107 protein-coding genes and 1 tRNA gene (2 of these 108 cut by a window edge) are annotated in these 112,744 nt (G+C 73.7%); 53 read left to right on the plus strand and 55 right to left on the minus strand.

The window, feature by feature from the left end:
- The 9 genes from nadC to QSK52_RS11140 all read left to right on the plus strand — a co-directional run.
- On the plus strand, positions 1–305 hold the 3' portion of the coding sequence (gene nadC / locus QSK52_RS11100; protein WP_285735801.1) for a carboxylating nicotinate-nucleotide diphosphorylase. Its footprint begins 667 nt before the window's first position; only the last 305 of its 972 coding nucleotides appear in the window; the start codon falls outside the window, past its left edge; it ends in the stop codon at positions 303–305.
- A 23-nt stretch (positions 306–328) separates the two neighbouring features.
- Positions 329–1,126, plus strand: a complete 798-nt coding sequence (locus QSK52_RS11105) for a type III pantothenate kinase (RefSeq protein ID WP_111555941.1) — start codon at positions 329–331, stop codon at positions 1,124–1,126.
- Between the two features lie 162 nt (positions 1,127–1,288).
- Positions 1,289–1,987, plus strand: coding sequence for a hypothetical protein (locus QSK52_RS11110; RefSeq protein ID WP_285735802.1), 699 nt, complete (start codon positions 1,289–1,291; stop codon positions 1,985–1,987).
- Positions 1,988–2,177: 190 nt separating this feature from the next.
- On the plus strand, positions 2,178–3,845 hold the full coding sequence (locus QSK52_RS11115) for an LPXTG cell wall anchor domain-containing protein (protein WP_285735803.1): 1,668 nt from the start codon (positions 2,178–2,180) through the stop codon (positions 3,843–3,845).
- Positions 3,846–3,959: 114 nt separating this feature from the next.
- Complete coding sequence (gene lysX / locus QSK52_RS11120) at positions 3,960–5,564, plus strand: bifunctional lysylphosphatidylglycerol synthetase/lysine--tRNA ligase LysX (RefSeq protein ID WP_285735804.1); 1,605 nt, start codon at positions 3,960–3,962, stop codon at positions 5,562–5,564.
- A gap of 2 nt (positions 5,565–5,566) precedes the next feature.
- Positions 5,567–5,719: a hypothetical protein gene (locus QSK52_RS11125; RefSeq protein ID WP_199528246.1), complete on the plus strand. Its 153-nt coding sequence runs from the start codon at positions 5,567–5,569 to the stop codon at positions 5,717–5,719.
- 103 nt (positions 5,720–5,822) lie between these two features.
- On the plus strand, positions 5,823–6,215 hold the full coding sequence (locus tag QSK52_RS11130; protein WP_285735805.1) for a BlaI/MecI/CopY family transcriptional regulator: 393 nt from the start codon (positions 5,823–5,825) through the stop codon (positions 6,213–6,215).
- Between the two features lie 11 nt (positions 6,216–6,226).
- Positions 6,227–6,754: an amino-acid N-acetyltransferase gene (locus tag QSK52_RS11135; protein ID WP_033213782.1), complete on the plus strand. Its 528-nt coding sequence runs from the start codon at positions 6,227–6,229 to the stop codon at positions 6,752–6,754.
- 104 nt (positions 6,755–6,858) lie between these two features.
- On the plus strand, positions 6,859–7,218 hold the full coding sequence (locus QSK52_RS11140; RefSeq protein WP_285735806.1) for a histone-like nucleoid-structuring protein Lsr2: 360 nt from the start codon (positions 6,859–6,861) through the stop codon (positions 7,216–7,218).
- Between the two features lie 13 nt (positions 7,219–7,231).
- Here QSK52_RS11140 and QSK52_RS11145 read toward each other — a convergent pair whose 3' ends face one another.
- Entirely contained in the window at positions 7,232–7,663 is a 432-nt protein-coding gene (locus tag QSK52_RS11145; RefSeq protein ID WP_285735807.1) for a hypothetical protein, read from the minus strand.
- A gap of 466 nt (positions 7,664–8,129) precedes the next feature.
- Between QSK52_RS11145 and QSK52_RS11150 the strand changes: the two genes are divergently transcribed.
- Entirely contained in the window at positions 8,130–10,649 is a 2,520-nt protein-coding gene (locus tag QSK52_RS11150; protein WP_285735808.1) for an ATP-dependent Clp protease ATP-binding subunit, read from the plus strand.
- A gap of 370 nt (positions 10,650–11,019) precedes the next feature.
- Positions 11,020–13,368, plus strand: a complete 2,349-nt coding sequence (locus QSK52_RS11155) for an immune inhibitor A domain-containing protein (protein ID WP_435053219.1) — start codon at positions 11,020–11,022, stop codon at positions 13,366–13,368.
- 97 nt (positions 13,369–13,465) lie between these two features.
- Here QSK52_RS11155 and QSK52_RS11160 read toward each other — a convergent pair whose 3' ends face one another.
- Positions 13,466–14,572 (minus strand): threonine aldolase family protein, encoded by a 1,107-nt coding sequence (locus QSK52_RS11160; RefSeq protein ID WP_285735809.1) that lies wholly within the window; start codon positions 14,570–14,572, stop codon positions 13,466–13,468.
- Between the two features lie 339 nt (positions 14,573–14,911).
- On the opposite strand from QSK52_RS11160, the gene QSK52_RS11165 reads away from it, so the two are divergent.
- Complete coding sequence (locus QSK52_RS11165; protein ID WP_285735810.1) at positions 14,912–15,976, plus strand: M23 family metallopeptidase; 1,065 nt, start codon at positions 14,912–14,914, stop codon at positions 15,974–15,976.
- Positions 15,977–16,051: 75 nt separating this feature from the next.
- On the opposite strand, the gene QSK52_RS11170 is transcribed toward QSK52_RS11165, so the two are convergent.
- On the minus strand, positions 16,052–16,648 hold the full coding sequence (locus QSK52_RS11170; RefSeq protein ID WP_285735811.1) for a TetR/AcrR family transcriptional regulator: 597 nt from the start codon (positions 16,646–16,648) through the stop codon (positions 16,052–16,054).
- Between the two features lie 209 nt (positions 16,649–16,857).
- Between QSK52_RS11170 and QSK52_RS11175 the strand changes: the two genes are divergently transcribed.
- On the plus strand, positions 16,858–18,450 hold the full coding sequence (locus tag QSK52_RS11175; protein ID WP_285735812.1) for an MDR family MFS transporter: 1,593 nt from the start codon (positions 16,858–16,860) through the stop codon (positions 18,448–18,450).
- 85 nt (positions 18,451–18,535) lie between these two features.
- On the opposite strand, the gene QSK52_RS11180 is transcribed toward QSK52_RS11175, so the two are convergent.
- Together QSK52_RS11180 and QSK52_RS11185 are read right to left on the minus strand one after the other, a co-directional pair.
- Positions 18,536–19,441, minus strand: coding sequence for an A/G-specific adenine glycosylase (locus tag QSK52_RS11180; protein ID WP_285735813.1), 906 nt, complete (start codon positions 19,439–19,441; stop codon positions 18,536–18,538).
- Between the two features lie 35 nt (positions 19,442–19,476).
- Entirely contained in the window at positions 19,477–20,226 is a 750-nt protein-coding gene (locus tag QSK52_RS11185) for a rhomboid family intramembrane serine protease (protein WP_285735814.1), read from the minus strand.
- Between the two features lie 133 nt (positions 20,227–20,359).
- Here QSK52_RS11185 and QSK52_RS11190 point away from each other — a divergent pair, with 133 nt between their 5' ends.
- Positions 20,360–21,208 (plus strand): hypothetical protein, encoded by an 849-nt coding sequence (locus tag QSK52_RS11190; RefSeq protein WP_285735815.1) that lies wholly within the window; start codon positions 20,360–20,362, stop codon positions 21,206–21,208.
- 15 nt (positions 21,209–21,223) lie between these two features.
- Here the strand turns inward: QSK52_RS11190 and QSK52_RS11195 are convergent, their stop codons facing one another.
- On the minus strand, positions 21,224–22,471 hold the full coding sequence (locus tag QSK52_RS11195; RefSeq protein ID WP_285735816.1) for an MFS transporter: 1,248 nt from the start codon (positions 22,469–22,471) through the stop codon (positions 21,224–21,226).
- A 121-nt stretch (positions 22,472–22,592) separates the two neighbouring features.
- Between QSK52_RS11195 and QSK52_RS11200 the strand changes: the two genes are divergently transcribed.
- Positions 22,593–23,192, plus strand: a complete 600-nt coding sequence (locus tag QSK52_RS11200) for a winged helix-turn-helix domain-containing protein (RefSeq protein ID WP_285735817.1) — start codon at positions 22,593–22,595, stop codon at positions 23,190–23,192.
- On the opposite strand, the gene disA is transcribed toward QSK52_RS11200, so the two are convergent.
- Together disA and radA are read right to left on the minus strand one after the other, a co-directional pair.
- Positions 23,189–24,295: a DNA integrity scanning diadenylate cyclase DisA gene (disA, locus tag QSK52_RS11205; protein ID WP_342449633.1), complete on the minus strand. Its 1,107-nt coding sequence runs from the start codon at positions 24,293–24,295 to the stop codon at positions 23,189–23,191. The two genes, QSK52_RS11200 and disA, sit on opposite strands and share 4 nt — an antisense overlap.
- A gap of 121 nt (positions 24,296–24,416) precedes the next feature.
- A complete protein-coding gene (gene radA / locus QSK52_RS11210; protein WP_285735818.1) occupies positions 24,417–25,949 on the minus strand; it encodes a DNA repair protein RadA in 1,533 nt (510 codons plus the stop codon).
- A gap of 152 nt (positions 25,950–26,101) precedes the next feature.
- Here radA and QSK52_RS11215 point away from each other — a divergent pair, with 152 nt between their 5' ends.
- Positions 26,102–27,838: a BACON domain-containing protein gene (locus QSK52_RS11215; protein ID WP_285735819.1), complete on the plus strand. Its 1,737-nt coding sequence runs from the start codon at positions 26,102–26,104 to the stop codon at positions 27,836–27,838.
- Positions 27,839–27,845: 7 nt separating this feature from the next.
- Here QSK52_RS11215 and QSK52_RS11220 read toward each other — a convergent pair whose 3' ends face one another.
- The 4 genes from QSK52_RS11220 to QSK52_RS11235 are packed head-to-tail and all read right to left on the minus strand — an operon-like array spanning position 27,846 to position 32,866.
- The gene (locus QSK52_RS11220) at positions 27,846–29,525 is read right to left on the minus strand and encodes a SulP family inorganic anion transporter (protein ID WP_285735820.1); all 1,680 of its coding nucleotides are present in this window, start codon (positions 29,523–29,525) and stop codon (positions 27,846–27,848) included.
- The gene (locus QSK52_RS11225) at positions 29,525–30,193 is read right to left on the minus strand and encodes a GAP family protein (RefSeq protein WP_285735821.1); all 669 of its coding nucleotides are present in this window, start codon (positions 30,191–30,193) and stop codon (positions 29,525–29,527) included. Before QSK52_RS11225 ends, QSK52_RS11220 begins: the two co-directional genes overlap by 1 nt.
- Before the next feature lie 18 nt (positions 30,194–30,211).
- Positions 30,212–31,543 (minus strand): DUF1254 domain-containing protein, encoded by a 1,332-nt coding sequence (locus QSK52_RS11230; protein WP_285735822.1) that lies wholly within the window; start codon positions 31,541–31,543, stop codon positions 30,212–30,214.
- A gap of 27 nt (positions 31,544–31,570) precedes the next feature.
- Entirely contained in the window at positions 31,571–32,866 is a 1,296-nt protein-coding gene (locus QSK52_RS11235) for a DUF1254 domain-containing protein (protein WP_285736029.1), read from the minus strand.
- A 234-nt stretch (positions 32,867–33,100) separates the two neighbouring features.
- Here QSK52_RS11235 and QSK52_RS11240 point away from each other — a divergent pair, with 234 nt between their 5' ends.
- Positions 33,101–34,102, plus strand: coding sequence for an NAD-dependent epimerase/dehydratase family protein (locus QSK52_RS11240; RefSeq protein ID WP_285735823.1), 1,002 nt, complete (start codon positions 33,101–33,103; stop codon positions 34,100–34,102).
- 13 nt (positions 34,103–34,115) lie between these two features.
- Here the strand turns inward: QSK52_RS11240 and QSK52_RS11245 are convergent, their stop codons facing one another.
- Positions 34,116–35,117, minus strand: a complete 1,002-nt coding sequence (locus QSK52_RS11245) for a family 2 encapsulin nanocompartment cargo protein polyprenyl transferase (protein ID WP_285736030.1) — start codon at positions 35,115–35,117, stop codon at positions 34,116–34,118.
- A 199-nt stretch (positions 35,118–35,316) separates the two neighbouring features.
- Positions 35,317–36,723 (minus strand): family 2B encapsulin nanocompartment shell protein, encoded by a 1,407-nt coding sequence (locus QSK52_RS11250; protein ID WP_285735824.1) that lies wholly within the window; start codon positions 36,721–36,723, stop codon positions 35,317–35,319.
- 381 nt (positions 36,724–37,104) lie between these two features.
- Between QSK52_RS11250 and QSK52_RS11255 the strand changes: the two genes are divergently transcribed.
- Entirely contained in the window at positions 37,105–38,202 is a 1,098-nt protein-coding gene (locus QSK52_RS11255) for an ATP-grasp domain-containing protein (protein WP_285735825.1), read from the plus strand.
- 8 nt (positions 38,203–38,210) lie between these two features.
- On the opposite strand, the gene QSK52_RS11260 is transcribed toward QSK52_RS11255, so the two are convergent.
- Complete coding sequence (locus tag QSK52_RS11260) at positions 38,211–38,744, minus strand: methylated-DNA--[protein]-cysteine S-methyltransferase (RefSeq protein ID WP_285735826.1); 534 nt, start codon at positions 38,742–38,744, stop codon at positions 38,211–38,213.
- 81 nt (positions 38,745–38,825) lie between these two features.
- Positions 38,826–39,050, minus strand: a complete 225-nt coding sequence (locus QSK52_RS11265) for a hypothetical protein (protein WP_285735827.1) — start codon at positions 39,048–39,050, stop codon at positions 38,826–38,828.
- Between the two features lie 186 nt (positions 39,051–39,236).
- Here QSK52_RS11265 and QSK52_RS11270 point away from each other — a divergent pair, with 186 nt between their 5' ends.
- Complete coding sequence (locus tag QSK52_RS11270) at positions 39,237–40,580, plus strand: chloride channel protein (protein WP_285735828.1); 1,344 nt, start codon at positions 39,237–39,239, stop codon at positions 40,578–40,580.
- A 75-nt stretch (positions 40,581–40,655) separates the two neighbouring features.
- On the opposite strand, the gene QSK52_RS11275 is transcribed toward QSK52_RS11270, so the two are convergent.
- On the minus strand, positions 40,656–41,633 hold the full coding sequence (locus QSK52_RS11275) for a hypothetical protein (protein WP_285735829.1): 978 nt from the start codon (positions 41,631–41,633) through the stop codon (positions 40,656–40,658).
- Positions 41,634–42,322: 689 nt separating this feature from the next.
- On the opposite strand from QSK52_RS11275, the gene QSK52_RS11280 reads away from it, so the two are divergent.
- Both QSK52_RS11280 and QSK52_RS11285 read left to right on the plus strand, forming a co-directional pair.
- The gene (locus QSK52_RS11280; protein WP_285735830.1) at positions 42,323–45,205 is read left to right on the plus strand and encodes an AfsR/SARP family transcriptional regulator; all 2,883 of its coding nucleotides are present in this window, start codon (positions 42,323–42,325) and stop codon (positions 45,203–45,205) included.
- A 123-nt stretch (positions 45,206–45,328) separates the two neighbouring features.
- Complete coding sequence (locus QSK52_RS11285; RefSeq protein WP_285735831.1) at positions 45,329–45,550, plus strand: hypothetical protein; 222 nt, start codon at positions 45,329–45,331, stop codon at positions 45,548–45,550.
- A 302-nt stretch (positions 45,551–45,852) separates the two neighbouring features.
- Here QSK52_RS11285 and QSK52_RS11290 read toward each other — a convergent pair whose 3' ends face one another.
- The 3 genes from QSK52_RS11290 to QSK52_RS11300 form a co-directional block, all read right to left on the minus strand.
- Positions 45,853–46,482, minus strand: a complete 630-nt coding sequence (locus QSK52_RS11290; protein ID WP_285735832.1) for an NYN domain-containing protein — start codon at positions 46,480–46,482, stop codon at positions 45,853–45,855.
- A gap of 766 nt (positions 46,483–47,248) precedes the next feature.
- A complete protein-coding gene (locus QSK52_RS11295; RefSeq protein ID WP_285735833.1) occupies positions 47,249–48,490 on the minus strand; it encodes a helix-turn-helix domain-containing protein in 1,242 nt (413 codons plus the stop codon).
- Positions 48,487–48,807: a putative quinol monooxygenase gene (locus QSK52_RS11300; protein ID WP_285735834.1), complete on the minus strand. Its 321-nt coding sequence runs from the start codon at positions 48,805–48,807 to the stop codon at positions 48,487–48,489. The genes QSK52_RS11295 and QSK52_RS11300 overlap by 4 nt, the downstream gene beginning before the upstream one ends.
- A gap of 189 nt (positions 48,808–48,996) precedes the next feature.
- On the opposite strand from QSK52_RS11300, the gene QSK52_RS11305 reads away from it, so the two are divergent.
- The 13 genes from QSK52_RS11305 (at position 48,997) to QSK52_RS11365 (ending at position 57,599) form a co-directional block, all read left to right on the plus strand.
- A complete protein-coding gene (locus tag QSK52_RS11305) occupies positions 48,997–49,344 on the plus strand; it encodes a hypothetical protein (protein ID WP_285735835.1) in 348 nt (115 codons plus the stop codon).
- 5 nt (positions 49,345–49,349) lie between these two features.
- Positions 49,350–50,729 carry an FtsK/SpoIIIE domain-containing protein gene (locus QSK52_RS11310; protein ID WP_285735836.1) on the plus strand — a complete coding sequence of 460 codons (1,380 nt, stop codon included), beginning with the start codon at positions 49,350–49,352 and terminating at the stop codon, positions 50,727–50,729.
- Between the two features lie 83 nt (positions 50,730–50,812).
- On the plus strand, positions 50,813–51,496 hold the full coding sequence (locus tag QSK52_RS11315; protein ID WP_285735837.1) for a DUF2637 domain-containing protein: 684 nt from the start codon (positions 50,813–50,815) through the stop codon (positions 51,494–51,496).
- Between the two features lie 18 nt (positions 51,497–51,514).
- The gene (locus QSK52_RS11320; protein ID WP_285735838.1) at positions 51,515–51,706 is read left to right on the plus strand and encodes a mobile element transfer protein; all 192 of its coding nucleotides are present in this window, start codon (positions 51,515–51,517) and stop codon (positions 51,704–51,706) included.
- A gap of 13 nt (positions 51,707–51,719) precedes the next feature.
- Positions 51,720–51,908, plus strand: coding sequence for a hypothetical protein (locus QSK52_RS11325; RefSeq protein ID WP_285735839.1), 189 nt, complete (start codon positions 51,720–51,722; stop codon positions 51,906–51,908).
- Positions 51,909–51,921: 13 nt separating this feature from the next.
- On the plus strand, positions 51,922–52,458 hold the full coding sequence (locus tag QSK52_RS11330; RefSeq protein ID WP_285735840.1) for a DUF6197 family protein: 537 nt from the start codon (positions 51,922–51,924) through the stop codon (positions 52,456–52,458).
- 77 nt (positions 52,459–52,535) lie between these two features.
- On the plus strand, positions 52,536–53,075 hold the full coding sequence (locus QSK52_RS11335) for a GGDEF domain-containing protein (protein ID WP_285735841.1): 540 nt from the start codon (positions 52,536–52,538) through the stop codon (positions 53,073–53,075).
- Between the two features lie 101 nt (positions 53,076–53,176).
- Entirely contained in the window at positions 53,177–53,368 is a 192-nt protein-coding gene (locus QSK52_RS11340; protein ID WP_285735842.1) for a hypothetical protein, read from the plus strand.
- Positions 53,369–53,373: 5 nt separating this feature from the next.
- The gene (locus QSK52_RS11345; RefSeq protein ID WP_285735843.1) at positions 53,374–53,544 is read left to right on the plus strand and encodes a hypothetical protein; all 171 of its coding nucleotides are present in this window, start codon (positions 53,374–53,376) and stop codon (positions 53,542–53,544) included.
- 120 nt (positions 53,545–53,664) lie between these two features.
- Complete coding sequence (locus QSK52_RS11350; RefSeq protein WP_285736031.1) at positions 53,665–54,957, plus strand: replication initiator; 1,293 nt, start codon at positions 53,665–53,667, stop codon at positions 54,955–54,957.
- A complete protein-coding gene (locus QSK52_RS11355) occupies positions 54,950–55,174 on the plus strand; it encodes an excisionase family DNA-binding protein (RefSeq protein WP_285735844.1) in 225 nt (74 codons plus the stop codon). Before QSK52_RS11350 ends, QSK52_RS11355 begins: the two co-directional genes overlap by 8 nt.
- Entirely contained in the window at positions 55,174–56,328 is a 1,155-nt protein-coding gene (locus tag QSK52_RS11360; RefSeq protein WP_285735845.1) for a tyrosine-type recombinase/integrase, read from the plus strand. The genes QSK52_RS11355 and QSK52_RS11360 overlap by 1 nt, the downstream gene beginning before the upstream one ends.
- A gap of 152 nt (positions 56,329–56,480) precedes the next feature.
- Positions 56,481–57,599 (plus strand): hypothetical protein, encoded by a 1,119-nt coding sequence (locus QSK52_RS11365; RefSeq protein ID WP_285735846.1) that lies wholly within the window; start codon positions 56,481–56,483, stop codon positions 57,597–57,599.
- A gap of 64 nt (positions 57,600–57,663) precedes the next feature.
- Here the strand turns inward: QSK52_RS11365 and QSK52_RS11370 are convergent, their stop codons facing one another.
- The 3 genes from QSK52_RS11370 to QSK52_RS11380 form a co-directional block, all read right to left on the minus strand.
- Positions 57,664–58,470, minus strand: coding sequence for a DUF6602 domain-containing protein (locus QSK52_RS11370; protein WP_285735847.1), 807 nt, complete (start codon positions 58,468–58,470; stop codon positions 57,664–57,666).
- A 167-nt stretch (positions 58,471–58,637) separates the two neighbouring features.
- Positions 58,638–58,711, minus strand: a tRNA-Thr gene (locus QSK52_RS11375).
- A 223-nt stretch (positions 58,712–58,934) separates the two neighbouring features.
- Positions 58,935–59,117, minus strand: coding sequence for a hypothetical protein (locus QSK52_RS11380; RefSeq protein WP_285735848.1), 183 nt, complete (start codon positions 59,115–59,117; stop codon positions 58,935–58,937).
- A 7-nt stretch (positions 59,118–59,124) separates the two neighbouring features.
- On the opposite strand from QSK52_RS11380, the gene QSK52_RS11385 reads away from it, so the two are divergent.
- From QSK52_RS11385 to QSK52_RS11405, 5 genes are all read left to right on the plus strand, one after another.
- Positions 59,125–60,549 carry a hypothetical protein gene (locus QSK52_RS11385; RefSeq protein ID WP_285735849.1) on the plus strand — a complete coding sequence of 475 codons (1,425 nt, stop codon included), beginning with the start codon at positions 59,125–59,127 and terminating at the stop codon, positions 60,547–60,549.
- A gap of 414 nt (positions 60,550–60,963) precedes the next feature.
- Positions 60,964–61,257, plus strand: coding sequence for a hypothetical protein (locus QSK52_RS11390; RefSeq protein ID WP_285735850.1), 294 nt, complete (start codon positions 60,964–60,966; stop codon positions 61,255–61,257).
- Positions 61,258–61,519: 262 nt separating this feature from the next.
- Entirely contained in the window at positions 61,520–62,617 is a 1,098-nt protein-coding gene (locus QSK52_RS11395) for an ABC transporter ATP-binding protein (protein ID WP_285735851.1), read from the plus strand.
- A 208-nt stretch (positions 62,618–62,825) separates the two neighbouring features.
- Complete coding sequence (locus QSK52_RS11400; RefSeq protein WP_285735852.1) at positions 62,826–63,263, plus strand: hypothetical protein; 438 nt, start codon at positions 62,826–62,828, stop codon at positions 63,261–63,263.
- Between the two features lie 213 nt (positions 63,264–63,476).
- Complete coding sequence (locus tag QSK52_RS11405) at positions 63,477–64,229, plus strand: nucleotidyltransferase family protein (RefSeq protein WP_285735853.1); 753 nt, start codon at positions 63,477–63,479, stop codon at positions 64,227–64,229.
- Between the two features lie 185 nt (positions 64,230–64,414).
- Here QSK52_RS11405 and QSK52_RS11410 read toward each other — a convergent pair whose 3' ends face one another.
- From QSK52_RS11410 to QSK52_RS11440, 7 genes are all read right to left on the minus strand, one after another.
- Positions 64,415–65,977 (minus strand): DoxX family membrane protein, encoded by a 1,563-nt coding sequence (locus QSK52_RS11410; RefSeq protein ID WP_285735854.1) that lies wholly within the window; start codon positions 65,975–65,977, stop codon positions 64,415–64,417.
- Positions 65,978–66,193: 216 nt separating this feature from the next.
- Positions 66,194–67,186, minus strand: a complete 993-nt coding sequence (gene rlmB, locus QSK52_RS11415) for a 23S rRNA (guanosine(2251)-2'-O)-methyltransferase RlmB (protein ID WP_285735855.1) — start codon at positions 67,184–67,186, stop codon at positions 66,194–66,196.
- Between the two features lie 93 nt (positions 67,187–67,279).
- Positions 67,280–68,674 (minus strand): cysteine--tRNA ligase, encoded by a 1,395-nt coding sequence (gene cysS, locus QSK52_RS11420; protein ID WP_285735856.1) that lies wholly within the window; start codon positions 68,672–68,674, stop codon positions 67,280–67,282.
- Positions 68,675–68,765: 91 nt separating this feature from the next.
- On the minus strand, positions 68,766–69,161 hold the full coding sequence (locus QSK52_RS11425; protein ID WP_285735857.1) for a PPOX class F420-dependent oxidoreductase: 396 nt from the start codon (positions 69,159–69,161) through the stop codon (positions 68,766–68,768).
- Between the two features lie 44 nt (positions 69,162–69,205).
- Complete coding sequence (ispF, locus tag QSK52_RS11430; protein ID WP_285735858.1) at positions 69,206–69,703, minus strand: 2-C-methyl-D-erythritol 2,4-cyclodiphosphate synthase; 498 nt, start codon at positions 69,701–69,703, stop codon at positions 69,206–69,208.
- Positions 69,693–70,448, minus strand: a complete 756-nt coding sequence (ispD, locus tag QSK52_RS11435; protein ID WP_285736032.1) for a 2-C-methyl-D-erythritol 4-phosphate cytidylyltransferase — start codon at positions 70,446–70,448, stop codon at positions 69,693–69,695. The genes ispF and ispD overlap by 11 nt, the downstream gene beginning before the upstream one ends.
- A gap of 236 nt (positions 70,449–70,684) precedes the next feature.
- Complete coding sequence (locus QSK52_RS11440) at positions 70,685–71,167, minus strand: CarD family transcriptional regulator (RefSeq protein ID WP_014136563.1); 483 nt, start codon at positions 71,165–71,167, stop codon at positions 70,685–70,687.
- A 374-nt stretch (positions 71,168–71,541) separates the two neighbouring features.
- Here QSK52_RS11440 and QSK52_RS11445 point away from each other — a divergent pair, with 374 nt between their 5' ends.
- Positions 71,542–72,234, plus strand: a complete 693-nt coding sequence (locus QSK52_RS11445; RefSeq protein WP_285735859.1) for a DUF461 domain-containing protein — start codon at positions 71,542–71,544, stop codon at positions 72,232–72,234.
- A 68-nt stretch (positions 72,235–72,302) separates the two neighbouring features.
- Here QSK52_RS11445 and QSK52_RS11450 read toward each other — a convergent pair whose 3' ends face one another.
- Both QSK52_RS11450 and QSK52_RS11455 read right to left on the minus strand, forming a co-directional pair.
- Positions 72,303–72,995 (minus strand): response regulator transcription factor, encoded by a 693-nt coding sequence (locus QSK52_RS11450; protein WP_033250991.1) that lies wholly within the window; start codon positions 72,993–72,995, stop codon positions 72,303–72,305.
- A complete protein-coding gene (locus QSK52_RS11455) occupies positions 72,992–74,242 on the minus strand; it encodes a sensor histidine kinase (RefSeq protein ID WP_285735860.1) in 1,251 nt (416 codons plus the stop codon). Before QSK52_RS11455 ends, QSK52_RS11450 begins: the two co-directional genes overlap by 4 nt.
- A 285-nt stretch (positions 74,243–74,527) precedes the next feature.
- Here QSK52_RS11455 and phoU point away from each other — a divergent pair, with 285 nt between their 5' ends.
- Complete coding sequence (phoU, locus tag QSK52_RS11460) at positions 74,528–75,202, plus strand: phosphate signaling complex protein PhoU (RefSeq protein WP_285735861.1); 675 nt, start codon at positions 74,528–74,530, stop codon at positions 75,200–75,202.
- A 162-nt stretch (positions 75,203–75,364) separates the two neighbouring features.
- The gene (locus QSK52_RS11465) at positions 75,365–75,544 is read left to right on the plus strand and encodes a hypothetical protein (protein WP_033250994.1); all 180 of its coding nucleotides are present in this window, start codon (positions 75,365–75,367) and stop codon (positions 75,542–75,544) included.
- Between the two features lie 89 nt (positions 75,545–75,633).
- Here QSK52_RS11465 and QSK52_RS11470 read toward each other — a convergent pair whose 3' ends face one another.
- Both QSK52_RS11470 and QSK52_RS11475 read right to left on the minus strand, forming a co-directional pair.
- Complete coding sequence (locus tag QSK52_RS11470; RefSeq protein WP_285735862.1) at positions 75,634–76,224, minus strand: lytic polysaccharide monooxygenase auxiliary activity family 9 protein; 591 nt, start codon at positions 76,222–76,224, stop codon at positions 75,634–75,636.
- Positions 76,225–76,497: 273 nt separating this feature from the next.
- On the minus strand, positions 76,498–77,256 hold the full coding sequence (locus QSK52_RS11475; RefSeq protein WP_030908130.1) for a phosphoglyceromutase: 759 nt from the start codon (positions 77,254–77,256) through the stop codon (positions 76,498–76,500).
- A 158-nt stretch (positions 77,257–77,414) separates the two neighbouring features.
- Here QSK52_RS11475 and QSK52_RS11480 point away from each other — a divergent pair, with 158 nt between their 5' ends.
- Positions 77,415–78,677, plus strand: coding sequence for an MDR family MFS transporter (locus tag QSK52_RS11480; RefSeq protein ID WP_285735863.1), 1,263 nt, complete (start codon positions 77,415–77,417; stop codon positions 78,675–78,677).
- A gap of 89 nt (positions 78,678–78,766) precedes the next feature.
- Here QSK52_RS11480 and QSK52_RS11485 read toward each other — a convergent pair whose 3' ends face one another.
- From QSK52_RS11485 to mshA, 3 genes are all read right to left on the minus strand, one after another.
- Entirely contained in the window at positions 78,767–79,264 is a 498-nt protein-coding gene (locus QSK52_RS11485) for an SLATT domain-containing protein (RefSeq protein ID WP_285735864.1), read from the minus strand.
- Positions 79,265–79,295: 31 nt separating this feature from the next.
- Positions 79,296–79,811 (minus strand): YbjN domain-containing protein, encoded by a 516-nt coding sequence (locus QSK52_RS11490; RefSeq protein ID WP_285735865.1) that lies wholly within the window; start codon positions 79,809–79,811, stop codon positions 79,296–79,298.
- 155 nt (positions 79,812–79,966) lie between these two features.
- Positions 79,967–81,256 carry a D-inositol-3-phosphate glycosyltransferase gene (gene mshA / locus QSK52_RS11495; protein ID WP_285736033.1) on the minus strand — a complete coding sequence of 430 codons (1,290 nt, stop codon included), beginning with the start codon at positions 81,254–81,256 and terminating at the stop codon, positions 79,967–79,969.
- A gap of 231 nt (positions 81,257–81,487) precedes the next feature.
- Here mshA and QSK52_RS11500 point away from each other — a divergent pair, with 231 nt between their 5' ends.
- Positions 81,488–82,312 carry a class I SAM-dependent methyltransferase gene (locus QSK52_RS11500; RefSeq protein WP_285735866.1) on the plus strand — a complete coding sequence of 275 codons (825 nt, stop codon included), beginning with the start codon at positions 81,488–81,490 and terminating at the stop codon, positions 82,310–82,312.
- A gap of 214 nt (positions 82,313–82,526) precedes the next feature.
- Here QSK52_RS11500 and QSK52_RS11505 read toward each other — a convergent pair whose 3' ends face one another.
- Positions 82,527–83,069 (minus strand): O-acetyl-ADP-ribose deacetylase, encoded by a 543-nt coding sequence (locus QSK52_RS11505; protein WP_285735867.1) that lies wholly within the window; start codon positions 83,067–83,069, stop codon positions 82,527–82,529.
- Between the two features lie 227 nt (positions 83,070–83,296).
- On the opposite strand from QSK52_RS11505, the gene QSK52_RS11510 reads away from it, so the two are divergent.
- Positions 83,297–84,733, plus strand: coding sequence for a PP2C family protein-serine/threonine phosphatase (locus tag QSK52_RS11510; RefSeq protein ID WP_285735868.1), 1,437 nt, complete (start codon positions 83,297–83,299; stop codon positions 84,731–84,733).
- 74 nt (positions 84,734–84,807) lie between these two features.
- On the opposite strand, the gene QSK52_RS11515 is transcribed toward QSK52_RS11510, so the two are convergent.
- The 4 genes from QSK52_RS11515 to QSK52_RS11530 form a co-directional block, all read right to left on the minus strand.
- Entirely contained in the window at positions 84,808–85,143 is a 336-nt protein-coding gene (locus QSK52_RS11515) for a DUF2516 family protein (RefSeq protein ID WP_285735869.1), read from the minus strand.
- A gap of 103 nt (positions 85,144–85,246) precedes the next feature.
- Positions 85,247–85,786, minus strand: coding sequence for a hypothetical protein (locus tag QSK52_RS11520; RefSeq protein WP_285735870.1), 540 nt, complete (start codon positions 85,784–85,786; stop codon positions 85,247–85,249).
- 100 nt (positions 85,787–85,886) lie between these two features.
- On the minus strand, positions 85,887–86,270 hold the full coding sequence (locus tag QSK52_RS11525) for a helix-turn-helix domain-containing protein (protein WP_285735871.1): 384 nt from the start codon (positions 86,268–86,270) through the stop codon (positions 85,887–85,889).
- Positions 86,271–86,313: 43 nt separating this feature from the next.
- Positions 86,314–87,543 (minus strand): hypothetical protein, encoded by a 1,230-nt coding sequence (locus tag QSK52_RS11530; RefSeq protein ID WP_285735872.1) that lies wholly within the window; start codon positions 87,541–87,543, stop codon positions 86,314–86,316.
- A gap of 319 nt (positions 87,544–87,862) precedes the next feature.
- On the opposite strand from QSK52_RS11530, the gene QSK52_RS11535 reads away from it, so the two are divergent.
- Together QSK52_RS11535 and QSK52_RS11540 are read left to right on the plus strand one after the other, a co-directional pair.
- Entirely contained in the window at positions 87,863–88,480 is a 618-nt protein-coding gene (locus QSK52_RS11535) for an HAD family hydrolase (protein ID WP_285735873.1), read from the plus strand.
- A 54-nt stretch (positions 88,481–88,534) separates the two neighbouring features.
- Positions 88,535–89,359 (plus strand): alpha/beta fold hydrolase, encoded by an 825-nt coding sequence (locus QSK52_RS11540; RefSeq protein WP_285735874.1) that lies wholly within the window; start codon positions 88,535–88,537, stop codon positions 89,357–89,359.
- 182 nt (positions 89,360–89,541) lie between these two features.
- Here the strand turns inward: QSK52_RS11540 and QSK52_RS11545 are convergent, their stop codons facing one another.
- From QSK52_RS11545 to QSK52_RS11560, 4 genes are all read right to left on the minus strand, one after another.
- Positions 89,542–89,697, minus strand: a complete 156-nt coding sequence (locus QSK52_RS11545; RefSeq protein ID WP_285735875.1) for a hypothetical protein — start codon at positions 89,695–89,697, stop codon at positions 89,542–89,544.
- A 4-nt stretch (positions 89,698–89,701) separates the two neighbouring features.
- Positions 89,702–92,758: a DEAD/DEAH box helicase gene (locus QSK52_RS11550; protein ID WP_285735876.1), complete on the minus strand. Its 3,057-nt coding sequence runs from the start codon at positions 92,756–92,758 to the stop codon at positions 89,702–89,704.
- 84 nt (positions 92,759–92,842) lie between these two features.
- On the minus strand, positions 92,843–94,663 hold the full coding sequence (locus tag QSK52_RS11555; RefSeq protein WP_435053221.1) for a vWA domain-containing protein: 1,821 nt from the start codon (positions 94,661–94,663) through the stop codon (positions 92,843–92,845).
- Positions 94,660–95,724 carry an ATP-binding protein gene (locus QSK52_RS11560; RefSeq protein WP_285735877.1) on the minus strand — a complete coding sequence of 355 codons (1,065 nt, stop codon included), beginning with the start codon at positions 95,722–95,724 and terminating at the stop codon, positions 94,660–94,662. The genes QSK52_RS11555 and QSK52_RS11560 overlap by 4 nt, the downstream gene beginning before the upstream one ends.
- Before the next feature lie 261 nt (positions 95,725–95,985).
- Between QSK52_RS11560 and QSK52_RS11565 the strand changes: the two genes are divergently transcribed.
- A complete protein-coding gene (locus QSK52_RS11565) occupies positions 95,986–96,618 on the plus strand; it encodes a YceI family protein (protein ID WP_285735878.1) in 633 nt (210 codons plus the stop codon).
- An 84-nt stretch (positions 96,619–96,702) separates the two neighbouring features.
- Here QSK52_RS11565 and QSK52_RS11570 read toward each other — a convergent pair whose 3' ends face one another.
- Positions 96,703–97,689, minus strand: a complete 987-nt coding sequence (locus QSK52_RS11570) for a LysR family transcriptional regulator (protein WP_285735879.1) — start codon at positions 97,687–97,689, stop codon at positions 96,703–96,705.
- Between the two features lie 112 nt (positions 97,690–97,801).
- On the opposite strand from QSK52_RS11570, the gene QSK52_RS11575 reads away from it, so the two are divergent.
- Positions 97,802–98,998, plus strand: coding sequence for an MFS transporter (locus tag QSK52_RS11575; RefSeq protein WP_285735880.1), 1,197 nt, complete (start codon positions 97,802–97,804; stop codon positions 98,996–98,998).
- Positions 98,999–99,046: 48 nt separating this feature from the next.
- Here the strand turns inward: QSK52_RS11575 and QSK52_RS11580 are convergent, their stop codons facing one another.
- Entirely contained in the window at positions 99,047–99,571 is a 525-nt protein-coding gene (locus QSK52_RS11580) for a GNAT family N-acetyltransferase (protein ID WP_285735881.1), read from the minus strand.
- 336 nt (positions 99,572–99,907) lie between these two features.
- On the opposite strand from QSK52_RS11580, the gene QSK52_RS11585 reads away from it, so the two are divergent.
- Both QSK52_RS11585 and QSK52_RS11590 read left to right on the plus strand, forming a co-directional pair.
- Positions 99,908–100,693 carry a TetR/AcrR family transcriptional regulator gene (locus QSK52_RS11585; RefSeq protein WP_285735882.1) on the plus strand — a complete coding sequence of 262 codons (786 nt, stop codon included), beginning with the start codon at positions 99,908–99,910 and terminating at the stop codon, positions 100,691–100,693.
- 88 nt (positions 100,694–100,781) lie between these two features.
- Entirely contained in the window at positions 100,782–101,282 is a 501-nt protein-coding gene (locus tag QSK52_RS11590) for an RNA polymerase sigma factor (protein ID WP_285735883.1), read from the plus strand.
- A 13-nt stretch (positions 101,283–101,295) separates the two neighbouring features.
- On the opposite strand, the gene QSK52_RS11595 is transcribed toward QSK52_RS11590, so the two are convergent.
- The 6 genes from QSK52_RS11595 to QSK52_RS11620 all read right to left on the minus strand — a co-directional run bounded on the left by QSK52_RS11595 (position 101,296) and on the right by QSK52_RS11620 (position 109,595).
- The gene (locus QSK52_RS11595) at positions 101,296–101,796 is read right to left on the minus strand and encodes an SRPBCC family protein (RefSeq protein ID WP_285735884.1); all 501 of its coding nucleotides are present in this window, start codon (positions 101,794–101,796) and stop codon (positions 101,296–101,298) included.
- Positions 101,797–101,918: 122 nt separating this feature from the next.
- The gene (locus QSK52_RS11600) at positions 101,919–102,818 is read right to left on the minus strand and encodes an alpha/beta fold hydrolase (RefSeq protein WP_285735885.1); all 900 of its coding nucleotides are present in this window, start codon (positions 102,816–102,818) and stop codon (positions 101,919–101,921) included.
- 984 nt (positions 102,819–103,802) lie between these two features.
- The gene (locus tag QSK52_RS11605) at positions 103,803–105,098 is read right to left on the minus strand and encodes a GNAT family N-acetyltransferase (protein WP_285735886.1); all 1,296 of its coding nucleotides are present in this window, start codon (positions 105,096–105,098) and stop codon (positions 103,803–103,805) included.
- Positions 105,099–105,208: 110 nt separating this feature from the next.
- Entirely contained in the window at positions 105,209–106,510 is a 1,302-nt protein-coding gene (locus QSK52_RS11610; protein ID WP_285735887.1) for a C40 family peptidase, read from the minus strand.
- A gap of 283 nt (positions 106,511–106,793) precedes the next feature.
- Entirely contained in the window at positions 106,794–107,840 is a 1,047-nt protein-coding gene (locus tag QSK52_RS11615) for a hypothetical protein (protein ID WP_285735888.1), read from the minus strand.
- A gap of 33 nt (positions 107,841–107,873) precedes the next feature.
- Complete coding sequence (locus QSK52_RS11620) at positions 107,874–109,595, minus strand: threonine/serine ThrE exporter family protein (RefSeq protein WP_285735889.1); 1,722 nt, start codon at positions 109,593–109,595, stop codon at positions 107,874–107,876.
- A gap of 170 nt (positions 109,596–109,765) precedes the next feature.
- Here QSK52_RS11620 and QSK52_RS11625 point away from each other — a divergent pair, with 170 nt between their 5' ends.
- Together QSK52_RS11625 and QSK52_RS11630 are read left to right on the plus strand one after the other, a co-directional pair.
- Positions 109,766–110,728, plus strand: a complete 963-nt coding sequence (locus QSK52_RS11625; RefSeq protein WP_285735890.1) for a cation diffusion facilitator family transporter — start codon at positions 109,766–109,768, stop codon at positions 110,726–110,728.
- A gap of 88 nt (positions 110,729–110,816) precedes the next feature.
- A complete protein-coding gene (locus tag QSK52_RS11630; protein WP_285735891.1) occupies positions 110,817–111,956 on the plus strand; it encodes a hypothetical protein in 1,140 nt (379 codons plus the stop codon).
- A 34-nt stretch (positions 111,957–111,990) separates the two neighbouring features.
- On the opposite strand, the gene QSK52_RS11635 is transcribed toward QSK52_RS11630, so the two are convergent.
- Positions 111,991–112,744, minus strand: partial view of a tetratricopeptide repeat protein gene (locus QSK52_RS11635; RefSeq protein ID WP_285735892.1) — the 3' portion only. The gene runs 1,598 nt beyond the window's last position; 754 of the gene's 2,352 nt are visible here — the last part of the coding sequence; its start codon lies off the right edge, out of view — the gene reads right to left on this strand; its stop codon occupies positions 111,991–111,993.

Genomic DNA, 112,744 nt, shown 5'->3' on the forward strand with positions numbered 1-112,744 from the left:
CGTTCACCGCCGTCCGGGAGGCGTTCCCGGAGCTGCCGATCGAGGTCGAGGTGGACACGGTCGAGCAGATCGCCCCCGTCCTGGAGGCGGGCGCGGACCTGATCCTGCTGGACAACTTCTCCACCGAGCAGCTGCGCGAGGCGGTCGCCCTGGTCGCGGGCCGGGCGAAGCTGGAGGCTTCCGGCGGCCTGACCCTGGCCACCGCGCGCGAGGTCGCGGAGACTGGTGTCGACTACCTGGCCGTCGGGGCCCTGACGCACTCCGCGCCGATCCTGGACATCGGCCTGGACCTCCGCAGCTCCTGACCCTTCGAAGCAGAAAGCGCCCCATGCTCCTCACCATCGACGTCGGCAACACCCAGACCACGCTCGGCCTGTTCGACGGCGAGGAGATCGTCGAGCACTGGCGGATCTCCACCGACCCGCGCCGCACCGCGGACGAACTGGCCGTGCTGATGCAGGGGTTGATGGGCGCCCACCCGATCGTCTCGGCGGACGACCGGGTGGCCGGGCTGGCGATCTGCTCCTCCGTCCCGGCGGTGCTGCACGAGCTGCGCGAGGTGACCCGCCGCTACTACGGGGACGTCCCCGCGGTGATCGTCGAGCCGGGCGTGAAGACCGGCGTGCACGTGCTGATGGACAACCCGAAGGAGGTCGGCGCGGACCGGATCGTCAACGCGCTGGCCGCCAACCACCTGTACGGCGGCCCGTGCATCGTGGTCGACTTCGGCACCGCCACCACCTTCGACGCGATCAACGCCCGCGGCGACTACGTGGGCGGCGCGATCGCCCCGGGCATCGAGATCTCGGTGGACGCCCTGGGCGGCCGCACCGCGATGCTCCGCAAGATCGAGCTGGCCCGCCCGCGCAACGTGATCGGCAAGAACACCGTGGAGGGCATGCAGTCCGGCATCCTGTACGGCTTCGCCGGGCAGGTCGACGGCCTGGTCAACCGGATGGCCAAGGAGCTCGCCAAGGACCCGAACGACGTCCAGGTGATCGCCACCGGCGGGCTGGCCCCGCTGGTGCTGGGCGAGGCCGACTCGATCGACGTGCACGAGCCCTGGCTGACCCTGATCGGCCTGCGCCTGATCTTCGAGCGCAACCGCCCGGCCACCGCCGCCTGACGCCCCGTCGGCCCCCGGGCCCCGGCCCCCTCGGACGGGGGTCCGGGGCCCGTCGCGTCCCTCCACCGCAGCTCGGGAGCGAATGCACCATCTCATAGGCCAATCGGGACAAACACGTCCTCAATCGCCATAAGTCGGACGTACGCCACGTACTGTCGACCCATGCCAACGCCACACGGATCGCGCGGCGGCATGGCCTTCAGCGCCGACGAAGTCCGGGTGCTGCGCCGTGTCCTCGCCCAAGCCCTCTACCCGGCCGCCCCCGACCGGCTCCCGGCGCCCGCCGCGGCCGTCGAACTGTGGGCGGAGGACGTCCAGGACGCGCTTCGGCTCACCGAGGCGATCGACGAGGCGGTCCAGGAGGGCGGGCGGCTGCGCGCCTTCATGCTCACCGACCTGACCCGCTACCGCGCCGCCCTGCCCGGCAGCGCCCGGGGCTACCTGGACCGCCTGGAGGAGGCCGTCACCGACGGCTACCTGCCCACCGCCGAGGACCTGTCGGCGCTGCGCTCACTGTCCCGCCAGCCGTGCGGACCGCACGAACGGGCCCGCCGCTCCCGGCTCGCCGGACGCTGCCACGCGCTCGCCGAGGCCGAGGTTCGCGAGCGGCTCTCCCTCGGCTCCGGACAGCGGCACCTCGCCGCGGTGCCCAGCCCCGCGCCCGAACCCCAGCCCGCCACCCCAGTTGGAGGACGGTTCCCGATGAGCGACCAGCAATCCCAGCCCCCCGCCGACCGCCCCCGTCCCCGCCGGATGCCCACCCCCGCCGAACTCTTCGGCCGCCGCTCCCGCCCGGCCCCCCACCAGGACCCCCCGGACGACGAGAACCGCCCGGAACTCGCCACCGGCACCGACGGCTGACGCCCCGTCACCCCGCGGGCCCCCTCCGCTCCGGAGGGGGCCCGACCCCTTTGGTAAAAATTCGGCAAAACTTCGATCTGATACGAACCTCCCTGCCCCGAAGTGTCCGGTTCGAGCACCCTCGGTGGCCGGAACCCGACCCTAGGGTCTTCCCGCACACACCGTGCACACGGAACCCTTTGGGGGGATCATGCGCACCTCGCGCTCCCGTTCGCTCGGGCTGGCCACCACCCTGGCCGCGCTCGCCCTGGGCGGCGCCGTCGCCCCGGCCGCCCACGCGGCCGACAGCACGCTGAAGATCGAGGCCCCCGACGCCGTCGCGGTCGACCCGCACTCCACGGCCCCGGACCACAGCAGCGACTCGACCCGGGTCCACCTGGACCTGACGCTCTCCAACGCCCCGATGAGCGCCATGGGCAAGGTCACCGTCGACCTGGCCCCGCTGCAGGGCATCGCCTCGGTCTCGGTCCTGTCCCACGGCTGCACCACCTCCGGGCAGGTGCTGACCTGCGACGCGATGTCGATGTACGGCGGCAAGCAGGGCCTGGACCTCTACCTGTACGGCCCCGACGCCGCCAAGCCCGCGGGCAGCTCCGCCGTCCTGCACACCACCGCGGTGTTCAACGGCGCGACCGCCTCCGCCGACACCAAGGTGACCCTCGGCGGCAGCAACCTGGTGGGCGAGGAGCTCCCGACCAACCGGGACCTCAAGCCCGGCGACACCTGGACTCCGGAACTCAAGATCACCAACAAGGGCCAGCTCCCCGCCTCCCAGCTCTACCTGACCTTCACCGGCGGGATGGAGCTCACCTTCCTGCCGCAGTTCTCCAACTGCCAGTACTCCACCAAGGGCGACATCCAGATCTGCACCGTCCACACGGCGGTGGAGCCCGGCGAGACGGTCACGCTGTCCCCGATCGGCTTCAAGGTCGGCTCCGACGCGTACTACTCGTACGAGGACGTCCAGGTCACCACGACCGCACCGGACCTGAGCGGCTGGCTGGGCCAGTTCCACTTCGTCCCGGGGCAGTCCTCCGCCAAGCTGACCGTCGTCGGCAAGCCGGACAACAGCACCCCCAACGGGGTGATCGACTTCGAGCGCGGCAACTACCTCAGCCTGCAGGCGACCGTCCCGAACACCGCGGACTTCGCCGCCACCGGTAGCTGGGCGCCCGAAGCGGGCAAGCAGCAGGGCAAGTTGACCGTCGGCCTGGTCAACAACGGCCCGGCGTCGATCGACTGGCGCAGCGGCACCCACCCGGCCGACGTCCGGGTGGACCTGCCCGCGCAGGCCAAGGTCCTGCAGAAGCCGGACAACTGCCGCCCGGCCAGCACGGACCCCGCGGTCAACGCCTTCACCTGCTCGACCACGCCCTACGTCAAGAACGGCTACCGGGCCTCCTTCGACTTCACCGTCCAGGCCGACCCGGCGGCGAAGCTCTCCGCCGTGGTGACCCTGCCCTCGCTGGGCGAGGACAACCAGGAGAGCGGCAAGCCCTGGGACCACAACAAGGCCAACGACGTGGTGACCGTCGCCCTCGGCGGCGAGGCCTCCACCGGCACGCCGTCCCCGCAGCCGAGCCCCTCGACCGGCACCGGGACCGGCGGCACCGACCCGTCCGCCTCCCCCGCGCCCGCCCCGAGCAGCTCGTCGGCCGCGCCCTCGCCGAGCGCGAGCACGAGCCGGAACGGCACCGGTGGCACCACCGGCGGAACCACCGGCGGCACCGGCAGCCTGGCCTCCACCGGTGGCGGCCAGGGCAGCGGCACCGTGCTCGCCCTGGGCATCGGCGCCATCGCGCTGGGCGGCGGCGTGGTCCTCGTCACCCGCCGTCGCAAGGCCGGCGCACAGCAGTGACCTCCCCGGTGCCCCGGGCCGCCCGCACGGGCGCCCCGGGGCACCGGCGCGTCCGGGGCCGCCACCCGGATATCCCGTGGCGGAGCAGGCCGTGAGGCTGGCTACCCTGGTGGGGTGAGCGATCAGAGCACCCTTCCCGCGACCGACGACCTCCCCGAGCAGATGCGCGTCCGGCGCGAGAAGCTGGACCGGCTCCGGGCGGCCGGCATCGACCCGTACCCGGTCGGTTTCCCCCGCACCACCACCATCGCCGAGCTGCGCGAGAAGCACCCCGACCTGGCCCCGGACACCGCCACCGGCGAGCGGGTCGGCGTCACCGGCCGGGTGGTCCTGGCCCGCACCGGCGGCAAGCTCTGCTTCGCCACGCTGCGCGACGGCTCCGGCGACCTCCAGGTGATGCTCTCCCTGGACAAGCTGGGTGCGGAGCGGCTGGCCGCCTGGAAGGGCGACATCGACCTCGGCGACCAGGTCGGCGTCGAGGGCGAGGTGATCACCTCCAAGCGCGGCGAGCTCAGCGTGATGGTCGACCGCTGGGAGCTCACCGCGAAGTGCCTGCGCCCGCTGCCCGACAAGCACAAGGGCCTGAGCGACCCGGAGGCCCGGGTCCGCCAGCGCTACGTGGACCTGATCGTGAACCCCGAGGCGCGCGAGATGCTGCAGCTGCGCACCAAGGTGATCCGCTCGATCCGCCGCACCTACGAGGACCGCGGCTACCTCGAGGTCGAGACCCCGATGCTGCAGCCGATCCACGGCGGCGCCAACGCCCGCCCGTTCAAGACCCACATCAACGCGTACGACATCGAGCTGTACCTGCGCATCGCCACCGAGCTGTACCTCAAGCGCCTGGTGGTCGGCGGCGCCGAGAAGGTCTTCGAGATCAACCGGAACTTCCGCAACGAGGGCGCGGACGCCACCCACAACCCGGAGTTCACCGCCCTGGAGTCGTACGAGGCGTACGGCGACTACGACACCCAGGCCGAGCTGATCCGGGCGATCATCGTCAACGCCGCCCGGGACGCGCTGGGCACCACCGTGGTCAAGGGCGTCGGCCCGGACGGCACCGAGCACGAGATCGACCTGGCCGAGCCCTGGGAGGAGGTCTCGGTCTACCCGGGCATCTCCGCGCACCTGGGCACCGAGGTCACCCCCGCCACCTCCGTCGAGGAGCTGCGTGCGCTGGCCGCCGAGCACGACCTGGACCAGTACCTGGACCCGAACTGGGACCACGGCCAGATCGTCCTGGAGCTGATCGAGCGCCTGCTGGAGCACCACGCGATCAAGCCGACCTTCATCAAGGACTACCCGACCTCGGTCTCCCCGCTGACCCGGCAGCACCGCTCGATCGAGGGCGTCGCGGAGAAGTGGGACCTGGTGATCTTCGGCACCGAGATCGGCACCGCCTACTCCGAGCTGATCGACCCGGTCGAGCAGCGCGCCCGGCTGACCGCGCAGTCCCTGCTGGCGGCCGGCGGCGACGTCGAGGCGATGCAGCTGGACGAGGACTTCCTGCGCGCCCTGGAGTACGCGATGCCGCCCACCGGCGGCCTCGGCCTGGGCGTGGACCGCCTGATCATGCTGCTCACCGGCAAGAACATCCGCGAGACGGTGCTCTTCCCGCTGGTGAAGCCGGAGAAGGCCGAGAAGGCCGAGAAGAGCGAGAAGGCCGCGAAGAGCGGGCAGCCCGTCGGGGCGGCCGAGTCCGACACCACCGAGGAGTAACCGTGGAGTACGTCAGCGCGATCGTCCCGCCGCTGGTCATGGCGGTCGGTTTCGCCTTCCTGGTGCGGGCCATCATCCGCAGCCAGGGCGGCGCCCAGAAGGCGAAGGAGGACGCCGCGGCCGAGGCCATGGCCGCGCGTTCCGCCGCCGAATAGCGGCCACCGCGGCGGCGCGCCGTTCCCCCTCCGGGGAGCGGCGCGCCGCCGCGTTTGACGTTTGCCGCCATTTGTCCGCATCGGTCCTATCCTTGGCGGCACTATGGTGCGGCAACTCGGAGAACTCGAGAACGACATCATGACCCGGGTGTGGCAGTGGAACCGCCCGGTCACGGTTCGGGAGGTTCTGCAGGATCTGCGGTCGGAACGCGAAATCGCCTACACCACCGTGATGACGGTGCTGGACAAGCTCCACCGAAAGGGCTGGGTGCGCCGCGAGCGCGCGGGGCGCGCGTACCGATATGAACCGGTCTCCTCCCGGGAGGCGTACACCGCCGCGCTGATGAACGACGCGTGGGCGACGAGCGACAATCCGGCCGCGGCCCTGGTGCACTTCTTCGGGATGATGTCGCCGGAACAGCGCGAGTGGCTGCGCGACGCACTGCGGGTGGCGGGCGCCGATACCGAGGAGACCGGGCCGCCCGCGGCACGATAACGTTCCCCGGCATGGAGGTCACCATCCGCCGTGCGCGGACCACCGACGTGCGCGCCATCCGCCGGCTCATCGACACCTACTCCCGGAACGGGATTCTGCTCGACAAGCCGACCGTCACGCTGTTCGAATCCGTCCAGGAGTTCTGGGTGGCCGAACGCGACGAGGACGGCCGGGTGGTGGCCTGCGGGGCGCTCCACGTGATGTGGGAGGACCTCGCCGAGGTGCGCACCCTCGCGGTGGACCCGGTCTGCAAGGGGCTCGGCATCGGGCACCAGCTGCTGGACAAGCTGCTGGAGACCGCGCGCTGGCTCGGCGTCCGTCGGATTTTCTGCCTGACGTTCGAGGTGCCGTTCTTCTCGAAACACGGCTTCGTGGAGATCGGCGAAAACGACGATCGTACGGCAGACCCCGCCGCCGTGGCCACGGAAGTCTATGAAGAACTCCTGCGCTCGTACGACGAAGGCGTCGCCGAGTTCCTCGACCTGGAGCGGGTGAAGCCGAACACGCTGGGCAACTCGCGGATGCTGCTGCACCTGTGAGTCATGCCCGGCGGCGCGACCTGCGACACAGGGGTTTGTGTTTTCCGGTGAAAGGCGCTTTCCTTTCTCTAGGCAATGGATCGTTATCGCGGAAAGGGAAGCCCGTGGCACAGAGGGTTCAGGTCATTCTGGAAGACGATCTCGACGGCGGATCCGCGGACGAGACGGTGACGTTCGCCCTGGACGGCGTGGCCTACGAGATCGACCTGAAGAGCGACAACGCGGAGAAGCTGCGCGTCCTGCTCGCCCCGTACGTCGAGAAGGGCCGCAAGCAGAGCGGCCGGCTGACCGCCCCGCGGCGCGGCGGCAGCGGCGGACGGAGCTCCGGGCGGGCCGCCTCGGCCGGTCAGGCCGACACCGCCAAGATCCGCACCTGGGCGAAGGAGAACGGCCACGCGGTCAACGACCGCGGCCGCGTCCCGAGCAACGTGCGCGAGGCGTACGAGCGGGCCCACGCCTCCTGAGCCCGCGCGGCTCTCAGCGGGCGGGCGGCAGGCCCAGCCGTTCCCGCGCGCAGGCGTCCGCCAGCGCGTCCAGCAGGCGGAGCAGGTCGGGCGAGCGCAGGTCCAGGGCGGGGCGTACGGTCCCGGCCCGCAGCCAGTCGGCGCTCCGCGGTTCGGGCACCCGGGGGTTCCCCGGGTGCGCCGCGCCCGTTCCGATCGGCAGCCGCAGCTCCGGCCCCCAGCCGAGCCAGCGGAGCAGTTCGGGCACCGGCTCGGCGGCCCCGGGGGCGAGCAGGAAGGCCGCCCGGTCGGCCCGCCGCAGCACCGGCCCGGTGCGGTGCCCGAGGCGCTCCAGGCGGCCCAGCGCGGCCCGGGCGGGCCCCAGCGGGGCGGTCACCCGGTCCGACCCGCGCCAGAGCGCGGCCGCGGGCGGTGCGGCCGGGGCGAGCGGCGGCGGACGGGTCACGACCTGTGCAACGCTGGAGGGGCCGGGCGGTCACGCGACCGCCACCGGTACGGCGGTACGCCGCCCGCGACCGACCTGATGTTCCGTCACCCCGCGGACCGGGTCGGCGGACTTCTCGCCAGGCGAACAAGCACCCCGCGGAAACCGCGCGAAACCCGCCGGATTACCGGGTATGAATGCTGGTGGACGGGGTCTTCGGAGCCCGGACGCAGCACGTCGCGGGGTCGGTCAGCCGGTTCCACCGAACCGTGTTCGCCGTTGGCGTAGCGGGATCCGGTGCATCGGGCCCGCCGCTGGGAACACCGTCTCCCAGCATCAGGTTGGGAAAGGTGTCGGCTGGTCGCGCAGCATGTTGCTCCCGCTCCGCGGGAGTTCCGTAGCCGCGCTGCTGAGCGGGACTAGCATGCGGAAGGACAGGGCGGGGACGGCCCCCGAACTGACCGACCGCTCTGAGGAGCGATTAACGATGTTCGAGAGGTTCACCGACCGCGCGCGGCGGGTTGTCGTCCTGGCACAGGAAGAAGCCCGGATGCTCAACCACAACTACATCGGCACCGAGCACATCCTCCTGGGCCTGATCCATGAGGGCGAGGGTGTCGCCGCAAAGGCGCTGGAGAGCCTCGGCATCTCGCTCGAGGCGGTCCGCCAGCAGGTCGAGGAGATCATCGGCCAGGGCCAGCAGGCCCCGTCCGGCCACATCCCCTTCACCCCCCGGGCGAAGAAGGTCCTGGAGCTGTCGCTCCGCGAGGCCCTCCAGCTCGGCCACAACTACATCGGCACCGAGCACATCCTGCTCGGCCTGATCCGCGAGGGCGAGGGCGTCGCCGCCCAGGTCCTGGTGAAGCTCGGCGCCGACCTGAACCGGGTGCGCCAGCAGGTGATCCAGCTGCTGTCCGGCTACCAGGCCGGCAGCGGCAAGGAGTCCGCCACGGCCGGCGGCCCGGCCGAGGGCACCCCGTCCACCTCCCTGGTGCTCGACCAGTTCGGCCGCAACCTGACGCAGGCCGCCCGCGAGGCCAAGCTCGACCCGGTGATCGGGCGCGAGAAGGAGATCGAGCGGGTCATGCAGGTGCTGTCCCGCCGCACCAAGAACAACCCGGTGCTGATCGGCGAGCCCGGCGTCGGCAAGACCGCCGTGGTCGAGGGCCTGGCCCAGGCGATCGTCAAGGGCGAGGTCCCGGAGACGCTGAAGGACAAGCAGCTCTACACGCTGGACCTCGGCGCCCTGGTCGCCGGTTCGCGCTACCGCGGTGACTTCGAGGAGCGCCTGAAGAAGGTCCTCAAGGAGATCCGCACCCGCGGCGACATCATCCTGTTCATCGACGAGCTGCACACCCTGGTCGGCGCGGGCGCCGCCGAGGGCGCGATCGACGCCGCCTCCATCCTGAAGCCGATGCTGGCCCGCGGTGAGCTGCAGACCATCGGCGCCACCACGCTGGACGAGTACCGCAAGCACCTGGAGAAGGACGCCGCGCTGGAGCGCCGCTTCCAGCCGATCCAGGTCGCCGAGCCCTCGCTCCCGCACACCATCGAGATCCTCAAGGGCCTGCGCGACCGCTACGAGGCGCACCACCGGGTCTCGATCACCGACGCCGCCCTGGTCGCCGCCGCGACCCTGGCCGACCGGTACATCTCGGACCGCTTCCTGCCGGACAAGGCGATCGACCTGATCGACGAGGCCGGTTCCCGGATGCGCATCCGCCGGATGACCGCGCCGCCGGACCTGCGCGAGTTCGACGAGAAGATCGCCGAGGTCCGCCGGGAGAAGGAGTCCGCGATCGACGCGCAGGACTTCGAGAAGGCCGCGTCGCTGCGCGACAACGAGAAGCAGCTGCTCCAGGCGAAGGCCAAGCGGGAGAAGGAGTGGAAGGCCGGCGACATGGACGTCGTGGCCGAGGTGGACGAGGAGCTCATCGCCGAGGTCCTGGCCACCGCCACCGGCATCCCGGTCTTCAAGCTGACCGAGGAGGAGTCCTCGCGCCTGCTGCGCATGGAGGACGAGCTGCACAAGCGGGTCATCGGCCAGGAGGACGCCATCAAGGCGCTCTCCCAGGCGATCCGCCGCACCCGGGCCGGTCTGAAGGACCCGAAGCGCCCCGGCGGCTCGTTCATCTTCGCCGGCCCGTCCGGCGTCGGTAAGACCGAGCTGTCCAAGACCCTGGCGGAGTTCCTGTTCGGGGACGAGGACGCGCTGATCGCGCTCGACATGTCCGAGTTCTCGGAGAAGCACACCGTCTCGCGGCTGTTCGGCTCCCCGCCCGGGTACGTGGGCTACGAGGAGGGCGGCCAGCTCACCGAGAAGGTGCGCCGCAAGCCGTTCTCGGTCGTCCTCTTCGACGAGGTCGAGAAGGCCCACCCGGACATCTTCAACTCGCTGCTGCAGATCCTGGAGGACGGTCGCCTGACCGACTCCCAGGGCCGGGTCGTGGACTTCAAGAACACGGTCATCATCATGACCACCAACCTCGGCACCCGGGACATCTCCAAGGGCTTCAACCTGGGCTTCGCGGCCACGGGCGACGTCCAGACCGGCTACGAGCGGATGAAGGCGAAGGTCGGCGAGGAGCTCAAGCAGCACTTCCGTCCCGAGTTCCTCAACCGCGTCGACGACATCGTGGTCTTCCACCAGCTGTCCGAGGCGAACATCATCGAGATCGTCGACCTGATGATCGCCAAGGTGGACCAGCGGATGAAGGACCGCGACATGGGCATCGAGCTCAGCGTCGAGGCCAAGCAGCTGCTGGCCAAGCGCGGCTACGACCCGATCCTGGGCGCGCGTCCGCTGCGCCGCACGATCCAGCGGGAGATCGAGGACCACCTGTCCGAGAAGATCCTGTTCGGCGAGCTGCGGGCCGGCCACATCGTGGTCGTCGGCGTGGAGGGCGAGGGCAAGGAAGCCAAGTTCACCTTCCGCGGCGAGGAGAAGTCCCCGGTGGCGGACACCCCGGCCGCGGTCTCGGCGACCGGGCCGGACCTGACCAAGTAATAGCGCCGCAAAGCGCTCCACAAGCCGCCGCCCCCGACCTGACCCGGTCGGGGGCGGCGGCTTTTTCGCGCCCTGCTTTTCAGTTGAAAAACTGTTTAGGTTTCCGTGTGCTGTGAATGCGGGCCCCGGAGGCCGCCGAACGGGTACGACACGCCTCGGTGCGGGCACGACCGAACCGGGCCGCCCAGGGACTGCGGGTAGATTGACGGATCGTCAGTCGATCGGGGTTGCGGGAGCATAGCGGCGTGGCCATGCCATGGTCAAGGTCTTTCTTTTTTACCGGACCTTGGGTCAAATGTCGTCCACCTGTCTTGCATTGGTACACCGGTCCGGCCACCAGCCCCACCGGTAAGGGGAGGACGTCACCACGTTGAAAATAACCAAGAGGGCTGTCGCGGCTTCCGCCGCCGTCGCGGTGACCGCCGCGCTGGGCGCCGGGATGCTGCCGGGCACGGCCGTGGCCGCCCCGGCCGACACGAGGATCACTGACCCGGCCGACGTCATCCAGAACGACAGCGTCCCGCGCGAGCTGCAGAGCCCGCTGGCCGAGAAGCAGCAGGCCGAGCAGACCGCCGCGGTGGAGCAGCTGGTCAACGGCACCGCGAAGGTCGAGCAGCACGGCAGCGGCTCCTCGATCAAGCTGGGCCGCGACAAGTACGTCGAGCTCTCCCGCGAGCGCACCGACAAGATCTTCACCATCCTCGTCGACTTCGGCGACCAGGTGGACACCACCACCAAGACCGCCGACGGCAAGGTCAAGTACGGTGGCACGCCCGGCCCGGCGCACAACCAGATCGCCGCTCCGGACCGCGCGAAGGACAACTCGACGGCCTGGCAGGCGGACTACAACCAGGCGCACTACCAGGACGTCTACTTCGCGAAGGACAAGCCTTCGCTGAAGACCTACTACGAGCGCCAGTCCTCCGGCCGGTACTCGGTCGACGGCCTGGTCACCGACTGGGTGCGGGTGCCGTGGAACGAGGCCCGTTACGGCTCGGACTACTGCGGCCAGCACGTCTGCGCCAACGCGCAGGACCTGATCCGCGACGGCATCAACGCCTGGGTCGCCGACCAGAAGGCCAAGGGCCGCACCGACGCCCAGATCAAGGCCGACCTGGCGCAGTACGACCAGTGGGACCGTTACGACTACGACGGCGACGGCAACTTCAACGAGCCGGACGGCTACCTGGACCACTTCCAGATCGTCCACGCCGGTGAGGACCAGTCGGCCGGCGGCGGCGTGCAGGGCACCGACGCGCTGTGGGCGCACCGCTCGTACGCGTACGCCAACCAGGCGGGCAAGACCGGCCCGGACAACAACAAGCTCGGCGGCACCCAGATCGGCGCCACCGGCCTGTGGGTCGGCGACTACACCATGCAGCCGGAGAACGGCGGCCTGGGCGTGTTCGCCCACGAGTACGGCCACGACCTCGGCCTGCCGGACCTGTACGACACCACCGGCACCCCCGGCGTCGACAACTCGGTCGGCTTCTGGTCGCTGATGTCCTCCGGTTCCTGGCTGGGCGAGGGCAAGAACGAGATCGGCGACATGCCGAACGACCTGGACGTCTGGTCGAAGCTCAAGCTGGGCTGGCTGAACTTCGACACCGCCAAGGCCGGCCAGACCTCGCTCTCGCTGCTGGGCCCGGTGGAGTACAACACCAAGCGCAAGCAGGGCCTGGTCGTCAACCTGCCGCCGAAGACCGTCACCACCGAGATCAACACCCCGTTCGAGGGTGGCAACGAGTGGTGGAGCGGCAGCGCCGACGACCTGAACGTCTCGCTGACCCGTGACGTCGACCTGACCGGCAAGTCCTCGGCCACGCTGACCGCGAAGGCCTGGTACGAGCTGGAGACGGACTACGACTACGCGTACGCCGAGGTCTCCACCGACGGCGGCAAGAACTGGACCGCGCTGGCCGGCACCTTCAACGGCACCGCGCTGCCGGACAACGCGATCAACGGCAGCTCGAACGGCGCGTGGGGCGACCTGTCCTTCTCGCTGAACGCGTACGCCGGGAAGGCCGTCAAGGTCCGCTTCCACAACACCACCGACGGCGGCGTCCACTACAAGGGCCTGGCCCTGGACAACATCGCGGTGACCGCGGACGGCGCGGCCCTGTTCACCGACGGCGCCGAGAACGGCGACAACGGCTGGACCGCCGACGGCTTCTCGCGGATCTCCGGCAAGTTCTCCAAGGACTACGACCAGCACTACCTGGTCGAGAACCGCCAGTACGTGTCCTTCGACACCACGCTGAAGACCGGCCCGTACAACTTCGGCTCGGCCGCGCGTCCGGACTGGGTGGAGCACTACGCCAACCAGAACGGCATCCTGATCTGGCTGTGGGACTCCTCGCAGTCCGACAACAACGTCGCCACCCACCCGGGCCAGGGCCTGATCCTGCCGGTCGACGCCCACCCGGCGCCGATCAAGTGGAACGACGGCACCCTGATGCGTCCGCGCTTCCAGTCATACGACGCGACCTTCGGCTTCGAGCGCACCGACGGCCTGAGCCTGCACAAGGCCGACGTGGCGACCAAGATCCCGAGCTCGCGCGGGGTGACGGTCTTCAACGACCACACCACCAAGTACTGGTTCAACGAGAACCCGTACAGCGGCGTCCAGGTCCCGGACACCCGCACCCAGATCGAGGTGCTGTGGCAGTCCGGCAACAACCTGGAGGCCATGATCAAGGTCTCTCCCGTCCGGAAGTGACCGTCTGATCGGTAGTGCGTGCGGGCCCCGGCGGTCTCCAGACCGCCGGGGCCCTTCGCGTGCCCGGAGCGGGGCGGTCCTGGGGGCGGGGGGCGGCTCAGAGCAGGGCGAGGAAGGCTTCCAGGGCCTCGGTGACCTCCTTGGCGCTCCACTGCTCGGCGTCGGCGAGCACCGTCACCTCGGTCATCGACAGGCCGGGCTGCGGACCGGGCTCGCGCCAGCCGCCGAATAGCGCGACGCCCTGCTCCTCGGCCTGCCGGTAGCCGGCCTCGTTCAACCGCTCGGCGGGGTGCGGCAGCCAGAACTGGAACTGGTGGGTGTGCGGCGGGGCGGGGTTGACCCGGGCGCCGGGGGCCTCGGCGAGCGCGGCGGCGACCACCTTGGCGTGCGCCACGTACCCGGGCAGGCGGGGCAGTTCGCGCTCCAGGCCGGCCAGGGCGGAGAGCACCGCGGGCCACTGCTGCCAGAGGTTGCCGCCGTAGCGGTGCCGCCAGACCTTGATCCGGCGAACGTACTCCTCCTCGCCCGCGACCAGGGCGCCGCTGTGGCCGCCGAGCGACTTGTAGCAGGAGACGTACACCGACCCGGCCCGGGCGCAGACCTCCGGCAGGGTGCGGCCCAGGTGCGGGGCGGACTCCCAGAGCCGGGCGCCGTCCAGGTGGACCGGGCGGCCCTGCTGCTCGGCCAGCTCGTACAGCGCCTCCAGCTCCGCCCAGTCGGGCAGCACGAAGCCCGCGTCGCGCAGCGGCAGCTCCAGCATCAGCACGTCGTACGGCTCGTCCAGGGCGGCCAGCTCGGCGGCGGTGGGGTGCCGCCGGGCGCCGGTCTGCGGGACGCTGCGCAGGCCGGAGAGCACCTGGTGGGCGCGGCGCTCGTGCACCTCGGGGTGGGCGAGCGGGTGCATGGCGACCACCGGGCCGTGGGTGTCGGCCCAGGTCTTCAGGGCGGCCTGCTGGGCCATCGTCCCGGTCGGGAAGTAGGCGGCGTCGGGCTTGCCGAGCAGTTCGGCGGTGCGGCGCTCCAGGGTGCGGACGATGCCGTTGCCGTACATGTCGACGGGTTCGTCCAGCGGGTGGGGGTCGTCGGCCAGGGCGGCGAGGGAGGCCAGGGACTCGCGGACGGTCTGCGGGCGGCTGCCGGAGAGCAGGCGGTCGGCCTGGCGGCGGGTGCGGAAGCGGCGGTCCAGAACAGGGGTGTCGTTCATCAGCTGATCATCTCCGACGGTGAGGTGGATCGGATGGTGCAGCTGGTTCGAAAGCCGGTTGTACCCGGCCCCGTTCGGGCCCAAACCGGTCGGCTTCCGGTGGCGCTGCTCACAGCACATTTCCGACATACGACCCGGGATAGGAGGTTTGGGGCGGGAAAACCCGGGCCGCTCCTGGCTCCGGGGGCCCTTTTGCCCGACTTGTGCACTACGGACCGTCGTAGGTCACACTCTTGGGCCTACGCATCCCGGTCGTTTACACCGGAGTCGTTCCACCAGTTCGGCGAGCCGCACCGGCTCGGCCCCGCACTGGCCCCGTCCGTGAGGTTCCGACTCCCGATGCGTTCTCTCCCCGCCACCGGCCGCCGGCTTCTCCAGGCGACCACCACGCGCCACGTCCGCTCCGTGCTGTCCGCCCGCCCGCTCACCACCGCCCGGCTGGCCCCCGCCAAGGCGCTCGCCTCCGGCGCGGCCGTGGTCGCCGCCGGCGCGCTGCTGGTCCCGACCGGCCAGGCCCTCGCGCAGGGCTCGCACCCGGCCGACCAGGCCGCCGCCACCGCCGTCACGGCCACCGCCGCCGGCGGCAGCGACGGCGACGCGCAGCCGGGCTTCCGCCTGCCGAACGAGCCCGCCGCCGAGAGCGCGCAGGTCAAGAGCGTGAAGAACACGCTCGCCGCCGCCCTGGAGCAGAGCACCGCGCAGCACGGCGACGGCCAGCACGAGCAGGCCAGCCGCAGCGAGCAGCGCACCGAGCTGCTCGTCCCCGGACAGGCGCCGAGCACGGACGCGGGCGCGGGCCAGCAGGCCACCGGCCAGCAGGCCGCCGAGCAGGCCCCGGCCCCCGCCGCCGAGCAGCCGCAGCAGGCCGAGCAGCAGCCGCAGCCGCAGACCGAGCAGCCCGCCGAGCAGCAGGCCGCCCCGGCGCCCGCCCCGGCCCCGGCGCCCGCTCCGGCCCCGGCGCCCGAGCCGACGCCGACCCCGGAGCCGGCCAAGCCGTCCTGGTCCTCCCCCGCGCCGGGCGCGACGATCAGCAACCCGTACCACAAGACCAACGCCGCGTACGCGGCCGGCTACCACACCGGCACCGACTTCGCGGTCTCGGTCGGCACCCCGGTGCTGGCGGTCGGCGACGCGACCGTCGTCTCCTCCGGCTACGCGGGCGCCTACGGCAACCAGATCGTGCTGAAGCTCTCCGACGGCCGCTTCGCGCAGTACGCGCACCTGTCGCAGCTGGGCGTGAAGGCCGGGCAGCACGTGGACGCGGGCCAGCAGGTCGGCAAGTCCGGCAACACCGGCAACTCGCACGGCCCGCACCTGCACTTCGAGATCCGCACCGCGAACCAGTACGCGAAGGTGATCGACCCGGTCGGCTACCTGAAGCAGCACGGCGCGAACAACTTCTGATCCGCCGCCCGCCACTCCCGCACCGCCGCACCGCCGAGCCGTCCGCGCCCACCGCGCGGGCGGCTCGGCGCGTGCCTAGCGGGCGGCCGGCTCGATGCGGGCCGCGACCTCCAGGGCGACCTCCAGCGCGGCGTCCATCGCCTCCTCGACCGAGGCGACCGGCTGGCCGGGCTCGCACAGCTCGGCCTTGAGCAGGAACATCGCCGAGTGCACGGAGGTCAGCGCGACGGTGGCGCGCAGCTTGTCGCGGAAGGTCGGCTCCGGCCCGTGCAGCAGGGCGATCATCCGGATCATCCGGTCCTTGAACGCCAGCCCGGCCGCGGACTCCCGCAGTGCGGGCTGGTTCTCGTGGAAGAAGCGCAGCAGCGGGGCCCGCTCGCCCATCCCGGCCGCGAACCGGCGCAGCAGTTCGTCGCGCAGCGCGGGCGACCAGGGCTTGCCCTCGCCGTAGGCGATGGCGTCGTCGAGCGGGGCGGCCATCTTCTCGACGATGCCGCGGACGATGTCGTCCTTGGTCTTGAAGTGGTAGTAGAGGGCCGCCTTGGTGACGCCGAGGCGGTCGGCGATCTCCCGCAGCGAGGTCTTCTCGTAGCCGTGCTCGGCGAACAGCTCCAGGGCCACGTCGATGATCCGCGCTCTGGTGTCGCTGCGGGGGCTCTGGGTGGTGGTCATCGCGGAAGGCCTGCCTCGGTGAGCGGGTGCGGACGGGTGTCAAGGCGCGGTTCTGTTGGCATTCTCCCTGCCCAGGGGCGCTGTTTCGAAACTGGCTTGACGACCGGCTAGGGAACAACTTACCGTGCCGGACGACGATTAACTAGCCGGTCGTCAAGTAAGTACCGCCGCGGCACCCCGCGGCACCTGCGCCCCGGGAGAGACGCACCATGACAACCCAGCAGTCAGCGGCGGTTCCGGAGGAACCCGTCGTCGCACTCGGGAAGCCCGACGAGTTCGAGCAGCGCCCGCACCGCGAGATCCGCCTGGTGATGGTCGGCCTGGTCATCACCATGCTGCTCGCCATGCTCGACAACCTGATCGTCGGCACCGCGATGCCCACCATCGTCGGCGAGCTGCACGGCGCCGAGCACATGTCCTGGGTGGTGACCTCGTACACCCTGGCCACCGCCGCCTCCACCCCGATCTGGGGCAAAGTCGGCGACCTGTACGGCCGCAAGGGCTCGTTCCTGGTCTCGATCGTGATCTTCCTGCTGGGCTCGGCGCTGTCCGGCATGTCGCAGAGCATGACCCAGCTGATCGCCTTCCGCGCCGTCCAGGGCCTGGGCGCGGGCGGCCTGATGGTCGGCGTGATGTCGATCATGGGCGCGCTGGTCCCGCCCCGCGAGCGCGGCAAGTACCAGGGCCTGTTCGCCGCCGTGATGGCGCTGGCCACCGTCGGCGGCCCGCTGATCGGCGGCTTCATCACCGACCACCTGAACTGGCGCTGGACGTTCTACGTCAACCTGCCGCTGGGCGCGATCGCGCTGGCCTTCGTCATCGTCGTGCTGAAGCTGCCCAAGGTCCGCTCCAACGCGAAGATCGACTACTTCGGTGCGATCCTGCTCACCGTCGGCATCGTCTCGGCCGTGTTGGTGACCACCTGGGGCGGCCACGAGTACGCCTGGGGCTCGAAGCAGATCCTCGGCCTGAGCGCCCTCTGCGTGGCCTCGCTGATCGGCTTCTGCTACGTCGAGCAGCGGGTCGCCGAGCCGGTCATCCCGCTCCAGCTGTTCCGCAACCGGAACTTCACCATGGTCTCGATCATCGGCTTCATCGTCGGTTTCGCGATGTTCGGCGCGGTGACCTTCCTGCCCACCTACCAGCAGATCGTGCAGGGCGCCTCGGCGACCAACTCCGGCCTGCTGCTGATGCCGATGATGTTCGGCATGCTGGTGGTCTCGCTGGTGGTCGGCCAGGCCATCACCAAGACCGGCAAGTACCGGATCTACCCGATCATCGGCACCACCGTGATGGCCGGCGGCTCGCTGCTGCTGTCCACCCTCGCCGTGGACACCAAGAGCTTCACCTCGTCCTGCTACATGGTGGTGCTCGGCGCCGGCATGGGCTTCCTGATGCAGGTCACCATGCTGGTCGCGCAGAACAGCGTGGAGATGAAGGACATGGGCGTCGCCTCGTCCTCCGCCACCCTGTTCCGCACCATCGGCGGCTCCTTCGGCGTGGCGCTGTTCGGCACCCTGTACGTCAACCGGCTGAACGACACCATGAAGGCGGCCGGGCTGGGCGGCGGCGGCCAGGCCACCGGCTCGATGACCCCGGAGTCGCTGAAGAACACGCCGCGCGAGGTGGTCACGGTGATCCAGCACGGCATCGCCAACGGCATGCACACCGTCTTCCTGTGGGGAACGGTGATCAGCGTGGTCGCCATCGTCGCGGCGCTGTTCCTGCGCGAGGTGCCGCTGCGCGGCGGGCCGACCGCCGCCGAGGCCAAGGCCGAGGCCGCCCTGGAGGGCGCGCTCTGAGGCCCACCGGGGTCTGACCCGGCGTGCGAACGGCCCGCCGCCCCCGACCGGGGCGGCGGGCCGTTCCGCGTCCGTCCGCGGGTGCCTACTGCGGCAGCCGGTAGGTGCCCGGGCCGACCGGCTCCACCAGGCCGTCGGCGACCAGCCCGTCCAGCGCCCGGGCGCGCTGCACCGCGTCCGGCCAGACCACGTCCAGTTGCCCCTGCTCGACCAGCCCGTGGGCGTCCCGCAGCACCGCGAGCAGCTTGCCGCGCACCTGCCGGTCGGTGCCCTCGTAGGTCTGCCCGCGGCGGGCCGGGCCCTGGTGCGGGGGGCGGCCGGCCCGCTGCCAGGCGCAGTCGGTGCGCAGCGGGCAGGCGCCGCACTCCGGGCTGCGGGCGGTGCAGACCAGGGCGCCCAGCTCCATCACCGCGACCGCCCAGGTGGCGGCCCGCTCGTCGGTGGCGGGCAGCAGCTCGTGCGCGGTGCGGCGCTCGGCGGCGGTGGTGGCGTTCGCCGGGTACTCGACGCCGGTGACGGCCCGGGCGAACACCCGGCGCACGTTGGTGTCCAGCACCGCGTGCCGCTGCCGGAAGGCGAACGAGGCGACCGCGGCCGCCGTGTACTCCCCCACCCCGGGCAGCGCCAGCAGCTGCGCGTGGTCGCTCGGCACCTCGCCGCCGTGCCGCTCGGTGATCGCGACGGCCGCGCCGTGCAGCCGCAGCGCGCGGCGCGGGTAGCCGAGCCGCCCCCACATCCGCACCGCCTCGCCGGGCGCGTCCGCGGCCAGGTCGGCGGGCGTGGGCCAGCGCTCCAGCCAGGCGGCGTACGCGGGCAGCACCCGCTTCACGGGCGTCTGCTGGAGCATGAACTCGCTGACCATCACGGCCCACGGCGAGGCGTCGGGGGCCCGCCAGGGCAGGTCGCGGGCGTGGGCCTCGTACCAGCCGATGACGGTCGAGTGCAGCGCCTGGAGGGCGCCCGGGGCAAGGGTCGGAGCAGTGGAAGACATGGTCCCCCGATCCTGCCACGACCCGCCCCGCGGGCTTAAAGCCCCAGGTCGTCGAGCTCCTTGAGCAGGGCCGCCCGCGGGCTGGCCGGGGCCGCCGACGCCTGGGCGCCCTTCGCGCCGGGGGCCGGGGCGGGCACCGGCAGGGTGCCGTCGGCGGACGGCACGGCGGCCGGTCCCGGGCTCCGGTCACGGAAGAGCCAGGCTCCCACCAGGCCGCCGACCAGGCCGCCGAGGTGGCCCAGCCAGGACACCCCGGGAGTGCCCGGGACGGCCGCGGTCAGCACGTAGGCGAAGGAGGCGCCCATCACCAGGCCGATCAGCGAGTCGATCAGGTTCCGGTCGAACAGGCCGCGCAGCACCACGTAGCCGAGGTAGCCGTAGACCAGGCCGCTCGCGCCGACGGTCACCGTGTCGCCGTCCTGGAACAGCCACACCGTCATCCCGCTGGTCACCACCAGCATCGCCGTCAGCCCGAGGAACTTGCGCACCCCGCGGTAGGCGGCGAGGAAGCCGAACACGAACAGCGGGCCCGAATTGCCTTCCAGGTGCTGCCAGTTCGCGTGCAGGAAGGGCGCGGTCAGCAGGTACTTGAGGGTGTCCGGGTCGTGCGGGCGGATGCCGTGCATCATGGCCATCCGCCCGTCCAGCAGCCAGTTCACCAGCTGCGTCGCCCAGACCAGGCACAGGAATCCGAACATGACGAAGAACGCCCGTCGCGCCTCGGCGATCATCTGCGCCGGGTCGAGGCCGGTGCCGGCGGGGGCGTGGTCGTGCGGTGAGGCCATGAGGGCGACTATAGGGCGACGCACCGACGTGTCGAGTCCCCCTTCCGGACCAAATGGCGGATCATGTGAAAGAAGTGGTCCCGGTGAGGTGTTGATGCGTCAACAGGTGCACAAGGTCTCGTAGAGTTTGCGCGTGCCTTCTCTGCGCCAGCCCGTCGGACCGCTGCCCGCCTCGATCTACTGGCGGCGCCGCGTCGTGGTCCTCCTCGCCCTCGCCGTGGTCCTCCTCGTGATCGGCCTGCTCGTGTTCGGCGGCGGCGACGACGACAAGCGGAAGGCCGCCGGGAGCAGTCCGCAGCCCGCGCCCGCGCAGTCCATCACCCCCGGCGCCTCTCCCACCGGCCCGGCGATCACCACCCGCCCCGGCGGCTCCTCAGGCGGTTCCTCCGGTGGCTCCTCCGGGGGTTCGAGCGGCGGCGCGGGCGGCGAGATCAGCGTCACCGGCGGCGGGAGCTCCTCCGGCGGTTCGAGCGGCGGCGCGGGCGGCGGTTCGACCGGCGGCAGCGGTGGCGGCAACTCCCGCCCCGGCGGCGGGGCTTCGCCGGCCGTCAACACCACCGAGGTGATGGCCCTGCCGGTGTGCACCACCTCGCAGCTCACGCTGGAGCTGGCCCCCGCGCAGAACGCGTTCGCGGCGAAGGACAAGCCCAAGCTGGCGCTGACGATCCGCAACTCCTCCGGGGCGGGCTGCCGGATCAACCTCTCGCACGAGCACTCCTTCCTGACCGTGACCTCCAGCAGCAACGAGCGGGTCTGGTCCTCCGCCGACTGCATCCCCGAACGCACCGACGCCTGGGCCCAGATCGGCGGCAACAGCGGCGTCACCGAGACCTTCACCTGGGACCGCACCCGCTCCAAGCCCCAGTGCGCCACCCCCGACCCGACCCCCGCCCAGCCCGGCAACTACCTCGTCCAGGCCGACCTGACCAGCCCGGCCGGCGGCCCGCTCACCGCCCGGACCTCCCTCCGCCTGGAGGGCTGACCCCCCCGGCGGGGCCTACGCGTTCCAGCCGGTGCCGCGCAGCGAGCGGCCGAGGGTGAGCGGGAGGAGCGCGACGGCGAGGGCCGCGGCGAGCAGGAGCAGGACGGTCGGGGCCGGGAGCCGGTCGAGCAGCAGGCCCGCGGCCATGGTGCCGAGCGGGAGGCCCGCCATCAGGAGGGTCATGGTGCCGGCCACGGCGCGGCCGCGCATCGCCTCGGGGACGCGCTGGAAGACCAGGACGTCCAGCATGACGCGCAGGGCGGGCACGCCGAGCCCGGTGAGGGCGAGGGCCGCGAAGACCACCAGCGGGCCGGCCGCGGCCGCGGGGGCGGCGAAGGAGAGCACCGCGGCCCAGGCGACGGCCAGCAGCAGGACGCCGGGGCTCAGCAGGCGGTGCAGGCGGGAGACCAGCAGCGCACCCAGCAGGCCGCCGACGGCCTCGCCGGTGAGGGCCAGGCCGATGCCCGCCTCGGAGGTGCCGTGGTCGCGGAGCAGCACCATGACGGCGAGGAGCATCGCCGAGCCGGTGAGGTTGAGCACGGAGACGACCAGCACGGTGCCGCGCAGCATCCGGTGGGCGAACAGGTGGCGCAGGCCGGCGAGCGCGGCGCCCCTCTCCTTGCCGCCCGCCTGATCCGGCGCGTCCGGGCGGGAGTCGAAGCGGACGGCGACGCTCGCGCCGAGGGCGAGGCCGGAGGTGAGGACGGTGGTCAGGAAGGGCACGGCGGTGCCGAGGCCGAGCAGGAACCCGGCCAGCGGCGGACCGGCCAACGCGGCGCCGTTGACCCGGAGTTCGTCCTGGGAGAGGGCCTGGCGGAGCTGCTCGGGCGGGACGACGGCGCGCAGCGCGAGCATCCGGGCGGGGCCGCCGTAGGCCATGGTCGCGCCGATGACGGCGGCGGCGAGCAGCGCGTGCGGGACGGTCAGCCGGTCGGCGGCCAGGGCGAGCACGACGCTGAGCGCGGTGAGCAGCCGGGCGGTGTCGGCGAGGATCAGGACCCGCCGCCGGTCGTGCCGGTCGGCGACCGTGCCGCCGTGCAGGCCGAACAGCACGGAGGCGCCGAACTGGACGGCGCCGAACGCCCCGGCCACCGTCGGGGAGCCGGTCATCGCGAGCAGCAGCAGCGGGTACGCGGTGTCGGCGAGGCAGGTGCCGAGCATCGCGGACGCGGAGCCGGCCCAGAGCGTCTGGAAGCGGCGGTTGCGGCGCAGCGGCACCACGGCCGCTCCCGCTCCCGCTTCCGTTTCGAGTGTTGCGGTCATCCCTCGCACCCCGTTCATGTCTCCGCCGATGTTCACGACCGTGCAACCATTCACGCGTTCGTGAATGGTTGCACGGTCGTGAACAATTGCGCAAGCGTTGACGGCATGGCTGAATGTGAACGTGGTGGATCAGATGAAGGAGCGCGAGGTCACGGACGTCGCGACGCTGAAGGCTCTGGCGGACCCGCTGCGGCTGGCCGTCCTCGGGGTGCTGATGAAGCGCGACCCGGAACCGGTGTCGGTGAAGGAGGTCGCCGCCGAGCTCGACGAGGCGCCGACCAAGCTGTACCGGCACGTCAGGCAGCTGGAGCAGACCGGGCTGGTGTACGTGGCGGAGACCCGGCTGGTCTCCGGGATCGTGGAGAGCCGCTACCGCTCGGCGCAGCAGTCACTGCGGCTGTCGCCGCAGGTGTTCACGGAGGGCGGGGAACAGCCGGCCGTGCTGGAGACGGTGCTGGCCGCGATGGACCTGGTGCGCTCCGAGTTCCAGCGGTACTTCCTGGCGGGGCGGGTCGACATGTCCCCGGAGAAGCAGGCCGGCAAGTTCGCGCACGCCACCCTCCGGCTCAGCCCGGAACGGCTGCGGCGGCTGCGCGCACGGATCGACGAGGCGCTGGACGAGGCGTTCGCGCAGGACGACTCCACCGACCCGGACGCCGTCGAGGCGACCCTGTTCGCGGTGCTCTACACGGTGGACCCGCCGAAGGCCGAGCAGGACTAGACGTACCGCTCCAGGATCGAGGACTCGGCGAGCCGGGACAGCCCCTCGCGCACCGAGCGGGCCCGGGTCTCGCCGACGCCCTCGACGGTCTGCAGGTCGTCGATGGAGGCGGCGAGCAGCTTCTGCAGGCCGCCGAAGTGGTCGACCAGGCGCTCGATGACGGTGTTGGGCAGCCGCGGCACCTTGGCCAGCAGCCGGTAGCCGCGCGGGGAGACCGCGGAGTCCAGCGACTCGGGGGTGCCGGTGTAGCCGAGCGCCTTGGCGACGGTCTGCAGGTCGAGCAGCTCGGCGTGGGTGAGCGCCTCCAGGTCGGCGAGCACCTCGGTGACGGTGCGGCCCTTCTTGGCGGCGCGGTCCGGGAAGTAGTCGCGCACCACCAGCTCGCGCTCCGGCTCGACGCCCGCGATCAGCTCGTCCAGCTGCAGCGAGAGCAGTCGGCCGTCGGTGCCCAGCTCCAGCACGTACCCGGCGATCTCGCCCGCGATCAGCCGGACCATCTCCAGGCGCTGCACCACCGCCGAGACGTCCCGGACGGTGACCAGGTCCTCGATCTCCAGCGCGGACAGCGTGCCGGCCACCTCGTCGAGGCGGAGCTTGTAGCGCTCCAGGGTGGCCAGCGCCTGGTTGGCGCGGGACAGCACGGTGGTGGAGTCCTCCAGCACCCGGCGGGCGCCGTTGACGTAGATGGCGATCAGCCGCATCGAGTGCGAGACCGCGACCACCGGGTAGCCGGTCTGCCGGTTGACCCGCTCGGCGGTGCGGTGGCGGGTGCCGGTCTCGTCGGTGGGGATGTTCGCGTCCGGCATCAGGTGGACGCCCGCGCGCAGGATCTTGGTGAGGTCCTTGTCGAGGATCACCGCGCCGTCCAGCTTGCACAGCTCGCGCAGCCGGGTGGCGGTGAACTCGACGTCCAGCACGAAGCCGCCGGTGCACAGCGCGTCCACGCTCTTGTCGAAGCCGAGGACGATCAGGCCGCCGGTGTTGGCCCGGAGCACCCGCTCCAGGCCGTCCCGCAGTGCGGTGCCCGGAGCGATCGCACTGAGGGAGGCCCGCAGCAGGGCCTCCTCGCGGGAGGACTTGTCCGCCCGGTCGATGGCTGCCACGTGACTCCTTGGGCCGACCCTAACCGTGTGCCGCGGCGGCCGACGGTCTGTCTGTTGTTGCTGCTACTGATGCCGATGAGCAGGTGAAGTCTAACTGCGTACGGCCGCGGCGGGGCGTGGGTCAGCCCAGTTCGTCCGAGTCGACCGGCTCCCAACCCGCCATCAGCTCCTCCGGGAAGGCCGGGACGGGGGCCTGGGCACGGGCCCGGGCCAGGGCGTCGGCGCCCTGCTGGGCGGGCGTGCGGGCGGGCCGGTCGCCCTCCGCGCGGGGCTTCGAACGGGGGCGGCGGCCCGGGATCGCCCGCAGCGCCTCGCCGATGTCGGCGACCTCCACCACCTTCATGCCCGCCGGGACCTTGCCCGGGTCCGGCGGGACGAGGGCGTGCGTGAAGCCGAGCCGGTGCGCCTCGGCGAGGCGGCGCTGCACGCCCGTCACCCGCCGCACCTCGCCCGCCAGGCCGACCTCGCCGATCGCCACCAGGTTCTCCGGCAGCGGCGTGTCGGTGGAGGAGGAGGCCACCGCCAGGGCGATCGCCAGGTCCGCCGAGGGCTCGGTGAGCTTCACGCCGCCGACCGTGGCCGTGTAGATGTCCTGCTTGCCGAGCTTCACGCCGCCGTGCCGCTCGACCACCGCCAGGATCATCGCGATCCGCGGCGACTCCAGGCCCGAGGTGGTGCGCCGCGGCGAGGGGATCTGCGAGTCGACCATCAGCGCCTGCACCTCGGCCACCAGCGGGCGCTTGCCCTCCAGCGTGACCGTCAGGCAGGTGCCGGGGACGGCCTTGTCGCGGCGGGTCAGGAACAGGCCGGACGGGTCGGCCAGGCCGACGATGCCCTCGTCGTGCAGCTCGAAGCAGCCGACCTCGTCGGTCGCGCCGTAGCGGTTCTTGACGCCGCGGATCAGCCGCAGCCGGGCGTGCCGGTCGCCCTCGAAGGAGAGCACCACGTCCACCAGGTGCTCCAGCAGGCGGGGACCGGCGATCTGGCCGTCCTTGGTGACGTGGCCGACCAGCAGGGTGGCCATGCCGCGCTCCTTGGAGGCGCGGATCAGCGCGCCCGCCACCTCGCGGACCTGCGCGGGGCCGCCGGGTGCGCCGTCCAGCTCGGCGGAGGCCACGGTCTGCACCGAGTCCATGATCAGCAGGGAGGGGTTGACCGCCTCGACGTGGCCGAGCACCGCGCCGAGGTCCTGCTCGGCGGCGAGGTAGAGGTGGTCGGAGAGCGCGTTGATCCGGTCCGCCCGCAGGCGCACCTGCCCCGCGGACTCCTCACCGGTGACGTACAGCGTGCGGTGCCGGTCGCTGGCGGCCTTCGCCGCGACGTCCAGCAGCAGCGTCGACTTGCCGACGCCGGGCTCACCCGCGAGCAGCACCACGGCGCCCGGCACCAGGCCGCCGCCGAGCACCCGGTCCAGCTCCGGGACGCCGGTGGAGCGGGCGGTGGCCACCTGCCCGTCGACCTGCCCGATCGGCCTGGCGGGCGCGGAGACCGGCCCGGCCGCGGTCGTCCGGATCGGGACGGCGCCGTGCTCCTCCACCGTGCCCCAGGCGTTGCACTCGGGGCAGCGGCCGACCCACTTGAGCAGTTGGGCGCCGCACTCGGTGCAGCGGTACGAGGGGCGCGGCTTGGCGGTGGTCTTGGTACGGGCAGCCATGCGGGCCACGGTAGCGCCTCGCACCGACATCGCCCGGACCTCACCCGAACGGAGTCACCCGGCCGAACAAGGAATCGGTCCGGTTACCCGAAAGGAGGACAAACGGCCGAAACCTCCCGGGTGGCGGGTTTCGGCTGCCTACCGTCGATCGGGTGACCACCGGCCAGCCCCACCCCGTCGATCCGTCCCCGGTACTCCGGGCGTACGGCGCCTGCGTCGACGGGCTGTTCACCTACTGCCTGTCCGTGCTCTGCGAGCACGAAGCCGCCACCGCGGCCGTCCTGGAAGTCCGCGACCTGGCCCAGCGCCACGGCGACCGGCTCGACGACCCGGCGCTGCTGCGCGCCTGGTTGTACGCGCTGGCCCGGCACCGCTGCCTGGCCCGACTGGAGGGCGCGGTCGCGGCGGACGGCGCCCCCGCGGGCGGGCCGCCCGGGCCCGGCGCCGTCCGCGAGCGGCGGCGCGAACTCGCCTCGCTGGCCTGGCCGGAGGCGGCCGGCACCGACCCCGAGCAGCGCGAGGCGCTGGAGCTGGCGGTGCGGCACCGGCTGGACGGCACCGAGGTCGCCGCCGTGCTCGGCCTGAGCACCGAGGCCGCGGCCGCGCTGCTGGACGCGGCGGGCGCCGAGGTCGGCCGGACCAGGACGGCGCTGCTGGTGCTCGGCGTCGGCTCCTGCCCGGAGCTGGCGCAGCTCGGCGGCGTCGGCGCGGAGTCCTGGCGGGGCTGGGTGCTGGGCCCGGCGCTGCGCCGCGAACTGGTGCTGCACCTGGTGGAGTGCCCGACCTGCCGGGGCACCGCCGAGCGGGTCGCGGGCCAGCTCGGGCACGGCCTGGCCGGGCTGCCGGGCCTGCCGCTGCTGGCCGCGCCGGGAGTGCTGCGCCCCGGCCGGACGGCGCCCTCCGGCGGGACGGCGTTCCTGTCCGGCGCGGCGGCCGGGCGGCGGATCGCGCAGGGCCCGGCCCAGCCGCGGTTCGACCAGCGCGGCTTCCCCCGGCACCGGATGCCCCCGGCGCCGCGCGGGACGGCGGTGCGGCAGCGGGTGGTGACCACGGGCGTGCTGGCGGCGGTGCTGGCCGCCCCGGTGGTGGCGCTGTGGAGCGCGCACCGCGGCGGCGAGGAGCAGGCCGCGGCGGTCTCCTCGGTGCGGGTCGACCCGACGGCGGGAACCGGGCAGCGCGTCCCGGTGCCGGAGCCGACGGCGGTCGCGGTGGCGGTGCTGCCCCCGGCCGGCCAGGTCGCCTCGATGGAGCTGGCCGGTGCGGTGACCGCAGAAACGTCCCTGCCGACGGTGCAAGGTCCGGCCGTGCCGGTGCCCTCGCGCGGCGCCGCACCGCTCTCCAGCCCCGCGCTGACCCCCGAGCCCGCCCCGCCGCCGCCCGCCGCCGCGGACCGGCTGACCGTGGAGGCCGGCGCGTACGGCAACCGCACCGTGCTGACGCTCACCAACTCCGGGGACGGGCCGCTGTCCTGGCACGCCGTGCTGGACGCGGACTGGCTGCGGCTCAGCCGGGACTCCGGCACCCTGGCCCCCGGCCAGCGGATCACCGTGACCGTCACGGTGGACGAGGCGCGCGCCCCGCAGTCCCGCTGGACGGCACACCTGGCGCTGCCGCCGTCCGGCGCCGTGGTGACCCTGGAGGGCGGCAGCGACCACCGCGGCGTGCCCACCCCGGACCCGACGCCGACGTCCACGCCCTCCGACGGCGGCACGCCGACCCCGACCCCGACACCCTCGCCCTCCTCCTCGTCGAGCGCCTCCGCCCCGGCCACGACGGGCCCCTCGGCGTCGCCGTCGGCGTCCGCGTCCGCGCCGGTGGAGCCCTCCCCCTCCGCGTCCGCGTCCTCGGCCTCCCCGTCCGCGTCGGCCCCGCCGTCGCCGTCGCCGTGACGGGACGTCAGTCCGCCGCGGTGCGCTCGGCCGCCAGCCAGCGCTCACCGCGGGCCACGGCCTCCTCCAGCGAGGCGTCCAGGACGGGGTCGGCGGGAACGACTCCGTCCGGGCCGAGCGCGCCGGCCAGCCCGGTGTGCTCGGCGAGCCGGACGAAGGAGGGCTGCGCCCCGGCGACGATCAGGCGTCCGCCGCGGGCGCCCAGCTCGTCGTTCCTGCGCCGCAGCAGCTTGACCATGCTGGACGAGGGCACGTCGGGGACGGTGCGCACCACCAGCACCAGCACCGCGGGCCCGTCCGGGGCGCGGGGCCAGTCGGCCTCGATCAGCGGGAGCTCGGCGAACAGGCTGACCCCGCCGTAGGCGAGCACGGTGACCCGGCCCGCGGGCAGTTCGGCCGGGGTGTCGGCGAGCTCCCAGTGCCCGTCCGCGGTGCGGGTGAGCGCGGTGAGCTTCGCCTGCCGGGACGCCTGGACGCAGTAGAGCAGCAGCGAGAGCACCGCGCCGAGGATGATCGCCTGCTGCAGCGGCAGCTGGGTGGTGCCCAGGAAGGTGACCAGCATCGCGGCGGCGGACAGCTTCGAGGTGCGCAGCACCAGCTCGATGTCGGCGACCTTGCCGACGATCAGCTCGCCGCCGACCACGATGATCAGCCCGCCGATCACCGGCATCGGGATGCGCTCGGCCAGCGGGGCCAGCGCCAGCACGATCAGCGCCAGCCAGACGCCGGAGAACACGCCCGCCCAGCGGGTGCGGGCCCCGGCCGAGACGGCGACGCCGGTGCGCGACAGCGAGCCGCCGACCGGCAGCGACTGGAACAGCGAACCGGTGACGTTGGCCAGGCCCTGCGCGGCGAAGTCGCCGTTGACGCTCGACTTCGAGCCGTCCGGGTTGGGCACCGAGGGGCTGATCCCGGCGGCCTGGGCGAGCGCCACCAGCGCGATCGACAACGCCCCGCCGACCAGGTGGGGCACCGCGGACCAGTCGGGGGCGGTGAAGTGCGGCAGCGCGGCGGGGACGTCGGCGATGCCCTTCACCAGTTCGACGTCGGTGCCGAGCACGGCGACGACGACGCTGACCACCACCATCGCCACCAGCAGCGCCACGGTCCGCAGCCGCCGCACCGCGTGCGCCAGCGCCCACACCGCGACGGTCCCGGCCGCCACCAGCGTGGCGGCCGCCTCCCAGGAGCCGACGTGCACCAGCCAGTCGCCGAGCTGCACCAGCTTGTTGTGGCCCTGCGGCGCGTACCCGGTGGCGTCCTCGAGCACGCCGACCACGATCTGCAGCGCGATGCCGGTGGAGAAGCCCACCATGACCGCGTTGGAGACGAAGCTGAGCACCACGCCCAGGCGCAGCACGCCCATCAGCAGCATCACCACGCCGGACAGCAGGCCCAGCACCGCCACGTTCCCGGCGTCGGACGGGTCGAGCCCGGCGTCGGCCAGCACGCTCTGCGAGGTCAGCGCGATCGCGCTGGTCAGCGTGGTGACCATCAGCACGGTGCGGGCGGTCAGCGAGCCGACGATCGCCGGGACGACGCCGGAGAACAGGCCCGCGACCGGGTTGAACCCGGCGATCGACGCGTACGCCATGCCCTCCGGGATCGAGAACAGGCCGGTGACCAGGCCCGAGGTGACGTCGCTCGGCTTCGGCCGCCCCGGCGAGCGCAGCGGCGGTCGGCGCATCAGGCCAGCCCCGCCACGGCGTCACCGACGTACTTCGCGCCGAGGACCAGCAGCAGCACCAGCATGATCGCCGAGTTGTGCGCCGACATCCACGCCTTCCAGCCGCCCAGCACCTCGCTCGCCCGGGCCCCGCCGAGCAGGTAGACGCCCAGCGGCAGCAGGGTGCACAGCGAGCCGATCAGCACCAGCAGTGCGCCCGCGACCGCCTTCTCCCCGCCGCTCGCGCCGCTGGTGGCGATGGAGACCGCGCCGCCGACCGCCAGCACCAGGTTCTTCGGGTTCGCGGCGGCGAGCACCGCCGCCAGCCCCGCCGACTTCGCCGGGGTGAACCGGTCGATCGCCCGCATCCAGCCCGGCGGCTCGGCGACCCTCCCCTCCCGGGGCCGCCCCTGCCACTGCCTGGCCGCCAGCAGCAGGAACAGCACGCCCAGCACCAGCTTCACCCAGTACGACCAGTCGGGCGTCCCGGCGCCGGTGTCGATGCCCGAACCGGCCAGCACCACCACGGTGGTGACCGCGGCCAGCGCCACCACCCAGCCCGCCGCGAACGCGATGCCGTTGGAGCGCCCGCGCGGGGTCGCCAGCATCAGGATCACCGCGATCAGCGGCAGCGGGCTGATCGCGATGCCGACCGCCGAGGCCAGCATCTGCCCGATCGCGTCACCCATCCCCGTCCCCACCCCCGGTCAGCGCAGCCGGACGGCGGGCAGCCGGTAGCTGCCGTCGAGCACCGCGTCCTGCGGCTGGTACATCCGCACCATCGGCCGGAACCCGCCCGCGGGCGCGGGCAGCCAGTTCGCGAACTCGTCCGGATCGGTGGGGCGCCGGTGCTGGAGGTAGAGGGTCAGCGAGCCGTCCTCGCCGTACACCAGGCCCGGCGTGCGGTCGCCGATCGAGTACCGGTCGATCTCGTTGGCGACCAGCAGGTACTCCGGGGTGTCGTACATCGTCACCGACCAGAACGCACCCACCGGCGGGGTCCTCTCGAACCGCAGGGTGTACGCGTGCGCTCCGGTCAGCGGGACGCCGTCGGCGTCGTGGTACGTGGTGGCGTACACGGCCTCGTAGGCGTGGTTGCCCCACAGGCCGGTCCGGGCCGCGACCGCGCGGGACAGGTGGGCGGCGCGGCGGTCGGCGATCTTCCACTGCGGCTCGTCGCGGGTGCCTGGGCCGAGGAAGTCCAGGTTGTAGTCGAACAGGTGCAGGTTGGCCGCCCACTCGCCGGTGGGGTCGCCGGTGCCGAGGGTCGCCGCCTCCACCCGCTCCCGGCCCGCCGCCAGGCCCTTGGCCAGCGCCGCCGCCCACTCGGCCGGGCCGTCCAGGTAGGGCGAGCGGCCCTCGTCGAGCAGGCCGATCGGGGCGAAGCGCTGCTGGAAGGCGACGTCGGCGGCGGCGGGCGGGAAGGCCGCCATCCACCGCCGCAGCTTCTCCAGGAACAGCAGCTCCTCCGGGACGCCCGCGGTCGGCTCCGGCAGCCCCGCCGGGGCGCCGCCGCCCTCCAGCGGGGTCAGCGTGAGCTGCCGCTGCAGCTCGCGGACCCGCGCCAGGTCGTCCGGCCCGGCGCAGTGGTTGCGCACCGCGATCGCCGCCACCGCCGTCGGCGCGGTGATCACCGGCACGCCCTCCGGGGCGGCGCCCTGCCAGCCGGGCGGGGCGAGGAGCCAGGTCTGCTCGGCGGTGCCGGAGGAACGGCGGCCCACGTAGGCGAAGTTGTTCGTCCAGGCGTCGATGAACTGCAGCACGTCGTACGCGCCGCCGGTGTCCGGGACGTGCAGCAGCAGCGGCCCGGCCGACAGGTCCAGCGGGGCGACCGAGTACACGGTGTCGTTGTTCACCGACACGAAGTGCGAATCGGGGCCCGCGAGTTCGGTGGCGTGGCCGAAGGTGTTCCACGGCGTCGGGCCGATCGAGCTCAGCCCCCGGTGGATGATCGTGTCCACCATGGTCAGATTGGCCACCAGCGGGGATCCGTACACCAGGGCCTCGGCGGCCAGCATCTCGGGGGTGGCGTCAGCCATGCGAACGTCCTTGTCTGGTCGGTGACTTCATCGAGGGGTGGGGGTGGGCAGCCGCCAACTGCCGTCCAGCAGCGCGGGCTCCGGGCCGTAGGCGCGCACCGCGACGAAGTACGGGCCTTCGGGAACGGGCAGCCAGTTCGCCAACTCGTCCGGATCGGTGGGGGGTCGGTGCTGGAGGTAGAGGGTCAGCGAGCCGTCCTCGCCGTGCACCAGGCCCGGCGTGCGGTCGCCGATCGAGTACCGGTCGATCCCGTTGGGGACCAGCAGCCGTTCGGGCAGGCGGTACGCGGTCGCCGACCAGAAGAACCGGGCCGGCGGGAGCTGCCCGGCCGCGAAGTGCAGCACCGCGGGCTCCCGGCCGCCCGCCGCCGACTCCCAGCCGCCGTACCAGGCCTCCTCGGCGGGCAGCCCGTACAGGCCCGTGAGGGCGCCGCAGGCCCGGTCCAGGTAGCGGGTGCCCAGCTGCTCCCGGGTGCCGAACAGGGCGGTGCCGGTGGCGGCGCCCCCGGCGGCCGCGACCAGTTCCTCGCGGGCGTCCGCGATGCCCGCGAGCAGGGCGGCGCGCACCTCGGCGGGCAGCGCCGCCGGTTCGAAGTCGCCGCTGCCGACGCCCAGTTCGGTCAGTCGGCCGCGCAGTTCGGCGTCCGCGGGCAGGGCCGGGAAGAAGCCCAGCAGGAAGTCCAGCAGCGAGAAGAACTCCAGGGTGCCGAGCACCTCCTCGCCCCGCCACACCGGCCACACCGGCTCGGCGGCGACCGGCCGGGGCGTGCCCAGGTGCTCGCTCAGCGGCTTGAGCAGGTACCCGGCCTGCACCCGCTCGACCTCCGGCACGTCCTGCGGCCCGGCCGAGAACGTCCGCCCGAGGATGCCGACCAGGTTGGTGTCGGCCCGCAGCACCCCGTCGAAGCCCTCCGGCGGGTTCGCCCGGTGCCCCGGCCCCGCGACCAGGTAGCGACCCGCGCCGTCCCCGGTGGTCCGCGAGCCGACGAACCCGACGTACGCGGTGTCCAGGTCGTGCACCGGCAGCACGTGGTAGCGGTCGGTCGCGGGCTTCTCCAGCACCCACGGCTCGGCCCGCAGGTCCAGCCAGGCCCACGAGTACGGGGTGTCGTTGTTGGGCGTCACCACGTCCGTGTTGTCCGGGGTGAAGGGCTGCGGGTAGTGGCGGAACACGCCGAAGCCGCCGACGTACCGCGGGTCCGCGTCGTCGATCGCCTGCGGGTAGATCGTCCGGTAGTTCTCCACCATCGGGTAGCCCCAGATCCACGCCCGCGCCGCCGTCCGCCGCACCGCCTCCGGATCCGCGCCGACCGGGTTCCCCATCTCGCCCACCCTTCTTCCCCCACGAAAGGGACCATTCAGACATACCGGTACACCGGGATGCTATGCGCTCCCCCCGCGATCAGCACTCCGGGCACCACAGGGTCGCGCACCGGGCCGCGCACCTGACCGTCCGTCCGACCGGCTGTCCGGCCGACCGTCTGCTCCTGGCATAACCGCTCCGCTCCCGGTGAACGCGGCGCATGGACGGCCACCGCCCCGGAGACCCTGCAGGGCATGGACATCCTTCTGCTCGGCGGCTCCACGTTCCTCGGCCGCGCCTACGCCACCGAAGCGCTCGCCCGCGGCCACCGCGTCACCACCTTCAACCGCGGCATCAGCCGGACCGACCCGCCCGGCGTCGAAGCCGTCCACGGCGACCGCACCAACCCCGACGACCTGCGGCGCCTCGTCGACGGCCGCCGCTGGGACGCCGTCGTCGACACCTCCGGCCAGCAGCCCCACGACGTCGCCACCGCCGCCCGGCTGCTCGACGGCCGGGCCGGGCACTACGGCTTCGTCTCCTCGATCCACGCCTTCGCCGACTGGCCCGCCCGCCCCGTCGACGCCCACTCCCCCACCCTCGACTGCCCCGGCGACCTCCCGCCCGACCAGCCCTTCGCCAACGCCCTCAAGGCCGGCTGCGAACGCGCCCTCGCCGAGAACTTCGACGGACCCGCCGCGGTCCTCAACTGCGGCCTCCTGATCGGTCCCCACGAACCCATCGGCCGCCTCCCCTGGTGGCTCGACCGGATCGCCCGCGGCGGACGCGTCCTCGCCCCCGGCACCCCCGACAGCCCGCTCAGCCTCATCGACGCCCGCGACTTCGCCTCCTTCGGCCTCGACCTCGCCGAGCGGCGGGCCGCCGGACGCTACGTCACCACCGCGCCGATCGGCTCCGCGACGACCGGCGAACTCCTCGACGCCTGCCGCACCGCGACCGGCTCCGACGCCGAACTCGTCTGGACGCCGGACGCCGACCTGCTCGCCGCGGAGGTCTCGCCGTGGGTCGAACTCCCGCTCTGGGCCCCCGACACCGAGGGCTGGCACGGCACCTGGCGGGCCGACCCCGCCACCGCCCTCGACGCGGGCCTGCGCATCCGCCCGCTGCTCGACACCGTCACCGACACCTGGGCCTGGCTCGAAGCCGGGGGGCGCGCGGAGGTCGCCTACCGGCAGCTCGACACGCCGCTGGGGATCGACCCGGAGAAGGAGCGGAAGATCGTCGACGGGAGGTGACCCGGCACCGGGTCTAGTACGCGCGGCGGGTGACGAGTTCGGCGAGGGCCAGGAGGTCGTCGGCGCGGGAGGGGTCGGGGACGGCCGCGGCGAGGTGGGCGATGGCGGCGGCCATCCGGTCGCAGCTCTCGGTCTGGGCCCAGCCGCGGCCGCCGGCCCGGTCGACCGCGTCGGCGGCCGCGGCCAGCTCGGCGGGGCTGAGCGGGCGGCCGGAGGCGTAGAGGGCGGCGAGCTCGGCCCCGGCGGGGGTGCCGGAGGAGAGGGCGTGGACCACGGGGAGGGACTTCTTGCGGGCGGCGAGGTCGGCGCCCACCGGCTTGCCGGTGACCGCCGGGTCGCCCCAGATGCCGATCAGGTCGTCGATCAGCTGGAAGGCCAGCCCGATCTCGCGGCCGAAGGCGTCCATCGCGTCGGCGGTCGCCGCGTCCGCCCCCGCGTACAGCGCGCCGAGCGCGCACGCGCAGCCGAGCAGGGCACCGGTCTTGCCCTCCGCCATGGCCAGGCACTCGGCGAGCGTGACGTCGGTGCGCTGCTCGAAGGAGCAGTCGGCCTGCTGGCCCGCGCAGAGCTCTACCACGCAGTCGGCGAGGCGGCGGACCGCGGCGGCGGCCGCCGGGTGCGGGTCCTCGGCGAGCACCCGCAGGGCGAGGGAGTGCATGGCGTCGCCCGCCAGGATCGCGCCGGTGGTGCCGAACACCCGCCAGGCGGTGGGACGGTGGCGGCGGGTGTGGTCGCGGTCCAGGACGTCGTCGTGCAGCAGGGTGAAGTTGTGCACCAGCTCGACGGCGGCCGCGGCCCGCACCGCGTCCTGCGGGCGGCCGCCGACCGCGGTGGTCGCGGCGAGCACCAGCGCGGGGCGGATCGCCTTGCCCGCGCCGACCGCGCTCGGGGTGCCGTCGGCCTCCAGCCAGCCCAGGTGGTAGCCGGAGACCAGCCGCATCGACTCCGGGAGGGTGTCGACGGCGGCGCGCAGCGCGGGGTCGACCACGGTGCGGGCCCGGCCGAGCAGGGCCATCGCCTCGGCGGTGTCGCGGCCGCCGTCGGGGGCCGGGGCCGGCGCACCCGCGTCGTGCTGCCCGCGTTCGGGCACGGTGATGGCCATGGTGAAGTCCTCCCCCTCGGCGGCCCCGGCTGCGGGGCGGCAGGAACACGTGCGCTGACGATCCGTCGGACGGTGGGGCGGGCGGGCCCAGGACGGTGGGCCCGCCCGGTGGTCAGTGCTGCCAGTGGGCGACGTCCACGTTCTCCAGGACGCCGATGGCGTCGGGAACGAGGATCGCCGCCGAGTAGTAGGCGCTGACCAGGTACTTGACCACGGCCTTCTCGTCGATGCCCATGAAGCGCACGTTCAGGCCCGGCTCGACCTGGTCGGGCAGCGCGCCGGGGCGCAGGCCGATCACGCCCTGGTTGTCCTCGCCCACCCGCATCGCCAGGATCGAGGTGGTGCCGTCGACCACCGGGATCTTGTTGCAGGTGAGGATCGGGACGCCGCGCCAGCTGGGCACCGTCCTCCCCTCGAACTGGACCGTCCCCGGGTAGAGGCCGCGGCTGTTGCACTCCCGGCCGAAGGCCGCGATCGCCTTCGGGTGGGCCAGGTAGAACTTGGTGCTGCGGCGGCGGCAGAGCAGCTCGTCCATGTCGTCCGGGGTGGGCGGGCCGGAGCGGGTCTGGATCCGCTGGCCGTACTCGGCGTTGGCCAGCAGGCCGAACTCCGGGTTGTTGACCAGCTCGTGCTCCTGGCGCTCGCGCAGCGCCTCGACGGTCAGCCGGAGCTGGTGCTCGGTCTGGTCCATCGGCTTGTTGTAGAGGTCGGCGACCCGGCTGTGCACCCGCAGCACCGTCTGGGCCACGCTCAACTCGTACTCGCGCGGCTTGAGTTCGTAGTCGACGAAGGCGGTGGGCAGGTCGAACTCGCCCTCGTGGCCCGCCGACATGCCGATCGCGGCCTCGCCCTTGTGGGTCTGCGGGAGCTGCGAGTCGGCGATGAAGGCGAGGACCTGGTCGCGCAGCGCCTCGGAGCGGTCGACCAGCTCCTGGAAGGCGGGCCAGGCCAGCACCATCGCGGTGCCCGCGGTGGCGGCCTTCACGCTGTAGGGCCAGCGGCGGTCGGCGACGGTGAGCGCCTCGTCGCCGATGTGGTCGCCGTCGGCGAAGGTGCCCAGGACCGCCGGGTCGCCGTACTTGCCGGTGCCGACCTTGTCGACCTTGCCGTGCGCGACCAGGAACACCTGGTCGATCTCGGTGCCCTGCTCGATCAGCACCTCGCCCGCCGCGAAGTCCCGCTGGACGAAGCGCCCGGCCAGCTCGGCCAGCAGCGCGTCGTTCGCGAAGCCGCGCAGCACCGGGACCTCGCGCAGCGTCGGCGGGACGACCGAGACCTCGCGGCCGGTCTGCACGAAGCCCACCCGGCCCCGGCCGACCGCGTACGACAGGCGGCGGTTGACCCGGTAGGTGCCGCCGGAGACCTCGACCCAGGGCAGCGCGCGGAGCAGCCAGCGGTTGCTGATCTCCTGCATCTGCGGGGCCGACTTGGTGGTCGACGCGAGGTTCTTGGCGGCCGCCACCGAGAGGCTGCTCTGCGGCCTCGTCTGGGGAATTCCGGCGGTGGTTTCGGTCGTCATTTCGAAGGGGCCCCTGATCGCGTCGACGGCACGGTGCGGCAACCATGCTGACGCCCGTTCAGGTGAGGCGGCAATCACTCGTGGGGGTGATTCGGGTGCGTGCGCGCAATGGTGCGACCAGCGCACTGGAGGGATCATCCTTCGATCCGCGCGCCTCGGCGGGAGGGGTCGGAACCCCCTTCCGGACGGCTTGTCGGCGGCCCTTCAGGAGCCCCCTCCGGAGGCCCGTTCCGGGGCGTCCGCGCTGCTCACCCACCCCCTGTTCGAATCGCAACGGAACAGCGCTAAGGTGGCCCCCTCACCGCGTGGTGACCGCCGCCGCAGCGCAGGCGAACCGGTCGGTGACCTCCCATCGGCACGCCCTTCTCCAGGGAGACCCTCGTGACCGCGCCCGTCCGCGTCTGGCTGAACCGCACCTACGCCGAGAACGTCTTCTTCATCGACCTGCTGCGGGCCGGGACGCGCCCGGTGCACGTCCTGGCCACCCACGTCGACCCCGACTCCCCCGTGCTCGCCGCCGCCGACCTGGGCGCCCTCGAACCGGACGGGCTGTCCGCCGAGGCCTACGTGGAATTCGCGCTGGAATTCTGCGCCCGCCACGACGTGGACGTGTTCCTGCCCCGCCTGCACCAGTTGGCGATATCGCTGCGCCGCCGTGACTTCGAGGCCCTGGGCACCGCGCTGGTCTGCCCGCCCGCCTCCGCGATATCGCTGTTCGCCAGCAAGGTCGACGGCTACCGGGCGCTGGACGCGGCCGGGCTGCCCACCCCGCTGTGGCGGCAGGCCGACACCGCCTCCGAACTGCTCGCCGCCGTCGAGGAGATCGAGGCCACCGGCTCGGCCGCCTGCCTGAAGCCCGCCTCCGGTGCGGGCGGCGAGGGCTTCCGCGTCCTGACCCGCGAACCGTTCGGCCTGCACCGGCTCGCCGGGTACGTCGACGCCCGGGTCCAGCTCGACCAGGTGCTGTCCGCGCTGGAGCGGTCCGCCGACCCCGCCGACCTGCTGGTGATGCCCTACCTGGACGGCCCCGAGGTCTCGGTGGACTGCCTGGCCGAGCAGGACGGCCGGCTGCTGGCCGCGGTCGGCCGCACCAAGCAGGGCCGCCGCCGCGGCTTCACCGTCGACCCGGCCTACCTGGGGCCCGCCCGCCGGCTGGTCGAGGAGTTCGGCGTCGGCCACCTGTCGAACGTGCAGTTCCGGCACGAGCGGGGCACCGGGCGCCCGGTCGTCCTCGACATCAACACCCGCCCGTCCGGCGGGCTGCACCAACTCCGGCTGTGCGGGCTCAACCTGCCCGCCGCGGCCGTCGAACTCGCCCTCGGCACGCGGCCGTTGCTCCCTGCGGCGGACGAACTCACGCTCGGCGACTACACCCTGGTCTCCACCATCCAGGCGGTGCTGCCCCGGCAGTCCGCGGCCCCCGCGCTGGAGCGCATCGAGGGCGCGGAGCGGCGGTCCGCCGCCACCGTCGCCGTGTAGCGGCCCCGCTAGGCCGTCGGCCCGGTCCAGTCCAGGGTCGGCGGCAGCACGCCCTCCAGGGTGAGCAGCCAGCGCTTGGTCTCCACCCCGTGCCAGGCTCCGCCGAAACCGCCGAGGCCGTCCGCGGCCACCACCCGGTGGCAGGGGACCAGCAGCGGCAGCGGGTTCGCGCCCATCATCTGCCCCACCGTCCGGGCCGGGGCCCCCGGTTCGGTCGGTTCGGTGAACACCCCGCTGCGGGCGGCGAGTTCGCCGTAGGTGACGGTCCGGCCCCAGGCGACGGTCTCCCACAGGCAGCGCAGCACGGTCAGATGGGGGCCGGTGGCCCGGGACCAGTCGATCGGCAGGCCCAACTCCCGCCGCGCACCGGCGAAGTACTCGCCGACCCGGGCCCGCACCAGCTCCGCCCGGCGTTCGTCGGTGCACTCCGGGGCGGGGGTGTCGCAGAGGTAGCTGGCGGCGGCCACGCCCCGGTCCGTCACCCCGAAGCGCATCGGGCCGCTCGGCAGCGGGGTCGGGACGGTCACCCAGGAGAGCTGCATCCGTCCACTGTAGGGGGCGCGCGACCGGGGGTCCGGCGGGTGCGCGTCCAGGGGACCGGGGAACGGCGGGCCCGGGGCTGCTCAGAGGTGGTCGCGGAGGTAGGTCGCGAGGGTGCGGGACCAGGTGGCGAGTTCGGCGCGGTCGGGGGCCTCGCCGCTGCCCAGGGTGGCGAGCTGTTCGGTGGAGAGGCGGCCGCTCGCGGCCATCGCGGAGAGACCGGCCAGCAGGCCCGAGAGGCGTTCGGCGTCGGAGTGGCTGAGCATCACCAGGGTGTCGGTGTGGCCGAGGGTCATGGAACCGGGCATCGCATCCTCCTCGATCGGTCCGATCGGTCCTCCGTCCACCGTACGACCGCGGGGGCGCGGTCGCGCGGGGGCTCGGGGAGGGCTCCGGGGGCGTTCCTCGCCCGTTCGGCCCACCCCGATGGCCGGGGGCCGGGGCGCCGTCGGACGGTCGGAGCAGGTGTGTCCGCCGGGTGACAGGGAGCGCAGATGCCAGCACAGGCCGCCGGTCCGTCCCAGCCGCCCAGCCTGCGGGAGTTGCTGCGCAGCCCCGGGTACGGGCGGTTGCTGTTGGTGTCGGCGCTGGTCGGGGTGCCGGTCTCGCTGGCGGCGTTCGGCTTCGTCAGCCTGGAGCACGAACTGCAGCACTGGGTGTGGGAGACCCTGCCGGAGGAACTGGACTACGCGCGGGCGCCGTGGTGGTGGCCGCTGCCCGCGCTGGCGCTGGCCGGTCTGCTGCTGGCGCCGGTCGTGACCCGGATGCCCGGACGTGGCGGGCACATCCCCGTGCACGGGCTGGGCGGGCCGCCGACGCTGCCGGTGGAGGTGCCGTCGGTGGTGCTGGCGGCGCTGGCCGCACTGCCGCTGGGCGCGGTGCTCGGCCCGGAGGCGCCGCTGATGGCGCTCGGCAGCGGGCTGGCGCTGCTGACGGTGAGCGCGGCCAAGCGGGCGTCCAGCCCGATGGTCGCGCCGCTGCTGGGGACGGCCGGGTCGACGGCGGCGATCGCCACGATCTTCGGGAGCCCGGTGGTCGCGGCGGTGATGGTGATCGAGGCGGCGGGCCTGGGCGGCGCGCAGCTGACGCTGCTGCTGCTGCCGTGCCTGCTCTCCTCGGGGGTGGGCGCGCTGGTGTTCACCGGCTTCGGGCACTGGACGGGGCTGTCGATCGGCGCGCTGAGCCTGCCGTCGGTGCCGAAGGCGCAGCTGCCGGACGCCGGGGACTTCCTGTGGGGGGTGCCGCTGGCGGTGGCGGTCGCGCTGGTGATGGTGGCCGGGCAAACGGTGGGCCACCGCTTCGCCGCGTTCACGGCGCAGCGGACGGCCGTCCGCACGGTGCTGTGCGCGGTGCTGGTGGGTGCCTGCATCACCGGGTACGCGCTGGCGACCGGGCGTTCACCGGAGGAGGCGGCGCTGTCGGGGCAGGCCATGCTCGGACAGTTGGCCGCGGACCCGTCCGGTTGGTCGGTGGGGGCGCTGCTGGCACTGGTGCTGTTCAAGGGGCTGGGCTGGGGGGTGGCGCTGGGGTCGCTGCGCGGTGGTCCGATCTTCCCGGCGGTGCTGCTGGGCGCGGCGCTCGGGGTGGCGGCGGGCGGCCTGCCGGGGTTCGGCGTCGAGGCGGGGCTGGCGGCCGGGATCGCGGCGAGCGGCGCGGCGGTCACCCGGCTGCCGGTGACCAGTACGGTGCTGGCGACCGTGCTGCTGGGCGACCAGGCGGCGGACTCGATGCCGCTGCTGATCGTCGCGGCGGTGGTGGCGTCCGTGACCGCGGCGCTGGTGCACCGGGTGGCCGAGCCGTCCCGGGCGGCGGCGACCGCGGAGCACGCGGAGGCGTGAGGGCGGCCGGTGCACCGGCGGCGCGGCGGCCCGGACCCGGTCAGCGGCCGGTGCACCGGCGACGCGGCGGCCCGGTCAGCGGCCGCAGGTGCGGCACGGCGGGCGGGTGGCGCGGCCGTAGGCGAGGGCGGCGGTGCCGAGGCCCAGGCCCCACAGCCAGTAGGCGGGCATCGCGACCCACAGGAAGGACAGCGGCAGGTCGCCCGGCTGCGGCACCGGGTGCAGCGTCTCGCCGACGAGCTGGCCGATGCCGACGCCGAAGTACACCAGCAGTCCGGCGGAGACCGCGGCGGCCGGACCCAGCAGCAGCCACCTGGGAACCCGGCGGCCGCCCAGCAGCGGCACCCGGCGCGGGACGTCCCGCCCCCAGCGGTGCACCAGGGACAGCGGCAGCGCGGTGCCGGCCAGCACGAACCCGGTCTCGAACGCGGCGAGCGACACCGCCCCGGCCGTGCCCAACGGGCCCGGGTCGCCGAACCCCAGCCCGTACTGGGCGAGGATCCGCAGCCAGCAGGACGCGACCGCCCCGTACGCCGCCCAGCGGGCCCAGGACGGGGTGCGGGTGCGGGCGCCGGGGTCGTGCGGGCCGCCGGTGCGGCCGCAGCGGAGGCAGTCGCCGTGCAGCCGCCGCCGGTGGTCGAGCGCGGCGGCGGCCAGCAGGACGGCGGTCGCGGCGCACCCGGCCCGGCTGAGGAAGCCGGCCGCCGAGTGCGGGAGGTGCAGACCGGGCAGCAGGCCGCCGACCACGTCCAGCAACAGGAACGGACAGGCCAGCAGCAGTCCGGCGGCCACCGCGGCGGCGGCCGCGACCAGCGCCGGACGGTGGCGGCGGGCCCGGTGCAGGCCGTGCGCGAGCAGCGCGGCGGCCGCGCACAGCGCCACCGCGCCCCAGCGGGGGACGACCAGCAGGTCGGTGCCGAGCCGCCCGAACGACGGGGCGCCGCCCAGCGCCCACCGGACCTGCAGCGTCCCGTACCCGAGGGCGGCGGCGAGCGCGGCGACGGTCGTGCGGGGCGGGCGGGAGGAGCCGGGCGGGTCGGGGCGGTCTGCCATGGCGTCCACGCCAGGGAGCGGCGGGCGGGCGGGCGTCGGCCGTACGGAGGTGGGCGGACAGGTCGCGGGGAGGAGCTTACGGCTCCGCTGCAAGGAGGTTGACGCTGCGTCAGGTCGTCCGGCGGGAGGAGGCCCGGGTGCGGAGGGGCCGGGCGGGCAAGGGGCCGGGCGGGCAAGGGACCCGGAGACGAAGGAGGCCCGGGGGCGCACGGGTTCCCCCTGGTCCGCGGCATCCGCCGCGGGCCGGTCCCGTGCGTCCCCGGGGCCTCCGTCCAGCACGGCGGTCCCCTCGTCCGCCGTCCTGTGCTTCCGCCGTCCGCTCCTCGTGGCCCCGGCGAGCGGCTGCCGTGGCGCGGAGCGGGTCGACGGGTCGCGGCCCGTCCGGGTGTCCGGGGCGTCCGATCGGGTCGCGGGTCGGAGTGGCCCGGCCGGTGGCGGCGGGGCCGGGTCGGGTCAGGACCAGCCGGTGTCCCGTCGGGCGCGGCGGACGGTGGCGGTCGGGGTGCGGGTCATGCTGTCCTCCGTGCTGTGCCGGGCCGGGAGAGCGCCGGGGCCCCGGCGGGGGCCCGTGGTGCAACAGGGCAAGCCTGGATTGAGTCGATAATCGGCCGATAACATCTACCTAACGTGCACCGACGAAGAGTCGGACGGGGAGCACGCGGACAGGGAGCACCACGGTGCGCTTCGGTTTGCTCGGAACTCTGACGGCCCACGACGGAACGGCAGACTGCCGGATCCGTGGCCCCAAGGCCCGTACCCTGCTGGCCGTCCTCCTGCTGAACGCCAACCGGCCCGTCTCGCTCGACCGCCTGACCGACGCGCTCTGGGGCGAGCACGCGCCCGCCACCGCCGAAGCCTCGCTGCGCAACCTGGTCGCCCGACTGCGCAGGTCACTCGCCGACGAGGACGGGAAGCGGCTGAGCGCCACCCCGTCGGGCTACCAACTGGCGGTGTCGGAACACGAGTTGGACACCCTGCAGTTCGAGTCGGCGATCCGCCGCGCCCGCGCCGCGCACGAGGCCGACGACCTGCCCGCGGTCCTGGCCGAGACCGCCGCCGCGCTCGGCCTCTGGCGCGGCGAACCCCTCGCCGACCTCCCGGAGGCGGCCGCGGACGGCGCCGTGCGCGAACAGTGGCGGGAGAGCCGCCTGCAGGCCCTGGAATGGCGCTTCGACGCCGAACTGCGCCAGGGCCGCCCGCACGCCCTGGTCCCCGAACTCACCCGCCTGGTCGGCGAACACCCGCTCCGGGAAGCCTTCCACGCCCAGCTGATGCGGGCCCTCCACCTGACCGGCGACCGCGCCCGCGCCCTGGCCGTCCACCAGCGCCTGCGGGCCGCCCTGGCCGAGGAGTTGGGCGTGGAGCCCGGGTCGGCCGTCCAGGAGGCGCACCGGCAGGTCCTCGCCGAACACCCCGCCGCCCCGGTCCCGGACCCCGCCGCTGCCACCGCCGACCGCCCGAGGCCTTCCCAACTGCCCGCCCCGGCAAGCCACTTCGTCGGCCGCCAGGAGCAGCTGGACGCACTGCGCCGCACCCTGCTCGTCGACTCGGACCGGCCCGCGGTCGCCGTGGTCAGCGGCATGGCGGGCATCGGCAAGTCCGCCCTGGCCGTGCGCTGCGCCGACGCGCTGCGCCCCGACTTCCCCGACGGGCAGCTGTTCCTGAACCTGCGCGGCGCCACCCCCGGCCTGACCCCGCTCAGCGCCCACGCCGCACTCACCGCCCTGCTGCACGGCCTCGGCACCCCTCCCGGGAAGGTCCCCGCCGACGCCGACAGCGCCGCCGCCCTGCTGCGCACCACCCTGACCGGCACCCGCACCCTGCTCGTCCTCGACGACGCCGCCGACGCCGCCCAGGTCCGCCCGCTGCTGCCCGCCGGCCCGGGGTGCGCCGTCCTGGTCACCAGCCGCTCCCCCATGCACACCCTGGACCGCACCCTGCACCTGCGGCTGGACCCCCTCTCCGAGCACGACAGCATCGCCCTGGTCGAACGCACCGCGGGCCGCGCCACCGTCGACCGGTCCGTCGTCGCCATCGAACAGGCCGACCTGGCCCGCCTGGTCCGGCTCTGCGGCCGGCTGCCGCTCGCCCTGCGGATCGCCGGCGCCCGCCTGGCCACCCGCCGCACCCTGCCCGTCCGCGGCCTGGTCGGTCGGCTGGAGGAGCACGAGGACCGCCTCGACGAGCTCGAACTCGACGACCTGAGCATCCGCCAGTCGCTCGCCCTGACGTACGACTCGCTGCGCGCCTCCACCCGCCGCCCGGACCTGCGCGCCGCCGACGCCCTCGCCGCGATCGGCGCGATCGACCTGCCCGACTACTCCGCCCCGCTGCTCGCCGCCGTCCTGCGGATCACCCCCGCCCAGGCCGGCGCCGCCCTCGACCGGCTGGTCGAGGTCGCCCTCCTCGACGAGCCCCGCCCCGACCGGTACTCCCCGCACGACCTGGTCCGCGACTACGCCCGCGAACTCGTCCCCGACCCCGACGAACGCGTCCGGCACGTCCGGGCCGCGCTCGGCTGGTACCTGTCCCTCGCCTCCCGGGTGGCGCACGGCATCGCCCCCGGCTCCCAGCGGGTCCGGCAGCTGCCCCCGGTGGACGACGCCGACCGGCTGGACGGGGACGCCGCACTGGCCGCCGGCGACGCCGAGTTCGGCAACCTGTCGACCCTGGTCGAACGGGTCGCCGCCGCGCCGTGGGCCACCGCCGCCGAGGTCTCGCTGCCCGTCCGCACGATGGCCCCGTACCTGTGGCTGCGCCGACGCCCGGAGACCTTCCGGCTGAACGAACTCGTCCAGCACCTGGCCCTGCGCGACGGCGACCGGGAGGCGCTGTCGTACGCGCTCGCCGACATGGCGCACGTGCACTTCGTCACCGGCCGCAGCCTCGAAGGGATCGAACTGGTCGACCAGTGCCTCCCGCTGGTCGACGACCCGGAACGGCGCCGATCGCTCCTGGCCAACCGCGGCCTCCTGCTGTCCAACCTCGGCCGCACCGAGGAGGCGGTGACCTGCCTGGAGGAGGCGCTGGCCCTCGCCGTCCGGGCCGGCGACCTCCGCGGCGAGGCCACCACGCTCAGCGCGCTCGGCAACCTGGTGGAGGCGGAGGACCCGCACCGCGCCATCGCCCACCACCGGCGCAGCGTCGAGGCCGGACGGCTCAGCGGGTTCGGCGACGCGGTCTGCGCCGGCCTGACGAACATCGGGTTCGCCCACCTGCGCCTGAACGACCCCGCCACGGCCCTGCACTACTTCGACCGGGCCACGGCGTCCCCCGAGTGGGTCGGGGCCTGGCACGTGGTGCTGGAGAACCGGCGCGGCCGGGCCGAGGCGCTCCGGCACCTCGGACGGCTGGAGGAGGCCCTCGACCTGGTCCACGAACTGCTCCGGGACACCGCGGTCCTGGAGGACGCCTTCGCCACCGGCAGGATCGAGCACACCCACGGCCTGGTCCTGCGCGACCTCGGCCGCCACGCCGAGGCCCGCGCCGCCTGGCGCGCCGCCCTGGCCGGGCTCGGCCCCTCCGGCCACACGGCCGTGGCCGAACTGCGCGAACTGCTCGCCACGGGGTGAGCGGTGGCTGCGGCAGCGCCGACCGCCCCACCGCCACCGCCACCTGACGGCCACCCGACCGCCGAGCGACGCTGGTTCACTTGTCCCGGCCCACGACGGGGCCACGAGGAGACGGAGGCGGGCATGGACGCGGTGGAACTCATGGACCGGCTGGCGGAGCGGGGCTGCAGCGTGGTCCTCAAGGCCGACGGCGAACGGCCGCCCGGCCGGCGCTGGATGGTGCTCGCCTCCGGCGGCACCCTGGGCGAGGACGGCTCCTTCCGCACCGACCGCCCCACCCCCGAGGAGTGCCTGAACGCCCTGCTCGAACACCTGGAGGGCCGGAACCTCTCCCCCTTCGTCTGACGACGACGCGCAGGACGCACGGACGGCCCGGACAACGACCGAGGGCCAGGCTGCCGGGAGAACCCCGGCGACCTGGCCCTCGTCGCACGTCTTGCGGCCTTGCTGGCGGAGCCCCCTGTCGGGTTCGAACCGACGACCCCCGCTTTACAAGGATTGGCGTGTGGGGCTGGCTTTGACCTGGGCCTTGCAACAGCGGCTCACAGGTCGCCACCATGCCGTGACCGCCCCCGAGTACCCGTCACGTACCGCGTGTTCTGGCACGGCTATGGCACGAGGCGCGCTCGGTTGAACACCAGGGCCGTCTAGGGGGTCTTCGCGTAGTCGGTGGTGTCCTTGACCCGCGCGTAGACATCTTCCCCTACCCAGTGACAATACAAAGAAGGTTTTCCGCTAATTGCCAAGCGGCGCGAGTGCTGCCCCTCTGCCGACCAAGCTGCCACCTCAGCTCGCGGCTTTCCTGATTTGCGCGTCAAGTCCGCAACGAATTCCAATGCCGGCTTCAGATCAGTATCCGTCGACATCATGATCCCAATATCATACTGACCTCTGGCCGCCATAACGGCGAAATCCAGGGTCAGCTGAACATCAATACCCTTCTCTCGCGGACGCTCGCCATTCTGGTGATTAGGGTAGTTCTGAGGGTACTTGAGCGGGCGCGTAACCAAGTGCACGAGAGGGCTAAGTTCCCAGCCTGCATGCTGGCGGCGAGCAGCAGCGTAGGCCCCCGGCTGCTTCGTCGAATCCGGCAGGCCGCGATATATACGAACCTGCGTCAGCTCGCGCTGAAACGGACTATCCTGCGCGATATGTTGCGCAAGAGCCACGGGATCAAACTGGCCACATGACCATGACTCCCACGACTGATGGAAGGTGCGACGCGCCCCCATATATGTGTTCTGGTAGTCGAAAAAAACAACCACCCGATCTGTCACTGCCCCTCCCAAGCGGGGTGATCAACCCCGAAAAAGATAATCCCCGCCAGTGCGGGACGAACCCGGACGGCGGGGAGGAGTGACTTCACTGTAGCCACCAACGAACAGGTCATGCACAGCGATGCAGTGTGATCCATGTCACATTCACCCGATCGGGCTACGCCATCGAGCTGCCTTGCAACAGCCTGACCTGCCCAAATAATGTGCGGCCTGCCGGCTAGAGCACAGTCGACTCAGCCATGTGACCTGCACCCCACCAGGCAAGCTTCGAGCTCAGCGGCCTAACGTGCTGTCTTTGCGGGATGACAGACCCTGGAAAGTTCGAGCCAATCCTCCAGACAACGGATCACCATTGGCATGGCGCAGACCAAGCGGGGCGGTTCCCTCCTCGATCGGGCAGCTTCGCCGCACCCGGGTTCTCCAGGGGCCGCCAAGGCTCACGTCCGTGACGCTTGCGCTTGGCCTTGGCGGCCCCTGGAGGTTCCGGGTACGCCCTTGGGTGTCCGGTCGAGGAGGGGGCCGTCCCGCGCCCCACACCGATCACCACGACGAAGGTGCGCCTTCGCTCCCGCCGGCTTCCCCCTCCGAGGAGGGCCGGGGTTTGGGGCAGAGCCCCATAGGCTTCACAGCGTGATCGCTACAGCCGCGCCCGGCGGGAGCCGGGCCGGAGCGGGGCGAAGACAGGAGCGTCGGCCCGGCGGTGAGCCGGGGCGCGCGGCGAGCGGTAGCGAGCCGCCTTGAACCCGTAGAGAAGGTTTTTACTCACTCACGCCCGGGCGTCAGCTCGCTCCGCGAGATCACGAAGCTCCGGCGTCGCCGATCGGCCTGCGACCAACAGCAGTTCGCGAATCGTGGCTCGTGCGGTGACGTGGGTGTGGATCAGGTCCGGTGACAGCTCCTCTGCCTGGAGCAAGGCGTTCAGGGCTTCACCGAGTTGCCGACGCTGCGTGTAGGCCCGGCCGAGGTCGAGAAGGAGCCGTGCCTGCCGCTCGGCCGAGAGCCCTGACGCGTCGATCCGCGTGCCGACGTCGAGCGCTTCGCCCGCGTCACCGAGGTCGACCGCGATCGAGACGGTCTGGATCTCGACGTTGGTTGGGCCGAACTCCAGATTGAAGTCGTTGCGGTCCTGGCCCAGCCTGCGGGCGATCTTCCTTGCGCGGTCGAGTTCTTGGCGGGCCCGCGGCCGGTCGCCGGAGCGCGCGTTGGACAGTGCCAGCACCAGATGCAGCGAGCCCGTGACCGACAGGGCTTCGGGACTCGGGTCGCCCTCCCGGAGGTGCTGCTCCAGCGCGTGAAGCGCGGTCGTCGCCGAGTGGTCCGCCTGGTCGTAGTGCTTCAACCGCACGAATGCCTGCGCGAGCCGGAAGACGCCAGCGAACACCTCCAAGGGCTGACCGGACTCTTCGGCGGCACGGATCGAACGGTCCGCGGCGATCCAGGCGGCATCGCCCTCGTCCTGGCGCACGAAGGCCGCGGACAACGCCTGGTAGGTCCGGCTGAGCTGGCCCCACAACTGGGGACGCTGATTGGTGGGCGCCGTCCGGGCAGCACGCTCGATCCTCGGCAGCAGCGAACCGAGAGCCTTGCTCAACTCGGCGAACTGGTTGCTGTGGGTCATCTCCCACACCCGGTCGACCGCGGCTTGCAGCTCTGCGACGGTCACAGGCGCCTCGGTGGGGTGCGCCGCCAGCAGCACCTCGGGCACAGGGTGACCCGAGATCAGCAGGCGGGCCTGGTCCAGGTCGTTCGACTCCTCCGTCGGCGGAACGGACACAGCGGCGACAGGCGCCGGCGCGTCCGGCCGGAGGACTTGGAGCGACACACCCAGGCCGTCAGCGAGCATGCGGAGGACGTCGAGCCGGTTCACCGGCTGAATGCCGCGCTCGACCTGCGAGAGCCAACTCGCCGTCCTGCCGATCTCGGCAGCGAGCTGCTTCTGCGTCAACCCGCGGGCCTCGCGCAGCTCGGCCACCCGCACCCCGAAGGCGCGTCGCTCCTCGGGCGTCATGCCGCCACCGGCCCCTTCCCTGCCGTGGCGGACAGGAACGTCACGTCTACGCCGGACAGGTACTGCTCGCGCTGGGCGAGGAAGTGCTTGGTGTGGGGCTGCTGCTCGTGCTGGTCGAAGGCGTCGCGGTCCGCGTAAAGCTCGTAGAACACGCGGACGTTCGGCTCATCCGGAACCGTGTGGACGACGTAGGCGAGCGTCCCGGGCTCCAGAGCCTTGATGCCCGCGAGCGTCTGCTCGACCAGGTCGTCGAAGGCCGCCGCGGCTTCGTTGTCACGAAGCTCGAAGCGGACCACCAGACCGAATCCGTTGATCATGCTCTCCCCTTCATCTGCAGGTACTTCCCAGCTCACGGTCAGCCTTGTGCCGCGCAGCACAAGGCTCGCAGAAGTTCTGCTGCACAGCTACTCGCAGAACTTCTTGACTCGCAGAAAAACTGCGCCTACCTTCATAGAGAAGCTGCTACTCGACGCACGGGCGTCGGAGCTGACTCAAGGAGTAGGCCCATGGCCACCTTCAAGATCGACCTCTCGACCGCGTTCGTGTTCGTGGTCATCCCGCCGTCGCCCAAGCTGGTGAGCAAGCAGACCGGCGAGGTGGCGGTCGACCGGGAGACCGGTGCGCGGCTGCTGACGGTGGGACTGACCATCGCTGACGAGGGCGAGGCGAACCTCTACACCGTGACCGTGCCGGAGACCGGCGTCTCCGACGGTCTGGCGGTCGGCATGCCGGTGGCGGTGACCGGACTCAAGGCCCGCGACTGGGAGAACGAGTTCAACGGCCAGAAGCGGCACGGGATCTCGTTCCGCGCGATGGCGATCACGTCCCTCGCTCCGGCTCCCGCGAAGGCGTGAGCGCCGTGTCCGAGCTGCTGACGCTGGCCGAGGTGGGTGGCCCGCTGGCCGCTGTCACCGGCGGTGCGGCGTACGCACGGGTCAAGGCTCCGGCCCTCTACTGGTCGGCGATCGGTCTGCCGATCACCGCGGTCCGGTTCTCGGCCACCTACGGCAGCACGATGGACGCCTGCGGCCTGACGGTCGAGCCGTCCCGGCTCCGGGTGCTGATCACCCGGGCGACCACCCGGCGGGAGATCCGCCCCGTTCCGCCGAGGATCCAGCGGGTTCAGCCGACGTCAACGGGCCTGCGGGTCCGCCTGCGGCTGGCCCCCGGGCAGGAACCGGCGGACGTGGTGGCTTCGGCGGAGCGTCTGCGGCACGCCTGGGGCGTCCACGCCGTGCACGTCTCGGTGGTGAAGCCCGGCGTGGTCGAACTGCGGATGACCGGTTTCGACGTGCTCCGCAAGGTGCGGATGCCGCGTCGCCTGCCGTCCGGTGAGCTGCTGGTCCCGGTGGCCCTGCGGGAGGACGGGACGGCCTTCGTCCGGAACTACCGCGCGGTGCCGCACTGCCTGACCCTGGGTGCGACGCTGACCGGCAAGTCGGTGTACCAGCGCAACCTGATCACCGAGCTCGCCCGGCTGAACGTGGCGCTCGTCGGGATCGACTGCAAGTTCGGTGTCGAGCTGGCTCCGTTCGCGCCCCGCCTGTCGGCTCTGGCCACGGACCACGGGCAGGCCGGTGCCCTGCTGGACAAGCTCGTTGCCGAGATGGAGGCGCGGTACGACCTGATCCGCAGCCATCAGGGGATTCCCGGTTCGGTGGCGGACGAGGAGATCACGTCGGACATCTGGGGTCTGCCCGCGCAGCTCCGGCCCGTCCCGCTGGTGCTCGTCGTGGACGAGATCGCCGAACTGTTCTTCGTCGCCACCCGCAAGGACGAGGAACGGCGGGATCACTCGGTCACCCAGTTGATCCGGCTCGCCCAACTCGGCCGTGCGGCCGGGGTGTTCTTGGAAGCCTGCGGGCAGCGTTTCGGGTCCGAGCTGGGCAAGGGCGCCACCATGCTGCGGGCTCAGCTCACCGGCCGCGTGGTGCACCGGGTCAATGACAAGGCCACGGCCGACATGGGACTCGGCGACGTCTCGCCCGAGGCCGCGCTCGCCGCTACGCAGATCGCTCCTGAGATGCCCGGTGTCGCGGTGGCCGGTGACTCCTCCGGCGGCTGGTCCCGCATCCGCACCCCGTACCTGTCCCTCGGGGACGCCGCCCGGGTCTGCCGGAAGACCGCCCACCTCACGCCCGACCTGCCCGCCCTGGCCGCGTTCCGCCCCTACGTCCCGCCGGTGAACATCCCGGCTGACGGCCCGTCGCTGGTCAAGCCCCGCCCCGTCACGGACTGACCTCCACAGCCACGGTCGGCGCGACCGCATCCGCGCCACGTCCCTACCCCGCCATGCCCGAATCCCGGAAGGAGGACCTGCCGATGCGACTGCCCCGCGTGGATGCCGTACTCGTCCAGGCCGCCATCGCTGGTGCCCTGTCCTTCGCCCACCTTCACGACCTCGCTCAGGCCGCCGGACAGCACGGCTGGAAGGCGTGGGCCTACCCCGTCTCGGTGGACCTGCTCCTGGTCGCCGCCTGGCACCGCATGCGCGTCCTGCGGGCCACCAACTCCCCGGCTCCGGCCGCCTGGACGTGGTTCGCCATCGCCCTGACCGCCTCGCTCGGCGCCAACGTCGCCACCGCCGGACTGCTCGACCTGGCCCACGTCCCGGCCTGGCTCCGCATCCTCGTCGCCGGTTGGCCCGCCCTCGCGTTCTTCGGCGGCACCCTCCTCGCTCACGGCGCCACCGGCACCGCGCGGCCGGCCGATTCCGAGGTGGAGGAGGAACTCCCGCTCTACGAACCCGAGATCGCGCCTCCGCCCACCGCGGTGCCCGACTCGGAGCCGGAACCGGTCGAAGCACCGGAAGCGGTGCCCGCACTCCCCGCTGCCCCGCCGCCGCCCCAAGCCGTGCCCGTTCCGGCCGCCTTGGTCGAGCACGCCCGCAAGGTCGCCGACGACCACCGCGCCCGCACCGGTACGCCGATCGACCCGGACACCCTCCGCGTCCGCCTCGGTGTCCCGCCGCACTTCGCCGACGCCATCGCCGCCCAACTCGCCTGACAAGAAGGGAGATCAACCGTGCCCCGTCCGATCCGCCTGCGCAACACGATCCGCATCGGCCCCGTCCAGGTCGCCACCTACTACGACGGTCGCGGCCGCGAGAAGCACACCGCGGTCTGCACCGCCCCGCGCTGCGGCTTCTCCGCCGACTACGACTCCCGCGCCGCCGCCGAGATCGCCGCCCGCACCCACCGCTGCACCGTCCGCTGACAGGAGACCTGCCATGAACGTCACCCTGCCCCTGGTCGTCGTCCTCGGCGCCGGTGCGTGGACCGCCGTCAAGTTCCTCGGCATCCGCCTGTGGGTCGCCGCCCTCATCGCCCTCTTCGGCTTCTACCTCGCCGGGACCTTCCTCGCCCCGGTGATCGACGAGACCACCCGCTCCGGCGTCAACGCCGTCACCCAGAAGTGAAGGGCGGTCCGCCGTGCCCACCACCGTCTTCACGCCGGGCCCGCTGGTCCTCACTCCGGACGCCTCCGGCCTGATCGCGGAGATCGAGGCGTACCTCGCCACCTTCCCCGCCCCGGCCCGGGTCCTCGTCCCGTACGTCTGCCCGCTCGGCAGCACCGTGCAGCCCTGGAACTTCGGCTTCCCGCTGCTCCGTCCGACGCTCCTCGACCGGATCACCCACCGCCAGGCCCGGCCGACCCCGGTCTCCGTGGCCGATCACCTGCGGCTGGCCTCCCGCTACCTCCACGCCTTCGGCTGGGTGCAGGGCGCCCTGTGGGACTCCACCGGCCGTGTCTGCCTCCTCGGCGCCCAGGCCGCCGTCCTCGCCCACGGCTACGGCACCCCGGACACCGTCCGCCGGGCCCGCAACCAGGTGATGGAAGTCCTGCACACCACCGGACGGCCCGTCGCCTCCCCGGACGTCTTCAACGACGCCCCGGGCACCCGGCAGGCCGACGTGCACCACCTGCTCGACCGGGCCTCCGCCCGCGCTCTCTCCCTCGGCATCTGACCGGTCTCCGGGGTGGTTGCAAGCCTCCAAGCCATCCCACCGCCCCGGAGACCTCGACCCGCTCCGGAAGGACCGCCATGGAACTCGCCCCGCTCCTCGCCGCCGGTGTGCCCCTGCTCGGCTGGACCACCCACAGCACCGTCCTGGCCCGCCGCCTGGCCACCGCCCGCCGCGACCCGCTCACCGGGCTCCTGACCCGCGACGGCTTCACCACCCGCGCCGAACGGCTCATCCGCCGCCACCCCGAGCGCACCACCGTCCTGCTGATCGACCTGGACGACTTCAAGGCCGTCAACGACACCTACGGCCACGCAGCCGGAGACGCCGTACTCGCCACCACCGCCCGCCGCCTGGCCACCTGGTGCGGCCCCGACGGCATCGCCGCCCGACTCGGCGGAGACGAGTTCGCCGCCGTCGTCCTGGACGCCGAACACCGCGTTCCCGACCTCCGCGACCTGCTCCACCACCCCGTGCCCTACGGCACCCAACTGCTGAACGTCGGCGCCTCCGTCGGCACCTCGCACCCGGCCACCCTGCTGCTCACCGAGGCCCTGTCGGCGGCCGACCGCCAGATGTACGCCGCCAAGCCCGGCGCCCGCACCGCGCGCCGCCGCTGACACAAGACCGGTGCCCGGCACGGCAGCAAGCCTCCAAGCATCCCGCCGCGCCGGGCACCTCAACCCTCCCCGAACCGAAGTCCGCGAAGGAGAGCACCATCATGCCCCAGCACACCCGTCCGGCACGCCTGATCTGCCCGAACTGCGACGGCTTCGCCAGTGCCGCCATCGCCACCGGCATGCGCCTGACCGACGGCTCCCGCGCCACCGTCCCGGTGAACTGCCCGGCCTGCCACGGCACCGGCACCACCGCGGCCCCCGCCCGGCGCACCCTCACCACCGCCCGGCGCTGACCGCCGTGGGCGCCCAGTTCGACTGGTCCGACAAGCGGCACTGGTCCCCGCGCGCCGAGCCCTGCGGCATCTGCGACAAGCCGACCAACCTCCGCTCCGACCGCGGCAAGCCCGCCCACAAGGTCTGCGCGGAGACCTGGACCGACCAGCACGCGAAGCCCACCGACAAGCCCTGACCGCACGGCCCGGAGCCGACTCCCCCGGCTCCGGGCCCCGTTGCACCGGAGGTGATCCACCTGCCCGCCCTCACGCCCCCGCCGATCGCCGACCTGACCGCCTTAGCCTCTTTCGGCACCATGCCCGCCCTGATGCGGCAGCTCGCCGGGCTCGGTGGCTGCGGACGGCCCATCCGCCTTGACGGCCACCGCACCGAGGTCCACAGCGGCACCGGCGAGATCCTGCACCACCTCGACTCGACCACCCTCGCCGCTGGCAACCTGCTCGTGCGCTGCAACAACCGCCGCACCACCCGCTGCCCCGCCTGCGCGGAGACCTATCGGCGCGACACCTACCACCTGATCACCGCCGGGCTCACTGGTGGCAAGGGCACCACGGCCGCGGTCACCGCGCACCCGCGCGTCTTCGCCACCTTCACCGCCCCGGGCTTCGGCGCCGTCCACAACCGGCCCTCCACCGGCCGGTGCCGCTGCGGCGTCCAGCACCCGGACGGTGCAGCCGAGTTGGGTACGCCGATCAACCCGGACACCTACGACTACCGGACGGCTGTCCTCTGGAACGCGCACGCCGGGAAGCTCTGGGCCCGTTTCTCGATCTACCTGCGCCGCGAAGTCGCCAAGCGCGCTGGCCTGTCGCAGCGGGAGTTCCGCGAGCACGCCCGGATCTCCTTCGCCAAGGTCGCCGAGTACCAGAAGCGCGGCGCCGTCCACTTCCACGCCGTGATCCGGCTCGACGGCCCCGAGGGCGGCAGCACCCCGCCCCCGGCCTGGGCCACCCCGGACCTCCTGGCGGACGCCATCCGGGCCGCCGCCAGGGCCGCCGAGATCCCCGGCCCCGTCCTCGACGGCACGGCCCACACCTTCGCCTTCGGCAAGCAGCTCGACATCCGCACCATCAAGTCCGCCGACTTCGCCGCCGGTTCCGCGCTCACCGAACGCGCCGTCGCCGCCTACATCGCGAAGTACGCCACCAAGGGCGCCGAGAGCGCCACCGGCACCCTCGACCGGCCCGTGAAGTTCCTCGCCGAACTCGCGGGCCTGGACATCTCCGAGCACGCCCGCCGCCTGATCCGCACCTGCTGGACGCTCGGCGCCCGGCCCGAGCTGGAAGACCTCCGCCTCCGGGCCTGGGCCCACATGCTCGGCTTCCGCGGCCACTTCTCCACCAAGACCCGCCGTTACTCGACCACCCTCGGCGCCCTCCGCGACGCCCGCGCCGCCTGGCGCCGTGCCCAGGCCACCGGCACCGAACTGCCCGCGCTCACGGGTACCGCGGCTCCGGCCGACGAGCCGACCGTCCTCGTCCTCGCCCACTGGACCTTCGCCGGTGTCGGACTCGCCCCCGGCGAACGCTGGCTCGCCGACGCACTGACCCCCGCCCCCGGAACGGAAGGAGAACCCACTCATGGCTGAACAGCTCCTCACGGTCGAGAAGGTCGCCCGGCTCCTCGGGACCTGGGAGACCAGCGGCGAGCGGTTCCCCCGCCGCCTCATCGCCGAACGCCGCATCGCGTTCGTCAAGGTCGGCCGTCACGTCCGAATCCCCGAGTCCGCCGTCACCGCCTACATCGCCGCGCGCACCGTCCAGCCGATCACCGCGCGCCGCACCGGCCAGAGGCGGGCTGCCTGATGGCCAACAACAAGAACAACCGCCGCCGCTTCGGCTCGGTCCGCCGACTGCCCTCCGGCCGCTGGCAGATCCGCTACCCGGACCCGGTCACCGGCCAGCTCCGCCCCGGCGAGAAGACCTACGACACCAAGACCGACGCCGAGGTCGCGCTGTCCGTGCTCGAAGCGGCCATCGTGGAGGACCGCTGGACCGACCCGGACGCCGGGAAGGTCAAGTTCGGCGAGTTCGCGGACAAGTGGCTCAAGGAGCGCAAGCTCGAAGCGACCACCCGCGAACGCTACGAGGGCGTGCTCCGCCTGCACATCAAGCCTGTCCTCGGCGGCCGGTTCGTCTCGGAGATCACCCCGGCCCGCGTCCGGTCCTGGCGAACGGGCCTGCTGGAGAGCGGAGTCGGCGAGCCGACCGTGGTCAAGGCGTACCAGATGCTCCGCGCCATCATGACCACCGCGGTGGACGACGAGATGATCAAGCGGAACCCGTGCCGGATCAAGGGCGCCGACACCTACGACGTGCCGGAGCGGCCCACCCTCTCCGTCCCCGAGGTGTACGCGGTCGCCGACGCGATCCAGCCGCAGTGGCGCGCCCTGGTCCTGCTGACCGCGTTCACCACGCTGCGGCTCGGCGAGCTAGCCGCCCTCCGCCGACGGCACGTGGACCTGGACGAGCGGCTCCTCTGGGTCCGGCGCAACCAGGCCGAGCTGAGCGACGGCACCCTGATCGACAAGGCGCCCAAGAGCAAGGCCGGGTACCGCCCGGTGGCCTTCCCCGCGGACATCGTCCCCGTCCTCGCGCACCACCTCGACCAGCACGCCGCCAAGGGCCCGGACGGGCACTTCTTCGTCGGCCCCCGCGGTGGACGACTCCGCCGCAGCAACTTCCGCGACGACTGGATCGCCGCCAAGTCCGCGGCCGGTGTCTCCCCGGAGACGCACTTCCACGACCTCCGGCACACCGGCAACAACCTCGCCGCCCGGAGCGGCGCGAGCACCCGCGAGCTGATGACGCGCATGGGCCACAGCACCACCCGGGCCGCGCTGATCTACCAGCACATGAACAGCGGGCGGGACCGGGAGATCGCCGACCGTATGGGCGAGGCAGTCCGTCGGGCACTACTCGATCAACCACCACAAGGAGACTCGGGGGCCTCCAAGTAGCAGGACTGCTTACATGTGCCTCAACCAGTAGCCCGTCGGCCAGCTCCGTTCGTGCCACCCAGCGCGCACAGGGCTGGCCTCCCGGCGTCGCAGGGGAGGTGACTTCTAGATTCATGCCTCGACATGTCAGCGACATGATCTAGGGTCTGGCCATGACGACTTCTCTCGGCCCGATGGCTCCCGGCGACATCCGCACGCGGGCTCAGATCCGACAGGAATTCGGAGGAAGCCCGCAAGGCGGAATCTGTCCATCGGACGAAAAGAAGAGTGTCAACCTCTATTCCGACCCGAGCATTGGGGAGCACGTCGGATACTACGACGGATGGCTAGCCGAGGAAGACGAACTAGGCCCGGTATTTGAATACACCGGGGCTGGCCTGACTGGTGACCAGACATTTGATGGACCATTCGGAATGGGAAATCGTTCAATCCTCCGCCATGCCGAGCAAGGCCGCAAGCTGCGGGTATTCATTCGCGCAGGCACCATCAAGGGAACCGCAACAGCAACGCACCGGTATGTCGGCACTTTCAATCTAGACCAGCGCCTCCCTTACGTGTGGCGAAAAGTGCGTGGAGAAAATGGCGAGGTGCGAAGCGTAATCGTATTTCGCCTTCGCCCCGATGGTGCATTCAAAAGTTCTGCAGCGGATACCATCCCCGCAGCCAAAAAAACCACGGTTGAATTCGTTCAGTTTCAGCCGATCACGGCATCGATGCTGAACTCGGGGCCTGCAACCCAAGGGGCACTATCCCTGCCGTCGCAGCGACAGGGAGCAAAGAGTTCCGCTAGGAAAAGAACCACGAACGCATCCACCGAAGGCGTCTTCGTAGTCTCCGAGGCTTTCAACACGGAGATGAGCCTCAGGGCTGCCACTGCAGCAAGCATCGCCGTCCGTCGCGAGGCCGCACTGACAAAGTCATACAGGGCTCACTTGGAGGCAGCTGGACACACGGTTGGTGCATTTCAGATTAGGGTTGAGGGCCTGAGTTCGACCCTGCGCACCGACCTCTACGATGCCACCTCTCACGTCCTCTACGAGGCGAAGGGCTCAAGCTCACGCGAGGACGTGCGCATGGCTATCGGACAGTTGCTCGACTATAGCCGCTACGTGAAGACAGACGCCCATCCGCACGAGCCTCGCCAAGCGATACTGCTACCCGCAGCTCCAGACCCGGACATCCGCGTCCTGCTTGAGCGCCACCAGATCGGCCTGGTACACCAGCTGAGCGATGGTCAATTCACCGGCCCGGACTTCACGGCCCCGAGCTAGTCCGCAGCGGGCGCTGCTCCAACCGCCAAGCACCGCTAGCGATTGGAGCAGCATCCGGAGCTTTTTAAAAGCTCCATTTCTTTACCGCAAATCCCAACGGTGTGGCGCCGGAGTAGGGAACCAGGTCCAGAGGGTGCATCCACGCATCAGAGAAGTGAATGTTTAGATGGAGGGCCATGGGTAACAAGATGTCTTGGCCCGGCACTGCGTCTACCTGCATGAGCGATGAGCCCGGCAATGGCGACCTGTTAAGGTTTCCATTCTCGGGGTCTGTCCACTGCAAATGACCTTTTCCGAGAACCCATACGCTATCCGGCCACTCGATCGGGTCTCGTCCCCCACACCAATCCATCAGATGATTGCCAATTGTCTCAAGGTTGAGACTGTCAAAAGCAACGATCATCCCAGATGTCGGAAAAAAATTAAAATTCTTACCGTATGCCGATGTGGAACGAGGGATGAGCCCCGGGACCGGCCGGTAAGCAACTTTACCAAGCCTACGAACCTTGGCAATCTTTTCGCAGGCATCCACCAACTGTGCCTTGTCGAGCTTTGTCTTTACCTCAACTACGCCGTAGACACACTCGTTGGGGATGATTCTGTAGCCATTGAGCGTAGTAAATGGTGGTGTCCCTCGGTCAATAAGCACAATGTCGCACTGGGGTGAAACCTGACCACCAGAGGCAACAATTTCAGCACTGTGGACGGCCTCAACATGCGACGGCAGGTAGCCTGAGAAGAACTCGCGTATCAACGCCTCACGTGATGCGCCGGCCTCACCATTGTGGTTGAAGTTCCGGGACTGCTCAAAGTCGGCATGCATCTTCTTGGCCACGGAGCCGAGGATCATGCCGAGCTTCTCTTGGGTCATACCCGGATCCTAGGCTCCACCATGTGGCCGCGGCCGGTCACCGCCACTTCTCGCCAACGTCTTCTGGCACGAACGTGGCACACCCGCAGTGAGGCTATAGCAACAACGAAGGGCCAACTCGTCCGGATCACCCCGGTGAGCTGGCCCTTCTGCAGTGTCTGGCGCTGAGCCCCCTGTCGGGTTCGAACCGACGACCCCCGCTTTACAAGAGCGGTGCTCTGGCCAGCTGAGCTAAGGAGGCGTGGTGACCGTCCGCGGGATCCACGGCGGTACCAGTGGGCAGTGTACCGGGCGGGGCGCGCAGCCGTGGGGGTTGTGGGCCGCGAGCGGATCGATGGGGAACTCGGAGGCGCGGGAGGTCACGGGTCCGCTCCCCGCCCGGGGCTCCGCGGTCGGGGGAGAACGGTCCGGCCCGGCCGACCCCGGAGTGGGGGTCGACCGGGCCGGAGCTGTTCGGGGCGCGGTCAGGCTCCGACGCCGAGGGCGTTCGCGGTGGTGACGTACGCGGCCGCGAGCGCGTCGTAGTAGGTGTTGTTGGGCAGGATGCGGGCGCTGGAGTCGGTGTAGGTGTAGGTGTAGGTGGCGGTGTCCAGCGCACCGCCCGGGGTGTGACCGACGGAGACCGCGGCGGCGAAGTCCACGGCCATGTCGGCGTTGCCGTTGAGGGGGCGCCGCCCGTCTGGCAGGTGTCGTCGGCCGCACTGGACGAGCCGCAGCGGATGTAGTTGTGGCGCTTCCAACGGCACCTACGACGGCGAGCACTTCCGGGTCACCGAGAACGGCATCCAGTGCTGGTTCGGCCTGAACCAGCTGCCCGGCCACCGCTCCGGCCGCACCGAGACGAAGTCGGTCTGCACGGAGCCGGTGTACGGCGCCCGCGCCGGCGACCCCTGCCACGGCGCGACCTTCGCCGCTTCCTCCTGCACCCAGGGCTGGCGCTGGAACCTCGACTTCGTCGTGGACACCCGTGACAACGCCGCCGCGTACTACTACGCCCCGGAGACCGGCTACTACGGCACGAACGCGCAGCGCACGGCCGTCGCGTACACCCGGGGCGGCACGCTGTCCCGGATCGACTACGGCATGACCGCCTCCACCGTCCACGCGCAGACCGCGCCCGCCCAGGTGGTCTTCGACACCTCCGAGCGCTGCCTCCCCGGCGTCCCGGCCGGTGCGGTCTGCGACGACGCGCACTTCACCGCGGCCAACGCCGCCCGATGGCCGGACGTCCCGGTCGACCTGAAGTGCGACCAGGGCTCGTCGACCTGTGACACCCACACGCCGACCTCCTGGTCGCGCAAGCGGTTGACCACCATCACCACCCAGGTGCAGAACGCCGGCAGCACCCAGCAGGTCGACCGCTGGACCCTGGTCCACTCGTTCCCGGACGGTGGTGACCACGCGCCCACGCTCTGGCTGGACAGCGTCCAGCACACCGGCCCGGACACCACCGCGGGCGGCGGCCCGGCCCTGACCCTGCCCACCACCAGCTTCGACCCGCCGGCCCAACTGGCCAACCGGGTCGGCACGGTGAGCAACCAGCCGGCCATGTACCACAACCGGATCAAGAACGTCGTGACCGAGTCCGGCGCACAGACCACGGTCAGCTACAACCCGACCGAGTGCACGCCCGCCAACCTGCCCGCCGATCCGGCCGGGAACACCAAGGCGTGCTTCCCCGTGCTGTGGACGCCCCCGGGCTACAGCAGCACCCAGAAGGACTGGTTCCACGAGTACACCGTGGCGAGCGTGCGCACCGACGACCTGCACAACGCCAACCAGGACGGCACCTGCCCCTCCCCGCTCACCAGTTACCGCTACCTCGGCGGCGCGGCCTGGCACTACGACGACGGCAACGAGTTCGGCAAGGCCGAGTACACCTTGCCGGTCAAGGCGCTCCAGGCGTGGGGCTACGCGCCGTCGGGCATCGTCACCACGTACGTGACGCGCTACCAGCACGCCGACGGGCGCGTCACCGAGAGGACCTGGAACTACTTCAAGATCCTCGCCTACGTTCCGACCGTCTACCCCGGGCCCGAAGCACCGGCCCACGTCATCCAGGAGATGCCGCCGAAGTAACCGCTCCCACCGTCCACACCGAAGGAGGTGCGGTGACACCGCACAACCGCCGGCGTCGCCGGCACCACCGGATCGTGCTCGCCGCGCTGGCCCTGGCCGCGGTGTCCTGCTCCCCGGGAGCGGGGCACCCCGGTCGGGCGGCGGGCACGACCACCGTTTCGTCCGCGAAGCCGAGCGCGGGACTGCCGCGGACGGACGCCTCGACGGTCCGCCGGGAGGCGCTGGGCTGGGCCGCCCGGAACCACGCCGAACCACGCCGAACCGGGGCCGGGCGGGTTCGTCCCGGTCGGGTCGGATCCCGACTGGGATCCCGAACTGGTCTGGCAGTCCGCCGAGTCCGGTGACCTCTGCCTGGCCGAGGGCGACGGGCTCGGGGTGTCGTTCCTCTGCGAGAAGGCGGCCGACATCACGGCGATGCCGTCCCCGGGACTGAAGGGCGTCTTCGATGCCACTCTGGACGTGACGGCCCGGCGTTTCCGGGTGCTGATCCTCTCCACCGGGGAGGACCTGGTCTCCCTCGGCTGCACGGACGAGACGGTCCAGCCGCAGAAGGTCGTCGAGGTGGGTGTCGGCGGCAGCCGGTACGTGCTGTCGTGGGCGGCCATCGGCGCGGACCGCGGCGGCACCTACCGCGCCGCGGTCCACCGGAACGGCGCCGCCGCGTCGGAGAGCATCGTGCTCCACGCGATGGGCGAGGTGTCCTGCTGACGCGCTCGACCACCGCACGACCGGGCCGCCGTCTCCCCTCCGGGGGAGGCGGCGGTCCGTCGTTCCGGGCCGGTGCGGCGGGTGTGACCGGATCGATGCGAACTCGGGGGCGGTGGAGGGCTGACAAAACGATGAACTGCCAGGTAGCGTCGCGGGGAGCCGTACCCGACGGCCGTGGTCCAGACCGGTCGGGGGCGGTGGGAAACATCCACCTTTACTCGGATCGTCCGGCACGTTCCTGCCGGTGAAGGAGAGAAGCACCATGGCTTCCGTGACGTACGACAAGGCCACCCGTGTGTACCCGGGTGCCGACAAGCCCTCCGTCGACCAGCTCGACCTGGAGATCGCGGACGGCGAGTTCCTCGTCCTGGTCGGCCCCTCCGGCTGCGGCAAGTCGACCTCGCTGCGCATGCTGGCCGGTCTGGAGGACGTGAACGAGGGCGCCATCCGCATCGGCGACCGCGACGTCACCCACCTGCCGCCGAAGGACCGGGACATCGCGATGGTGTTCCAGAACTACGCGCTGTACCCGCACATGACCGTCGCCGAGAACATGGGCTTCGCCCTGAAGATCGCCGGCGTGAACAAGGCCGAGATCCGCACCAAGGTCGAAGAGGCCGCGAAGATCCTCGACCTGACCCAGTACCTGGACCGCAAGCCGAAGGCGCTCTCCGGCGGTCAGCGCCAGCGCGTCGCGATGGGCCGCGCGATCGTCCGCCAGCCGCAGGTCTTCCTCATGGACGAGCCGCTGTCGAACCTCGACGCCAAGCTCCGCGTCTCGACCCGCACCCAGATCGCCTCGCTGCAGCGCCGCCTGGGCATCACCACCGTCTACGTCACCCACGACCAGACCGAGGCCATGACCATGGGTGACCGCGTCGCGGTCCTCAAGGACGGTCTGCTGCAGCAGGTCGACGCCCCGCGCGCGATGTACGACCGCCCGGGCAACCTGTTCGTGGCCGGCTTCATCGGCTCCCCGGCGATGAACCTGATCGAGGTCCCGCTGGTCGACGGCGGCGTGAAGTTCGGCGGCTCGGTCATCAACATCGCCCGCGAGGACCTGGCCAAGGCCGGCAGCGCGAAGAGCGTCGTGGTCGGCATCCGCCCCGAGCACTTCCAGGTCGTCCCGGCCGGCGGCCTCGAGGGCGTCGCGGTCACCGTCAACGTGGTCGAGGAGCTCGGCGCCGACGGCTACGTGTACGGCACCACCCAGATCTCCGGCAAGGACAAGGAGATCGTGGTCCGCGTGCACAGCCGCGAGATCCCGCAGCGCGGCGAGACCATCCACGTCGTGCCGGTCGGCAACGAGCCGCACGTCTTCACCACCGAGGCCGAGGGCGGCGTGCGCCTGAGCCGCTGACCCCGGCTCCGGAGGGGCGCCGCACCTGACGGCGGCGCCCGTCCCACCGCTTCTTCCACGGAACCCCCTGCCCACGGCGGTCGGCAGGGGGTTCCGGCGTTCTCCGGGTGCGTTCCGTCAACCCGACGGGGGTACAAAACGGGACACCCGTCACCCGATGGGGTAACGTGACGCGCCCGCTCCGCCACGCAGCGCTACTCTCCTGTGCGTGAAACAGCTCGTGCGCCGCATCGCCCAGACCGTTGCCCTCACCCTGCCGGTGATCCTGGTGACCACCGGCACGCTCGCCGTGACCCGCGTCCCGTGGGCCCCGCCGACGGGGCTGGACCAGCAGGTGGTCGCGGCCTCCAGCGGCGACGGCACCATCGGCCGCACCTCCACCGTCCCCAGCACCGAGGGCATGGCCCCGCAGGACGCCCTCCGGGTGGACCTGATGGAGGAGTTGAAGAACCACAACCCGGGGACGGCGCTCGACCTGCTGGAGCGCACCATGCGCGAGAAGCCCTCGCTGACCCCGTACTGCAGCCAGCTGGCCGGCGAGCTCGGCCGCGCCGCGGTGAAGAAGTACCAGGGCGACGTGCAGCGCGCCCGCTCCTTCGCCCGCCCGGTCTGCGACGGCTCGTTCGCCGCCGGCGTGGTCAACTGAGCGCTCCCGGCCGACGGTTCCCTGCCCGACGTTTCCCCGGCTGAGCACTCCGCAGTCGGCCATCTCCGCTGAGCGTCCCACCGCTGAGCGTCCCACCGCCGGGCGGCCCGCCACCGTACCGCCAACCGGCGCGCCGGGCAGGGCCGTGGGCCCCGGCGAGGCGTGCGCCCGCGGGCCCGTCCCCGGGCGGACGGGCCCGCTATCGTGGCGCGCATGACAGCAGACACCACCGGCACCGCCCCGGGTGCCACTGCCCCCGCCGTCACCCAGGCGGTGATCCTGGCGGGCGGTCAGGGCTCGCGGCTGCGGCCGTACACCGACGACCGGCCCAAGCCGCTGGTGGAGATCCCCGGCACCGGCAAGCCGATCATCGGGCACCAGTTGGAGTGGCTGGCCGCCGAGGGCGTCACCGACGTGGTGGTCTCCTGCGGGCACCTGGCCGAGGTGCTGCAGGAGTGGCTGGAGCAGGCCGACCTGCCGCTCCGGACCAGGACCGTGGTGGAGGCCGAACCACTGGGCCGCGGCGGCGGGTTGAAGTACGCGTCGGCCGCCCTGCCGCGCCCCGCCGAGCCCTGGTACGCCACCAACGGCGACATCTGGACCAGGTTCAGCCTGCGCGAGATGGCCGCCTTCCACCACGAGCGGGCCGCGGTCGCGACCCTGGCGCTGGCCCGGCCGCGGATCCCGTGGGGTGCGGTGGAGACCGACCGGTTCGGCAACGTGCTGGACTTCATCGAGGCCCCGCCGTCCCCGTTCCTGATCAACGCGGGCCTGTACGTCTTCGCACCGGGCTTCCACGAGCTGCTGCCCGAGGTCGGCGACCACGAGCGCACCACCTTCCCGCAGCTCGCCCGCGACCGCCGCCTGGCCGGCTACCAACTGCCGCAGGGCTGCTACTGGCGGGCCATCGACACCGCCAAGGACCTCGCCGAGGCCGCCAAGGAGCTCGCCGCGACCCGGAAGTAGCCGGAAGCCGACCGGAACGGCCCCGAACGGCCCGAAGCGGCCCGGAGCGGCCGGAAGCAGCCGGAAGCAGCCGGAAGCGGCCCCGGGCGGCCCCCGCGGTCGGCCGAGCCGCAGAAGCCCCGCAGAACGGCCGTAGGGCCCCTCCTCCGCACCGGGGAGGGGCCCTACGGCCGTGTACGGGCCCGTCAGGCGGTGCCCGCGGGCTGCTGCGGGCTCATGCCGAGCTCCAGCAGCGGCGGCCCGCTGCCCAGCAGCCCGCCGATCACGCCGTGCGACGGCTGCGCGGTGCGCGGAGTGCCCGTGGGGGCGCCGCCGCTGCCGGTGCCGCCCGCCGCCGAGCCGCCGCCGGTGGTGCCGCCCGAGCCGGAGGTGCCGGAGCCGCCGCGCGTGGAGGGCGGGGTGCTGCTGGTCGAACTGCCCCCGTTCTGCTTGGACTTGCTGCCGCTGCGGCTGGGCGAGGGCGAGGGCGTCGAGGAGGCCGGGGCCTTGCTCGGGCCGGTGCTGGGGCTGGGCGAGGGCGTCGGCGCGGGTGCGGACGGCGACGGGCCGCTGCTGGGCCAGATCGGGGAGCCGTAGTCCGTGGGCGGCTTGGCGGGGGCCTTGGTGTCGCCGGTGCGGACCGCCGCGCCCAGCAGCGAGCCGGACAGCAGGGTCAGGCCGACCACGACCGCGGTGACCACGCCGCGGCGGCGCAGCATCCGCCGCCGGACGGCGCCCGGCGCGGTGGGCCCGTGCCGCCGGAACGCCTCCAGGGCGATCCGGCCGTCCAGCGAGGCGAACGGGGCTCCGGCGATCAGCAGCGGGCTCCAGGCCGCGAGGAAGATCAGGTCGGGGGTGTCGTAGACCGGCACCGCCTTCCAGCTCACGGTGAACAGCAGCGCCGCGGAGAGCGCCATCGCGGTGCCGGCCGCGAGCCGCTGCCACAGGCCCAGGATGGACAGCACGCCGACCACGACCTCCAGGAAGGAGACCGCGAGCCCGGCGCCGACCGGGTGGGCCATCGCGAAGTCCAGCAGCGGCTGGGCGACCTTCCACGGGTGCAGCGAGGCGAGCCAGCGCATCATCGAGCCGCGCTCGCCGCCGTCGAAGTACACCGGGTCGCACAGCTTGCTGAACCCGGCGTACACCGACAGCGAGCCGAGCAGCACCCGCAGCGGCAGCAGCACCAGGCCGAGGTCGACCCGGCGGCCGGGGTACCAGGCGTGCTTGGAGCCCTCGCTGAGCGACGGCACCTCGGGCAGTTCGCCCTCGGGCTGCCAGCTGCGCCCGGCGCCGATCCGGACCGACTCGTCCAGCAGGTCGGGGACGCCGACGTGCGGGGTCTCCCCGGGGCCGGTGGACCCGTCGCCCGGCCCGTACTGCCGCGGGACGGCCTGGAGCTGCTGGGTGTCGTCGTCGGCGCGGCCCTTGGCGGGGGCGGGCACGGTGGTCAGCCGGACGGCTTCCAGCAGCTGGGTCGCGGCGGTGTCGCCGGGCCCGGCCTGGCCGCTCCAGGCGGTGACCACCCGCGCCTTGCGGCGGGGCGCCGCGCCGGTGACCGAGGCGGCGGTGATCCCGGCCAGCGCGGGCACCGACGACGCGGGCACCACGACCTGCGGGGTGACCGTCGGGCGGACGCCGCTCTGCAGGCCGTACGGGTCACCGAAGGCGGCACCGGCCGGGGCGTCGATCATCGGGGCCACCGGGGCGGAGAGCCTGACCCGGAAGCTGGCCTGGGTGCTGCTGAGCCTCGACGGGTCGGACGGCACCCGGACCGTGTTGAGGACCGGTCCGTCGTCTATCCCCGCGGGGCGCTGCCCGAGGCGCAGAGGTGTTCTGGTGTCCACACCCCTCTAACCGGGTGACGGGCCCCGAGGACACTCTCCCGGGTGGATTCCGGGAGGGGATTTGAAGTGATCATGGGAAAACCGACCGGGCCCGACCGGACCCGACCGGTTCCCCCACGAAAACGACCCGCCGGGCCGTCAGCGCTTGGCGCGCAGCCGGGCGGCCTCGTACAGCACCACGCCGGCGGCCACACCGGCGTTCAGCGACTCGGTCTGCCCGGGCATCGGGATCCGCACCCGCAGGTCGCAGGTCTCCGAGACCAGGCGGGACAGGCCCTTGCCCTCGGAGCCGGCCACGATCACCACGGGGCCGGTCAGCGCGTCCAGGTCGCCGATCTCCGCCTCGCCGTCGGCGGCCAGGCCGACCACCATCAGGCCCGCCTTCTGGTACGCCTCCAGCGCGCGGGTCAGGTTGGTGGCGCGGGCCACGGGCAGGCGCGCCGCCGCGCCGGAGGAGGTCTTCCAGGCACCGGCGGTCATGCCGGCCGCCCGGCGCTCCGGGATCACCACGCCGTGCGCGCCGAACGCGGCGGCCGAGCGGACGACCGCGCCCAGGTTGCGGGAGTCGGTGACGCCGTCCAGCGCGACGATCAGCGCGTCCTGCCCGGCCTCGGCGGCGCCCTCCAGCAGGTCATCGGGGTGCGCGTACTCGTACGGCGGGACCTGCAGCACCAGGCCCTGGTGGTTGAGGCCGCCGGTCATCTGGTCCAGCTGCGGGCGCGGGGCCTCCATCAGCGGGACGCCGCGCTCGTTGGCGGCCTGGAAGGCGTCCCGGACGCGGTCGTCGGTGTCGATGAACTGCTGCACGTACAGGGCGGTCGCCGGGACGCCGCCCTGCAGCGCCTCGACCACCGAGTTGCGGCCCACCACCAGCTCGGCCGCGCCCGCGCCGCCGCGGCCGCTGCGCGAACCGGCACCGGCGCGGCGCATGCCCGCACGGGACTTGGCGTCGCGCTCGCGCTTGAGCGCGGCGTTGGCGGCGCGCTGCTTGGGGTGCCCCTTGCGGGCCTCGCCGGGCGGGGTCGGGCCCTTGCCCTGCAGTGCCTTCCGGCTGTGGCCGCCGGTACCGACACTCGCGCCCTTCTTCGATCCGGGGTTGCGGCGGTTCCTGCGCTGGCTGTTGCCGGCCATGGCTGTACTTCCTGTCTCTGCGTCTGCTTCGTGCGTCGGGGCCGCACCCCTACAAAGGTACGGCCCCTGCGCGCCCCGGGGGGCTACTGGTTGCTACGGGTTGATCGTCCAGCGCGGGCCGGACGGGGTGTCCTCGATCGCCAGCCCGGCCGCGCCGAGCTGGTCGCGGATCTCGTCGGCGGTCGCGAAGTCCTTGCGGGCGCGGGCCGCCTGGCGCTGGTCGAGGACCAGCTTGACCAGCGAGTCGACCACGCCGGTGAGCTCCTCGCCCCGGCCGCCGTCCTGGGCCCACTGCTCGTCCAGCGGGTCGAGGCCGAGCACGCCGAGCATCGCCCGGACCTCGGCGAGGCGGGCCGCGGTCGACTCCTTGTCGTCCGCGCCGAGCGCGCTGTTGCCCTGCCGGACGGCGGTGTGCACCACGGCGAGCGCCTGCGGGACGCCCAGGTCGTCGTCCATCGCCTCGGCGAAGGACAGCGGCACCTCGGGCGCCGGGTCGACCGGGCCGCAGCGCTCCACGGCCCGCTCGATGAAGCCCTCGATCCGGTTGAACCCGGTCTCGGCCTCGCGCAGCGACTCCTCGCTGTACTCGATCATCGAGCGGTAGTGCGGCCCGGCCAGGTAGTAGCGCAGCACGATCGGGCGCCAGCGCTTGACCATCTCGGAGACCAGCACCGAGTTGCCCAGCGACTTGGACATCTTCTCGCCCGCCAGCGTCACCCAGGCGTTGTGCACCCAGAAGTTGGCGAACTCGTCGCCGAACGCCCGGGACTGGGCGATCTCGTTCTCGTGGTGCGGGAAGATCAGGTCGAGCCCGCCGCCGTGGACGTCGAAGGCGCTGCCGAGGTACTTGTGCGCCATCGCCGAGCACTCCAGGTGCCAGCCCGGACGGCCGCGGCCCCAGGGCGTCTCCCAGCTCGGCTCGCCCGGCTTGGCGGCCTTCCACATCGCGAAGTCGCGCGGGTCGCGCTTGCCGGTCTCGTTGTCGCCGGAGGGCTGCCGGAGGTTCTCCAGCTCCTGGTTGGAGAGCTCCAGGTACTCGGGGAAGGTGGTGACCGCGAAGTACACGTTCCCGTCGGCGGCGTACGCGTGGCCGCGCTCGATCAGGCCGCGCATCATCTCGATCATCTCGGGCACGTGGCCGGTGGCGCGCGGCTCGGCGCTCGGCGGCAGGCAGCCGAGGGCGGTGTAACCCTCGTTGAAGGCGCGCTCGTTGGCGTACGCGATCTTCCACCACTCGGTGGACTGCTCGCGCCCCTTGGTGATCACCTTGTCGTCGATGTCGGTGACGTTGCGGACGAAGGTGACGTCGTAGCCGCGGTAGCGGAACCACCGCTGCATCACGTCGAAGTTCAGGCCGGAGCGGATGTGCCCGATGTGCGGCGGTGCCTGGACCGTGGCACCGCACAGGTAGATCGAGACACAGCCCGGCACCAGCGGGACGAAGTCGCGTACCTGGCGGGTCATGGTGTCGTACAGGCGAAGGCTCACAGCGACCAGGGTAGTGGGCGGCGGGGGGTGCCCCGCCACCTTCCGGCCCATTGGCGTGCCCTCGTCCGGTCCCCTTTTCCGGGGCCCCTGCTCAGAGGTTGTTGCCGACCACCTTGCGCGGGCTGAGCCGGACCACCACCCGGACGTCGTCCGGCCCGTCGAAGCCGTAGTCCTCGCCGCGGTACTTGTGCGACAGCTCGTCGATCAGCTCCCGGCCGCCCGCGGTGGTCATGGTGACCTCGCCGCGGGCCTCGAAGTAGGTGTACGGGTTGTCCGCCGGGTTGACCAGCAGGCTGATCCGCGGGTCGCGGACCAGGTTGAGGTGCTTGCGGCGGCCCTGCACGGTGGAGAACAGGATGTCGTCCCCGTCCCGCTTCACCCAGACCACGGACGACTGCGGGCTGCCGTCGGGCTGCACCGTGGACACCACGGCGTAGCTCTTCGCGTCCAGCAGTTCCTTGACCTTGTCGCTGAGCTCGACGCCCATGTCGCCTCCCGTGCCGGTTCTCTGACGTGCGATCAGGAGTCAGGCTAGGCGGCGGGCCGTTCGTAGACCAGCGCCGTGGCGATCGCGGCGAGTCCCTCGGCGCGGCCGGTCAGGCCGAGGCCGTCGGTGGTGGTGCCGGAGACCGAGACCGGGGCGCCGACCGCCGCCGACAGCGCGGCCTGGGCCTCGTCCCGGCGCTTGCCGACCTTCGGGCGGACGCCGATCACCTGGACGGCGACGTTGCCGATCTCGAAACCGGCCTCCCGGACCAGCCGGGCCGCCTCGGCCAGCAGCGCCACCCCGGCCGCGCCCGCCCACTCGGGGCGGGAGGTGCCGAAGTGCGCGCCCAGGTCGCCGATCCCGGCGGCGGAGAACAGCGCGTCGCAGGCGGCGTGCGCCGCCACGTCGGCGTCCGAGTGCCCGGCCAGGCCGGTCTCGCCGGGCCAGTCCAGGCCGGCCACCCGCAGCGGGCGGCCCTCCTCGAAGGCGTGCACGTCGGTGCCGATGCCGACGCGGGGCAGGATCGGGCGGTCAGTAGCCATCGGTGGCCCTCCGGCGGGCGAGCACGGCCTCGGCGAGCACGAGGTCCAGCGGGCGGGTGACCTTGAACGCCTCCTCGTGGCCGGGCACCACGACCACCCGGCCGCCGAAGCGCTCGATCAGCCCGGCGTCGTCGGTCACCTCGGCGCCCTCGGCGAGCGCCTTCTCGTGCGCGGCGACCAGCCCGGCCAGGTCGAAGCCCTGCGGGGTCTGCACGGCGCGCAGGGTGGAGCGGTCGGGCGTGTCCAGCACCGGCTCCGGGCCGGACGGCTGCGGCTCGACCCGCTTGACGGTGTCGGCCAGCGGCACCGCGGGCACCACCGCCTCCGCCCCGGCGCGGACGGCGGCGGCCACCGCGTCCACCACCTCGACCGGGACCAGCGGGCGGGCCGCGTCGTGCACCAGCACCACCCGGGTGCCCGCGGGGACGGCGGCCAGGCCCAGGCGCACCGACTCCTGCCGGCTCGCGCCGCCCGGCACCACCCGGACGTCCTTGCCGTCCAGGCCGTGGCTGTCCAGCAGCGAGACCACCTCGGCCACGCCGTCCGGCGGGGCGCACACCACCACCAGGCCGACCGCCCGGCTGCGGGCCAGCGCCCGGACGGCGTGCACCAGCAGCGGCACGCCGCCGAGTTCGCGCAGCGCCTTGGGGGCGCCGGGGCCGAGTCGCTCGCCGCGCCCGGCGGCCGGGACGACCGCTGCCGCGAGCTGTGCTGAGGCGTTCAGGTTTGGCTCCTCGGTAGTGATGGGTATGGCCCGTGCCGAGCGCGGATGACGCGAGCGGGCAGGCCCCCTTCCTGACTGCACGTTAGTGGAACCGCGCCCGACGCACAGCCGTGCCACCGACCCCTTCCGGGCATGGCGAAGCGCCCGAGGTGCCGTTGCGGGCACCACCGGGCGCTGCGTCACACCTGCTTCGGCCCCGTTCGCTTCGACCCCGTTGCGGGAGCCGGGAGATCAGGACGCGCAGCCGGATCGGCGGCTCAGGAGGCGAGGACCTCGTCGAGCAGCGTCTCGGCCTTGTCCTCGTTGGTGTTCTCGGCGAGCGCCAGCTCGCTCACCAGGATCTGCCGGGCCTTGGCCAGCATCCGCTTCTCGCCGGCGGACAGGCCGCGCTCGCGCTCGCGGCGCCACAGGTCGCGGACGACCTCTGCGACCTTGATCACATCGCCGGAGGCGAGCTTCTCGAGGTTCGCCTTGTACCGGCGAGACCAGTTGGTGGGCTCTTCGGTGTACGGTGCGCGGAGCACCTCGAACACGCGGTCCAGACCTTCCTGGCCCACCACGTCGCGGACGCCGACGAACTCGGCGTTCTCCGCGGGAACGCGAAGCGTCAGATCTCCCTGCTGCACCTTCAGCACCAGGTAGGTCTTGTCCACACCTTTGATCTGGCGAGTTTCGATGGCCTCGATCAGCGCAGCCCCGTGATGGGGGTAGACCACCGTGTCGCCAACCTTGAACGTCATGTGACAGGACCCCTTCCGTGGCTTTCCAGAATAACACGCTTTTCGGCTGACTCGAAGGGCGTTTTCGCAGGTCAGGGCGGGTTCCAGGGCTTGACAACCACCCCCGTCGCATGCTGCGACCGGTGTTCGATCCGGGCTTCCCGCAGGTCGGAGGCGGTCTGAGCGCGGGACGAAACCTCTGGTCACCGTCCCGAAACCATGATTGGATCTTGAGTTTTTGCCCCCGACGCGCCGGATGCCCCGGATCGTGATCGGACCGCGACACGGGGCCACCCCGTGAGAGGCGGATATGTGTGGTCGGTAGTCTGACCCTCGACCACCGACCGTGATCCGTTTTCCGCTGGATCGTCCCCCACCAAGGAGAAGTCGCCGCCGTGAGCCGGAGCCTTCGACGCGGCGCTGCAGCCGCCCTCGTCCTCGCCGCGATCGTCCCGCTGGCCGCCTGCGCGGCGGGCAACGACGCGAGCACGCTGGAGATCAAGCCGGACAACGCGGCGACGGCGATCGGCACCGACGTCAAGCTCAACAACATCGTCGTGGTCACCCCCAAGGGCACCGCCGGCGAGTACTCCGGCGCGGCCGCCCTCACGGTGAACATCGCCAACACCGGTGGCGACCCGGAGGTGCTGACCTCCGTCAAGATCGGCGACAGCGCCGCCAAGCTGACCGACGAGAAGGGCGCCGCGGTCCAGGACATCACCCTGGCGCCCGGCCAGTCGGTGCTGCTCGGCGCCGAGGGCGGCCCGACCGCCTCGGTCACCGGCTCGCCGCTGTCGGTCGGCGGCTACGCCAAGACCACCTTCACCTTCAAGAACGCCGGCACGGTCTCCGCCAACGCCAACGTGCAGCCCGCCGAGGGCTACTACGAGGGCTTCGGCCCGAAGACCGCCGCCCCGTCCGCCGCCGCCTCCGGTTCGGCCTCCGCCTCCGCCTCGGCCTCGGCGAGCGCGTCGGCCGGTGCCCCGGCCACCGCCGGCGCCTCCGGCTCGCCGTCGGCCGGCGCCACCGCGAGCGGCTCGGCGAGCGCCCCGGCCGCCCCGTCCGGCTCGGCCACCGCCCAGCAGTAGGACGCCGTCGTGCCGGAGGGCCCCGCCTCGGCGGGGCCCTCCGGCTGTGCGCGGGACCGGCCCGCGGCCTACGGCTCGAACTTGTAGCCCAGGCCGCGGACGGTGACCAGGTAGCGCGGGGCGCCCGGGTCCGGCTCGATCTTCGCCCGCAGGCGCTTGACGTGGACGTCCAGGGTCTTGGTGTCGCCGACGTAGTCCGCGCCCCAGACCCGGTCGATCAGCTGCATCCGGGTGAGCACCCGGCCCGCGTTGCGCAGCAGCATCTCCAGCAGGTCGAACTCCTTGAGCGGCAGGTCGACCTTGGCGCCGTCCACCGTCACCACGTGCCGGTCGACGTCCATCCGGACCGGGCCGGCCTCCAGCGCGCCCGGGGCGGCCGCGCCGTCGCCGCCGCCGTCCTCGCCCCGGCGGCGGAGCACCGCGCGGATCCGGGCCACCAGCTCGCGGGTGGAGTACGGCTTGGTGACGTAGTCGTCGGCCCCTATCTCCAGGCCGACCACCTTGTCGATCTCGCTGTCCTTCGCGGTGACCATGATCACCGGCACGTTGGAGCGGACCCGCAGCTGGCGGCAGACCTCGGTGCCGGGCAGGCCGGGCAGCATCAGGTCGAGCAGGACGAGGTCGGCTCCGTTGCGCTCGAACTGCTCCAGCGCGTCGGGGCCGGTGGCGGCGACCGCCACCTCGAAGCCCTCCTTGCGGAGCATGTACGACAGGGCGTCGCTGAACGACTCCTCGTCCTCGACCACCAGTACACGGGTCACGATCGGGCCTCCGGGGCAGGAAGTGTGGTTGCTGCGTGGGTTTCGGGGCCCCCGGCCGGTGCCTGACCGGCGGGGAGCCGCAGGGTGAAGGTGGACCCCTGGCCCTCGACGCTCCACACCGACACGGTGCCGCGGTGCGAGGCGGCGACGTGCTTGACGATGGACAGGCCGAGGCCGGTGCCACCGGTGAGGCGGGAGCGGGCGGGGTCCACCCGGTAGAAGCGTTCGAAGATCCGCTCGCGGTCCTTCTCCGAGATGCCGATGCCCTGGTCGGTCACCGAGATCTCGATCAGCTCGCCGTCCGCCTCGCCCAGCGCCGCGGCGCTGGAGATCCGGCGGGTGGCGATGGCGACCCTGGTGCGCGGCGGGCTGTAGTTCACCGCGTTCTCCACCAGGTTGCCGAGTGCGGCGGCCAGTTGGCCGCGGTTGCCGACCAGGTACAGGTCGGTGGTGCCGCCCGCGGCGATGACGATCTGCTTGGCCGCGGCGGTCTGCCGGCAGCGGTCGATCGCCTCGGCGATCAGCTCGTCCACCGCGACCGGCTCCGGGTCGACCTTGAGCTGGTCGTCCTGGACCCGGGACAGGTCGATGATCTCCTGCACCAGGCTGGCCAGCCGGGTGGCCTCCACCTGCATCCGGCCGGCGAAGCGCTGCACCGCCTCCGGGTCGTCGGAGGCGTCCGCGACGGCCTCGGAGAGCAGCGAGAGCGCGCCGACCGGGGTCTTCAGCTCGTGCGAGACGTTGGCCACGAAGTCGCGGCGGATCGCCTCGATCCGGCGGCGCTCGGTGCGGTCCTCGACCAGCACCAGCACCAGCCGGGAGCCCAGCGGGGCGACCCGGACCGAGACCGCCAGCGGTTCGGCGGTGCGGGCCGAGGCGCCGGGGCGGGTCAGCTCCAGCTCGATCTGCCGGATCTCGCCGTCCCGCCGGGTGGAGCGGGCCAGCGACAGCATCTGGTCCACGGCCACCTTGCCGCCGCGCACCAGGCCCATCGCGTAGGCGGCCGAGGAGGCCTTGACCACCTCGTCGCCCTCGCCCAGCACGATCGCGCAGGAGCGCAGCACCGAGAGCACGGTGTCCACGCCCGGGGGCAGTGCGGGTTCCTGTTCCAGTTCCGGCCCGCCGCTCCTGCCCTTCCGGTCCCGGGCCTGCTCGCGCTCGCTCCAGCGGAAGGCGATGGAAGCGGTGAGGCCGACGCCGAGCCCGGCTATGGCGCAGGCAGCGGCGGCGGCCGCGTTCACGTCCATGCCAGCCAGCGTAAATGGTGTCCGGGCGCGCTCCGTAAGGGTGCGATCAAGGCATCGGCCCGACGTTGCCGAGAATTCACCTTCAGGATTCCGCCGGTTCACCGCACCGGCCGTGGGAGGTCGCCCGAACGGCCCAGTCTGGGCCGGGCAAGCCCGTGCGGGCGGTGACGCGGCTACCATTCGCGCCACCAGCAGCGGCCGCCCGCGCCTCCCGCCCTCCGGCGGGCCGGTCCGGGGCGTCCGGTCGGCACCGCCACCGACACCGGTACTGGAGGAGAAGAGCGCATGCGCGACGCGTACCACGAGGAACTCGACTCGATCAGCGACAGCCTGGTCGAGATGGCACGCCTGGTCGGCTCGGCGATGGGCCGGGCCACCACCGCCCTGCTGGACGCGGACCTCGAACTGGCGGAGAGCGTGATCGCCGCCGACGAGAAGATCAACGGCCTGCACCACGACCTGGAGAACCGGGCCATCGACCTGCTGGCCCGCCAGCAGCCGGTCGCCACCGACCTGCGGATCGTGGTCACCTCGCTGCGGATGAGCGCCGACCTGGAGCGCTGCGGCGACCTGGCCCGGCACGTCGCCAAGGTCGCCCGGCTGCGCTACCCGGAGACCGCCGTCCCGAACGACCTGCACCCGATCGTGCTGGAGATGGGGCAACTCGCCCAGCGGCTGGTCGCCAAGGCGGGCCTGGTCATCGCCACCAAGGACGTCGACAAGGCGCTGGAGCTGGAGGCGGACGACGACGCGATCGACGCCCTGCACCGCGAACTGTTCTCGCACCTGCTGGACGACCGCTGGCACCACGGCATCGAGACCGCGGTGGACGTCACGCTGGTCGGCCGCTACTACGAGCGCTTCGCCGACCACGCGGTCTCGGTCGCCAAGCGCGTCGTCTACCTGGTCACCGGCGAGCACGTGGACGACTTCGTGGCCACCGCCGAGGCGGCCGAGTAGCCGTCCGCCGACCGTCCCCGCCCGGCCCGGCGAGGGGGCGCACGGGGGCCGAACCACCAGCCCCCGCGCGCCCGTTGACGTGCCGTCGACCGCCGGGTTCACTCGAAGGGACGGGCACTCCCCTCGGGCTGCCCGGCTCCGCCCGGACGAGGAGGCAGCGCGATGAAGACGACCGGCACCCCGAACACTCCCCCGCCCGCCCCGACCGCCCCGGTCGCGGCCCGGCTCCTGCCGGTCCTCGCCGCGGGCTGCGGCTGCGGCCCCGGCTGCGGTTGCGGCTGCCAGTCCGGCTCGCCCTGCCAGTGCGGCGGCGCGACCGGCGGCTGCTGCGGCGGCCACTGAGCCCCCGCACGCGCGCACGGCCGGACGGCCGGGCACCCCCTCTGGAAGGGTGCCCGGCCGTCCGGCTGCTTCCCGCGTCCTCCCGGGCGTCAGGAGAAGTTGACGTCCATGCACTGGTAGAACGCGTTGCCGGTGTCCGCGATGTCCCAGACCGCCAGGATCACCTGGTGGCCGGTCAGCCCGGCGGGCAGCGTCGCGGTGTGGCTGAGGGTGGCCGGGGGCTGCTTGCCGCCCATCGGCACGGTCAGGAACGGGGTCAGGTTCAGGTTCGACCGGGTGAGCTTGGTGGTCGCGTCGTAGCCCGGCTTGGTGAGGAAGTACCGGAACGAGGTGGTGGCGTGCCGCGCCTCGATGCTCCAGGTCAGCGTCAGCTGCTGCCCGGCGGTCACCTTGGTGGTCGGCCACGCCCCGGACCGCGGGTTGTCCAGCGGCGCCCAGCGCGTGTCGCCGCCCGCGCACAGCGTGCCGTCGGCGGGCCCGGAGGACGGGAAGCCCTTCGGCCCCTCGACGCTCTGCGGCTCCCACTGGATCTGCCCGCAGTTCTTGACCACGCCCGCCCCGCACAGTCCGGCGCGGCTGGGCGGCGTGGTGATGTACCCGTGCGAACTGGCCGGGATGGCGGTGGCCAGGACCGCGGCGGCGGCGGCGAAGCCGACCGCCAGGACGTTGCGCTTGCGCATGGTGCTCCTCCGTGGGGGTGGATGGAGTGCGCGACCGCGGGCACGCGGAAGGGGCCGCGTGGGGGGCGACCAAGATTGTCATGCCCGCGCCGACAGTGCCTCCACGCTAGGAGCAGCCCCCGCCCCCCGTCAATGGTCTGAACCATTCTTCCCCGTGAATCAAGCTTTGCCACCCGTCGGTTGACACGCCGTCAGGGAACGGAACAGCCCCCTGGGCCGGGGCGTCGTTGCGCCGGACAGGGGGCTGGGAGGCGGGGTGAGGGCGAGCGGGTGCTACTTCTTGCCCTGGTTCTTCACGGCCTCGATCGCGGCCGCGGCGGCCTCCGGGTCGAGGTAGCGGCCACCGGGGGTGACCGGCTTGAAGTCGGCGTCGAGCTCGTAGACGAGCGGGATGCCGGTGGGGATGTTGAGGCCCGCGATGGCCTCGTCGGAGATGCCGTCCAGGTGCTTGACCAGGGCGCGCAGGCTGTTGCCGTGGGCGGTGACCAGGACGGTGCTGCCCGCCGCGAGGTCCGGCACGATGGCGTCGTACCAGTACGGGAGCATCCGCTCGACGACGTCCTTGAGGCACTCGGTGTTCGGGCGCAGCTCGGACGGGATCTCGGCGTAGCGGGCGTCGCCGGCCTGCGAGTACTCGGCGTCGTCGGCGAGGGCCGGCGGCGGGGTGTCGTAGGAGCGGCGCCAGAGCTGGAACTGCTCCTCGCCGAACTCGGCGAGGGTCTGGGCCTTGTCCTTGCCCTGGAGGGCGCCGTAGTGGCGCTCGTTCAGGCGCCAGCTGCGGCGGACCGGGATCCAGTGGCGGTCGGCCTTGTCGAGGGCGATCTGCGAGGTGCGGATGGCGCGGCGCAGCAGCGAGGTGTGCAGCACGTCCGGCAGCAGGCCCTCGGCGAGCAGGAGCTCGCCGCCGCGGGCGGCCTCCTTCTCGCCCTTCTCGTTGAGGTCGACGTCGACCCAACCGGTGAACAGGTTCTTCTGGTTCCACTGGCTCTCGCCGTGGCGGAGCAGGATCAAGCGATAGGTCGTGTCAGCCATGGGGCCAAGCCTAGTGGAGGGGTAAATCCGGTCGCTCGGGTGTCCACGGGCGATGTAATGTTCGCTCATCGGTTTCGACTCTTACCGTCCCACCCGTCCGCGGGCGGCCGCCCCACCCTGCCCGCGGCCGCTCCGGGCCGTACCGCCCGGGAGCCCCCATGCCCCTCCTCGCCCGCCTGGCCGCCGAAGCACGCAGAGCGGGCGGCGGGCTCCCCCGCCGGTTCTGGTGGCTGTGGACGTCGACGCTGGTGAACCGCCTCGGCGGCTTCGTGGTCACCTTCCTGGCCATGTACCTCACCCACGAGCGCGGCTACTCGGCGGCGTACGCGGGCCTGGTGGCCTCGCTGTTCGGGCTCGGCTCGGCGGTGGCCGCGATCGGCGCCGGGGTGCTGACCGACCGGCTGGGGCGGCGGCCGACGCTGCTGGCGGCGCAGCTGTCCACGGCGCTGTTCACCGCGCTGCTGGGGTTCACCGACGGGCCGGTGGCGATCGCCGCGGTGGCCTTCCTGGTCGGCCTGGCGAGCAACGCGTCCCGCCCCGCGGTCAGCGCGATGATCGCCGACCTGGTGCCCGCCGCGGACCGGGTCCGGGCGTACGCGCTGAACTACTGGGCGATCAACATCGGCTTCGGCGCCTCCGCCGCGGTGGCCGGGCTGATCGCCCTGCACGGCTACCTGGCGCTGTTCCTGCTGGACGCGCTGACCACGCTGCTGTGCGCGGTGGTGGTGTTCGTGAAGGTCCCGGAGACGCAGCCGGAGGCCGCCCCGGCGGCCGCCGCCGGGCGGGAGCCGCGGGTCGGGCTGGGCACGGTCTTCCGGGACGGGCCGTTCATGGCCGTGGTCGCGGTGAACCTGCTGCTGGCGCTGGTCGTCCAGCAGGGCTCCACCACGCTGCCGGTGGACATGGGCGCGCACGGCCTCTCGGCCGCCCGGTTCGGCCTGGTGATCAGCCTGAACGGGGTGCTGATCGTGCTGCTGCAGCTCCCGCTGACCCGGCTGATGGAGCAGCGCGACCGCACCGCCCTGCTGGTGGCCGGCGCCCTGCTGACCGGCTGGGGCTTCGGCCTGACCGCGCTGGCCGGCTCCTCCGCCGCGCTGTACGCGCTGACGGTGGCGATCTGGACGGTCGGCGAGATCGTCACCGCCCCGACCATGATGGCGCTGGTCGCCGAGCACTCCCCCGCCCGGGCCCGCGGCCGCTACCAGGGCGTCTACTCGCTCTCCTGGTCGCTGGCCTCGTTCGTCGGCCCGCTCGGCGGCGGCCTGCTGCTGCAGTACGCGGGCAGCTGGGCGCTGTGGGGCGGCTGCGCGGCGGCGGGCACGCTGGCCGCGCTCGCCTTCGTCGCGATCGGACGCCGTCGGCCCCGGCCGTCGGAGGCGGACGGGGCGCCGGCCGCGGCGCCGCTGGAGGCGGCGGCCTGACCCTCCCGGGCCCGGGGCGCCGAAGGGGTGGCGGCGGGCACCTCCCGCGGGCGGCACCTCCCGCGGGCGGGACCTCCCGCGGGCGGGCCTCAGGAGGCCGCGCCGCCCACCTCGCTCTGCCGGAGCCGGACCCAGGAGTCGTGGTCGTCCTCCAGGACCGCCTGGTACTCCTCGATCAGCGGCGCCAGCCGGGACGGCTCCGGCACCGCGTCGCCGCACTCGGCCTTCAGCAGCCCGAGGCGGCGGCGCAGCGAGTTCAGGCGGTGCACGGTGTCGGAGCGCTGGATCCACAGCGTGCGGTAGCCGAAGAAGGCCGCCCAGGCGGCCAGCACCGTCACCAGCGCGCCGGAGACCAGGGCGACGTCCGCCAGCCGGGCGGCCAGCGGCTCGCCGACCTTCAGGCCCAGCAGCACGGTGACCAGCGCGGAGAGGCTGACCGTGGCCAGTTGCAGGGTCAGCGCCCGGCGGCGGTCCCAGTCGCGGCGCCGCCGACGCTCCTTCAGCTCGGCGTCGAGCTCGGCCTCCAGCCAGGCCAACTTCCGTTGTGCGGCGGCGGATTCGGCGATACCGGCGTATTCGGTGTCCATGGTGTCCTCCCCGGCGGGGAGGATACCCGGATCAGGCTCCGGCGGGAGGGGTCTCGCTCGCCAGGTGCGCGAACGCGGCCAGGTTGCGGGTGGACTCGCCGCGCTTGGTCCGCCACTCCCACTCGCGGCGGATCGCGGTCGCGAAGCCCAGCTCCAGCAGGGTGTCGAACGGCTCGTCGGCGTGCTCCAGCACGCTGCCCAGCAGCCGGTCCACCGCGTCCGGCGTCACCGCCTCCAGCGGCAGCCGCCCGACCAGGTAGACGTCGCCGAGCCGGTCCACCGCGTACGCCACCCCGAACATCCGGGTGTTGCGCTCCAGCAGCCAGCGGTGGAACGCCTCGTGGTTCTCGTCCGGCCGCCGGATCACGAACGCGTTCACCGACAGCGTGTGGTCGCCGACCCGCAGCGCGCAGGCGGTGGAGAGCTTCCGCGTCCCGGGCAGCGCGGCGACCACCGTGTACGGGTCGGCCGCGGCGGGCTCCCAGGCGACACCGGCCTGGTCGAGCGCGGTGCGCAGGAGGGTGAGTGCGTCGTCCTTGGCTGCCATGGCCCCCACGCTAGCCCCCGGGTCGGCGGACCGGCGCGCCCAGGGGGTGGGAACGGGACCCGGAGCGACGGCGCGCACCGGCGGCGCACCGTGAGCGGACCCGGGCCCGCCGCTCCCCGGGCCCCTGGTCGTTCCGGTCCGTCGGCCGGAGGGCTTCAGGCCCGGACGACGGCCGACATCGCTCCCGTGTAGACCTCGGCGGTGGCGCCGGCCGCGGCGGACCAGCCGAAGGCGGCGGCGTGGCGGGCGGCCTCGGCGCCGCGGGCGGCGGGGAGGGCGGGGTCGGTGGCGTACGGGAGGAGGGCGCGGGCCCAGGCGCCGGGGTCGTGGCCGGGGACGAGGGTGCCGGTGCGGCCGTCCCGGACGGCGACGGGGAGGCCGCCGACGGCGGCGGCGACCACGGGGGTGCCGCAGGCCTGGGCCTCCAGGGCGACCAGGCCGAAGGACTCGCTGTGCGAGGGCATCACCAGGGCGGTGGCGGCGCGGTACCAGTCGGCGAGCTGCCGCTGGTCGACCGGGGGGTGGAAGCGGACCACGTCGCCGATGCCGAGCTGGGCGGCGAGCTTGTGCAGGCTCTCGGGGCGGGCCAGGCCGGTGCCGGAGGGGCCGCCGACGATCGGGACGACCAGGCGTTCGCGCAGCCCGGGGTGCCGGTCGAGCAGCCGGGCGACGGCCTTGAGCAGGACGTCGGGCGCCTTGAGCGGCTGTATTCGGCCCGCGAACAGCAGCACCGCGGCGTCCTGCGGGAGGCCGAGCCGGGCGCGGGCGGCGGCGCGGTCGCCGGGACGGAACACGTCCAGGTTGACGCCGGGGTGGACGACGGCGAGCTGCTCGGGGCGGGCGGCGTAGTGGTGGGCCAGCTCGGCGGCCTCCTCCGCGGTGTTGGCGATCAGCCGGTCGGCGGCGGCGACCACCTGGGTCTCGCCGATCACCCGGGCCGCGGGCTCGGGGGTGTCGCCCTCGGCGAGGGCGGCGTTCTTGACCTTGGCCATGGTGTGCATGGTGTGCACCAGCGGGACGCCCCAGCGCTCGGCGGCCAGCCAGCCGACCTGGCCGGAGAGCCAGTAGTGCGAGTGCACCAGGTCGTAGTAGCCGGGGCGGTGCCCGGCCTCGGTGCGCAGCACGCCGTGCGTGAAGGCGCACAGCTGGGCGGGCAGGTCCTCCTTGAAGAGGCCCTCGTACGGGCCGGCGGTGACGTGCCGGACGAGGACGCCGGGGGCGAGCTCGACGGTGGGGGCGTCGTCCGAGCTGACGGCGCGGGTGAAGACCTCGACCTCGATGTCCAGCTCGGCGAGGCGCTTGGCCAGCTCCACGATGTACACGTTCATGCCGCCGGCGTCCCCCGTGCCGGGCTGGTGCAGCGGCGAGGTGTGGACGCTCAGCATCGCGATCCGGCGCGGCCGGCGGGCGGCCGCGCCGGGCCCGGCGAACGCGGCGGGGGCCACCGGGGCGGCCCACCGCGGCTCCCGGAGGGGCGTGCGGACGAGGGGCTGGGTCACCTGCGGATGCCTCCCTGTGCGCCGGCCGTCTGGTCTGCTCTTCTCGTGCCGCCGCCCGCGGCCGGCGGCAGCGGGCGGATGGACTTCAGCCAGGGCAACGGGGCGGCGCGGCGCCGTATTCCCGCCAGCGGATCCGGGTGTCCTGTGCTCCGGAACCGCTGCGTACGCTTGGTGACCATGGCAGCGAGCGACACGCCGTCCTCCCGGGGCCGGTCGGGCCGACCGGTGGGGACGATCACCCGGGGCACCACCAACACCAACCGGCTGCGGCGGATGGACCGCTGGATCGCGTACGCGGCGGGCCGGGCGCTGCGGGCGCCGGTGGCCCCGCCGGTGGTGGTGGACCTGGGGTACGGCGCGGCGCCGTGGACGGCGGTGGAGCTGTCGGCGCGGCTGCGGGCGGTGCGGGCGGACGTCCGGGTGGTGGGGATCGAGATCGACCCGGCCCGGGTCGCGGCGGCGCTGCCGATGGCCGAGCCGCCGCTGCTGGAGTTCCGCCGCGGCGGGTTCGAGGTGCCGCTGGACGGCGGGGCGCGGGCCCAGCTGATCCGGGCGGCGAACGTGCTGCGGCAGTACGACGAGGAGCAGGTCGCCGAGGTGTGGGCCCGGCTGTGCGGGCGGCTGGCCCCGGACGGGCTGCTGGTGGAGGGCACCTGCGACGAGGTCGGGCGGCGGCACGTCTGGGTGGCGCTCGGTCCGGAGGGGCCGCGGACGGTGACCTTCGCGGCCCGGCTGGGCGGTCTGGAGCGGCCGTCCGAGCTGGCGGAGCGGCTGCCGAAGGCGCTGATCCACCACAACGTGCCGGGGCGGCCGGTGCACTCCTTCCTGCGCGACCTCGACCGGGCCTGGGCGGCGGCCGCGCCGCTGGGGGCGTTCGGGGCCCGGCAGCGCTGGGCGGCGGCCTGCGCGGCGCTGGCGGCGGACTGGCCGCTGCGGGACGGGCCGGTGCGGTGGCGGCAGGGCGAGCTGACGGTGGAGTGGGCCGCGCTGGCGCCGCGCTGAGCCGGACCGGACCGGACCAGGCGGACCCGGACCAGGCGGACCGGACCAGGCGGACCGGACCGCCAATCCGATCATCCGTTCGATACTTCACTCGAACGAGTTATCGATTTCCTCTGGCGTGTTGACGCCCCGTCACGCCACCATGGAGCCGTCCGGGTGGTCGTTCCAGCGGCCTCCCGAGGGGCGGTCGTTCCAGCGGCCCCCCGAGCACCCGTCAGCCCGTCCGTCCCTCGACCTCGCGCCACACCCGTTCGAACGCCGCGTACGCAGCGGCATCGAACAGCACGAACCGCACCTCGTCCAGGTCCAGGTCCGCGGCCTCCGCGACCGCGGTCCCCAGGGCGATCCGGGCCGCGTCCTCCAGCGGCCAGCCGTAGATCCCGGCCGAGACCGCCGGGAAGGCCACCGTCCGGGCGCCCAGCCCGGCCGCGACCCGAAGGGACTCCCGATAGCAGGAAGCCAGTAGCTCCGCGCGCCGCGGGTACTCCTCCGCCCGGTACACCGGACCGACGGTGTGCACCACCCAGCGGGCGGGCAGCCGTCCCGCCGTGGTCGCCACGGCCCGGCCGGTGGGCAGGCCCTTGCCGTAGTGCGAGGCGCGCAGCCTGCGGCACTCGGCCAGGATCTCCGGTCCCCCCTTGCGGTGGATCGCCCCGTCCACCCCGCCCCCGCCCAGCAGGGAGCTGTTGGCGGCGTTCACCACCGCGTCCACCCGCTGCTCCGTGACGTCACCCTGCACCAGCGTGATCTGCGTCACCGCTGCTCACCTCCGGCCGATTCCGGTCCCCCAGTGGCGGAAACCTGCGGAAACCCTAGGCAAAGCCGCCACCAGGCGCGTGGCAATAACCACATCGGCGCCGCCCAGTCGAAGAAATCCTCGGAGATCACGTTATGGTCGCGGGAAGCCCCTCGATGCCCGGCACCGCCCGGGCACTGCGGACGGACACCAGCCGTTGGTCCGTCGGGGAAAGGAAGGACCGACCGATGCCCGCTACGGGAGACGGGCGGGCACCCGACGCGACCACGAGCGCCGGTACCGCCGAACGCAGCCGCAGCCGCCGCGCCCACGGCGCCCCGCGCCCCGACCGGACCGCGGGCCCCGCGCCGATACCGCATCCGCGCAGCACCCCGGCCCCCGTCGAACCCGCCCACCCCACCGCGGGGTTCCGGGTGCTGGTGGTGGAGGCCGACGGGCCCGGGCACGCCCTGTTCGACTCACTGGCCGCCGAGCTGGGCCAGCACGCCGAACTGCACCGGGTGAACGGCGTCCGGGAGGCCCTGGCCGTACTGCCGCCGCCGCCCGGCACTGGCCGCCGCGGGCAGCGCACCCCCGACTTCCAGTGCGTCCTGCTCGACCTCGGCGCGTCCGCCGAGCCCTCCGCCGCCCCCTCCGCGGAGCCGTCCGACGGGCTGGACGGCCTGCGCGAACTGCTGCTGCGCGCCCCGCACACCGCCGTGGTGGTGCTGACCGACGCCGCCGGGGCCGAGCTCGGCGCCGCCGCGGTCGCCGCGGGCGCCCAGGACTTCCTGCTCCGGCAGGACACCGGCGGCCCGCTGCTGGCCCGCGCCCTGCACTACGCGGTGGAGCGCAAGCGCGCCGACGAGTCGCAGCGCCGCCTGGTCGAGGCCGAGATCCGCGGCCAGGAGAACGCCCGCCTCCAGCGCCACCTGCTGCCCACCCCGCTGCTGGACGGCGCCAACCTGGCCTTCACCCGCCGCTACCGCCCCGGCCGCCGCCGGGCCCTGCTCGGCGGCGACTTCTACGACGCCGTCCGCACCAAGGACGGCCGGGTGCACGTGGTGATCGGCGACGTCTGCGGCCACGGCCCGGACGAGGCCGCGCTCGGCGTCGCGCTGCGGATAGCGTGGCGGACGCTGGTGTTCGCCGGGCTGACCGGCCAGCACCTGCTCACCACCCTGCAGCACGTGCTGGAGCACGAGCGCCGCAGCGACGAGATCTTCGCGACCCTGTGCATGGTCGTGCTGGACGCCCCGGGCGAGGAGGACGGCCCCGACGCCGCCGAGCTGTACCTGGCCGGGCACCCCGCCCCGCTGCTGCTGGGCCCCGACGGCCCGCCGGTGCTGCTCCCGCTCGACCAGGCCGGCCCGGCGCTCGGCCTGCTGCCCTGCGACGCGACGCACTCGGTCTGGCCCGCCCTGCGGGTCGAACTCCCCTCCGGCTGGCGGCTGCTGATGTACACCGACGGCCTGGTCGAGGGCAAGGTCGGGGCGGGCTCGCCGCGGCTGGGCCAGGAGGGCCTGATCGAGCTGATCACCGACCACCAGGCCGCCGGGCTGACCCGCGGCCGCCTGGTCGACTCGGCGATCGCCGAGGTCGAGGAGCTGAACGGCGGGGCGCTCACCGACGACGTCGCGGTGCTGCTGCTGGAGCGCAACCCGGTCCCGGTGATCATGGGCTGAGCGACCCGCCCCGAACGCCGGAAGGGCGGCCCCCGCGCGGGGGCCGCCCTTCCGGCGTTCTCGCTGCCGCTCCGTCACCAGGGGCCGTACGGGCCCTGGTTGCTGCGCCCGCCGCGGCCGCGGCCGTCGGTGAGCAGCTTGATCGCGGGGCGGACGTCCACCACGTAGACGATCGAGGCGACCAGGCCGACCAGCGTCATCAGGCCGGTGATCGGGTTGGCACCGAAGAGCAGGTCCCAGCCCAGCGACAGGCTCAGGACGATCACCCAGAAGCCCTTGGTCTTCTTGTCCGCCGCCCGGTACGCGTCCTCCCGGCGGAACACGGCGTCACCGAGCGCGAACACCTTGAAGCAGATGATCGCGGTGGCGATCCACCAGAACGGGTTAAGGAGGTCGACGTACAGGATCACCTTGGGCTCCTCACTCTTTCCTCCATCCTGGCACGGCCGTCACCCCAGTCAACGGCCCGCGTCGGCGCGGCGTTCCGGCCGCCGCTCCGCCGCGCGCCGCGTCTCACTCCGCCGCGGACGCGCCGCCCTTGCGGGCCCGGGGGGCCTTCTTGGCGGTGGGCTTCGGCGCGGCGGGCTCCTCGTCCACCACGACCTCGGCGGTCACGACCTCCTCGACCGACGCGTCGTCCTCGGCCGCGGCCCCGTCCTCGGCGGCCTGCGGGGCGGCACCGGCGGCCTCGACCACGGTGCGGCCGCGGACGGCCAGTTCGTCGTAGACCTCCTTGGCCTTCACCGCGAACTCCAGCGCCCGGCCGACCTGCTGCATCGCGAACTCCTGCGCCTTGGCCTGGAGTTCCTTCACGTCGGTGGGCAGGGCGGTGACCGCCTCGGTGACCTTGGCCTGCGCGCCGGCCAGGGCGGCGCCCGCGTCCTGCAGGGCGGCGGCGGCCTTCTCCTGGGTGCCCTTGCGGTCCGCGGCGAGCGCCTCCAGCTGGGCGGGCACCTCGCGGAGCTTCTCGTAGGCGAGGTCGCCCGCGCCGGCCAGGGCGTACAGCGGGGTCGGGTCGGTGAGGGTCTTCTTGAGCTCGTCGCTGATCGGCATGTCGGTTCCTCCCGGTCGGGGGCGCCGCGCGGTCGGGTCGCGCGGGGCTCGGTCACGCGGGTCCGGTCGTCCGGGCCCGCTCGTTCTGCTCGTGCTCGGCCTACTCGTCCTCCGACCCGGCGGGGCCGGGCGGGCGGGCGGGCTGGTTCTCCTTCAGGAACGCCTCGTAGACCGACAGCAGGGCCTGCTTCTGCCGCTCGTTGATCAGCGGGTCGGCCAGGATCGCGGCCCGCAGGCCGGGCCCCTCGCCGTCCCGCTCCTCCAGGATCCCGGCCTGCACGTAGAGCGTCTCCGCCGAGATCCGCAGCGCCTTGGCGATCTGCTGGAGGATCTCCGCGCTGGGCTTGCGCAGCCCGCGCTCGATCTGGCTCAGGTACGGGTTGGACACCCCGGCGGCCTCGGCCAGCTGCCGCAGCGAGTACTGCGCGCTCCGCCGCTGCTCCCGGATGTACTCGCCGAGCGAGCCCACGTTCAGTGACGCCATACGGGCAGTCTGCACCGCCCTGCTTGCAATTGCAAGCAGCCTGCTAGCGGCGGCCGGGGGTGACGTCCGGGACGGCGGGGCGGTGGAAGGCGTCCAGGGTGAGGTGCAGGACGGCGGGGTGTTCGAGGCGGTGACCGGCCAACTGCCAGGGGGTATCCGGGCCTCCGGCGGCCTGGGCGAGCTGGAACTGCAGGAAGGACGGGGCGGGGGCGGGGTCGTGGTGGGCGGCCCCGTGGTGCAGCAGCATCAGGGTGGACGGGACCGGGCGCGGCGGGACGGGTTCGGGCCGGGGCCCGTCCGGGCAGGCGTGGTCGGCGGGGAGCAGGTCACCGGGGAACAGGTCGCCGGGGAGGTGGTCGCGAACCTCCCGGACGAGGTCGGGGCCGCCGCGGTGGAGCCACTGCGCGGTCAGGGCGCGGAAGGCGGCGTCCTGTTCGGGCCGGCCGCGAACCGCCCCGGCGTCCAGGATCCGGCGGCCCGCGCCGGACAGCCCGGCGGCGATCGCGGCGACGGGCGTGCGGTGCACGACGCTGCTGTGGCCGACCATCCGGATCCCGAGCATCGCCGCGCGCAGCACCCGGGCCGCCTCCTCCGCCCGTCCGCCCGGCTCCGACGCCCACCAGTACGGGCCCCGGGCCCTGCGGATCCGGGGGTCGGCGCGTTCCGGGTGGGCGGCCGCGTAACGGCGGCCGGTCGGGGAGGACTCCCAGTGCAGATCGGTGAGTTCGAGGGACGCGGCCGGGCCGCGCAGTTCGCCGCCCGCCCCCGGGCCCAGCACCACCCCGTCCGGCCCGGCCTGCGGGAACAGCCCGGCGACGTCCGGGCCGGCGAACCGCAGGCCGGTCAACTCCGGCAGGTGCAGGGCGAGTTCGGTCGGGCCCCGGGCGGCCTGGCGGTACCGGCGCGGCAGGGCGAAGACGATCCGGGCGTACGGCGCGCCGGAGCCGGGGCGTTCGACCGCCAGCCGTCGGAACTCGGCGCCCGGCAGGTCGTACTCGGCGGCCGGCCAGGCGGCGGACTCCGGGTCGAGGTCGGCGAACCGGGTGTCGATGGTGTCGCCCCAGTAGCGCAGGTGGGCGGGCTCGGGCACGGGCGGGAGCAGGAGGCGTTCGACCGGGACGCCCGCGGCGGCGGTCCGCTCCACCACCCAGGCCCGGCGCCGGTTGCCGAGGTCGGCCAGCCAGCGGACGGCCCGGCGGGCGCGGTGCTCGCGGGCCCAGCGGGTGGGGGCGGTGACGGCCCCGAACAGGGCGTGGGTGTTGTTGTCCCACACGTCCGCCAGCCGGTGGCCTCGGCGCGGTCGAACTCCCGTGCGTCCGAGACCAGTTCGGCGATCCGGTCGATCGAGGCGTCGAGCAGCGCGGCGAACGCGAGCAGCGTGCGCGGATGCCGGGGGCGCAGGGGCATGGGGGTGGTTGTGCCCCGCGGTGCGGGTGGTTGCCATACGGAGAAGTAGGGTGGTCGTGGCGAACTGGCCTCGCCGGGACGGGACTTCACCGACCGAAGCGGTCACGCCGGTCGGAAACGGGCCCAGGGAACGGGCGCGGGCAACGGGCACGGGCACGGCAACGGGAACGGGAGGGCCGGGCGGGATGGCGGAGCGGCGGATCGGTGCGGTGCTGTGCGACCTGGACGGGGTGCTGCGGATCTGGGCGGACCTGGCGGACGTCGACCTGGCGCACGGCTTCGCGCCCGGCACCGTCGCCGCGGCCGCGTTCCGGCCGGAGCGGCTGCTGCCCGCCGTCACCGGGCGGGTCAGCGACGAGGAGTGGCGGGCCGCGGTCGCCGAGGACCTGGCGGCCGGGTGCGGATCGGCGGAGCGGGCGCGGGCGGCGGTGGCGGGCTGGGGGCGGCAGCCGTTCCGGGTGGACGCGGAGGTGCTGGCCCTGGTCGCCGCGGTGCGGCGGGGCGGCGTCCCGGTGGTGCTGGTCTCCAACGGCACCACCGCACTGGAGGCCGACCTCGCCGCGCTCGGGTTGGACCGCGCCGTCGACGCGGTGGTCAACTCCGCCCGGGTCGGCGCGGCCAAGCCCGACCCGCGGATCTACCTCGCGGCCGCCGAACGCGCCGGGCTCCCGCCCCACGACTGCCTGTTCGTGGACGACACCGCGGGCCACCTCGCGGCCGCGGCCGCCCTCGGCATGTCCGGCCACCACCACCGCGGGGCGGCCGGGCTGCGCGCGGCGCTCGGCGGGCACGGCCTGCTCTGACCGGCCCGCGAAATCCTCTGCCGCACCCGGCCGGGGCGTGCCACCATCCGGGCCATGACGATCTTCTCCGGGTACGACGGAACGACCCTCCACTACGAACAACTCGGCGACGGCCCGCCCCTGGTGGCGATCCCCGGCGGCCCCGGCGCGGACGCCCGCTACCTCGGCACCCTCGGCGGGCTGGACGCCCACCGGCGGCTGGTCCGGCTCGACCCGCGGGGCTGCGGCCGCTCGGCGACGCCCGTCGACCGGGCGAGCTGCGCGTTCTCCGCCCAGGCCGCGGACGTCGAGGCCCTGAGGGAACACCTCGGCGCGGACCGCATCGACCTGCTCGGCCACTCCGCGGGCGCCCTCACCGCGCAGCACTACGCCGCCGAATTCCCGCACCGGGTACGGTCGTTGGTGCTGGTCACCCCGGTCGGCCGGGCCGCCCGGGAGCCCGACCCGGCGGAACTCGCCGCGATCCGGGCGGCCCGCTCGGCCGAGCCCTGGTACCCGGACGCGGCCGAGGCGGAGGCCCTGCTGGCCGCCGGTGCGGGAGATCCGGCGGAGCTGGTCCGGCGGATCACGCCGTTCTTCTGGGGCACCTGGAACGAGCGGGCCCGCGCGGCGGCCTTCGCCCCGGAGCTGGTGCCCGCCGCGCCCTGGATGCGGGAGGCGTTCTACGCGAACGGGGCCGCGCCCCGGCCGGTGGCGGCGCCGGTGCTGGTGGTCGCCGGTGAGCGGGACGGGATGATCGGCACCGCCCCGGCGCGGCTGGCCGCCGCCCTGCACCCGGACTCCCGGCTCGCCGTCCTGCCGGGGGTGGGCCACCGGCCGTGGGTGGAGGACCCGGACGGGTTCGCCGCGCTGGTGGGGAAGTTCCTGGAGGACGCCTGAACGGTCAGGGGCCCGGGGAACGGCGGGCTCGGGGCTGCCGGGGCAGTTCACTGCCCGCGCGTGCGGTGGCTTCGGGCTCTTGCTCCCACGGCCCGAAGCCGCACGGACACCTCGACGGGCTCCGGCCCAGCAGCTCGGACTCGCCGTCCCCCGAGCCCCTGACGGGGCCCTCGCGCGGAGCCCTACTCCGTGAGGTGCCGGTAGAGCGGGGCGAGGAGGTGCGCGAGGTCGGGGGCGAGGTCGGGGAGGGCGGGGGCGGGCGGCTCGGGGGGTGCGGGGCGCAGGGTGAACTCGCCCTGCCAGAAGGTGTCGAGGCACTGGTCGATCGGCTGGTCCACGGCTTCAGGCTCCGGTCGCGTCGGCGGAGAGGGTGAGGAGTTCGCGGAGCTGCTCGGTGGGGAGCTCGGTCAGCCAGTGCTCGCCGGCGCCGACCACCGCGTCCGCCAACTCCCGCTTGCTGTCGATCAGTTCGGCGATGCGTTCTTCGACGGTGCCGGTGCACACCAGCCTGCGGACCTGGACGTCGCGCTGCTGGCCGATGCGGTGGGCCCGGTCGGTGGCCTGGTCCTCGGTGGCGGGGTTCCACCAGCGGTCGAGGTGGACGACCTGGTTGGCGGCGGTGAGGTTGAGCCCGGTGCCGCCCGCCTTCAGGGAGAGCAGGAACACCCCCGGCCCGTCCGGGTCCTGGAAGCGGTCGACGAGTTCCTGGCGGCGCGGCGCGGTGAGGCCGCCGTGCAGGTGGAGGACGGGGGTGCCCAGGCGGCGGCGCAGGTGGGGCTGGAGCAGGGCGCCGAACTCGGCGTACTGGGTGAAGACGAGGGCCCGGTCGCCCTCCGCCAGGGCCTCCTGCAGCAGCGCGACCAGGCGTTCGACCTTGCCGGAGCGCCCGCCCAACGGCGAGCGGTCGCGCAGGAGTTGGGCCGGGTGGTTGCAGACCTGCTTCAGCCGGCCGAGGGCCGCCAGCACGGCGCCCTTGCGTTCGACGCCGCGGATGCCGCCGAGGCGGCCGAGCAGGTCGGCGACGACGGCCTGGTAGAGCCCGGCCTGTTCGGGGGTGAGGTTGCAGCGGACGGTGAACTCCTGCTTGGCGGGCAGCTGTTGGCCGATCTCGGGGTCGCTCTTGAGGCGGCGCAGCAGGAAGGGCGCGGTGAGCCGCTGGAGCGCGGCGGCGGCGTCCCGGTTGCCGGACCGCTCGATCGGGACGGCGTAGCGCTCGCGGAAGGACTCGGGGGTGCCGAACAGGCCGGGGTTGGCGAAGTCGAGGACGGTGTGGAGTTCGGCGAGGCGGTTCTCCACGGGGGTGCCGGTGAGGGCGATCCGGGGGCCGGAGCGCAGCGAGCGCAGGGCGCGGGACTGGCGGGCGGCGCGGTTCTTGGCGTGCTGGGCCTCGTCGGCGACGACCCGCCGCCAGTGGACGGCGCGCAGCGCGGCGGCGTCCCGCTGGAGGACGCCGTAGGTGGTGATCACCAGGTCGGCGGCGGGGTCGGGGGCGGTGCGGTCGGGGCCGTGGTGGAGCTGGACGCGCAGCCGGGGGGCGAAGCGGGCGGCCTCGCGCTGCCAGTTGCCGACCAGCGAGGTGGGGCAGACCAGCAGGACGGGGCCGCGGGCGCCCCGGGCGTGTTCGAGGGCGAGCAGGGCGAGGGTCTGGACGGTCTTGCCGAGGCCCATGTCGTCGGCGAGGACGGCGCCGAGGCCGAGCCGTCCGAGGGCGTCCAGCCAGGCCAGTCCGCGTTCCTGGTACGGGCGCAGGGCGCCGGTGAAGCCGGGCGGGGGCGGGGTGCGGCGGGCGCCGGGGAGGCGGCCGAGGCGCCCGGCCAGCAGCTCGCCGAGCGGGCCGTCGGCGTGCACGGCGGTGACCGGGAGGCCGTCGACGACGGCGCCGTCGGTGGCGGCGAGGCGGAGCAGGGCGGCGGCGTCGAGCTGCGGGTCGTCGCGGCGGGCGGCGAGGAAGCGCAGGGCGGCGGCGAGCTGTCCGGCGTCCACCTCGATCCACCGGCCGCGGAACCGGACCAGGCCCGCCTGGGCGGCCGCGAGTTCGTCCACCTCCTGCTGGGTGAGCGTTTGCCGGCCGACGGCGAGCTGCCAGCGGAAGTCCAGCAGGGCGTCCCGGTCGGCCTGGGCGGCGCGCCGGACGGAGCTGGGGGCGGTGGTGCGCGCGGTGGCGGCGAGGCCGAGCCGGGGGCGGCGCTGCCACCAGGCGGGCAGCAGGACGCCGTGCCCGGCGGCGGCGAGCGCGGGGGCGGTGTCGCGCAGGAAGGCGAGCGCTCCGGCCCGGTCGAGGTCGATCCCGGTGGGGCGGGTGCGGTGCAGGGCGGCCCGCAGCTCGGGCAACAGGCGGGCGGCGCGGTCGAGTTCGGCGAGGTACGCCGCGACCGGGTCGTCGACCGTCCGGGCCAGCGCGGCCGCGCCCGGTCCGGCGGACCAGAGTTCGGCGGCGGGCAGCAGCAGCGAGGGCCGGTCGACCGGGCCCAGCAGCACGTCCAGCCGCCAGTTCTCGTCCACGACGGTGGCGTCCGGGTCGTCGTCGGCGGTGCCGAGCGGTTCGGTGAGGCGGAAGGCCAGCCGGACCAGGCCCAGCGGCTCGGTGCCTGCCGCACCGGCGGCCAGCCGGGCGACCTGCGCGGGGTCGGGCGGGGCGGGCAGCCGCCCGTCGGGGCCGCGCAGCGCGGCCACCCAGGCGGGGCCGCCGGGCAGCTCCGGGGCGTCCTCCCCCAGCGCGACCCGGGTCTCGTGGTCGGTGAGGGCCTCCAGCACGGTCGCGAACAGGGCGCCGCCGGTGGGCTCGTGCCCGTCCTCGGCGCGGGCGACCGGCGGGCACCCGGCCGCCAGCGCGCGGGCCTCCCGGCGGCTGGCCGGATCGTGCGCGGGCCGCCAGCGCGCCGCCCACCCGCCGGGCTCCGCGACCAGCGCGGGCAGCACCCGGCCGCGCCCCGCCAGCCGCCAGGCCAGGTCGTGCACGCCGGTCAGCCAGCGCAGCGACGCCCCGTACGCGAGCTCCACCGCCCGGCCGCCGGGCAGCTCGACGGTGGTGCCCGGCCAGTACGGGTCGAACAGCTCGCCGAGCAGCTGCGCGGCCTCCGGCAGGTCGAACAGCAGCGCCGGGACGCGCCAGGGCCGCAGTTCCGGCCCCCGCGCGGTGGAGCCCACCGGCAGGTCGGGCGAGGGCGTCGGCCGGGAGCCGAGCGTCGGCAGCCGCAGGGTCAGCCACCGCTCGTCGCCGCGCTCCGCCAGCCACGCCGGGCCGGGCCCGACCGCCCGCAGCAGCGCCGCGACCTCGGCGGCCGGGCAGGCGTACGGGTGCCGCGAGCCCTCCCGCCCGCGCCCGGTGAACGCCCCGCCGTCCTCCGCCCACACCCCGAGCCGCCCGTCGACCCGCCACTGGGCGTGCAGGACGTACATCGGGGACCTCCGGTGGCGGGCACATGGACCCTCCAGCGTAGATCGGCCCGCCGACACGTCCGCAGGACGCGAGGCCGGGGGCCCTCAGCTCAGGTGGAACACCGGCCCGCGCGGGGTGAACGGGAGGGTCGCGCCGCGCGGGACGAGGTAGGCGTGCTCGCGGCGCGGGACGCGCAGGACGTCGCAGTCGGTGTCGGTGATGATCAGCAGGGGCGCGGTGGCCGGGAAGTCGGGGGCGCGGGCGAGCAGGTCGACGCCGGGTTGCAGGACGGTGCCGCCGCGGCCGCGGACCCGGACCCGGCCGGCGAGTTCGGCGACCGGCAGGTAGCCCGCGTCGTGGGGCGCGGCGTCGCAGTAGACGACCCGGGCGGCGGGGACGTCGCGGGCGGCGGCGTAGGAGGCGATCGCACCGATCGCCTTGCCGAGCAGGGTGCGGTCCATCGAGCCGGAGGTGTCGAGCAGCACGCCGAAGGTGCAGCGCGGGGTCTCCTCGTACGGGTGGTGGCGCCCGGCGCGCGGAACGTCGGGGCTGGCGGACTGGCGGCGGGAGGGGCGGGCGTAGGAGCGCAGCGGTTCGGGGCGGGGGACGTGCTCGTCGAACCAGCGGGCGAGCCGGGCGTCCCAGGGCAGCGGCGGCTGGGCGAGGGCGCGGATCTCCTCGACCAGTCCGGCGGGCAGCAGGCCGCGGTCGCGGACGTGCAGGTCGAAGCCCTGCTGGAGGCCGCGCCGGTAGAAGTCGTCGAGGTCGACGTAGCCGCGTCCGCCCGGGCGGGGCAGCGGTTCGCCGAGGACGTCGCCGAGGCCCTTGCCGCGCAGGGTGGCGAGGCGGCGCAGGCGGCGCTGGTCGCGGGCGATCCGGTCGTAGACCTCCTCGGCGGACAGGCCCTTCAGCTCGGGGTCGTGGAGCAGCCCTTCGGGCATCTCGCCGACGCCCATCTCCAGCAGCCAGCCGTTGATGACGTAGTCGGCGGCGACGTTGAACAGGTAGGGGTCGCGGCCGCCGGTCCGGTCGCCGTGGCGGAGGGCGGCGTGCAGCATCTCGTGGGCGAGGACGAAGCGCCACTCCTCGTCGGTGTGGTGGCGCAGCGGGTTGAGGTAGATCTCGCCCGCCTCGGCGTTGACGGCGGCGATCGCGATGCCGTGGGCGCGGGCGAGTTCGGCGTCGGCGACGAGGGTGAGTCCGGCGGCGAGGCCGCCGAGCAGGGGGTAGTGGGCGACGAACCAGCCGAGGGCGCGTTCCCAGGGGCGCTGCGGGAGGCGGTCGCCGTCGAGGGTCTCGCGGCGGCCGGCGGCGACGTCCATGGCGGCGGAGACGGTGCGGGTGAGGGCGTGGGCGAAGGCGAGGGTCCAGTCCTCCGGGTCCTGGCGGGCGGTCCAGGGCGTGAGGTGCTGGTCGGGCCGGTCGCCGCCGGTGCCGCAGGCGCGGTACTCGGGCGGGACGCCGTCGCGGCGCCAGCGGGCGGCGAGCTCCTCCTCGTCGCCGCCGGGCCAGCTGCCGGGCAGGTCGTCGGGGGCGCGGCCGATCGGGAAGGTGTGCAGGAAGCGGTTGACGACGGCGCAGCGGGCGGCGAGGTCGGCGGCGTCGGGCGGGGTGCGGGGGCCGCGGGCGGCGGGGAGGTGGCCGAAGCCGAGGTGGAGCAGGGCGTGGGCGAGGGCCCAGGCCCACTCCTCGGGTTCGGCGCGGCGGCGCCGGTTGTGGTGCAGGGTGCCGTGCGAGTCGGCGACGACCCAGCCGGTGGCGGGGTGCAGCGGGCAGTCGTCCTCGTCCCGGACGCACAGCCCGGCGGGGACGGCGTCGAGCGCGGGGTTGCCGTGGACCGCGGCCAGCCCGGCGGTGAACGCGGCCTTGACCGGGTCGGGCTTGGCGGTCTTCTCCGGCCCGGCGGCCCGGCGGCGGCCGCTCACCGGCGGGCCTCGACCAGGCGGGGCAGGTCGCGGGCGGCCTCGATCAGGAACCAGGACGGCAGCACGGGGTTGCCGTCGGGGCCGTCGGCGATGACGGTCTGGGCGACCTCGACGGAGATCTCGGCGAGCTGCACCAGCAGTGACTTGGAGCGGTACGCGTGCTGGCGGACGGTCGGCGAGGCGTGCTCCTTGCGGGCGGGCAGCTCCTTGACCAGGCGGCCGCGGAAGGAGTCGGCGAGGTAGTAGAGCAGGTCGCGGTCCTCGACGCGGTGCGGCCAGGAGGCGTCGCCCTTCAGGATCGCGTCCAGCCCGTAGGCGTTGCGGACGATCTTGACGTAGCCGCAGAAGGCGACGGCGTGGGCGGGGGTGAGCAGGCCGTGGGCGATCACCTTCAGGGTGTCCTCGCCGAGGCCGGGGCCGAAGGAGTGCAGCGCGTCGGAGAGCATGTGCCAGGCGCGCGGGGTGGAGAACGGTTCCTCGGTCTTCGGCGGGGCGGACCACAGGTGGTCGGGCCGGTCGGTGAGGTGGTCGAGGACCCACGGGTGGATGCCGTGCCCGGCGGCCCAGCCGAGCCAGTCGTCGGAGCTGGCCCGCAGGTGGACGTGGACCAGGCGGTTGAGCAGCGCGGACGGCATCGGGCGGGCGAGCGCGCCGTCGGTGGCGCGGTTGCCCGCGCCGATCACGATCGAGCCGGGCGGCAGTTCGTAGTTCCCGATCCGGCGGTCGAGGATCAGCGAGTAGAAGGCCTTCTGGACGTCGGGGGTGGCGGCGTTCAGCTCGTCCAGGAAGAGGCAGTACGGCTGGTCGCGGGCGATGTTCTCGGGCGGGCAGAACCGGGAGCGGCCCTCGGGGGTGAGCTGCGGGACGCCGATCAGGTCCTCGGGGGCGAGCTGGGTGCCGAGCAGCGAGACGCACTCCAGGCCGAGCGACTCGGCGAACTGGTTGACCAGCGAGGACTTGCCGATGCCGGGCGCGCCCCAGAGGAACACCGGCCGCACGGTGGCGAGGCCGAGCAGCAGCTCGGGGACCTGGGACGGCGACACGGTGACGGCAGACTGCACAACTCTCCCAAGGCGGGTGGGGTTCGGGGGTCCGGCGGCCAGTGTGAACGGCGCGGCGGGCGGGCGCACCCGGTTTTCCGCGGCACCGCGGCGGTTGTCCACAGGCTGGGGACAACGCTGTGCGCGGCGCCCTCCCACCGGAACTTAGAACAACTTTCAACTTTGTGGTTGAAAGTTGAACCAGATCGGCGTACGGTGGAGCACGTGAACAAGTTGAAGCCTCAACAAACGGCTTCGACCCCCGTACCGAGGAGAGAAGCCATGGGCATCTTCAACCGCAGCAAGAACACCGCCACCGTCGCCGCCCCGGCCGCCGCCACCGTCGCCGTCCCGGCCGCCGTCCAGGGCCCGGACCTGGCCCACCTGACCGGCGACTACACCATCGACGCCGCCCACTCCAAGATCGGCTTCGCGGTCCGGCACGCGATGGTCACCAACGTCCGCGGCGAGTTCGCCGAGTACGAGGGCAGGCTGCACCTGGACGGCAGCAACCCGGCCGCGTCCACCGCCGAGCTGGTGATCAAGGTCGCCTCGATCAGCACCGGCCAGGCCCAGCGCGACGAGCACCTGCGCACCGGCGACTTCTTCGACGCCGCCGCGTACCCGGAGATCACCTTCAAGTCGACCTCCGCCGAGCGGGTCGACGGCGACACCTACCGCCTGCACGGCGACCTCACCATCAAGGGCACCACCCGCCCGGTCACCCTCGACCTGGAGTTCACCGGCGCGGCCACCGACGTGTACGGCGCCAACCGGGTCGGCTTCGAGGGCGGCACCAGCGTCGACCGCACCGCCTGGGGCCTGACCTACAACGCCGCGCTGGAGACCGGCGGCGTGCTGATCGGCGAGAAGGTCAAGCTGACGCTGGACGTCTCCGCCGTGCGAGCCTCCTGAACCCGCCTGCCCGGGCCGCCCGTTCGGCCTCCCCGGTACCGCCCCCGCCGTCCCCCTCGGCGGGGGCGCCGCCGTTCCCGGGCCTCAACCACCGCTCCCGGACCCTCGACCGGAGAGCAGCGCCGCGTCCTCGGGCGGCAGCCAACTGCCCGCCGGACGGGTCAACCAGCCCTCGGCGGCGGCGAGTTCGGCGGCGCAGCCGCGCAGCGCGGCCAGCCCCGGATGGCGGACGCCCGGGCGGTGCACCAGGCCGACCAGGCTGAGCGGCACCGGATCGACCAGCGGTCGGGCCACCGCGCCGGGGACGCCGTGCGCCCCGGCGGAGGTCAGCACCGGGCTGCCGTGCCGGGCCAGGTAGCGGGCGAACTCGGCGGCGCCGACCGGCGGGGTACGGGCGGGCGCGGCGGTCAGGCCGTGCGCGGCGAGCAGCCGCAGGCCGAGGTCGGTCCACTCGGCGGTGGCGGGCTGTCCGGCGAGCACGTCCACCGGGTGCCCGGCGAGCGCGGCCAGCGGGACGGCGGGCCGCGCGGCCAGCGGGTGCTCCAGCGGCAGGAAGACCGCCATCGGCTCCAGCCGGACGGGCAGGTGCACCAGCCGGGCCCGGTCGGCGGCAGGCAGTCCGGCGTACCGGCCGAACGAGGCGTCCAGTCGGTGGGCGGCCAACTCCCGTGCGGCGGCGGTGAGTCCGCCGCAGTAGCGGGCCAGCAGTTCGGCCTCCGGGCAGTGCCGGCGGGCCGCGGAGAGCACCCGTTCGGCGGCGGAGTCCGGGCCCCAGTCCTGGCTGTTGAGGTCGACCAGCAGCGCCCGGGTCTCGCCGAACGCGGTGATCTCGGCCTGCAGCTCCAGCAGGTGGCGCGCCTTGGGGAGCAGCGCGGCGCCCGCCTCGGTCAACTCGACGCTGCGGGTGGAGCGGTGCAGCAGCACGCAGCCCAACTCCCGCTCCAGCGCCTGGACGTCGCGGCTGACCGCCTGCTGGGCCAGGTGCAGGCGTTCGGCGGCGCGGCCGAAGTGCAGGGTCTCGGCGACGGCGGCGAAGCTGCGCAGCAGGCGGGGGTGGAGGTCGCGGGGCACCCCCGAAGATTAACAACAGGAAGCGGTGAATCCGGCGGAGCAGGTGTTGGACGCCCCGCTCCCCCGCCCCCGAGGCTGGAGGCTCCCCTCCCCCTCCTCCCGGAGCCCTTCCTTGTCACTGCCGCTCGCCCGCTACCGCCCGGTGTTCGCCGCACCCGGCACCCTGACCTTCACCCTCTCCGGACTGCTCGGCCGGCTCGCCCTGGCGATGAACGGCGTCTGCGTCGTGGTGCTGGTCGCCGACCGGCGCGGCTCGTACGCGCTGGCCGGGGCGGTCTCCGCGGTCGGGGTGCTGGCGGGCGCGGCCCTGCTGCCGCTGCTGGGGCGGCTGGTCGACCGCCGCGGGCAGGCCCGGGTCGCGGTGCCCGCGGTGCTGGCCGCCGCGCTGCCGACGGCGGGGCTGCTGCTGTGCGTGCGCTCCGGTGCGCCCGCCTGGACGCTCTTCCTGTGCTGGGCGCTCTCCGGCAGCAGCCCCGACCTGGGCGGCATGGCCCGGGCCCGCTGGGCGCACCTGCACCGCGCGGACCCGGCCGTGCTGCACCGGGCCAACGCGCTGGAGCAGTCGCTGGACGAGCTGTGCTTCATGGCCGGTCCGGTGCTCGGCATGGCCCTGTGCACCGCCCTCGCCCCCGAGGCCGGGCTGCTCACCGCCCGGGCGCTCGGCACCGCGGGCACCCTGCTGTTCGCCGCCCAGCGCGCCACCGAACCGCCCGCCTCCACCCGACGGCCGTCCCGGGCACGGGGCTTGCTCCGGACGCCGGGCCTGCCGCCGCTGCTCGCGGTGTTCCTGGCCGCCGGGGTGCTGTTCGGCTCGCTGGAGGTGACCACGCTCGCGTACACCGACGCGCTCGGCCGGCAGCCGGCCGGGGGCGCGCTGCTGGCCCTGGTCGCGGCCGGGTCCTGCGTCTCGGGGCTGGTGTTCGGCACCGTCCGGCCGCGCCGTCCGGCGGCGGTGCGGCTGGCGCTGGGCACCGGCGCGATGGCCGCCCTGATGCTGCTGCCGCTGGCGGCGGGCCTGGCCGGGGCGGGCGTCCCGGTGCTGGGAGCGGCGCTGCTGGTCGCCGGGTCGGGCACCGCGCCGACCATGGTCAGCGGCATGACGCTGGCCCAACGGCTGCTGCCCGCGGGCCGGTTGACCGAGGGGATGGCGCTGGCGGTCTCGGCCATCCTGGTCGGCATCTCGACCGGGGCGACCCTCGGCGGCGCCCTCGCCCAGCACACCTCCCCCGGCACCGGCTACCTGCTGCCCTCCGCCGCCGCCGCGCTCGCCCTGCTCGCGGCCGCCCGCCTCGCCCGGCGGACGGACTGACCGCGGCACCGGCGCCGACCCCGCCGCGCCCCGACCGGGCGGGGCGGGTCAGCGCCAGCCGTACCGGTACTCGGGCAGCTGCGTCCCGTCCGGGAAGTGCGCGGTGCCGCGGCCGAGGCGGCGGGCGCCGTGCCGCTCGTAGAAGGCGATCGCGCGCCGGTTGGCGGCCAGCACGTCGAGCCGGACGGGCGCCCGCGGGAAGCGGGCCAGCGCGGCGTGCAGCAGGTGGGTGCCGACGCCGCCGCCGGTGCGGTCGGGACGCACGTGCAGCTGCTCCAGCCGGACTTCGCCGCCGTCCGGCACCAGGTGGGCGAAGCCGAGCGCGGGGCCGCCCGGGCCGTCCTCGGCGAGCAGCAGGACGGGCGTGTCGGCGGGCGTCCCGTAGTCGGCGTCCAGCCGCAGCGTCCAGAGCAGTTCCTGGTCGGCGGCCTCCGCGTCCAGCGCCCACTGCGGCACCAGTCCGGCGCACGCGCTGCGGCGGCCCGCGGTGTGCAGCCGGGCGACGGCGGCGGCGTCCGCGGCACCGCCCTCGCGCAGGGCGGGCGGCGGCGGGGTGCGGTCGGTGGCGGGCATCCGGCCAGCCTGCCACACCGTCCTCCCCGGGCCGTTCCGCGCCGAGGGGTTGAGCGTGCCCGAACCGTGCCCTAGAGTCGTCCCCGCAGATTTCTGAACATGTTCGAAACTCATCCTCCGCACGCCGCCCCCGGCCGCCGGGCGGACGGGTCGGCACGCCCGCGCGACCGGTCCGGTGCCAGGGGGCACCGGGCACGCCCCGGCTTCCGATTCGCCCTCCCGGTCCGGAGTTGTCCCGGTCCGGGCTAGGCTCGGGCTCGTAGGCGACCGTGACGGAAGCGAATCAGGCGGGGCGAGGTGTCAGGGAACGGCCAGGAGCAGGATCGTCAGCGCCCGGTGGGATCCGGCGACGCGGGGGGCGCGAGCGGCAGGGACGCGCAGGCCACCGGCCTGCCCGCGTCCGGCGAGCTGGCGGGCGGACGGGCCCAGCCGAAGACCGACAAGAGCGAGGCCACCCGCGCGCTGATCCTGGAGACCGCGATGCGGCTGTTCCAGGAGCGCGGCTACGAGAAGACCACCATGCGGGCGATCGCCACCGAGGCGGGCGTCTCGGTCGGCAGCGCGTACTACTACTTCGCGGCCAAGGAGTTCCTGATCCAGGGCTTCTACGACCGGATGACCTACGACCACGCCGCCGACGCCGAGGCCCGGATGGCGCACACCCGCGACTTCGCCGAGCGCCTGCAGATCGCGATCGAGTCCTGGATCGACACCGCCGCGCCGTACCACGAGTTCTCCGCCCAGTTCTTCCGCACCGCGGCCGACCCGACCAGCTCGCTCAGCCCGTTCTCCAACGAGTCCCACCCCGCCCGCGCCACCGCCGTCGAGCTCTTCCGCGAGGTGCTGCAGGGCTCCGAGCTCGCCCCCAAGCTGGACGCCGAACTGGTCGAGCTGCTGCCCGACGTGCTGTGGCTGCACCTGATGGTCGTCGTCCTCTACTGGGTCTTCGACCGCACCCCCGACACCGAGCGCACCCGCGAGTTCGTCCGCCGCTCCACCCCGCTGGTGGCCCGGCTGATCAACCTCTCCCGCTACCGGGTCTTCCGCCCCCTGGTCCGCGACGCCAAGGGCCTGATCCAGGACTTCGTGCTGCCCAGCATCGGCAGGACCATCGTCAAGTGACGCCCGGCCGGGCGGCCAACTGCGCCGCCCGGGACGGGTGTTAGGGTCGTGCCGGAATCGGCCGGAGCGGCTTCGGGCGGGGGCGCGAATGGCGGACGAGGACACCCACCGGCTGGTCGCGGCCGCCCAGCGGGGCGATGCCTTCGCCCTGGACGCGCTGATCACCGAACTCACCCCCTACGTCGGCCGGATCTGCGCCTCGGTCGCCCTGGAGCACGCCCCGGACGCGATGCAGGAGGCGTTCATCGCGATCCTCCGCGGCCTGCCCGCCCTGCGCACGCCCGAGGCGCTGTACGGATGGGTGCGGGTCGTCACCGTGCGCGAGGCCGTCCGGACCGCCCGGCAGCACCGCCGGGAGGTCGCCGTCCCCGACCTGGCGGACGCGCCCGCGGCCGGGGACGCCACCCTCTCCGGCGACGTGGCGGACGTGCTGCGGCGGCTCGGCCCGGAACAGCGCGCGGTGCTGGTGCTGCGGCACGTGGAGGGGCTGGACGAGCAGGAGGTGGCCCGGCTGCTCCGGGTGCCGGTGGGAACGGTCCGCTCCCGGCTGTTCCGCGCCCGGGCGGCCTTCCGGCGCGCCTGGGGGTGAACGCGCCGTCCGCTCAGGCCCGGCGCGCCTCGATCCGGGCCCGCAGCCGGTCGAAGAGCGCCTCGCTGCGTGCGCCCGCGCCCGGGCGGCGCAGCGCCCCGAGGGCCGCGCCACCGGGGAGGCGGTAGCTGCTCAGGTAGCCGAACCGGGTGCCGCCGCCCTCGGGTTCGGCGGCCATCGCGCCCAGCAGCACCCGGCTCTGCATCAGGCACCAGCCCGGGGCCAGCAGCACCTCGAAGGTCTCCCGGTGCCCGAGCCTGCTGACCGCGACGGCCCGGAATCGCCCGCCGTCCGCCGACCCCTCCTCGGGGGTGAACGAGCGGACGCCGGGCAGCAGGTGCGGGAGTTCGTGCTCCAGGTCGGAGACCACCTCCCACAGCCGCTCCGGAGGCGCGTCGAACAGCCGGGTGGCGGGGACCGGACGCCCGGCGGCGGTGGCGGCGATCACCTGCAGCCGTCGCAGCGGCCCGAGTTCGGCGGTCGGCCAGACGGTACCGCTCGGCTCGGGGGGCATGGCCGCAACTCCTCACAGGTCGGCGCCGGACGCCCACAGGGTAGCCGCTGCGCCCGCGCCCCCTCCCGCCCGCGGCCCCTCCCGCCCGCGCCCCCTTCCGCCCGCGGCCCGTCCCCGGCCCGTCAGCGCCCGAACAGCGCCCGGGCCCGCTCGGCGACCAGTTCGGGGCGCTCCGCGGGCAGCTGGTGCCCGGCGCCGGGGACGGTCTCGACCCGCAGTCCGTCCCGCAACTCGGCTCCGCTGGCCAGCAGTTGCGGCGGGATCACCGGGTCGCGCTCCCCGGTGAGGGCCAGCGTGGGCGTCCGCAGCCGCAGCCCGTGGAACTCCCGGCGGCGCAGCGCGGCGATGTCCCGGACCACAAAGGCGCGGTGGACGGCCTCGCCCGCCCGCGCCGCCAGCGGCTCCCGCGCGGCGGCCGCGTACTCGGCGACCTCGGCCGGGTCGAACGCGGTGCGGCCCGCCGGGCCGCGGCGCAGCAGGAAGCGGGTGAAGGCCGGGCAGTGGCGCAGGACGGCGCGGCCGACGGGCGGCCACTCCAGGGCGAGCGTGTACCAGAACCGCCAGGCGTGGCCGAGGGTGGCGCGGCGCTCCGGCCAGAGGTGGACCATGTTCAACGCCAGGTGCCCGTCGAAGCGTTCGGGCTGCCGGGCGCAGGCCAGGAACCCGGCCCAGGCGCCCCAGTCGTGGGAGACCAGGAACGCCGACTCCAGCTCCAGGGCGTCCAGGAAGCCCACCAGGTCGGCCGCGCGGGCCTCGGTCGACCAGCGCCCGGGCTCGCCCTCGGACCAGCCGAAGCCCGGCATGTCGAGGCAGAGCAGCCGGAACTCCCCGGCCAGCAGCGGCAGCACCCGTCGCCAGGCGTACCAGTGCTGCGGGAAGCCGTGCACCAGCACCACCGGCGAGGCGTCGGCGGGCCCGGCCTCGGCGTAGTGCAGGCGCAGGCCGCCCACCTCCGCGGTGCGGTGGCGCACCCCGGCGAGTTCGGGCAACGGCCGCTGTGATGCCGCGAGTCGACGTGTCATGAGGCTCTCCCCGTGCGGATCCGGTGAACGGTTCGCCTGAACAGAGGAACGAGCCGGACGCCGCACTCCCCCCGCCCCTCCGTGACGTGCGTCACGGCCGCCACGGGCACCGCGGGAGCCCCACCGGGCCGGGGCGGCACGGCACCCGGCCGGACGACGGGGCGGGGCGCCGCACGGACGGTGATCCGGGTCGCGGGGCCGTGGACCAGCGGGAGCCTGGGCATGATCGTGCGGCGCAGTGCGTGCAGGGAGAGCGGATGCCGGAACCGGGAGCACACCGGCAGGGTGTTCGGCGCCCGGACGGGCGGCGGCGGTGGTGGCGGCGGCACCGGCGCACCGGGGGCACCCGCCCGGTGGCGCCCCCCGGACGCGCCGCCCCCGGCACGGTGGTGCCCACGCCCACGCCCGCGGCCACGCCCACGTCCACGCGCGCGGCCAGGCCCGCGGCCGTCGGAGAGGCACCGGGCGAGCCCGAGGATGACGAGGAGTGCGGAGACGGCGACGCACGGTGCCGCCGAGACGCTAGGCTGGAACACGTCGGAGCCCCTTGAGCTTGCAGGGTTCGGTGGGTCGCTCCGGCTGCGCCCCGGGGGTGTTCCTGCACCCACCGGGGCACTTCGCTGCCGTCCCGGGCGACCCGAACGCCCCGAACGCTATGCAGCGGCAAAGGAACTGTCGATCCGTCAGGTTCGAACGGAAACACCCGCCGCGAACCCGCGTTCACCCCTCCGGGTGGCCCTCGCCCGCCGCATCGACCCAGCTCACCGACACAACGCCAGAGTTGCGCCCGACGCACGCCAACTCCGCGCCACAGCAAGCATGTTCGACGCCCGCGCGAGTGATTTCCGCCCCACTCCGGTTGACGTCACCCCCGGCGCCCCAACTCCCGGCCGAACAGCCGACGTTGCCGCTCCCGGCCGCAGGCGGACGGCCCCGCCGGGGCCCGTGCGTCGGAGGGTTCACGGGCCCCGGTGCGGCTCCCGGTCAGAAGCTGTCCGGGTTCCAGGGCGCGCGGGCGGTGCGCAGCAGGGCCTCGGCGCGGGCGGCTGCGCCGGGGGTCAGCTCGGTGAGCAGGGCCGCGTCGGCGAGGGCCGCCGCACTGCCGCCGCCGAGGTAGAGGCTGCTGAGCCGGGAGACGTCGAGCGCGAGGTCGGCCGGGTCGTCGGTGGGGGTGATCCGGCCGGTGCCGTCGGTGGCGGCCTCCAGGGCCCAGCGCCCGGCCGTCCAGCCCGCGCGGTCGGTGACGTCCAGCACCAGGCGGCCGGGGGTCTCGTAGCGGCGGGCGGCGAACGCGGCGGGCAGGTCGAGCAGCCGCAGCCAGGTGAAGTCGGCGCTCTCCTCGTGCGGCTTGGCGCCGCGCGGGTCGCCGAGCAGCAGCGGCAGCGGGTCGCCGGGACCGAGGTGGGGGGCGACGACGTGGCGCACCCAGTCGACGGAGAAGGCGAACGCCCAGAGTGCGTTGGCGGTCCTCCGGTCGAGCGCGACGAAGTCCCGGACGGTCAGCGGGCAGTCCGGGTAGGCGCCGTCCCACCGGTCGTCGACGGTGTAGTTGACCATGCCGGTGAGGGTGCCGTCTGCGGTGCGGTGGAAGGCGGTGAAGCCCTGCTTCCAGTCGAAGCCGGGCAGGTCGATCTCGCCCGCCCGCAGCCGCCACCAGCCCTCGGGCCGGCCGATCGCGCCGGGCTGGGTGGGGCGCCAGCGCTCGTGCAGTTCGGGGCCGTGCTTGCGGAACTCCTCCAGGGTGGCGAAGTCGATCCGGTGGCCCTCGTGCACGGGCAGCCCGGCCCGGATGCCGCCGGAACGCAGCACGTCCACCCGCCAGCCGGCCAGCGGGGCGGCCGAGCCGAAGCCGAAGCGGCCGTAGATGTTGTGCTCGGCGGCGATCAGGATCGCGGCGGCCGCGCCGCGCTCGCGGGCCGCGGTCAGGTCCTGCCGCATCATGCCGCTGAGCAGGCCGCGCCGCCGGTGGGTCGCGTTGACGGTGACGCCGGTGACCGCGTCGACCGGCAGCTGCGCCCCGCCGGGCACGGTCAGTTCGGTGTCGAAGCTGCGGAAGGTCGCCACGCAGCGCGGCCGCCCGTCGGCCGCCGGACCGTCGTGGTCGAAGGCGCCCAGCATCCGCCCCGGTTCGTACAGCAGCTCCCGCCACTCCGTCGCCGGGGCGACGTGCGGGCGCATGAACCCGAGCGCGATCGCCCGGTCCCAGTCGGCCAGTTCCTCGTGGGTGATCGGCCGGATCTCGATGCCCCGGTGGGGGTCCTGCTGCGCGTCGTTGCCCATCGAGCCACCGTACGACGGCCTCCCGGCCCCGGCATCCGGTTTTCCCCCCGCCCCGGGACGGGCGGCGCGCCCGGCGGGCCGGTCGGCGGCGGCGCCCCCGGCGAACCGGGTCAGGGGCGGGCGTAGAAGTCCGGGCGCCCCATGATCCAGAGGCTGGCCTGCTTGATGGCGGTGCCGGGGCGGGGGGCCTCGATCATCTGGTCGTCGCCGAGGTAGATGGCGACGTGGTAGATGTCGGCGGCGCGGCCGGTCTTGGTCCAGAACACCAGGTCGCCGGGGCGGAGTTGGGCGTAGCTGACCGGGGTGGACTCGGCGTACTGGTCGGCGGCGAAGTGGGTGAGCCGCTTGCCGCCGAGGCGCCAGGCCATCATGGTCAGGCCGGAGCAGTCGTAGCCCTGCGGACCCTCGCCGCCCCAGATGTAGGGCAGGCCGATGACGGAGCGGGCGAAGGCGAGGGCGGCCGCGGAGCCGCCCGCCGACCAGGCGCTCTCGCGCTGCGGGGCGGGGCGGTGGCGGGCGGCGTCGGCCGCGGCGGCGGCCGCCTCGGCCTCGGCCTGGGCCCGGCGGGCGGCCTCCTCGGCCTCGCGGGCGGCGATCGCGTCGAGCGCCTCCTGGCGGCGGCGTTCGAGGTCGACGGTGGTGTCGCGGGCGGCGGCGAGTTGGGCGAGCAGGGTCTCCCGCCGGGCGGCGGTCTCGGCGACCCGGGCCTGCTGGTCGGCCACGTACTGCTGGGCGCGCTCCTTGGCGGTGCGGACCGTGTCGGCGGCGGTGCGGGCGGCGGCCTCGGCGCTGCGGGCCTCGTCGGCGGCGCGGGCGGCGGCCCGCGCGGTGGTGGTGGCGTCGTCGAGGATCTGCCGGGTCCGGGCGCCCGCGGTGCCGACGGCGGCGGCCCGGTCGGAGAGCGAGGCGGTGCCGTGCGCGTCCAGCAGGGCGTTGACGGCCGAGAGCTGGGGAGAGGCGCCCTGCCGGTAGATCTCGGCGAGCAGCCCGGCGGCCCGGTCGGCGGCCTCGGCCCGGGCGGTCTCGGCGGCGGCCGAGCGCTCGGCGGCGGTCCGGGCGGCCTGTTCGGCGCGGGCGAGCCGGACGAGTGCGCCGTTGTACGCCTCGACGGCCTGTTCGGCGGCCTGTCCGGCCTTGTCGAGCTCGGCCCGGGCGGCGGCCAGCAGGGCTTCGAGCGCGGCGGTGTCGGCGGCCTTGGCGTCGGCGTCGGCGTGGGCGCGGGCGACGTCCTCCGCGGAGGGGAACCCGGGCTCCGGGTCGTCGGCGGGCCGGGCCGCGACGAAGGCGGCCGGGGCGGCCGCCACCGCGGCGTCCACGGCCGGGGCGCCCGCCGCCGGGGCGTTCGCCGCGGGCAGCAGGGCGAGCAGGGAGGCGGTGGCGAGGAGGAGGGTGGGGAGGAGCCTGCGCGGCATGACGGGTCCTCTCTCGGCGGCTGTCGGCGGTCTCTGACGGTCAGCCAGGTGTTCCGCGACGTGACGGTCCGGTCACGCACCGCAAGATTCTCAGACCGGCCGGTGACCCGGTGCCATCGCCATGCGGCCGCGCGGGTGAGATGTCGGATTGTCTGAACGGGCAGATGCACCGAGCGGTCGGGACGTCACGAACCCTACCGGCCCGTCCCCGCACCGCCCCCGTTTTCAACTGTCCTTCAACACCCCGTCGGTGCTCCGCCGAGGCCCCGTCAACGCCGCCCCGTCAACGCCGCCCCGCCGACCGCCCCGCGGGCCGCCCCGGCCCGGTCGCGGTGGTCCGCGGCCGCCCGGCCCGCACCGTCCGGCGGCGGCGCTGCGCCCGGGCCCGCCGGGCCGGGTCCCCGCCCGCCCCGTCCGCGTCCTGCGCCCCGTCCGGGCCGTACGCCCCGTACCCGCCCGGCCCGTACCCGCCGTGCGCCCCGTACCCGCGGTCGGCGGCCGCGGCGCCCCGACCCGGGCGGCGGCGGTGGGCGAGGGCCCGGGCGGCCATCCGCTCGGCGACCGCGTGGGCCTTCGGGTGCCCGGCCGGGACCTTGTCGGGGGCCCCGGCGATCAGGTCGAACAGCCAGGTGCGGGCCCGGTCCGCCCGCGCGTGCAGCCGCCGTTCGCGCCGGTTCGCCCGCGCCATGCGCCGGGGGCGGCCGGTGTAGCGCCAGCGCGCCCAGGGGCTGGCGGGGCGGGCCAGCCGGATGGCGCCGATCCAGGACAAGCCGGGCACCATGATGCCGAGCAGGCCCGTCCAGACCTTGCCCTTGAGCAGCGCGACCAGGCAGACCAGCGCGTTGACCCCGATCACCGCGACCAGTCCCCAGCGGGTGTCCTGGCCGGGGACGACGCCGAGCGGCACGTAGCCGGTGAGCAGCAGCGCGGTGAGCAGGATGCCGAGGATCACCGCGTCCACCGACTTGCGGCCCTGCTCGCTCCAGTACACGTCGTCCAGGTGCAGGATCAGCGCGAACTCGTCCAGCACCAGCCCGCAGCCGATGCCGAAGGACAGGCCGAACCAGTCGATCCAGGGGTGGCCGCCGTCGGTGGCGAAGGTGCCGATGCCGCCGAGCAGCAGGAAGCCGAGGCCGAACACCATGTGGTGGATGTGCAGGCCGCCGGGGGTGATGTTGCCCGGCCACCAGCGGACCTGGGCGCGGATCATCCGGGTGCTGAACCGGATGAACGCGAAGGAGGTGATGAACCCGACCAGCAGCAGGAACAGCGGCTGCTTGTGGGCGTCCACGATGTGGTGGCGGTAGCCGTCCAGCAGTGCACTGATCATCGGGTGGTGCCTCTATCCGACAGGGGGGCTTGCTCAGAAACCGCGGGTGCGCTTCGCCGCCCGGCGCGGGATCAGCACGTGCGGGGTGTCGCGGTCGCTGGCGCCGGGGTTCTTCAGGAACAGCCGGGCCACCTCGCCGCCGAGGTTCACGCCGATGGCGAGCGCCAGCGCCAGCGCGACCGCCCGGGAGGCGGAGACCAGCCCGGACGCGGGGTGGCCCTGGGCGAAGGCCAGCATGCCGAGGTACAGCGCCGAACCGGGCATCAGCGGCCCGATCGCCGCGGTCACGTACGGCAGCGCGGAGGCCGCCCGGTAGCGGGCCAGCAGCTGCCCGAACAGGCCGACCAGGCCCGCCGCGACGCCGGTGGCGACGATCGGCGAGACGTCCGCGTTGTGGGTCAGCACGCCGTACGTGGACCAGCCGATCGCCGCGTTTATCACCACCATCGGCAGCGAGCGCCGGTCGGTCTGCAGCAGCATCGCGAAGGCCAGCGCCAGCACCATCGCGGCGACCAGCTGGACGGGCGGGTTGGTGGTGCCGCCCAGGCTCTCGTCCGGCCGCAGCCTGGCGTTGTAGTTGACGCCGACGTACAGCACCAGCATCACGCCGATGACGATGCCCGCGATCAGGTACACCACCTCCAGCAGCCGGGCCGCGGCGGTGATGTAGAAGCCGGTCAGGCCGTCCTGGACGGCGGCGACCATGGCCCGGCCGGGCAGCAGCGCGAACAGGCCACCGGTGATCACCACCGAGCCGCGCAGGTGCAGCTCGTTGAAGGACAGCAGGATGCCGCAGAGCGCGGCGGGCATCGCGGCGATCACGAACTGGTAGAACTCGGGCAGCCCGCGGCGGGCGATCGCCGAGGCCAGCCGGTCGCCCAGCACGGCGGCGGTGAACGCGGAGACGAACACCAGCCAGGCCGTGGAGTCGACCTGCCCGCCGACCAGGAAGGACGCCGCCCCGGCCAGCAGCCCGGTGGCCAGCGCCATCAGCCACACCGGGTACGGGTGCCGGTTGCGGCGGATCCCGGCCAGCCGCCGGTACGCGTCGTTGACGGTGACCTGCTCGGCGGTGATGTCGGCGACCAGCTCGTACACGGCGGCCAGCCGGGTGTAGTCGGAGGTGCGGCGGCGCACCACCCGGTCCGCGGTGACCGGCGGGTCGATCAGCGAGGGCTGGTGCGAGATCGAGATCAGCGTGAAGGTGACCTGCGGCTCGCAGTGGTCGAGCCGGTACGCGTGGGCGATGCCGAGCATCGCGGCCTCCACGTCCTCGGCGGCCTCGCCGCTGGCGAGCAGCAGTTCGCCGATCCGCAGCGACAGGTCGAGGACCCGCGGCACGTTGCGCTGGGCCTGCGCCCCGGCGGAGGGGTGCAGTTCGCGGGCGGTGCGCTCGAAGGCCGGGCGCTCGGCCATCGGCGTCCGCAGCAGGGTGCGCATCCGGTCCGGCCAGGGGGCGTCGCCGGGGGCGCCCTTGTGCAGCTCGGCCAGGTCGATGCCGCGGGACGGGGTGTAGCCCGCCGCGTTCCACTCCTCGGGCGTCAGGGTGTCCTGGTAGAGCGGGCCCCGCCGGACCCGGGCGGGCTCGGCGGCCTCCGGCACCGGGTGGTGGCCGAGCAGCCCCTCGGTCTGCACCGGCTGCGGCGCGTGCGGCACGCTGACGGACCGTTCGATCGGCGGCGCGTCCGGCCCGAGCAGCCCCTCGGTGGGCGGCGCTTCCTGCGCCGGCGCGCCCTCCGGCTCCCGATCGGACACGGTGCTCCTTCGCCTCCCCGGCCGCCCGTCCGGTCGGGGCGGCCTCCTGGCCTCCACCTTGCCCGATCGGCGGCGCGGGTGCGAACAGCGCCCGACGTGGGCCGCGCCACCCGGGGCGCCCGGCCTCCCCTCCCACCCGGAAGACCCCAAATCAGACATAATGACCGGTTATGAGCGAGCAGCGGACGACGGCCCACGACGCCGGCGACCCCGGGGGCGGTGGCAGCGAGAGCGTCACCACGGTGATCGTCGCGGGCCTGTGCAACCTCGGCATCGCCCTCGCCAAGGCCGTGGCGGGCGCGGTCAGCGGCTCCAGCGCGATGCTCTCCGAGGCCGCGCACTCCTTCGCCGACACCGTCACCGAGGTGCTGCTCTTCCTCTCCCTCAAGCGCAGCACCCGCCCCGCCGACGACGCGCACCCGCTCGGCTACGGCCGCGAACGCTACCTCTGGGCGCTGCTCGCCTCCTTCGCGACCTTCGTCGGCGGCGCGGTGTTCTCCGTCCACGACGGCGTCCACACCCTGCGGTACGGCGAGGACCTGGGCAGCCCGGCCCTCTCGTACCTGATCCTCGCCGTCGCCTTCCTCCTGGAGTCCGTCTCGCTGGCCCGGACGGTCCGTCAGCTGCGCGGCGAGACCCGGCGGCTGCGGGTCGGCGGCTACCGCTACCTGCGCCACACCTCCGACACCACCGTGAAGGCCGTCTTCCTGGAGGACTCCGCCGCCCTGGTCGGCCTGCTGCTGGCCTTCGGCGGCCTGCTCGGCGCCCAGCTCACCGGCGACGCGCTCTGGGACGGCCTGGCCTCCGTCCTGATCGGCGCGCTGCTCGCCTGGGTCGCCTACGTGCTGGCCCGCGACAACGCCTCGCTGCTGATCGGCCGCGCCCTGCCCGAACGCGAGGAACGCACCATCACCGAGACGCTCGCCGCCCAGCCGCGGGTGGTCCGCGTCCTCGACCTGGTCACCAGCGTGCACGGCCCCGACGACGTCCTGGTCGCCGCCAAGGTCGGCTTCGCCGACCTGGCCACCGCCGCCGAGATCGAAACCGCCTGCGACCAGGCCGAACGCGCCGTCCGCCGGGCCGTCCCCGCCGTCACCCGGGTCTACCTCGACCCCACCCCGCCCCGGCCCTGACCCCGCCCGCACGGCAGTGGGCCGAAACCGCTTCCGCCGCCCGCCCGCCCGTGCCACGCTCTCCCCGGAACCACTGGGGGGGGAACGGATGACCGACGCATCGGACGGAACCAGACTGCTGCCCGGCGAACGGGTGCTGTGGGAGGGGAGGCGGGGGCCGCGGACCTGGTCCGCGAGCGAGGACGGGATGCTGCTGCTCCTCCTGCTGTTCCTGGTGGGGTCCGTGCCGACGGTGTTCCTCGGGACCGCGTCGAACCGCACCTTCCCGCTCCTCGCCGCCGCCGCGGCGCTCTGCCTGGCCGGACTGGCACTGGCGGCGCGCCGACGGCTCGACCGGAACCCCGACCGCTACCTGCTGACCGACCGCCGCCTGGTGGTCAGCACCGGGGACGGGCGCACCTCCGCGAGCTACGGGCTGCACCACCTCGACGCCCCGCAGCTCGTCCCGCGCGGGCCCAGGCGCTCCGAGGTCCGGTTCGGCGCCCCGGCCGGCTACGGCAACGCCTCGCGCACCCTGCCGCCCCTGCCGCAGCCCGTCCTGCACGGCCTGCCCGCCGCCGAGGCCCCGCACGTCCTGGAACTCGCCACCGCGGCCCACCGGGCGGTGCTCTCCGGCACCCTCCCGCCCCTGCCCGCACCGCCCGCCATCGCCCTGCCCGGCATCTACGCCCGCGCGGTGCGGTTGATGCCCGGCGAACGCGTCCACTGGACGGGACAGCCGGTCGACCCGCCGCTGTGGCTCAGCCCGTACGAGGCCGCCGTCACCGGCCTGCCCGCTCTGATGGGGCTGTTCGGCCTCGGCGTCTTCATCACCCGCACGCACCTCCCGTGGCCGCTGGCGCTGCTCCCGGTGCTGGCCGGGCTCGTCTCCGAGTCCGTCCGGCTGCTCGGACGGCAGCGCCGGATCCGCGCGTCCCGCTACGTCCTGACCGACCGCCGCCTGATCGTGCTCGTCCACGGCCGCGTCCTGGCCGCGCCCCCGCACGCCGTCCGCCCGACGCTGCTCCGCCACGACCGCGTCCTGCAACTGGTGCCCCGCACCTCGCGCCGGTTCCTCTTCGAGCCCAGGCGCACCTGGGACCTCGACCCGGTCTCCCCCATCAGTCCGGCCACCCTGGTCGCCCTGCCCGACCCGGCCGCGGCCCACCTGCTGCTCGCCTGCACCCTGCTGCCCCGCCTGCACCCGGCCGCCGAACGGGCGGACGCCGAACGGCCGGTCACCGGCTAGCGGCGACCGGCCGTTCCCGCGGCACGGAGCGGGGTCAGAGCCCGTAGTCGTCGACGATCTTCTGGTGGCGGGCGGTGTCGGCGCCCGCCGCCTCGGCCAGGGCGGGCCAGGCGAGGGGGTGGGCGAGGTCGGCGGTGAGGGCGGTGAGGAGGGCGTCGGCCCGGGCGGCGGTGCCGGTGGGCGGGACGCCGAGGGCGGCGTAGATGCCGGGGAGGTCGTCCTGCTCGCCGGTGGGGTCGGCGATCCGGTAGCCGTCGCCGCTGTAGACCCAGACGGCGTGCCCGGCCTCCCGGAGGGCGTCGCGCAGGGCGTACCACTGCTCGGGTTCGGGGCAGGCGCCGTCGATCCAGTAGGTGGTGTAGCCCGCCGGGTCGAGCAGGGTGAGGAGTTCGAAGACCGGGCGCCACTCCTCGGCCTCCGCGGAGCCGGGCTCCGGGCGGTCGTTGAGGACGGCCGGGGAGAACACCACGACGTCGCCGTGGTTGAGGTCGACGTCCTCGCCGAGCACCGGGAGCACCCGGGCGGTGGCCGGGCCGGTGCGCAGCGCGGGCAGGTCGGTGGTGGTGCCGTTGGTGCGGGGGACGCGCAGCTCGACCAGCTGCCACTCCTCCTCGACCGGGCCGCTGTCGGTGTCGAACTCGATGCCGAGCCGGGCCCCGGCGGCGCGGACGGCCGCCCAGTCGCGGTTGGCGGTGGCGGCGGTGACCAGGTGCCACAGGTCGGGCTCCTGGACGGTGCGGTGCGCGTCCGCCTCGCCCGCCTCCGCCGGGTCGAGGGCGTGCTCCAGC

This window comes from Kitasatospora phosalacinea (genome assembly GCF_030268885.1).
In the GTDB taxonomy this organism is placed as follows: Bacteria; Actinomycetota; Actinomycetes; order Streptomycetales; family Streptomycetaceae; genus Kitasatospora; species Kitasatospora phosalacinea_C.

Bases quoted from the DNA above. Each gene is read 5' to 3' on its own strand.
- QSK52_RS11595 (WP_285735884.1), bottom strand. From the start codon at position 101,796: ATGCCCCCCGAGCCGAGCGGTACCGTCTGGCCGACCGCCGAACTCGGG.
- QSK52_RS11550 (WP_285735876.1), bottom strand. From the start codon at position 92,758: ATGTACGTCCTGCACGCCCAGTGGCGGGTCGACGGGCGGCTCGGGGTG.
- QSK52_RS11335 (WP_285735841.1), top strand. From the start codon at position 52,536: ATGGAACTCGCCCCGCTCCTCGCCGCCGGTGTGCCCCTGCTCGGCTGG.
- QSK52_RS11425 (WP_285735857.1), bottom strand. From the start codon at position 69,161: ATGGGCGTCGAGCTCAGCGACAAGGTCAAGGAACTGCTGGACGCGAAG.
- QSK52_RS11455 (WP_285735860.1), bottom strand. From the start codon at position 74,242: ATGGACGTGAACGCGGCCGCCGCCGCTGCCTGCGCCATAGCCGGGCTC.
- QSK52_RS11110 (WP_285735802.1), top strand. From the start codon at position 1,289: ATGCCAACGCCACACGGATCGCGCGGCGGCATGGCCTTCAGCGCCGAC.
- QSK52_RS11305 (WP_285735835.1), top strand. From the start codon at position 48,997: ATGGCCACCTTCAAGATCGACCTCTCGACCGCGTTCGTGTTCGTGGTC.
- QSK52_RS11510 (WP_285735868.1), top strand. From the start codon at position 83,297: ATGCCCGCTACGGGAGACGGGCGGGCACCCGACGCGACCACGAGCGCC.
- QSK52_RS11590 (WP_285735883.1), top strand. From the start codon at position 100,782: ATGGCGGACGAGGACACCCACCGGCTGGTCGCGGCCGCCCAGCGGGGC.
- QSK52_RS11195 (WP_285735816.1), bottom strand. From the start codon at position 22,471: ATGACCGCAACACTCGAAACGGAAGCGGGAGCGGGAGCGGCCGTGGTG.
- QSK52_RS11235 (WP_285736029.1), bottom strand. From the start codon at position 32,866: ATGGGGAACCCGGTCGGCGCGGATCCGGAGGCGGTGCGGCGGACGGCG.
- QSK52_RS11165 (WP_285735810.1), top strand. From the start codon at position 14,912: ATGCGTTCTCTCCCCGCCACCGGCCGCCGGCTTCTCCAGGCGACCACC.
- QSK52_RS11605 (WP_285735886.1), bottom strand. From the start codon at position 105,098: ATGGGCAACGACGCGCAGCAGGACCCCCACCGGGGCATCGAGATCCGG.
- QSK52_RS11220 (WP_285735820.1), bottom strand. From the start codon at position 29,525: ATGCGCCGACCGCCGCTGCGCTCGCCGGGGCGGCCGAAGCCGAGCGAC.
- QSK52_RS11615 (WP_285735888.1), bottom strand. From the start codon at position 107,840: ATGATCAGTGCACTGCTGGACGGCTACCGCCACCACATCGTGGACGCC.
- QSK52_RS11480 (WP_285735863.1), top strand. From the start codon at position 77,415: ATGCCCCTCCTCGCCCGCCTGGCCGCCGAAGCACGCAGAGCGGGCGGC.
- QSK52_RS11115 (WP_285735803.1), top strand. From the start codon at position 2,178: ATGCGCACCTCGCGCTCCCGTTCGCTCGGGCTGGCCACCACCCTGGCC.
- QSK52_RS11380 (WP_285735848.1), bottom strand. From the start codon at position 59,117: ATGGCCGTGGACTTCGCCGCCGCGGTCTCCGTCGGTCACACCCCGGGC.
- QSK52_RS11325 (WP_285735839.1), top strand. From the start codon at position 51,720: ATGAACGTCACCCTGCCCCTGGTCGTCGTCCTCGGCGCCGGTGCGTGG.
- QSK52_RS11500 (WP_285735866.1), top strand. From the start codon at position 81,488: ATGGCAGCGAGCGACACGCCGTCCTCCCGGGGCCGGTCGGGCCGACCG.
- QSK52_RS11525 (WP_285735871.1), bottom strand. From the start codon at position 86,270: ATGGCGTCACTGAACGTGGGCTCGCTCGGCGAGTACATCCGGGAGCAG.
- QSK52_RS11260 (WP_285735826.1), bottom strand. From the start codon at position 38,744: ATGCAGCTCTCCTGGGTGACCGTCCCGACCCCGCTGCCGAGCGGCCCG.
- QSK52_RS11600 (WP_285735885.1), bottom strand. From the start codon at position 102,818: ATGACACGTCGACTCGCGGCATCACAGCGGCCGTTGCCCGAACTCGCC.
- QSK52_RS11485 (WP_285735864.1), bottom strand. From the start codon at position 79,264: ATGGACACCGAATACGCCGGTATCGCCGAATCCGCCGCCGCACAACGG.
- QSK52_RS11360 (WP_285735845.1), top strand. From the start codon at position 55,174: ATGGCCAACAACAAGAACAACCGCCGCCGCTTCGGCTCGGTCCGCCGA.
- QSK52_RS11440 (WP_014136563.1), bottom strand. From the start codon at position 71,167: ATGACGTTCAAGGTTGGCGACACGGTGGTCTACCCCCATCACGGGGCT.
- QSK52_RS11300 (WP_285735834.1), bottom strand. From the start codon at position 48,807: ATGATCAACGGATTCGGTCTGGTGGTCCGCTTCGAGCTTCGTGACAAC.
- QSK52_RS11465 (WP_033250994.1), top strand. From the start codon at position 75,365: ATGAAGACGACCGGCACCCCGAACACTCCCCCGCCCGCCCCGACCGCC.
- QSK52_RS11180 (WP_285735813.1), bottom strand. From the start codon at position 19,441: ATGTCTTCCACTGCTCCGACCCTTGCCCCGGGCGCCCTCCAGGCGCTG.
- QSK52_RS11580 (WP_285735881.1), bottom strand. From the start codon at position 99,571: ATGCCCGCCACCGACCGCACCCCGCCGCCGCCCGCCCTGCGCGAGGGC.
- QSK52_RS11365 (WP_285735846.1), top strand. From the start codon at position 56,481: ATGACGACTTCTCTCGGCCCGATGGCTCCCGGCGACATCCGCACGCGG.
- QSK52_RS11370 (WP_285735847.1), bottom strand. From the start codon at position 58,470: ATGACCCAAGAGAAGCTCGGCATGATCCTCGGCTCCGTGGCCAAGAAG.
- QSK52_RS11225 (WP_285735821.1), bottom strand. From the start codon at position 30,193: ATGGGTGACGCGATCGGGCAGATGCTGGCCTCGGCGGTCGGCATCGCG.
- QSK52_RS11240 (WP_285735823.1), top strand. From the start codon at position 33,101: ATGGACATCCTTCTGCTCGGCGGCTCCACGTTCCTCGGCCGCGCCTAC.
- QSK52_RS11295 (WP_285735833.1), bottom strand. From the start codon at position 48,490: ATGACGCCCGAGGAGCGACGCGCCTTCGGGGTGCGGGTGGCCGAGCTG.
- QSK52_RS11470 (WP_285735862.1), bottom strand. From the start codon at position 76,224: ATGCGCAAGCGCAACGTCCTGGCGGTCGGCTTCGCCGCCGCCGCCGCG.
- QSK52_RS11185 (WP_285735814.1), bottom strand. From the start codon at position 20,226: ATGGCCTCACCGCACGACCACGCCCCCGCCGGCACCGGCCTCGACCCG.
- QSK52_RS11175 (WP_285735812.1), top strand. From the start codon at position 16,858: ATGACAACCCAGCAGTCAGCGGCGGTTCCGGAGGAACCCGTCGTCGCA.
- QSK52_RS11355 (WP_285735844.1), top strand. From the start codon at position 54,950: ATGGCTGAACAGCTCCTCACGGTCGAGAAGGTCGCCCGGCTCCTCGGG.
- QSK52_RS11565 (WP_285735878.1), top strand. From the start codon at position 95,986: ATGGGCATCTTCAACCGCAGCAAGAACACCGCCACCGTCGCCGCCCCG.
- QSK52_RS11490 (WP_285735865.1), bottom strand. From the start codon at position 79,811: ATGGCAGCCAAGGACGACGCACTCACCCTCCTGCGCACCGCGCTCGAC.
- QSK52_RS11170 (WP_285735811.1), bottom strand. From the start codon at position 16,648: ATGACCACCACCCAGAGCCCCCGCAGCGACACCAGAGCGCGGATCATC.
- QSK52_RS11535 (WP_285735873.1), top strand. From the start codon at position 87,863: ATGGCGGAGCGGCGGATCGGTGCGGTGCTGTGCGACCTGGACGGGGTG.
- QSK52_RS11540 (WP_285735874.1), top strand. From the start codon at position 88,535: ATGACGATCTTCTCCGGGTACGACGGAACGACCCTCCACTACGAACAA.
- QSK52_RS11150 (WP_285735808.1), top strand. From the start codon at position 8,130: ATGTTCGAGAGGTTCACCGACCGCGCGCGGCGGGTTGTCGTCCTGGCA.
- QSK52_RS11350 (WP_285736031.1), top strand. From the start codon at position 53,665: ATGCCCGCCCTGATGCGGCAGCTCGCCGGGCTCGGTGGCTGCGGACGG.
- QSK52_RS11230 (WP_285735822.1), bottom strand. From the start codon at position 31,543: ATGGCTGACGCCACCCCCGAGATGCTGGCCGCCGAGGCCCTGGTGTAC.
- QSK52_RS11630 (WP_285735891.1), top strand. From the start codon at position 110,817: ATGACCGACGCATCGGACGGAACCAGACTGCTGCCCGGCGAACGGGTG.
- QSK52_RS11250 (WP_285735824.1), bottom strand. From the start codon at position 36,723: ATGACGACCGAAACCACCGCCGGAATTCCCCAGACGAGGCCGCAGAGC.
- QSK52_RS11340 (WP_285735842.1), top strand. From the start codon at position 53,177: ATGCCCCAGCACACCCGTCCGGCACGCCTGATCTGCCCGAACTGCGAC.
- QSK52_RS11245 (WP_285736030.1), bottom strand. From the start codon at position 35,117: ATGGCCCTGCTCGGCCGGGCCCGCACCGTGGTCGACCCCGCGCTGCGC.
- QSK52_RS11405 (WP_285735853.1), top strand. From the start codon at position 63,477: ATGACAGCAGACACCACCGGCACCGCCCCGGGTGCCACTGCCCCCGCC.
- ispF (WP_285735858.1), bottom strand. From the start codon at position 69,703: ATGGCTACTGACCGCCCGATCCTGCCCCGCGTCGGCATCGGCACCGAC.
- QSK52_RS11625 (WP_285735890.1), top strand. From the start codon at position 109,766: ATGAGCGAGCAGCGGACGACGGCCCACGACGCCGGCGACCCCGGGGGC.
- radA (WP_285735818.1), bottom strand. From the start codon at position 25,949: ATGGCTGCCCGTACCAAGACCACCGCCAAGCCGCGCCCCTCGTACCGC.
- QSK52_RS11265 (WP_285735827.1), bottom strand. From the start codon at position 39,050: ATGCCCGGTTCCATGACCCTCGGCCACACCGACACCCTGGTGATGCTC.
- QSK52_RS11315 (WP_285735837.1), top strand. From the start codon at position 50,813: ATGCGACTGCCCCGCGTGGATGCCGTACTCGTCCAGGCCGCCATCGCT.
- QSK52_RS11130 (WP_285735805.1), top strand. From the start codon at position 5,823: ATGGTGCGGCAACTCGGAGAACTCGAGAACGACATCATGACCCGGGTG.
- QSK52_RS11390 (WP_285735850.1), top strand. From the start codon at position 60,964: ATGCCGTCCCCGGGACTGAAGGGCGTCTTCGATGCCACTCTGGACGTG.
- phoU (WP_285735861.1), top strand. From the start codon at position 74,528: ATGCGCGACGCGTACCACGAGGAACTCGACTCGATCAGCGACAGCCTG.
- QSK52_RS11520 (WP_285735870.1), bottom strand. From the start codon at position 85,786: ATGCCGATCAGCGACGAGCTCAAGAAGACCCTCACCGACCCGACCCCG.
- rlmB (WP_285735855.1), bottom strand. From the start codon at position 67,186: ATGGCCGGCAACAGCCAGCGCAGGAACCGCCGCAACCCCGGATCGAAG.
- QSK52_RS11610 (WP_285735887.1), bottom strand. From the start codon at position 106,510: ATGCCGCGCAGGCTCCTCCCCACCCTCCTCCTCGCCACCGCCTCCCTG.
- QSK52_RS11395 (WP_285735851.1), top strand. From the start codon at position 61,520: ATGGCTTCCGTGACGTACGACAAGGCCACCCGTGTGTACCCGGGTGCC.
- QSK52_RS11275 (WP_285735829.1), bottom strand. From the start codon at position 41,633: ATGGCAGACCGCCCCGACCCGCCCGGCTCCTCCCGCCCGCCCCGCACG.
- QSK52_RS11160 (WP_285735809.1), bottom strand. From the start codon at position 14,572: ATGAACGACACCCCTGTTCTGGACCGCCGCTTCCGCACCCGCCGCCAG.
- QSK52_RS11475 (WP_030908130.1), bottom strand. From the start codon at position 77,256: ATGGCTGACACGACCTATCGCTTGATCCTGCTCCGCCACGGCGAGAGC.
- QSK52_RS11105 (WP_111555941.1), top strand. From the start codon at position 329: ATGCTCCTCACCATCGACGTCGGCAACACCCAGACCACGCTCGGCCTG.
- QSK52_RS11285 (WP_285735831.1), top strand. From the start codon at position 45,329: ATGGACGCGGTGGAACTCATGGACCGGCTGGCGGAGCGGGGCTGCAGC.
- QSK52_RS11270 (WP_285735828.1), top strand. From the start codon at position 39,237: ATGCCAGCACAGGCCGCCGGTCCGTCCCAGCCGCCCAGCCTGCGGGAG.
- QSK52_RS11135 (WP_033213782.1), top strand. From the start codon at position 6,227: ATGGAGGTCACCATCCGCCGTGCGCGGACCACCGACGTGCGCGCCATC.